General features: G+C 55.8%; 103 protein-coding genes, 1 pseudogene and 1 riboswitch (1 of these 105 cut by a window edge). Of the genes and pseudogenes, 57 read left to right on the top strand and 47 right to left on the bottom strand.

The window, feature by feature from the left end:
* The 7 genes from HZU72_RS16700 to malE all read right to left on the bottom strand — a co-directional run.
* Window positions 1-331, bottom strand: a 331-nt coding sequence (locus HZU72_RS16700; RefSeq protein ID WP_180094091.1) for an NAD-binding protein, incomplete at its 3' end; no start/stop codon positions are given.
* Window positions 328-1,050: a response regulator gene (locus HZU72_RS16695; RefSeq protein WP_180094090.1), complete on the bottom strand. Its 723-nt coding sequence runs from the start codon at window positions 1,048-1,050 to the stop codon at window positions 328-330. The genes HZU72_RS16700 and HZU72_RS16695, both read right to left, overlap by 4 nt.
* On the bottom strand, window positions 1,040-2,185 hold the full coding sequence (locus HZU72_RS16690; protein ID WP_180094087.1) for a sensor histidine kinase: 1,146 nt from the start codon (window positions 2,183-2,185) through the stop codon (window positions 1,040-1,042). Before HZU72_RS16690 ends, HZU72_RS16695 begins: the two co-directional genes overlap by 11 nt.
* Window positions 2,186-2,238: 53 nt before the next feature.
* Window positions 2,239-3,729: a TrkH family potassium uptake protein gene (locus tag HZU72_RS16685; RefSeq protein ID WP_180094085.1), complete on the bottom strand. Its 1,491-nt coding sequence runs from the start codon at window positions 3,727-3,729 to the stop codon at window positions 2,239-2,241.
* A gap of 141 nt (window positions 3,730-3,870) precedes the next feature.
* Entirely contained in the window at window positions 3,871-4,761 is an 891-nt protein-coding gene (malG, locus tag HZU72_RS16680; protein WP_180094083.1) for a maltose ABC transporter permease MalG, read from the bottom strand.
* 10 nt (window positions 4,762-4,771) lie between these two features.
* Entirely contained in the window at window positions 4,772-6,343 is a 1,572-nt protein-coding gene (malF, locus tag HZU72_RS16675) for a maltose ABC transporter permease MalF (RefSeq protein WP_180094081.1), read from the bottom strand.
* 74 nt (window positions 6,344-6,417) lie between these two features.
* Window positions 6,418-7,605, bottom strand: coding sequence for a maltose/maltodextrin ABC transporter substrate-binding protein MalE (malE, locus tag HZU72_RS16670; protein WP_180094079.1), 1,188 nt, complete (start codon window positions 7,603-7,605; stop codon window positions 6,418-6,420).
* Between the two features lie 291 nt (window positions 7,606-7,896).
* Between malE and zwf the strand changes: the two genes are divergently transcribed.
* The 4 genes from zwf to HZU72_RS16650 all read left to right on the top strand — a co-directional run bounded on the left by zwf (window position 7,897) and on the right by HZU72_RS16650 (window position 12,623).
* Window positions 7,897-9,402 (top strand): glucose-6-phosphate dehydrogenase, encoded by a 1,506-nt coding sequence (gene zwf, locus HZU72_RS16665; protein ID WP_180094077.1) that lies wholly within the window; start codon window positions 7,897-7,899, stop codon window positions 9,400-9,402.
* Window position 9,403: 1 nt separating this feature from the next.
* A complete protein-coding gene (gene pgl, locus HZU72_RS16660; protein ID WP_180094075.1) occupies window positions 9,404-10,069 on the top strand; it encodes a 6-phosphogluconolactonase in 666 nt (221 codons plus the stop codon).
* 45 nt (window positions 10,070-10,114) lie between these two features.
* Complete coding sequence (locus HZU72_RS16655) at window positions 10,115-10,777, top strand: bifunctional 4-hydroxy-2-oxoglutarate aldolase/2-dehydro-3-deoxy-phosphogluconate aldolase (RefSeq protein ID WP_180094073.1); 663 nt, start codon at window positions 10,115-10,117, stop codon at window positions 10,775-10,777.
* Between the two features lie 250 nt (window positions 10,778-11,027).
* Window positions 11,028-12,623: a solute:sodium symporter family transporter gene (locus HZU72_RS16650; RefSeq protein WP_180094071.1), complete on the top strand. Its 1,596-nt coding sequence runs from the start codon at window positions 11,028-11,030 to the stop codon at window positions 12,621-12,623.
* A 94-nt stretch (window positions 12,624-12,717) separates the two neighbouring features.
* Here HZU72_RS16650 and HZU72_RS16645 read toward each other — a convergent pair whose 3' ends face one another.
* The 9 genes from HZU72_RS16645 to edd all read right to left on the bottom strand — a co-directional run bounded on the left by HZU72_RS16645 (window position 12,718) and on the right by edd (window position 22,123).
* Entirely contained in the window at window positions 12,718-13,614 is an 897-nt protein-coding gene (locus HZU72_RS16645) for an SMP-30/gluconolactonase/LRE family protein (protein ID WP_180094069.1), read from the bottom strand.
* Between the two features lie 15 nt (window positions 13,615-13,629).
* Window positions 13,630-14,235, bottom strand: coding sequence for a 2-dehydro-3-deoxy-6-phosphogalactonate aldolase (locus HZU72_RS16640; RefSeq protein WP_180094067.1), 606 nt, complete (start codon window positions 14,233-14,235; stop codon window positions 13,630-13,632).
* Window positions 14,236-14,257: 22 nt separating this feature from the next.
* Window positions 14,258-15,256 (bottom strand): 2-dehydro-3-deoxygalactonokinase, encoded by a 999-nt coding sequence (locus HZU72_RS16635; RefSeq protein ID WP_180094065.1) that lies wholly within the window; start codon window positions 15,254-15,256, stop codon window positions 14,258-14,260.
* A 3-nt stretch (window positions 15,257-15,259) separates the two neighbouring features.
* Complete coding sequence (dgoD, locus tag HZU72_RS16630) at window positions 15,260-16,408, bottom strand: galactonate dehydratase (protein ID WP_180094063.1); 1,149 nt, start codon at window positions 16,406-16,408, stop codon at window positions 15,260-15,262.
* A 43-nt stretch (window positions 16,409-16,451) separates the two neighbouring features.
* Entirely contained in the window at window positions 16,452-17,171 is a 720-nt protein-coding gene (locus HZU72_RS16625) for a FadR/GntR family transcriptional regulator (RefSeq protein WP_180094061.1), read from the bottom strand.
* Window positions 17,172-17,354: 183 nt separating this feature from the next.
* Window positions 17,355-18,302, bottom strand: coding sequence for a carbohydrate kinase family protein (locus tag HZU72_RS16620; RefSeq protein WP_180094059.1), 948 nt, complete (start codon window positions 18,300-18,302; stop codon window positions 17,355-17,357).
* A gap of 37 nt (window positions 18,303-18,339) precedes the next feature.
* Entirely contained in the window at window positions 18,340-19,209 is an 870-nt protein-coding gene (locus HZU72_RS16615) for an aldo/keto reductase (protein WP_180094057.1), read from the bottom strand.
* Window positions 19,210-19,268: 59 nt separating this feature from the next.
* Window positions 19,269-20,234 carry a glucokinase gene (gene glk, locus HZU72_RS16610; RefSeq protein WP_180094055.1) on the bottom strand — a complete coding sequence of 322 codons (966 nt, stop codon included), beginning with the start codon at window positions 20,232-20,234 and terminating at the stop codon, window positions 19,269-19,271.
* Window positions 20,234-22,123 (bottom strand): phosphogluconate dehydratase, encoded by a 1,890-nt coding sequence (gene edd / locus HZU72_RS16605; protein WP_180094053.1) that lies wholly within the window; start codon window positions 22,121-22,123, stop codon window positions 20,234-20,236. Before edd ends, glk begins: the two co-directional genes overlap by 1 nt.
* A 281-nt stretch (window positions 22,124-22,404) precedes the next feature.
* Between edd and cobT the strand changes: the two genes are divergently transcribed.
* From cobT to HZU72_RS16570, 7 genes are read left to right on the top strand one after another with little or no spacing between them, the layout of a single operon-like run.
* Window positions 22,405-23,454 (top strand): nicotinate-nucleotide--dimethylbenzimidazole phosphoribosyltransferase, encoded by a 1,050-nt coding sequence (gene cobT, locus HZU72_RS16600; RefSeq protein WP_180094051.1) that lies wholly within the window; start codon window positions 22,405-22,407, stop codon window positions 23,452-23,454.
* The gene (cbiB, locus tag HZU72_RS16595; RefSeq protein ID WP_180094049.1) at window positions 23,451-24,455 is read left to right on the top strand and encodes an adenosylcobinamide-phosphate synthase CbiB; all 1,005 of its coding nucleotides are present in this window, start codon (window positions 23,451-23,453) and stop codon (window positions 24,453-24,455) included. The genes cobT and cbiB overlap by 4 nt, the downstream gene beginning before the upstream one ends.
* Complete coding sequence (gene cobD / locus HZU72_RS16590) at window positions 24,452-25,597, top strand: threonine-phosphate decarboxylase CobD (protein WP_180094047.1); 1,146 nt, start codon at window positions 24,452-24,454, stop codon at window positions 25,595-25,597. Before cbiB ends, cobD begins: the two co-directional genes overlap by 4 nt.
* Window positions 25,594-26,163, top strand: coding sequence for a bifunctional adenosylcobinamide kinase/adenosylcobinamide-phosphate guanylyltransferase (locus HZU72_RS16585; protein WP_180094045.1), 570 nt, complete (start codon window positions 25,594-25,596; stop codon window positions 26,161-26,163). Before cobD ends, HZU72_RS16585 begins: the two co-directional genes overlap by 4 nt.
* Window positions 26,160-26,930 carry an adenosylcobinamide-GDP ribazoletransferase gene (cobS, locus tag HZU72_RS16580; RefSeq protein ID WP_180094043.1) on the top strand — a complete coding sequence of 257 codons (771 nt, stop codon included), beginning with the start codon at window positions 26,160-26,162 and terminating at the stop codon, window positions 26,928-26,930. Before HZU72_RS16585 ends, cobS begins: the two co-directional genes overlap by 4 nt.
* The gene (locus tag HZU72_RS16575; protein WP_180094041.1) at window positions 26,867-27,526 is read left to right on the top strand and encodes a histidine phosphatase family protein; all 660 of its coding nucleotides are present in this window, start codon (window positions 26,867-26,869) and stop codon (window positions 27,524-27,526) included. The genes cobS and HZU72_RS16575 overlap by 64 nt, the downstream gene beginning before the upstream one ends.
* Window positions 27,478-27,903: a bifunctional adenosylcobinamide kinase/adenosylcobinamide-phosphate guanylyltransferase gene (locus HZU72_RS16570; RefSeq protein ID WP_180094039.1), complete on the top strand. Its 426-nt coding sequence runs from the start codon at window positions 27,478-27,480 to the stop codon at window positions 27,901-27,903. The genes HZU72_RS16575 and HZU72_RS16570 overlap by 49 nt, the downstream gene beginning before the upstream one ends.
* A gap of 4 nt (window positions 27,904-27,907) precedes the next feature.
* Here the strand turns inward: HZU72_RS16570 and HZU72_RS16565 are convergent, their stop codons facing one another.
* Complete coding sequence (locus HZU72_RS16565; RefSeq protein ID WP_180094037.1) at window positions 27,908-28,525, bottom strand: hypothetical protein; 618 nt, start codon at window positions 28,523-28,525, stop codon at window positions 27,908-27,910.
* Between the two features lie 74 nt (window positions 28,526-28,599).
* Window positions 28,600-28,821: riboswitch (cobalamin riboswitch) on the top strand.
* 158 nt (window positions 28,822-28,979) lie between these two features.
* Between HZU72_RS16565 and HZU72_RS16560 the strand changes: the two genes are divergently transcribed.
* The 4 genes from HZU72_RS16560 to HZU72_RS16545 are packed head-to-tail and all read left to right on the top strand — an operon-like array spanning window position 28,980 to window position 33,460.
* A complete protein-coding gene (locus tag HZU72_RS16560) occupies window positions 28,980-30,800 on the top strand; it encodes a TonB-dependent receptor domain-containing protein (RefSeq protein ID WP_180094035.1) in 1,821 nt (606 codons plus the stop codon).
* 46 nt (window positions 30,801-30,846) lie between these two features.
* Window positions 30,847-31,704 carry a cobalamin-binding protein gene (locus tag HZU72_RS16555; RefSeq protein WP_208458125.1) on the top strand — a complete coding sequence of 286 codons (858 nt, stop codon included), beginning with the start codon at window positions 30,847-30,849 and terminating at the stop codon, window positions 31,702-31,704.
* Entirely contained in the window at window positions 31,704-32,690 is a 987-nt protein-coding gene (locus tag HZU72_RS16550) for a FecCD family ABC transporter permease (protein WP_180094031.1), read from the top strand. The genes HZU72_RS16555 and HZU72_RS16550 overlap by 1 nt, the downstream gene beginning before the upstream one ends.
* On the top strand, window positions 32,690-33,460 hold the full coding sequence (locus HZU72_RS16545; protein WP_180094029.1) for an ABC transporter ATP-binding protein: 771 nt from the start codon (window positions 32,690-32,692) through the stop codon (window positions 33,458-33,460). Before HZU72_RS16550 ends, HZU72_RS16545 begins: the two co-directional genes overlap by 1 nt.
* Window positions 33,461-33,463: 3 nt before the next feature.
* Here HZU72_RS16545 and HZU72_RS16540 read toward each other — a convergent pair whose 3' ends face one another.
* Window positions 33,464-34,354 carry an NAD-dependent epimerase/dehydratase family protein gene (locus tag HZU72_RS16540; RefSeq protein ID WP_180094027.1) on the bottom strand — a complete coding sequence of 297 codons (891 nt, stop codon included), beginning with the start codon at window positions 34,352-34,354 and terminating at the stop codon, window positions 33,464-33,466.
* A gap of 168 nt (window positions 34,355-34,522) precedes the next feature.
* On the opposite strand from HZU72_RS16540, the gene HZU72_RS16535 reads away from it, so the two are divergent.
* Window positions 34,523-35,134: a Yip1 family protein gene (locus HZU72_RS16535; protein ID WP_180094025.1), complete on the top strand. Its 612-nt coding sequence runs from the start codon at window positions 34,523-34,525 to the stop codon at window positions 35,132-35,134.
* A gap of 78 nt (window positions 35,135-35,212) precedes the next feature.
* Here the strand turns inward: HZU72_RS16535 and HZU72_RS16530 are convergent, their stop codons facing one another.
* The 3 genes from HZU72_RS16530 to HZU72_RS16520 are packed head-to-tail and all read right to left on the bottom strand — an operon-like array spanning window position 35,213 to window position 38,054.
* The gene (locus tag HZU72_RS16530) at window positions 35,213-35,977 is read right to left on the bottom strand and encodes an ABC transporter ATP-binding protein (protein ID WP_180094023.1); all 765 of its coding nucleotides are present in this window, start codon (window positions 35,975-35,977) and stop codon (window positions 35,213-35,215) included.
* Window positions 35,977-37,041, bottom strand: a complete 1,065-nt coding sequence (locus HZU72_RS16525; protein WP_180094021.1) for a FecCD family ABC transporter permease — start codon at window positions 37,039-37,041, stop codon at window positions 35,977-35,979. The genes HZU72_RS16530 and HZU72_RS16525 overlap by 1 nt, the downstream gene beginning before the upstream one ends.
* The gene (locus tag HZU72_RS16520; RefSeq protein WP_180094019.1) at window positions 37,038-38,054 is read right to left on the bottom strand and encodes an ABC transporter substrate-binding protein; all 1,017 of its coding nucleotides are present in this window, start codon (window positions 38,052-38,054) and stop codon (window positions 37,038-37,040) included. Before HZU72_RS16520 ends, HZU72_RS16525 begins: the two co-directional genes overlap by 4 nt.
* A 341-nt stretch (window positions 38,055-38,395) precedes the next feature.
* Between HZU72_RS16520 and HZU72_RS16515 the strand changes: the two genes are divergently transcribed.
* The 9 genes from HZU72_RS16515 to cobJ all read left to right on the top strand — a co-directional run bounded on the left by HZU72_RS16515 (window position 38,396) and on the right by cobJ (window position 50,489).
* Window positions 38,396-40,186 carry an AAA family ATPase gene (locus HZU72_RS16515; RefSeq protein ID WP_180094017.1) on the top strand — a complete coding sequence of 597 codons (1,791 nt, stop codon included), beginning with the start codon at window positions 38,396-38,398 and terminating at the stop codon, window positions 40,184-40,186.
* Window positions 40,183-40,776 (top strand): cob(I)yrinic acid a,c-diamide adenosyltransferase, encoded by a 594-nt coding sequence (cobO, locus tag HZU72_RS16510; protein ID WP_180094015.1) that lies wholly within the window; start codon window positions 40,183-40,185, stop codon window positions 40,774-40,776. Before HZU72_RS16515 ends, cobO begins: the two co-directional genes overlap by 4 nt.
* The gene (locus tag HZU72_RS16505) at window positions 40,776-42,146 is read left to right on the top strand and encodes a cobyrinic acid a,c-diamide synthase CobB (RefSeq protein ID WP_180094013.1); all 1,371 of its coding nucleotides are present in this window, start codon (window positions 40,776-40,778) and stop codon (window positions 42,144-42,146) included. Before cobO ends, HZU72_RS16505 begins: the two co-directional genes overlap by 1 nt.
* Window positions 42,133-43,239, top strand: coding sequence for a cobalamin biosynthesis protein CobW (gene cobW / locus HZU72_RS16500; protein WP_180094011.1), 1,107 nt, complete (start codon window positions 42,133-42,135; stop codon window positions 43,237-43,239). The genes HZU72_RS16505 and cobW overlap by 14 nt, the downstream gene beginning before the upstream one ends.
* Entirely contained in the window at window positions 43,239-47,069 is a 3,831-nt protein-coding gene (gene cobN / locus HZU72_RS16495; protein WP_180094009.1) for a cobaltochelatase subunit CobN, read from the top strand. The genes cobW and cobN overlap by 1 nt, the downstream gene beginning before the upstream one ends.
* The gene (locus HZU72_RS16490) at window positions 47,047-48,198 is read left to right on the top strand and encodes a ferredoxin-like domain-containing protein (RefSeq protein WP_180094007.1); all 1,152 of its coding nucleotides are present in this window, start codon (window positions 47,047-47,049) and stop codon (window positions 48,196-48,198) included. Before cobN ends, HZU72_RS16490 begins: the two co-directional genes overlap by 23 nt.
* Before the next feature lie 193 nt (window positions 48,199-48,391).
* Window positions 48,392-49,021, top strand: a complete 630-nt coding sequence (locus tag HZU72_RS16485; protein ID WP_022523073.1) for a precorrin-8X methylmutase — start codon at window positions 48,392-48,394, stop codon at window positions 49,019-49,021.
* Window positions 49,018-49,743 carry a precorrin-2 C(20)-methyltransferase gene (gene cobI, locus HZU72_RS16480; protein ID WP_180094005.1) on the top strand — a complete coding sequence of 242 codons (726 nt, stop codon included), beginning with the start codon at window positions 49,018-49,020 and terminating at the stop codon, window positions 49,741-49,743. The genes HZU72_RS16485 and cobI overlap by 4 nt, the downstream gene beginning before the upstream one ends.
* The gene (cobJ, locus tag HZU72_RS16475; protein WP_180094003.1) at window positions 49,740-50,489 is read left to right on the top strand and encodes a precorrin-3B C(17)-methyltransferase; all 750 of its coding nucleotides are present in this window, start codon (window positions 49,740-49,742) and stop codon (window positions 50,487-50,489) included. Before cobI ends, cobJ begins: the two co-directional genes overlap by 4 nt.
* A 144-nt stretch (window positions 50,490-50,633) precedes the next feature.
* On the opposite strand, the gene HZU72_RS16470 is transcribed toward cobJ, so the two are convergent.
* The gene (locus HZU72_RS16470; protein WP_180094001.1) at window positions 50,634-51,362 is read right to left on the bottom strand and encodes a cobalt-precorrin-6A reductase; all 729 of its coding nucleotides are present in this window, start codon (window positions 51,360-51,362) and stop codon (window positions 50,634-50,636) included.
* Between HZU72_RS16470 and cbiE the strand changes: the two genes are divergently transcribed.
* The 8 genes from cbiE (at window position 51,361) to rho (ending at window position 58,174) form a co-directional block, all read left to right on the top strand.
* Entirely contained in the window at window positions 51,361-52,584 is a 1,224-nt protein-coding gene (gene cbiE, locus HZU72_RS16465) for a precorrin-6y C5,15-methyltransferase (decarboxylating) subunit CbiE (protein ID WP_180093999.1), read from the top strand. The two genes, HZU72_RS16470 and cbiE, sit on opposite strands and share 2 nt — an antisense overlap.
* On the top strand, window positions 52,581-52,961 hold the full coding sequence (locus tag HZU72_RS16460) for a cobalamin biosynthesis protein (protein ID WP_180093997.1): 381 nt from the start codon (window positions 52,581-52,583) through the stop codon (window positions 52,959-52,961). The genes cbiE and HZU72_RS16460 overlap by 4 nt, the downstream gene beginning before the upstream one ends.
* Window positions 52,958-53,761 carry a precorrin-4 C(11)-methyltransferase gene (gene cobM / locus HZU72_RS16455; protein WP_180093995.1) on the top strand — a complete coding sequence of 268 codons (804 nt, stop codon included), beginning with the start codon at window positions 52,958-52,960 and terminating at the stop codon, window positions 53,759-53,761. Before HZU72_RS16460 ends, cobM begins: the two co-directional genes overlap by 4 nt.
* A complete protein-coding gene (gene cobF / locus HZU72_RS16450; protein WP_180093993.1) occupies window positions 53,758-54,534 on the top strand; it encodes a precorrin-6A synthase (deacetylating) in 777 nt (258 codons plus the stop codon). Before cobM ends, cobF begins: the two co-directional genes overlap by 4 nt.
* Before the next feature lie 70 nt (window positions 54,535-54,604).
* The gene (locus HZU72_RS16445) at window positions 54,605-55,045 is read left to right on the top strand and encodes a YtoQ family protein (protein WP_180093991.1); all 441 of its coding nucleotides are present in this window, start codon (window positions 54,605-54,607) and stop codon (window positions 55,043-55,045) included.
* A 514-nt stretch (window positions 55,046-55,559) separates the two neighbouring features.
* Complete coding sequence (locus tag HZU72_RS16440) at window positions 55,560-56,261, top strand: DUF4145 domain-containing protein (protein ID WP_180093989.1); 702 nt, start codon at window positions 55,560-55,562, stop codon at window positions 56,259-56,261.
* Between the two features lie 85 nt (window positions 56,262-56,346).
* Window positions 56,347-56,829: a hypothetical protein gene (locus HZU72_RS16435; protein WP_180093987.1), complete on the top strand. Its 483-nt coding sequence runs from the start codon at window positions 56,347-56,349 to the stop codon at window positions 56,827-56,829.
* 388 nt (window positions 56,830-57,217) lie between these two features.
* Window positions 57,218-58,174, top strand: a complete 957-nt coding sequence (rho, locus tag HZU72_RS16430) for a transcription termination factor Rho (protein WP_180093985.1) — start codon at window positions 57,218-57,220, stop codon at window positions 58,172-58,174.
* A 61-nt stretch (window positions 58,175-58,235) separates the two neighbouring features.
* Here rho and HZU72_RS16425 read toward each other — a convergent pair whose 3' ends face one another.
* Both HZU72_RS16425 and soxR read right to left on the bottom strand, forming a co-directional pair.
* A complete protein-coding gene (locus HZU72_RS16425; RefSeq protein WP_180094109.1) occupies window positions 58,236-59,432 on the bottom strand; it encodes a DEAD/DEAH box helicase in 1,197 nt (398 codons plus the stop codon).
* 171 nt (window positions 59,433-59,603) lie between these two features.
* On the bottom strand, window positions 59,604-60,068 hold the full coding sequence (gene soxR, locus HZU72_RS16420) for a redox-sensitive transcriptional activator SoxR (RefSeq protein ID WP_180093983.1): 465 nt from the start codon (window positions 60,066-60,068) through the stop codon (window positions 59,604-59,606).
* Window positions 60,069-60,172: 104 nt separating this feature from the next.
* On the opposite strand from soxR, the gene HZU72_RS16415 reads away from it, so the two are divergent.
* From HZU72_RS16415 to HZU72_RS16370, 11 genes are all read left to right on the top strand, one after another.
* Window positions 60,173-60,598 (top strand): VOC family protein, encoded by a 426-nt coding sequence (locus tag HZU72_RS16415; RefSeq protein ID WP_180093981.1) that lies wholly within the window; start codon window positions 60,173-60,175, stop codon window positions 60,596-60,598.
* A gap of 309 nt (window positions 60,599-60,907) precedes the next feature.
* The gene (locus tag HZU72_RS16410; RefSeq protein ID WP_180093980.1) at window positions 60,908-61,333 is read left to right on the top strand and encodes an N-acetyltransferase; all 426 of its coding nucleotides are present in this window, start codon (window positions 60,908-60,910) and stop codon (window positions 61,331-61,333) included.
* A gap of 60 nt (window positions 61,334-61,393) precedes the next feature.
* Entirely contained in the window at window positions 61,394-61,828 is a 435-nt protein-coding gene (locus HZU72_RS16405) for a GFA family protein (RefSeq protein ID WP_180093978.1), read from the top strand.
* 263 nt (window positions 61,829-62,091) lie between these two features.
* On the top strand, window positions 62,092-62,514 hold the full coding sequence (locus HZU72_RS16400; RefSeq protein ID WP_022523098.1) for a hypothetical protein: 423 nt from the start codon (window positions 62,092-62,094) through the stop codon (window positions 62,512-62,514).
* A gap of 240 nt (window positions 62,515-62,754) precedes the next feature.
* A complete protein-coding gene (locus tag HZU72_RS16395; RefSeq protein ID WP_180093976.1) occupies window positions 62,755-63,240 on the top strand; it encodes a YehS family protein in 486 nt (161 codons plus the stop codon).
* Between the two features lie 130 nt (window positions 63,241-63,370).
* Entirely contained in the window at window positions 63,371-63,502 is a 132-nt protein-coding gene (locus HZU72_RS24050; protein WP_268896429.1) for a hypothetical protein, read from the top strand.
* Window positions 63,503-63,835: 333 nt separating this feature from the next.
* Entirely contained in the window at window positions 63,836-64,255 is a 420-nt protein-coding gene (locus tag HZU72_RS16390; RefSeq protein WP_235976154.1) for a MarR family winged helix-turn-helix transcriptional regulator, read from the top strand.
* 98 nt (window positions 64,256-64,353) lie between these two features.
* Window positions 64,354-64,872: a class IV adenylate cyclase gene (locus HZU72_RS16385; protein ID WP_180093972.1), complete on the top strand. Its 519-nt coding sequence runs from the start codon at window positions 64,354-64,356 to the stop codon at window positions 64,870-64,872.
* Between the two features lie 209 nt (window positions 64,873-65,081).
* Window positions 65,082-65,570, top strand: a complete 489-nt coding sequence (locus tag HZU72_RS16380) for a LysE family translocator (protein WP_235976153.1) — start codon at window positions 65,082-65,084, stop codon at window positions 65,568-65,570.
* Between the two features lie 34 nt (window positions 65,571-65,604).
* On the top strand, window positions 65,605-65,931 hold the full coding sequence (locus HZU72_RS16375) for a GFA family protein (protein WP_443089498.1): 327 nt from the start codon (window positions 65,605-65,607) through the stop codon (window positions 65,929-65,931).
* Window positions 65,932-66,102, top strand: a complete 171-nt coding sequence (locus tag HZU72_RS16370) for a hypothetical protein (protein WP_180093970.1) — start codon at window positions 65,932-65,934, stop codon at window positions 66,100-66,102.
* A 52-nt stretch (window positions 66,103-66,154) separates the two neighbouring features.
* On the opposite strand, the gene HZU72_RS16365 is transcribed toward HZU72_RS16370, so the two are convergent.
* The 6 genes from HZU72_RS16365 to HZU72_RS16340 form a co-directional block, all read right to left on the bottom strand.
* On the bottom strand, window positions 66,155-66,361 hold the full coding sequence (locus HZU72_RS16365; protein ID WP_180093968.1) for a YrhK family protein: 207 nt from the start codon (window positions 66,359-66,361) through the stop codon (window positions 66,155-66,157).
* 45 nt (window positions 66,362-66,406) lie between these two features.
* The gene (locus HZU72_RS16360; RefSeq protein WP_180093966.1) at window positions 66,407-66,862 is read right to left on the bottom strand and encodes a carboxymuconolactone decarboxylase family protein; all 456 of its coding nucleotides are present in this window, start codon (window positions 66,860-66,862) and stop codon (window positions 66,407-66,409) included.
* 52 nt (window positions 66,863-66,914) lie between these two features.
* Window positions 66,915-67,718 carry a helix-turn-helix transcriptional regulator gene (locus HZU72_RS16355; protein WP_235976151.1) on the bottom strand — a complete coding sequence of 268 codons (804 nt, stop codon included), beginning with the start codon at window positions 67,716-67,718 and terminating at the stop codon, window positions 66,915-66,917.
* 45 nt (window positions 67,719-67,763) lie between these two features.
* Entirely contained in the window at window positions 67,764-68,771 is a 1,008-nt protein-coding gene (locus HZU72_RS16350; RefSeq protein ID WP_180093962.1) for a GlxA family transcriptional regulator, read from the bottom strand.
* Complete coding sequence (locus HZU72_RS16345; RefSeq protein WP_180093960.1) at window positions 68,764-69,330, bottom strand: isochorismatase family protein; 567 nt, start codon at window positions 69,328-69,330, stop codon at window positions 68,764-68,766. Before HZU72_RS16345 ends, HZU72_RS16350 begins: the two co-directional genes overlap by 8 nt.
* Window positions 69,331-69,471: 141 nt before the next feature.
* Window positions 69,472-70,215 (bottom strand): class I SAM-dependent DNA methyltransferase, encoded by a 744-nt coding sequence (locus HZU72_RS16340; protein ID WP_180093958.1) that lies wholly within the window; start codon window positions 70,213-70,215, stop codon window positions 69,472-69,474.
* 201 nt (window positions 70,216-70,416) lie between these two features.
* Here HZU72_RS16340 and HZU72_RS16335 point away from each other — a divergent pair, with 201 nt between their 5' ends.
* The 5 genes from HZU72_RS16335 (at window position 70,417) to HZU72_RS16315 (ending at window position 74,152) form a co-directional block, all read left to right on the top strand.
* Entirely contained in the window at window positions 70,417-70,821 is a 405-nt protein-coding gene (locus tag HZU72_RS16335; RefSeq protein WP_180093956.1) for a DUF4019 domain-containing protein, read from the top strand.
* Between the two features lie 210 nt (window positions 70,822-71,031).
* Window positions 71,032-72,390 carry an NfeD family protein gene (locus HZU72_RS16330; RefSeq protein ID WP_180093954.1) on the top strand — a complete coding sequence of 453 codons (1,359 nt, stop codon included), beginning with the start codon at window positions 71,032-71,034 and terminating at the stop codon, window positions 72,388-72,390.
* Window positions 72,391-72,436: 46 nt separating this feature from the next.
* Entirely contained in the window at window positions 72,437-73,225 is a 789-nt protein-coding gene (locus HZU72_RS16325) for a slipin family protein (RefSeq protein WP_180093951.1), read from the top strand.
* Between the two features lie 144 nt (window positions 73,226-73,369).
* Window positions 73,370-73,780 carry a lysozyme inhibitor LprI family protein gene (locus tag HZU72_RS16320; protein ID WP_180093949.1) on the top strand — a complete coding sequence of 137 codons (411 nt, stop codon included), beginning with the start codon at window positions 73,370-73,372 and terminating at the stop codon, window positions 73,778-73,780.
* 54 nt (window positions 73,781-73,834) lie between these two features.
* Window positions 73,835-74,152: an antibiotic biosynthesis monooxygenase family protein gene (locus HZU72_RS16315; protein ID WP_180093947.1), complete on the top strand. Its 318-nt coding sequence runs from the start codon at window positions 73,835-73,837 to the stop codon at window positions 74,150-74,152.
* 22 nt (window positions 74,153-74,174) lie between these two features.
* On the opposite strand, the gene HZU72_RS16310 is transcribed toward HZU72_RS16315, so the two are convergent.
* A complete protein-coding gene (locus tag HZU72_RS16310; protein ID WP_180093945.1) occupies window positions 74,175-74,777 on the bottom strand; it encodes a YqaA family protein in 603 nt (200 codons plus the stop codon).
* Between the two features lie 7 nt (window positions 74,778-74,784).
* Window positions 74,785-75,603, bottom strand: coding sequence for a DUF1206 domain-containing protein (locus HZU72_RS16305; RefSeq protein ID WP_180093942.1), 819 nt, complete (start codon window positions 75,601-75,603; stop codon window positions 74,785-74,787).
* 153 nt (window positions 75,604-75,756) lie between these two features.
* On the opposite strand from HZU72_RS16305, the gene HZU72_RS16300 reads away from it, so the two are divergent.
* Window positions 75,757-76,590 carry an AraC family transcriptional regulator gene (locus HZU72_RS16300; protein ID WP_180093940.1) on the top strand — a complete coding sequence of 278 codons (834 nt, stop codon included), beginning with the start codon at window positions 75,757-75,759 and terminating at the stop codon, window positions 76,588-76,590.
* Here the strand turns inward: HZU72_RS16300 and HZU72_RS16295 are convergent.
* Together HZU72_RS16295 and HZU72_RS16290 are read right to left on the bottom strand one after the other, a co-directional pair.
* On the bottom strand, window positions 76,576-77,184 hold the full coding sequence (locus HZU72_RS16295) for a LysE family translocator (RefSeq protein ID WP_180093938.1): 609 nt from the start codon (window positions 77,182-77,184) through the stop codon (window positions 76,576-76,578). The genes HZU72_RS16300 and HZU72_RS16295 overlap by 15 nt on opposite strands.
* 85 nt (window positions 77,185-77,269) lie before the next feature.
* Window positions 77,270-78,190 (bottom strand): glutaminase, encoded by a 921-nt coding sequence (locus tag HZU72_RS16290; RefSeq protein WP_180093936.1) that lies wholly within the window; start codon window positions 78,188-78,190, stop codon window positions 77,270-77,272.
* Between the two features lie 198 nt (window positions 78,191-78,388).
* Between HZU72_RS16290 and HZU72_RS16285 the strand changes: the two genes are divergently transcribed.
* Window positions 78,389-79,252, top strand: coding sequence for a bifunctional transcriptional activator/DNA repair enzyme AdaA (locus tag HZU72_RS16285; RefSeq protein WP_180093934.1), 864 nt, complete (start codon window positions 78,389-78,391; stop codon window positions 79,250-79,252).
* Here HZU72_RS16285 and HZU72_RS16280 read toward each other — a convergent pair.
* From HZU72_RS16280 to HZU72_RS16255, 6 genes are read right to left on the bottom strand one after another with little or no spacing between them, the layout of a single operon-like run.
* Window positions 79,249-80,115 carry a phosphodiesterase gene (locus HZU72_RS16280; protein WP_180093932.1) on the bottom strand — a complete coding sequence of 289 codons (867 nt, stop codon included), beginning with the start codon at window positions 80,113-80,115 and terminating at the stop codon, window positions 79,249-79,251. The genes HZU72_RS16285 and HZU72_RS16280 overlap by 4 nt on opposite strands.
* Complete coding sequence (locus HZU72_RS16275) at window positions 80,108-81,190, bottom strand: ABC transporter ATP-binding protein (RefSeq protein WP_180093930.1); 1,083 nt, start codon at window positions 81,188-81,190, stop codon at window positions 80,108-80,110. Before HZU72_RS16275 ends, HZU72_RS16280 begins: the two co-directional genes overlap by 8 nt.
* A 23-nt stretch (window positions 81,191-81,213) precedes the next feature.
* Window positions 81,214-82,002, bottom strand: a complete 789-nt coding sequence (locus HZU72_RS16270; protein ID WP_180093928.1) for an ABC transporter permease — start codon at window positions 82,000-82,002, stop codon at window positions 81,214-81,216.
* The gene (locus HZU72_RS16265; RefSeq protein ID WP_180093926.1) at window positions 81,999-82,895 is read right to left on the bottom strand and encodes an ABC transporter permease; all 897 of its coding nucleotides are present in this window, start codon (window positions 82,893-82,895) and stop codon (window positions 81,999-82,001) included. The genes HZU72_RS16270 and HZU72_RS16265 overlap by 4 nt, the downstream gene beginning before the upstream one ends.
* 2 nt (window positions 82,896-82,897) lie before the next feature.
* Entirely contained in the window at window positions 82,898-83,929 is a 1,032-nt protein-coding gene (locus HZU72_RS16260) for an ABC transporter substrate-binding protein (protein WP_180093924.1), read from the bottom strand.
* Between the two features lie 11 nt (window positions 83,930-83,940).
* Entirely contained in the window at window positions 83,941-84,963 is a 1,023-nt protein-coding gene (locus tag HZU72_RS16255; RefSeq protein WP_180093922.1) for a substrate-binding domain-containing protein, read from the bottom strand.
* A 239-nt stretch (window positions 84,964-85,202) separates the two neighbouring features.
* On the opposite strand from HZU72_RS16255, the gene HZU72_RS16250 reads away from it, so the two are divergent.
* Entirely contained in the window at window positions 85,203-86,669 is a 1,467-nt protein-coding gene (locus HZU72_RS16250; protein WP_180093920.1) for a cobyric acid synthase, read from the top strand.
* Here HZU72_RS16250 and HZU72_RS16245 read toward each other — a convergent pair.
* Entirely contained in the window at window positions 86,629-87,027 is a 399-nt protein-coding gene (locus tag HZU72_RS16245) for a RidA family protein (RefSeq protein ID WP_180093918.1), read from the bottom strand. The two genes, HZU72_RS16250 and HZU72_RS16245, sit on opposite strands and share 41 nt — an antisense overlap.
* 170 nt (window positions 87,028-87,197) lie before the next feature.
* Between HZU72_RS16245 and HZU72_RS16240 the strand changes: the two genes are divergently transcribed.
* A complete protein-coding gene (locus HZU72_RS16240) occupies window positions 87,198-87,761 on the top strand; it encodes a hypothetical protein (protein WP_180093916.1) in 564 nt (187 codons plus the stop codon).
* 124 nt (window positions 87,762-87,885) lie between these two features.
* Window positions 87,886-88,419, top strand: a complete 534-nt coding sequence (locus HZU72_RS16235) for a cytochrome b (protein WP_180093914.1) — start codon at window positions 87,886-87,888, stop codon at window positions 88,417-88,419.
* Window positions 88,420-88,424: 5 nt separating this feature from the next.
* Here HZU72_RS16235 and HZU72_RS16230 read toward each other — a convergent pair whose 3' ends face one another.
* The 3 genes from HZU72_RS16230 to HZU72_RS16220 form a co-directional block, all read right to left on the bottom strand.
* Window positions 88,425-89,606, bottom strand: a complete 1,182-nt coding sequence (locus HZU72_RS16230; RefSeq protein WP_180093912.1) for a vWA domain-containing protein — start codon at window positions 89,604-89,606, stop codon at window positions 88,425-88,427.
* Between the two features lie 3 nt (window positions 89,607-89,609).
* Window positions 89,610-90,464 carry an AAA family ATPase gene (locus HZU72_RS16225; protein ID WP_180093910.1) on the bottom strand — a complete coding sequence of 285 codons (855 nt, stop codon included), beginning with the start codon at window positions 90,462-90,464 and terminating at the stop codon, window positions 89,610-89,612.
* Between the two features lie 278 nt (window positions 90,465-90,742).
* Window positions 90,743-92,725, bottom strand: coding sequence for a sigma-54-dependent Fis family transcriptional regulator (locus HZU72_RS16220; protein WP_180093908.1), 1,983 nt, complete (start codon window positions 92,723-92,725; stop codon window positions 90,743-90,745).
* Between the two features lie 287 nt (window positions 92,726-93,012).
* Between HZU72_RS16220 and HZU72_RS16215 the strand changes: the two genes are divergently transcribed.
* From HZU72_RS16215 to HZU72_RS16205, 3 genes and pseudogenes are all read left to right on the top strand, one after another.
* Window positions 93,013-94,827, top strand: a complete 1,815-nt coding sequence (locus HZU72_RS16215) for an NAD(P)/FAD-dependent oxidoreductase (protein ID WP_180093906.1) — start codon at window positions 93,013-93,015, stop codon at window positions 94,825-94,827.
* Window positions 94,828-94,842: 15 nt separating this feature from the next.
* Window positions 94,843-95,925, top strand: coding sequence for a 2,3-butanediol dehydrogenase (locus HZU72_RS16210; RefSeq protein ID WP_286902931.1), 1,083 nt, complete (start codon window positions 94,843-94,845; stop codon window positions 95,923-95,925).
* A 498-nt stretch (window positions 95,926-96,423) separates the two neighbouring features.
* Window positions 96,424-97,020 (top strand): annotated as a pseudogene (locus HZU72_RS16205) (OmpW/AlkL family protein).
* 142 nt (window positions 97,021-97,162) lie between these two features.
* On the opposite strand, the gene pepQ reads toward HZU72_RS16205, so the two are convergent.
* The 3 genes in view from pepQ to HZU72_RS16190 are tightly spaced (at most 49 nt apart) and all read right to left on the bottom strand, a layout consistent with a single transcriptional unit that may run on beyond the window.
* Window positions 97,163-98,455 carry a Xaa-Pro dipeptidase gene (gene pepQ, locus HZU72_RS16200; RefSeq protein ID WP_180093904.1) on the bottom strand — a complete coding sequence of 431 codons (1,293 nt, stop codon included), beginning with the start codon at window positions 98,453-98,455 and terminating at the stop codon, window positions 97,163-97,165.
* A 43-nt stretch (window positions 98,456-98,498) separates the two neighbouring features.
* On the bottom strand, window positions 98,499-99,410 hold the full coding sequence (locus HZU72_RS16195) for a LysR family transcriptional regulator (RefSeq protein ID WP_180093902.1): 912 nt from the start codon (window positions 99,408-99,410) through the stop codon (window positions 98,499-98,501).
* A 49-nt stretch (window positions 99,411-99,459) separates the two neighbouring features.
* Window positions 99,460-100,386, bottom strand: the 3' portion of a protein-coding gene (locus tag HZU72_RS16190; protein WP_235976150.1) for an ABC transporter ATP-binding protein. Its footprint extends 147 nt past the window's final position; the window shows 927 of its 1,074 coding nt (coding positions 148-1,074); the start codon falls outside the window, past its right edge; the stop codon is at window positions 99,460-99,462.

Raw genomic sequence — 100,386 nt, 5'->3', positions numbered from 1 at the left:
AAAGGCCTTTACGGGTCAAGTACGCCGTGGCACGCACTCGAGCGATTTTGGTCGGGGTGCGAAACAGCGTGTGGGCGACCTGGCAGGCGATCATATTGATCTCGTCGCTGCTGGTGACAGCGATCAACATATCGGCGTCTTCGCAGCCAGCCTGACGCAACACAATCGGGTAGGAACCCGCCCCAGTGACGGTGCGGATATCGATTTTGGTGTGCAGCTCGCGCAGTTTTTTGGCGTCAGTGTCAACGACGGTGATGTCGTTCTCCTCGCGGGCGAGGTGTTCAGCCAGTGTGCCGCCGACCTGGCCGGCGCCGAGAATGATGATTTTCATATAGTCTTGTCCTCACGGTCAGGCTCAAGGGGGAGTCGGTAGCCAATGCCGGGTTCCGTTTGCAGCAGGGAGGGGGACTGGGGATCATCACCTAGCTTTTGACGTAACTTGCTCACCACAATGCGCAAATAGTGCGTATCTTCCTGATGAGTTGGGCCCCATATCTGGCGCAATAGCTGGGTCTGCGTGACCACTCGCCCAGCGGAAGCAATAAGCTGGGCCAGCACGGCGAACTCTTTAGGTGTTAGATGAACAGCCTCGCCGTGCAAGCTTACTTGGTAAGCGGCCAGGTCGACGATCAAGCCACCATGTTGGAAGCGTTGAACGCTTGGGCTGGCGCGCCGCCTTAACAGGGCTCGAATACGTGCCAGCAGCTCTTGAATGCCGAATGGCTTGGTAACGTAGTCGCTCGCTCCGTTATCCAGGGCGCGCACTTTTTCAGCCTCATGGCCGCGCACCGAAACAATGATCACGGGTACCTCGCTATGCTTGCGGATCGAATCGAGTACTTGCTGTCCATCCATATCCGGTAGACCAAGATCCAGCAAAACGATGTCGGCATTAGCGGTGAGGGCATCAGCATTGAGTTTTTCCAACCCTTCGCGACCACTGGACGCCTCAATCACCTGAAATCCTTGAGAGGTGAGGCTGATACGCAAAAAGTGGCGAATGTGTGGCTCGTCATCAATGACTAATACGCGCGCTTGATCAGTGGTCATTCTCGGCGTCCTTGCTGGGGGACGCTAGAGGCAGCGTCATGGTAATTCTGGTGCCAGCATTGTCAGGCCCAGGGCTTGCCTGGATTTGACCCGCGTGGGCGCCAAGCATTCCCCGGCAAATTGCCAGCCCCAGGCCGCTACCGTGCAGGCTGCGATCTCCGTCGTTGCCGGTGACAAACATATCGAACACGCGCTCGCGTAGTGCTTCGGGTATGCCTGGGCCTTGGTCGGTAACCGAAAACAATAAGATGGACGGGTCTCCAGCCCTTTTATCATCACGACATTGGGCTTCGATAGTGATATGGCCATTAGGAGGTGAGAAGCGCGCCGCATTTTCAAGCACGTTGACCAGCGCTTGCTCGATCAGGGCGGGGTGAACGTAAAGTAGTGGTAGCTCTTTTGACCAGTGCTGCTCGACTTGGAAACCTTCAAGGGCACTGCCCAGTCGCTTCCGCGCTGAAGCGACTAAATCATCAAACGCCACCCAATCGCGCTCGATTTTCATGTCGCCATGCCCTAGTCGGGTCATATCCAACAAATTTTGTATATAGCGGTTAAGGCGTTCACTTTCGCTTAATACGCCATCGAGTAACGCAAAGCGATCCTGTTGGCTGAGCTGTGCATCCAGAGTGCGAAGCGAGCTGGCCGCGCCAATAATCGACGCTAGCGGAGTACGCAGGTCGTGGGAAACCGACGATAGCAGCGCTGAACGCAATCTCTCCTGCTCTTCAGCCAAGCGAGCGGCGCTAAGCTCCAACAGGCGTTGGCGGCTGTCTCCGGCGAGCTTGCCGACTACCAGTGCGACTAATAGAAAGAACAGCAGCGTTAGCAGTTGCTCTTGCTCTTCAACCGCTAACGAAAAGTGCGGGACGGTAAAGCAAAAATTAAACGTCAGAAAGCCCAGCACGGCACATAACAGAGCTGCGTAGCTTCCTGCCAACACCGCACTGGCGAGAACCGCGGTAAGAAAAATCAGTGAAAGATTCGCCAAGGCTAGCCAAGTATATAGTCCCCAGGCGATCAGCAGGGCCATTAGCGTACTCGCCAGCGCAATCAGGATTTCTGATGGCATTGGCAAGCGCAGCTGGTTCGCAATCTGCCTAAAGGGTTTGAATATTGGTTTTCTAAGTGTCATGACACGATTGTCCTTCACGATTGCTCTTCGCGAACGTCCTTCAAGATATTCGGCTAGCGCCGCCAGAACATTGGAGTCAGCAACACCACAACGGTGAGTATTTCTAATCGCCCCATCAGCATGCCAATACATAGCAGCCATTTCGCCGCGTCGGGGAGGGGGGCAAAATTACCCGCGGGGCCGATGATATCGCCTAGCCCAGGGCCCACGTTGGTGACTGCGGTGGCGGCACCGGAAAGAGCGGTGACTAAATCCAACCCCAGAGCGGAGAGGCTCAACGCCAGGGCCGCTATGGTGATAAAAAAGAAGAACGAGAAGGCCACTACGCTGCGCGAGATATCGCTGGTGACCGGCTGCTGGTTATAGCGAGTGGTAAACACACCATTGGCATGAATTAAATAGCGCAACTGGTTAAGCAGCATTAAAGAGGCAATCTGAAACCGGAAGATTTTCATTCCGCCGCTGGTCGAACCGCTGCAGCCGCCCACAAAGGTCAGGTAGAAAAAAGCAACTACCGGCAACGCCCCCCACTGGGTGTAATCATCAGATGCATAGCCGGTGGTGGTTACCACCGAAATAATGTTAAAGGTAACGTGGGTGAGCGATTCAAACCAGTTGTCGCCCTGGGTGATGCGCCAGACACTGAGTAGTAAAATCGCGGCCATCAAGAGTTTTAACAGCCCAAGTACCTGCTGATCGTTCCATAGGGCACTGCGCGACCCGCGTATAAAACGGATATACAGTACAAAGGGAAGCGCACCGCTCAGCATGAAAAAACTGGCCATCCACAGCAGCCATGGCTGTTCGCTATAGGTGCCGAAGGAAGCGTCGGAATTGGCAAAACCGCCGGTTGAAAGCGACGTCATACCATGTACGGTGGCGTCTAGCAGCGTCATCCCACCGAACCAATAACTACCAATCGCGACCAAGGTTAGGCTGACATAGATCGTTAGCGTCGCTTTTGCAATACCGCCAGTGCGTGGCATCACTTTATCCGACCAGTCAGACGACTCGGTGTGAAACAACCGCATACCACCTACTTTAAGAAACGGCAAAATGGCAATGCCCATGACGATAATACCGATACCGCCCATCCACTGCATAAGCCCTCGCCATAGCTTCAATCCATCGGAAAAGTACTCAATACCGACCAGAATGGTGGAGCCTGTCGTGGTGATCGCCGATACCGATTCAAACACCGCATTGGTGAAGGTTAACTGTGGGGCGCCAAGCACCAGCGGCAGGCTGGCAAAACCGCTAATGGTGACCCAACTGGCAGCGGTAAGAATAAACATCTGCCATGGCTTCAACTCTAAGGCTGTGCGATAGGTGAGCAACCAAGTAAGTGCTGCGGCGCCAAGTAAAATCAGAATGGAAACACCGAAGGCGGGTGCATCAGGGTCTCTTTCAATCAGCAGTACGATGAAAGGCACTAGCATGAACAGCGCTAGCACAATCCAGAGAATCGAGATGATTTTAAAAACAGGTGCCCAGTGCCGATACACATTCCTGCTACGGTAAAACCATGGTGTGAATGGAGTCATATGCCCAGCTCGCCGTTTAGTATTCTTAACATTTGCTATGACACCATGACCTCCCATAAAAAGTCTGTAAAAAAACAAAAAACCCAGCACTCTGCTGGGTTTGGGCAAGCTAGCTAAATACCTTCGTGAGCTTTAATATTTTTAACCTTTAACACCCCCAGCGGTTAATCCGCCAATAATCCAACGCTGGCAGATCAAGAACGCTACGGTGATTGGCAGCCCTGAGAGCACGGCAGCGGCGGCGAAGTCGCCCCAGCGCTGATTGTGGTCGGCCAGGTATTGCTGGGCGCCTACCGCCAGGGTGAGCTTGTGCTCATCGACCAGCAGCACCGACGCCATGGGGTACTCCATGATGCTCATCACAAACGCTAGGATGAAGACCACCATCAGGATGGGGATCGATAACGGTAGCAATATATAGCGAAATGCCTGCCAAGTGCTTGCACCGTCCACCATTGCGGCTTCTTCCAACGAGCCATCAATCGACTCAAAGTAGCCTTTGATCGTCCATATATGCAGCGCTACCGCGCCGAGCGAGGCGACAATCAGCGCGCCGTGAGTATTTATGCCTAACCAGCTCACAAACTGTCCTAGCCGGTCGAACAGAGCATAGAGTGCCACCAGCGACAGCACTGCTGGAAACATCTGGAAAATCAACATGCCTTTCAACAGCGGCTCCTTGCCCTTAAAGCGCATGCGGGCAAAGGCGTAGGCACTGGTGGTGGCAAGCATCAAAATCAGCAACGAGGACACCACGGCGACTTTGATCGAGTTCCATAGCCACAGTAGCACGGGGAAGGGCGGCTGGATCACGCTGCCGTCGGTGCGCTCCCAGGGAATACCCAAGGCCAGCGACCAGTGCTCGAGGGAGAAGCGCTCGGGGATCAAGCTTCCCGAGGCAAAGTTGCCCTCGCGAAACGAGATCGAAATCACCAACAGCAGCGGAAACACGATCAGTGACACAAAGCCGATCAGCGCCAAATGGGCGCCCCATCGCCGTGCGCGAATGGAGCGGGGTTGAACCATCGCCATCGTAAACCTCCTAAACCTTAACTTTGGAAAGCCGCAGATTAACCACCGACATGCCCACCACCAGCAGAAAGATCAGCGTGGCAATTGCTGCCGCCAGGCCGAAGTTCTGGCCGGCATCCTGGAAGGCGATGCGGTAGGTGTAGCTCACCAGCAGGTCGGTGGTGCCCGCGGGCGTGCTGGCGCCCAGAATGTCCGGGCTGCCCCCGGTAAGCAGCGCAATCAACACGAAATTATTGAAGTTAAAAGCAAAGGCGGCGATTAACAGCGGCGTGAGCGGTTTGATGATCAGCGGTAGGGTGATCTTCATCAGGTTGGTGATCGGCCCGCCGCCGTCTACCGCCGAGGCCTCGTAAAGATCGCCGGGGATCGACTGAATCAGACCCATGCACAGCAGCAACATGTAGGGGTAACCCAACCAGGTATTGACGATCAGCAGCATGGTTCGGGCTAGCCAGGGGTCGGTAAACCACTCCGGCGAAATGCCGAACAGTGCCTCCAGAATCATGTTCACTTCACCAAAATGCTGATTGAACATGCCTTTGAAAATCAGAATCGAAATAAACGCCGGAACCGCGTAGGGCAGTATCAGCAGCGTCCGATAGACCGCCTTGCCCTTGAGCTGATCCCACTGCAGCAGCGAGGCGAGGACAAACCCCACGGTCAGGGTGAACAGTACGGTGAGTCCGGCAAATACGAAGGTCCAGACAAAAATCTGCATAAACGGCCCGCGTATATCCGGGTCGGTAAAGATCTTGGTGTAATTGGTGAAGCCCACGTTCACCGGCCACCCAGGAGTGATGCGTTCGCCGTTTTCGGTGACGAAAAAGCCGATGTCGTTATCCGGTGTCAGCACCTGATCCTCTTGCCGGTCGTAGAGGCTGCCGTTGTCACGAATCTCATAGCGGTCGATCATTGGCGCGAACTGGCGCAGGCCCGCCATGCGCAGCTCGGTGCCCCCAGGCGTTTGCAAACGCAGTGCCTGGAGGGCGTCGCGGGCCTGGATGGCTGAGCGCATGGGAAGTGGCTCACCTTCGGGCGGGCCGTCTACGGCTTGGGTTGGAGCGCGACGAACTTCGCTGTTAGTTAGGTTGAGCGCGGCGGATAGTAGCCGGTCGTTGTCGCCCGCAGGGGCATCGCTTTCCAGGTAAAGGCGCACCAGCTCGCCCGCCTGGTAAAGCGAATAGGAAAAGGCAGCGCCTTCTGCCTGATAGCTTTGATCGGTGAGCTGGGCGCGTACGCGCTCCTGGCTAAGCAGATTGTCCGAGCTGTAGTTGCTAAAGCTGATGCCGACGGTATACACCAGCGGAAAAATGACGAACACGCCAAGGCCGGCCACGGCAGGGAAAATATACCGGTGGCTCATCAGCGAACGTCGGCTGAACACCACGCCCAGCGACGTGCCAAGCACTAAAAATAGCAGCGCAAATACCCATTGGCCGTGTAGGTAAAAAGCCATCACCAGCCAAAGCAGGGCCAGTACCATCAGCCCGATCAAGCTGCGCATTGCCCAGCGGGAATAGCGTTCGGCCACATGGCGAGAGCGGTGGCGGGGCAAGCCCCGCGAAGCATTCGTGGTAAACATGAAAGATGTCCTGCGAAACTACCCGGCCTTGCCAACGGAGTGCCATGGCCGGGCAGTGAAGGAAAGGCGAGTGGCTACTGACGCATACGCCGCGCGGCGGCATCCAGCGCTTCCAGGGGGGATTGACGCCCGCTGCCGATGTTTTGTAGCGCGGGCTCCATGGCTGCCCAAAAGGCGCCCATTTCGGGAATGTTCGGCATCGGCATGCCAACTTCGGCGTTTTCAAGCGTGGCGGCAATATTGGGGTTATCGGCCAGTTCCGCCTGATAGTCGATGTGTGCAACGGCGCCAAGCGAGCCATCGCTGTTGAAAGTGCGCATACCCTCCTCGCTAAGCAGGTAGTTTTCCAGGAACTCGACGGCCAGGAAATCATTGGGCGACGCGGAGCTGATCATTGCCGTCATAACGCCAAACATGGGCTTGGCACGTTCATCGCCTACTTTGGGCAGCAAGGCGACGCCATAATCAATGCCGCTGCGCTCAAGGTTTGGCCAGGCCCAGGGGCCGCTGATCATGGTCGCTACTTCGCCCTTGTTAAAGCGGTTATCCATGATGCTGTAGTCGGTACCTCGTGGCACCACGTCGCTTTCGATCAGTTCGACTAGCAGCTCTGCACCTTGCACGGCGCCTTCGTTGTTAACGCCAATATCGGTAACGTCGTAGCCTGCGTCAGTTTGTTTAAACGGGTAGCCCCCGTTAGCGGCTAGCAGTGTACAGCCGTAGTAGGGCTCGCTGTAGTCGAACAGGATGGCTTTTTTACCCTCTTGGGAAAGCGTCTCGTCCAGCTGCATTAGCTCGGCAAAGCTCTCCGGCGGGGTATCCACCAGGGCCTTGTTATAAATAAGACCGAGTGATTCCACTGAAATGGGATAGCCGTAGTTTTCGCCATTCCACAGGGCGGCTTCCCAGGTAAAGTCGTAAAAAGACTCGCGGAAGCTGTCGCTAGGCGCTACCTGTTTTAATAGGCCACTTTGTGCCCACTCGCCCATCCGGTCGTGGGCCCAGATCACGATGTCCGGCCCTTGGCCACTGCCCGCCGCCTGCTGAAAACGGTCGGTCAGGTTATCCGGAAAGACCACCTCAACTTCGATGCCCGTCTCTTCAAGAAACTGATCGGCCAGCAGCTGAATGCCTTGCTGGCCTTTGTTGTCGCCCATCCAGATCGTTAGGCGGTCATCTTCGAACGCGAAGGCTGGTAGGTTAGCGCTGGCAGCCAAAGTGGCTGTGAGTAATGGTCTGATAAAATAGCGTAGCGTTGCCATAGAGTAATAACCTCGTTGTTGTTGTGGTCATTTATTTATCAACTTCCGCAGAGTGGCCAATTATGCGCAAGGTCACCTCCTCCTTAGGGGGCGTAGCAGTGGCGTATATCAAGGGCGTAGAGTAAAAGTGGAAGGAGATGGATCAATATGAAGTGCTGAGTGCGTTGATAGAGCAGAAACTGTGGTTATTTTGTAGTAAAATTACACGAATTATTGCGTATAATGCCCCCTTTACGGTAGATTTTAGGTAATCTAACTACATTAGATGCCTAATTATAAACAGGAGTGACGATGAGCCAGTCCACTGCTTCCCAAGGTGCACCGCTGGGCGATCCGAATCACGCTATTGATTTAGCGCTGTTTGGGGCGCTGGGTGATCTTGCCATGCGCAAGCTATTCCCTGCCTTATACCATCTTGATCGCGAAGGCTTGATGCCTGAAAGCACGCGCATTATGGGGCTGGCTCGCCATGAGCACGACGCTGCATCGTTCCGGAAAATGGTTAACGATGCGTTGCAGAAAAGGCTGAAAAGCGGCGAGCAGGACAAGCAAAGTCTTGAGCGTTTTCTCGCCCGCCTAGATTATTTAAAACTCGATTTTTCCAACGTTGAAGGTTACGACGCCATTCGCCAGTGGCGAAAGGGCTCACCGCGCCCAATGGTGGTCTATCTTTCCGTTGGTGCACCTATTTATGGCGATATCTGCCGTCACCTGCAGGCCAGTAAAAGCCTGGACGATGAGTCCCGCGTGGTGGTTGAAAAACCCATCGGTTACGACCTGCACTCCTCGGTTGAAATTAACGACGCTATCGGTGAAGTGTTCCCCGAGTCGCGGATTTACCGCATCGACCACTATTTGGGCAAAGAGACCGTACAGAACCTGATTGCCCTGCGTTTTGCCAACCCGCTGTTTGGCACCCAGTGGAATCAAAACAACATCTCCCATGTGGAAATTACCGTTGCCGAAAAGGTCGGTATCGAAGGGCGCTGGGGCTATTTCGATGAGGCGGGCCAGCTACGCGATATGGTGCAAAACCACCTGCTGCAGCTGCTGTGCTTAATCGCTATGGATCCGCCCTCTAACCTGGATGCCGACGCCATCCGCGATGAAAAGGTCAAGGTGCTTAAAGCACTTAAACCGTTTGTGGGCGAGGCGCTTGGTCGCGATGTAGTGCGAGGTCAATATATCGCGGGCACTAGCGATGGCCAGTCGGTGCCGGGCTACCTGGAAGAAGAGGGCGCCAACACCCAGAGCCAGACCGAAACCTTTGTGGCCATGAAAACCGAAGTGGCTAACTGGCGCTGGGCAGGCGTGCCGTTCTACCTGCGCACCGGTAAACGCATGCCGGAGAAGCTCTCGCAGATCGTTATTCACTTCCGTCAGCAGCCCCACTATATCTTTGACCCGGATCAGCGCGGCATCGCCTCTAATAAGTTGATTATTCGCCTGCAGCCGGAGGAGGGTATTGCCCTGCAAGTATTGACCAAAGATAGCGGTTTGGATAAAGGCATGCGCCTGCGCCCGGGTCCGCTGCATTTGGACTTCAACAGCGCATTTCCCAAATCGCGGATACCCGATGCCTACGAACGTCTGCTGCTCGAAGTCATGAAAGGCCAGCAGTACCTGTTCGTGCGTCGCGATGAAATTGAGCACGCCTGGCGCTGGTGCGACCAGCTCATTGATGGCTGGAAAAAACGCGACACGCCACCGCGTCGTTATCCCGCAGGCTCTTGGGGGCCGGTCGCTTCCATCGCCATGATTACCCAGGATGGCCGCAGCTGGTACGAGGATTATTAATATGAGCCAAGCACGCCAACAGTTGGCCGAGCAGCTTGCCGAAGCTGTGTTTCAGGGGCTACAAGAAGATTTAAACCACCAGGAGCGCGTCCTGCTGGTAGTTTCTGGTGGCTCTACACCAGTGCCTTTTTTTAAGGCACTGGCGGCCAAATCGCTGCTCTGGGATCGTGTAGATGTAACGCTGGCCGATGAGCGTTGGGTAGACGAGCAGAGTAGCGATAGCAACGCCAAGTTGGTGCGTGAGCATCTGCTACAGGGCGAGGCATCGGCGGCCACTTTTATACCGTTAACTTGCAGTGCGTCTACACCTGAAGAGGGCGTTGATGAAGTTGCCAAGCAAGCAGAAACGCTAGCGTGGCCTGCCAGCGTGGTGATTCTAGGTATGGGCGGTGATGGTCATACGGCGTCACTGTTTCCTGACAGCCCTGAATTGACCCTGGCACTTGCCACGGAGGAGCTGTTAGTGGCGGTCAGAACGCCTAGTCAGCCGCAACCCCGGATTACCTTTTCCGCCGATCGCTTGCATCAGGCTCGGCGGCATATTCTGCATATTACCGGCGATGATAAACGCGCCGTATTGGCCAAGGCATTAAACGGTGACGACGTTCGTCAACTGCCTATTCGTGCCTTTTTAACCTGCCCATTGGCCATTTATTGGGCGCCTTGAGCGCTAACTGCCTTAGCCAATAATAAGTTGCTTGGAGACTGACTAATGACTATCGACAAACAGTTACCTTCTACACGCACTGCAGAGCTGGATAGCATCTGCTTGAAAGCCGAGGTGATTCCGGTCATCACTATCGAGCGTTTGGAAGATGCCGTACCGCTAGGCCGCGCCCTGGTAGAGGGTGGCTTAACCGTATTGGAAATTACCCTGCGCACTGACTGCGCGCTTGAAGCGGTGAAACGTATGCGTGAAGCGTTGCCAGGTGCCAGCATCGGTGTGGGCACGGTGCTGACGCCTGCCCAGTACCGCCAGGCCGAGCAGGTTGGCGCTGACTTTGTGGTAACACCAGGCGCAACGGAAGCCCTCTATCGTTACGGCGTTGAAAGCCCGGTGCCCATGCTGCCGGGGGTCTCGACAGTTTCTGAACTAATGACCGGCTGGCAGTACGGCTACCGTCGGTTCAAGTTCTTCCCGGCGGAATCCAGCGGTGGAGCCAAAGCCATCAAAGCGTTTGGCGCGCCGATTCCTGAAGCGCGCTTCTGTCCCACCGGCGGTATCACCGTCGACAATGCCGATGACTATCTATCGCTGTCCAATGTGATGTGCGTAGGTGGCTCCTGGTTAACACCCAAAGCGATGGTGGAAGCGGAAGATTGGGATGGCATCCGTGAGCTGGCGCGCCAGTCAGCGGAGCGCTTTCATCACTAAATAGGCATCCACTAGCAATTCGTTGCGGGCCGCATAAATGCATACCCTAGTTATGGTTTTTAACCATTGCTAGGGTTTTTTTATAGTGAAGTTTTGTCATTCGCGTATCGTAACCGCCTGCGTACGACCAAAGACGTATAACGGGCAATATTCAGCTCAACTAAAATGACGGTAAGATTTGTCTGACATTTCGCTATTCGCGCATACATAAACGTGCGTGCCACTTACAATGATGATGAGGTGAGTCAAAATGCACGCGTTGACCTTGGCGTCCTTCCTGTTTTTTACAGGGCTTGTCGCCTTTATCACTTGGCGGATCACCCGCCGAGATGATCACTCAAGCACCAGCGGCTACTTTCTTGCAGGGCGGACGCTAACCTTCCCGCTGATTGCCGGCTCTCTGCTGATGACCAACCTCTCCACCGAGCAAATGGTGGGGCTCAATGGGGCGGCCTTTTCTGATGGTTTAAGCGTTATGGCCTGGGAAGTAGTCGCGGTTATCGCCCTAGTGGCGTTGGCGCTATTCTTCCTTCCGCGTTTTTTGAAAAGTGGTATTGCCACGCTGCCGCAGCTTCTTGAAATTCGTTTCGATAAGACGACCCAGCTAATCACTAATATCATCTTCTTGATTGCTTACGCGGTGATTCTGCTACCGATCATTCTCTATTCAGGTGCCATCGGCCTGCAGGGCATGCTCGATCTACAGGGATTAACCGGCATTGAGTCTTCGACGACGCTGCTTTGGCTAACGGTGTGGATCGTCGGTATTATCGGTTCGGTGTATGCCCTGTTTGGTGGCCTGCGCACGGTTGCAGTTTCCGACACGCTCAACGGCGTCGGGCTGTTGATTGGCGGTTTCGTGATCGTCTATTTCGGCCTGCAGGCCGTGAGTGACGGTAGCGGCATCATGGAGGGTTGGAGCATTCTCAAAGAGAGTGACCCGGATAAGCTGGATTCGATTGGTGGTGCTGATCAGCAGGTGCCGTTCTTTACCCTGTTTACCGGCGTTTTCCTGATTAATCTGTTCTACTGGAGTACTAACCAGCAGATTATTCAGCGTACTTTTGCGGCCAAAAACCTTGCCGAAGGTCAGAAGGGCGTGCTGTTGACCGGTCTTTTCAAACTGCTGGGGCCGCTGTATTTAGTGCTGCCGGGCATCATTGCTTATCACCTTTATGCCGATCAGGGCGTGCGTGCCGATGAAGCCTATGGTCATTTGGTCTTTAACGTACTGCCGCCGTACCTCACCGGTTTTTTCGCTGCCGTCATGGTCGGTGCGATCCTGTCGTCGTTTAACTCAGCGCTTAACAGCACCACCACGATTTTCAGCCTGGGCATCTATAAAGGTGTGCTGAACAAAGAAGCTACCGAAGAGCAGGTGGTTAAGTCGGGTAAAGTGTTTGGCTGGATCATGGCCATTCTCACCATGATCATTGCGCCACTGCTGGCAGGTCAGGAGAGCCTGTTTGGCTACCTGCAGAAGATGAACGCGATTTACTTTATTCCGATTCTTGCCGTGGTGCTGGTCGGGCTGCTAACCAAACGTGTTCCGCCAATGGCGGCCAAAATCGCCCTGATCGGCGGCTGCTTATTGATCGCCGCCGGTTACTTTGTGCCACCGTTTACACTGCTGCCGCAGATCATGCATGAGTTCCACTTTGTGGCGCTGGTGTTTGTGCTGTTGGTCGCCGTGATGCTGATTATCGGCAAGGTGCGCCCAAGGGAAACGGACTGGATTCAGCAGCACAGCGGCGATGTGGATCTAACACCCTGGAAAGGCGCGGTGCCTGCCGGTATCGTCTTGGTCGTGTTAGTGATCGTTATGTATATCAGCTTTGCTGGCTGATCGCCCACCTTGTAGGTAAATAGGTGAAGCCGTACCAGAAAGGCCCCGCTAGTATCCGCTAGTGGGGCCTTTTGCTGGGAGGTTTGTAGGAGAGTTATGCCAAGCGCAGCGGCAGCTCGGCTAGGCCTTTAATGCCGGTTTCGACCACATAGAGCGAGCCTGCGGTGGGCTCTTGGGCCAGCTGCTCAGCACTGAAGCCCTCTTGCGCCGTGGTGATATACAGCGTTTTCAGATCAGGGCCTGCAAATGCCGGGCAGGAGGGTTGGCTGACCGGCAGTTCGACGCGGCCTATTATTTCACCGTTAGGATCCAGACGAACGACCTGCCCAGCCCCCCACAGCGCTAGCCATAGGCAGCCTTCGCTATCCATCACCGCACCATCGGGATTACCTTGGCTGGAGAAAAAGTCCGCCCAAGGCTGCGGCTCGCCTTGCGGCCAGCCGTCGCTATCCAGCGCCCAGCGCATCACCACACCCGTCACAGTATCGGTAAACCACGCAAACTCACCATCTGCGGAGAAGCAGATGGCATTGGGAATCGTTAGGCCTGAACGCAGCCGCGAGAGCTCGCCGCGATGCAGGCGGTAAAGGCTTCCAGCGCTTCTTTCAGCGCTTTTACCCATGCTGGAGAGCCACAGGCTGCCGTGGCGATCAATGCGTGCGTCATTGCTACGGGTGACAGGGTTATCGGCCTCGAAATCACTCAGCTTTTCGATACTGCCGCTGCTTGGGTTGAAGCGGCTTAAGCGGCCTTCACCGACTAACAACAGGCCACCCTCAGCAAGGGGCGCTGCCAGGGACACCCGATGATCAAGCTGATAGTGGCCGCTTTCCCCGGTGGCGGGGGTTAGCCAGTGGAGCTGCTTTTCAAGAATGTCGCACCAATAAAGGCGCTGATTTCTGGCGTCCCACTGCGGGCCTTCACCCAGTGAGCAGCGGCAATCGACAGCTAACTCGGCCTGCCATGTTGAAACGCTCATATCGGTATTCATTATTATTGGTTCTCCTTATTGTTCTCCTGCTAACCAGGCATCGACAAGGGCTTGAGCCTGTTTCCTCACCTGAGAAGCGCTTTGGCCAGGTTTGTATAATGCGCTGCCCAGACCTGCACCATCGACACCCGCTGCGCGCCATTCGGCGAAGTTATCGACTCCAGCGCCGCCGACGGCATACAAAAGCGTGCCTGCCGGCAGCACGGCGCGTACTGCTTTCATTCCTTCTAAGCCTACCTGCACTGCGGGGAAGAGTTTAAGCCCGGTGGCGCCTGCATCCAGCGCATCAAAGGCCTCAGAAGGCGTCACAATACCCGGCCAGCTGGCCATGCCGAGCTTATGGGTTTCTTCAATCACCGCTGGCCGACAGTTGGGAGAAACGATTAAGCGCCCACCAGCAGCGTGAACTTCACGCACCTGAGCCGGAGTGAGCACCGTACCTGCACCAATGACCGCGCGCTCGCCAAATGCGTCGACCAAGCGGCGAATGCTCTCCAGCGGGTTGGGTGAGTTAAGCGGCACCTCAATCTGGGTGATACCCGCGGCCAGCACCGCTTCCGCGATATCCACGGCCTCATCAGGCGTTATACCGCGTAAAATTCCAATCAGTGGCAGCGACATAGCCAATTTCTCCAAGCTTAATTTATTTTAACGCGCGATGGGCGAGGCGCAGGCCCGCTAAGACGGCGGTGTCGCCATCCACATGTTGTGTTTGATAGCCGATCGTATTGAGTGCCAACGTATAGCGCTGACTAAGCGCTTGGTTGCCAATCAGCATGATGGGCTTATCGCTGGGGCACTCACGGCAGGCGCCGGAAAGCTCAAGGCCAATGGCGAGTCCAGAGAGCCTGGCCGCAAGAACGGCCCCACGCGTGTCGCCAGCAGGTAGCCGGCCATCGAGTAAATCTTGCGCGCGCAGCCCGAACAGGCGGCTACTAAAGGTTTCGGGGGCTTGATTAATCTCGCTGACGGCCGAAATAAAAGCCTCACGGCAAGCTGCATCGTTAAGGTCATCCCTTGCCGCTGAAGGTGATAAAACGGAATGCTTCAGCACCGACTGGTTGGCTAACAGTTGGTAAAGCTCGCCGGTCAGGTAGGTCGAAAACCCGCTCACCGCGCCCGCTTCCAGGGTTGCCCATTTGGCGTGAGTGCCAGGCAGGCAGGCGAGGCCAGTAAAATCTGGCGAATCAGCGACGAGCCCTGCCAACTGAGTCTCTTCACCGCGCATCACATCAAAGTGAGTTGCGGTACCGCGCGTTTGGCTTAAACCAGGCAGCAGGTACACACCTAGCTGGTCACCCGTAAGCGTTGGCGTCACTGCGCCTTGGCTAAGCTGGTCAAGCCGCGTGGGTACCGGTAAATAGGCGGCTTCCAACCAGCCCTGGCGAGCGCCTGCCATACCGCACACCATCACCTTCGTCGTATCGGTGGTGGGTAGCCAATCGCCCACCAGTCGCAACAGCTCGGCTTCGTACTCGTCGGCCTTTAGCGACAGCATGCCCTTGTCACTACTGGCTTGGGCAATCACTTGATCGTGTTGATCGAGCCCCCAGGCCCGCAGATTGCTGGAGCCCCAGTCAACGGCAATCCAGGTTAATTGATCTGCAATGTCAGTGGTTTCACTCATCTCGGTTAATCCCATGGCTTACCACTCCGCAATAGAGCCATCTTCGTGAGTCCAGACCGGGTTGCGCCAGCGGTGGCCCACTTTCGCGCGCTCCTCAACGAACTCCTCGTTGATCTCGACACCAAGGCCTGGGCCTTGGGGAATGGCGCAGAATCCATCTTCAATGGCGAGGGCGGATTTATCGATCAGGTAATCGAGGACGTCGTTGCCCTGGTTGTAGTGAATGCCCATGCTCTGTTCTTGGATAAAGGCGTTGTGGCTGACCGCATCCAGCTGTAAAGACGCGGCCAGGGTTAATGGGCCGAGCGGACAGTGGGGCGCCAGGGCGACATCGTAGGCAGATGCCAGGGCGGCGATTTTGAGGCCTTCGCTGATGCCACCGCAGTGGGATATATCCGGTTGAATAATGTCGATCATGCCGTCGGCCAGCAAATCGCGGAACTGGAAGCGGGTATGCAGCCGCTCGCCAGTTGCCAATGGGTAGCCCAAACCACCGGCGATATCTTTCAAGCAGGGCAGATGTTCGGGGGCGACCGGCTCTTCCACAAACATGGGGTGAAAGGGTTCTAGCTCACGCAGCAGTGCTTTGGCCATAGGGCGGTGCACGCGGCCATGGAAGTCGATGCCGATGCCTACATCTGGCCCAACGGCGTTGCGGGCTTCTGCTACCCGGGCGACGGCTTCATCGACCTTGCGGTGTGAGTCGACGATTTGCATTTCGGGGGTGCCGTTCATTTTAAAAGCCGTGAAGCCTTTTTCGACCAGCGCTTTGGCACCCGCGCCCACGTCGCTTGGGCGGTCGCCACCGGTCCAGGCATACATGCGCATTTTGTCGCGCACGGCCCCACCTAACAGCTGGTGAACGGGCACACCCAGGTCGCGGCCTTTAAGGTCCCACAGCGCCTGGTCAATACCGGCAATCGCACTCATCAGAATCGGCCCGCCGCGATAAAATCCAGCGCGGTACATCATGTTCCAGAGATGCTCGATGCGGTGTGGATCCTGGCCAATCAAGTAGTCGGAAAGCTCGTGTACGGCGGCTTCAACGGTAGCGGCGCGGCCTTCAACCACCGGTTCACCCCAGCCGTAGCAGCCTTCGTCGGTTTCGATCTTGAGAAACAGCCAGCGCGGGGGGACTTGCCAGGTCTTGAGTTTGGTAATTTTCATGTTTGGTCATCCTTCTGAATAGAAAGTATTCATTGAGTAATTGTCAGCTGACGATGCCAAGGTCGATGGCCGTGCGGCGCAGCACTTCTCTTGCGGCGGTTTCTGCGGCGCTGGCATCGTGGCTGCGGATAGCGTCAAGTACCTGGCGGTGGCGCGCGAGACTGTCGTCCAGGGTGTCCGTGCGGTGTTGCGAGCGATGTATCAGCGCCATGATCGAAGGGCGCAATAAATAGCCCATTTGCCGCCAGACTAAATTGTGGCTTGCCCGGTAGGTGGCATCGTGAAAGGCGACATCGTACTCGGCATGCTCAGCACGAGCTTCAACACTGCCTGCGCTGCTCTTCATGCCTGCATAGGCGCTCTCCAGACGTTCTATGTCTTCAGTCTGAGCTGCCTGGGCAGCGAGTCCTGCGACCACCGGTTCAGCAGAAAAACGAAAGGCGTAAATGGCCCTTACCAACTGAGGGTCAAGGTTGACCAGCCCGGTCATCCATTCGCTCATCAGCGGGTCGAGTAGATGCCAGTCGCCCACCTCGCGAACCAGAGTGCCACGGCCCGCGGTGCGCTCTAATAAACCCGCAGCGGTGAGGCTGGTGAGTGCGTTACGCACTTGGTTACGGCTAACGGCAAAGTGTTTGCCGATATCCAGCTCCCGGGGGAAAACATCGCCTGGCTGCCAATGGCCTGCCAGCAGGGCCTGGGCGAGTAAACGCGCTAACTGTTCAGCGCCACCCTGGTGGGGCGGTAGAGCGTCCAGCGTCATCGGTCATCTCTTGTTCTTTATTGGATGGACCCTAGTCTAGTAAATGTCTGACATTTCCACAAGCAGGCCGCTTTAGACATAAGTTCGGTTTAGCTGGACGCTTAGTCGACCATAAAACAGGCATAAAAAAGCGCGCCTGTGTCGGGCGCGCCATTTGTTAATGAGTTATATAGCTCTACTTAGTTAGTCAATATCCGCTCGCGTTGGCAGCGCTGCATAAGCGCCTGGCCGAGTAACGGCATGGGCGCCACAGCGGCAGGCAGTATTCACTGCGTTGAGTAGAAAATCCGTATCGCTCTGCCAGTGTTCATTGATGCCATGGGCCGAGAGCTCCGCCAACAGCCCGCCAATAAAGGCGTCACCCCCAGCGGTGGTATCGACCGCTTCCACTTTGGGTGGCGCAATGCGATGGTCGATGCCGACGCCTTTAAGTACGACATCATTGGGGCCGTCGGTAATCAAAATAACTTTTACACCTGCCGCAAGCCGTTCTGAAAGCCACGATTCTGCAGGATGATCGGCACGCAAGTAGTCGAGCTCTTCCTGGGAGAGCTTGAGCAGCTCAGCACCGTCTAGCAGTTGCGTGACTAAGCTGGCATCTGCTTCGCCGCCGGGCCACAGGTTGTGGCGTAGGTTGGCATCTACACTGACCAGGCAGCCTGCTCGCTTGGCCATGGTGGCCATCGCCAGGGTAACGTCGGCGATCTCTGGGTCGGTTAGGCTGTTACTGCACAAGTGCAGAATGGCAGGGTTCTCGAAGACGCCATGGGGTAAATGCTCAAGGCGATAAAGCAGGTCAGCAGCGGGCGGGCGATAGAAATCAAAAGTGCGTTCGCCCACGTCATCCCGGGAAACGAACGCCAGCGCCGTGCGAGCTTCTTGGGTAAATACCACGCCGCTGGTATCTACACCGTGGCTTTTGAGTTCACGCACCAAAAAATGCCCGAACGTATCGTCGCCCACCATGCCTAAAAATTGGCTAGGAACGCCCAAGCGGGCGCAGGCGACCGCCACGTTAGCGGGAGCACCACCGGCGTAGGGTGTAAAAGTCTCTTGGGCATCTGTAGCCGCCCCTAAACGGCTGGAGAGCATATCAACCAGCGCTTCCCCAAACGCGATAACTGGCGTCATTATTGGCTCCTTAGTGTCATTGTTTGCAAAGACAGGTTTATGCCACGCAGTGGCCGCGGGCGGCTTCCAGCAATTCATACCACGCTTCCCGGGGTAGCGTGGCAGGGCCTTTGAGCATGTCGCTAATTCGGTCAGGTTTAACGCTGCCAATCAACGGTACTGGCGAGTTAGGAAGACTGCGCAGCCATGCCAGCGCCAAAGCGCTGGGGGAGCTATCAAGCCCTGTCGCCCACTTAGCCAAACACTCACCAATGGCGCCTTGCATCAGCTGCCCGCCTGCCAGAGGCGACCAAGCCATGGGTGCGTGGTCATCGGCACATAGTTCATCAAAGCTGCCGTCAAACAGCGGCGTTGTGTGGGCAATCGAGAGCTCGACCTGGTTGGCGGATAATCGGTGATGCATGGCGCCCTGCAAGCGCCGCCACTGGCTGGGCAGATGGTTGGATACCCCCGCCGCGCCAATTTTGCCTGCTTCAATGGCATCGTCCAGCGCGCGGCCGGTCGCTTCTGCGTTCATCAGTAGATCGGGGCGATGAATCAGGAAATGATCGAGGCATTCGACATTCAAACGCACAAGTGAGGCATCAATGGCGCTATTAAGATAAGCAGGGCTAGCGTTGTAGTGCTTTACCTTACCCGAACCGGGTGCGGGGTTATCGTTCGCGATGCTCGCTTTGGTGACGACATTGACCCGCTGAGCCAGGGCGGGGCGCGCCCGTAGCGCGGCGCCAAAAAGCGTCTCCCCTTGGCCGCTGCCATAAATGTCCGCATGGTCAAACCAGTTAAGGCCCTGTTCCAGGCGCGCTTCGATCCATTCTGCTAATCGCTCGGGTTCGTGCATGGCGGGTGTTTCGTGCAGACGCATCATGCCGAGTAAAAATGGCACATCAAAGGTTGCGGCGGGCATAGCAGGTTCCATATTGATGTTGTTAGAGATGTGTTTAATAAATGTTGTTAGAAATTTTTTCAGAAAACCTCTTCGTTATGCAGTGCTTCAGCGGCACCTAACAGGCCGGTCCAGGGCGCAGTCACTACCCACACGGGGATGTCAGCGTTATAGGCGCCCATACGGCCTTTATTGACAAAGGCGGCGCGAAGCTCGCTTTTTGGCAGCCACTCAAGCAAGCGCGGGAGAATACCGCCGCATAGATAAACCCCGCCCCTTGCGCCCATGGTTAAGGTGGCGTCGCCGCACACATCGCCAAGAATTTTTAGAAAGCGCAGCAGGGCAGTAGTGGCGAGGCTATCGCCTTCATTGGCCGCTGTGGTCACCTCGGCTGGGCTAGTTAAGTGCGGCTCAATTCCTTCAAGGGTGCAGTAGGCTTGGTAAAGCTCCAATAAACCCTGACCGCATAAGATGCGTTCTACGCTCACCCGTTTGTGGCGCTGCAGAAATGCATCAAGCAGTGCCCGCTCGGTACTGTCCGTGGGGGCAAAGGTGACGTGACCGCCTTCGGTGGGCAGTGGAATCCAGGCGTGTTGCCCAGGAAAGACCCCGGCAACGCCCAGTCCGGTGCCTGGGCCGATGATTAAGCGTGTGGAGTGCGCCTGGGTTTGCCCCGGCTGAACTTCGACCAAATCACTGGATGCCACATGGGGGACGCCCAGCGCCTGGGCGGTAAAGTCGTTGATGACCTTGAATAGCGATAGATTCAACTGTTGCTGAACATCACTTTTCAAAAAATCCCAGTGGTTATTGGTCATTTTGACCCGTTCAGCGTGAACGGGGCAGGCGAAGGCTAAACACGCCTCTTGAGGCGCGTTGTCACCGGTGGCGCCCACGCGCCCCAGGTAATCCTGCACCGCTTCCACGACGCCAGGGTAGTCGGCGCAGGGTAGGTTCAAGATATCGTGCGGGGTTACTTCACCGGGAGAGACCAACGCCAAGCGTGCGTTGGTTCCCCCGATATCGCCGATGAGTGCCGGTCGCATCAGGCGTCCTCTTCTGAGATTTGCCCCTGTTGACGGGCGATATCGTCGGCTTCAAACCCGCCAAACACACCAGCGCCTTCTTCGCCACGCATGGCCAGATGGCGGAAGCCACCAAATAGTTCGCGACCCAAGCCCACGTGGTAGTGATCCAGGTTACCGATGGCCAGTTCCCGCTTAGCCCAGGTGACGGGGTCGACTTTGGCTTCCAGCGTACCGGCATTGGCATCCAGACGTATAATATCGCCATCGCGCAGTTTGGCCAGCGGGCCGCCGTCCAGGGCTTCGGGGCTCATGTGAATGGAAGCGGGCACTTTGCCCGATGCACCCGACATACGACCATCGGTGACCAGCGCCACTTTAAAGCCACGATCCTGCAGTACGCCCAAGTAAGGGGTTAATTTGTGCAGCTCGGGCATGCCGTTGGCTTTAGGGCCTTGGAAACGAACCACCACAATCACGTCGCGATCCAAGTCGCCGGATTCGAAGGAGGCTTTCATTTCGTTTTGATCTTCGAAGATCTTCACCGGCGCTTCAACCACGCGATGTTCTTCTGTCACTGCGGAGACTTTGATGACACCGCGACCCAGGTTGCCTTTCATTACCGTGAGGCCGCCGGTTGGTGCGAAGGGCGTGGCGACGGGGCTTAGCACGGTTTCGTCAAGGCTTTTCTCGGGCCCTTCGTGCCAAACGATTTTACCATCTTCCAGGAATGGCTCTTGGGTATAGGCGGTTAAGTCGGTACCGAACACGGTAGGGATATCGCCGTGGATCAAGCCAGCGCCCAGCAGTTCGCGGAACAGGTAACTCATGCCGCCCGCTGCTTGGAAGTGGTTGATATCTGCCTGGCCGTTGGGGTAAACCCGCATCAGACTAGGCGTGACCGCCGAAAGGTCGGTGAAGTCGTCCCAGTTGAGGGTAATGCCCGCAGCGGCGGCCATGGCGATCAGGTGCATCGTGTGGTTGGTTGAACCACCGGAAGCCAGCAAGCCCACCACGGCGTTAACAATCGCACGCTCATCAATCTGCTTGTAAAACGGGCGGTAGTCGCCGCCGGGTTCGGTGTTGCGAATCGCCTGCTCGGTGGCATAGCGCGTCAATGCTTCGCGCATTTCGGTGCCTGGGTTCACAAAAGAAGTACCGGGCAGGTGTAGGCCCATCATCTCCATCATTAGCTGGTTGGAGTTAGCGGTGCCGTAGAAGGTGCAGGTGCCGGGGCTGTGGTAAGAGTCTGACTCGGCTTCGAGCAGCTCAGCGCGGCCGACCTTGCCCTCGGCATAGAGCTGGCGAATGCGCGCCTTCTCTTTATTGGGTAAGCCGCTGGGCATGGGGCCCGCGGGTACAAACATGGCGGGCAGGTGACCAAAGCGCGCCGCGCCAATAAACAGGCCCGGTACGATCTTGTCGCACACGCCCAGATAAAGCGCGGCATCAAACATATTGTGCGAGAGACCTACGGCGGTGGCCATGGCAATCACATCCCGGGAAAACAGCGATAGCTCCATGCCCGGCTGGCCTTGGGTGACACCGTCACACATGGCCGGAACGCCACCGGCAAACTGGGCGGTGGAGCCCATATCCCGAGCGGCTGCTTTAATGGTCTCAGGGAAGGTTTCCAGCGGTTGGTGCGCCGAGAGCATATCGTTGTAGGACGAGATAATGCCCAAATTGGCGCTGTTCATCAGTTTCAGTTCGCCCTTGTCACGCGGGTTGCAGGCGGCGAAACCGTGGGCCAGATTACCGCAGCTTAGCTCAGCACGGTGCACGCCACGTTTGTGCTGGTCAGCCATGCGCCGCTCGTAGAGGGCGCGACGCTCAGCAGAACGCTCACGAATGCGCTGGGTAACCTCAGCAACGGTGGGGTTTAACGTAGCAGGTGTTGAGCTCGGCATAGGGACCTCTGCATGATAGAGACGGTGAGTGAAGCTTGTAGTTATTTTACATTTTTTGGCGTCGAAATAAGAGACTTTACGGCAATAAAAACCACATTTGTAGTTTTATTACTCGAATGTGAGGTGGCAAATATGCCACGCCAAATATCTAAATAAAGCCTTAACATACTGACAGGGTGGAAGACCCGCTAATGAAATAGCAAGTATAGCACTCAGGCTTTTGCTACCATTTTGCGTTTTGCCTTTGAATGTTTGATGACCCCTAGTGGGCTGGAGCCTGCATGCACGCCATTGTTGACCACATTCAGTCAGTTGATCTCAAGGCCGGTGAAGAAACGCGTCGTTACTTGGATACGTTGACCAAGCCGCCAGGTAGTTTGGGTGCCTTGGAAGAACTGGCTATTCAACTGAGCGCTATCACCGGTGAACTCAAGCCCAGCGTGACGCCGCCTGCGGTGGTTGTGTTTGCCGCCGATCACGGGGTTGCTGCTGAGGGGGTGTCAGCTTTCCCCCAAGCAGTGACCGCTCAGATGGTGGCCAACTTTGCCAACGGTGGGGCGGCGATTAATGTCTTCGCCCGTCAGATAGGCGCGCAGGTCGAGATTGTGGATGTGGGCGTTGCTTCGCCTTTAACACTGCCTGGGGTGACCTCCGCTAAGGTGCGCCATGGCACCGCCAATATGGTGTTAGAAGACGCGATGCAATTTGATCAAGCCATAGCCGCGATTGATGTGGGTGTGGTGGCCGTTGATCGAGCAAAAAGGGCCGGTGCAAAGTGCATTATGGTGGGTGAAATGGGCATCGCCAATACCACTGCCAGCAGCGCAATGCTGGCGGTACTGACGGGTCAGACCGTGACAAGCGTGGTGGGCGCCGGAACCGGGATTAACCCACAGCAGCAGGCGCACAAAGTGGCGGTGATTGAATGCGCTATCGCTGCGCGTAATGCTGACTCTCAAGCTCCTCTAGAGGTGCTGGCTAAGTTGGGTGGCCTGGAAATAGCTGCTATGGCCGGCGCATATTTGGCAGCAGCGGCCCAGGGCTTGCCCGCTATTGTGGATGGCTTTATTGCTACCGTCGCAGCGCTAACCGCCTGCCGAATGTGCCCCGCAGTGCATGGCTATTTGATTTTTGGTCATCGCTCCCAAGAGCCAGGCCATGATGTGGCATTAAAAGCGCTGGAGGCCAATCCACTGCTCGATATGGGCATGCGGCTAGGTGAAGGCAGTGGTGCTGCGCTGGCGTATCCATTGCTGCAAGCGGCGACAGCGATGGTGGCGGAAATGGCTACCTTTGCCGATGCCGGTGTTAGCGATAAGGCATCACTATGATCCCAGGCGCCACTTTTGGCGGTATTGTTCTGGTCATCTTCGCGATCGCCATTGATTTAGTGGTTGGCGATCCGCGCTCACTACCACACCCAGTGGTGCTGATCGGGCGCTTTATCAGCGCTTTTGAGCGGCTGTGGAATCGTGGTACGGCGCAGCAGCGCAAAGTTAGTGGCTTCTTGCTAACCATTATTGTCGTCGGCGGCGTATGGGGTATTAGCTGGCTAGCGCTGGCGCTGCTGGAACGCTTGCACCCTGGGCTAGCGCTGATCGCCGAGCTGTGGCTGCTCTCTACTACGCTTGCGATCAAAGGCCTGGGCGATGCGGCCCGCGCCGTGATTCAACCGCTGACTCAAGGCGATTTGCCTGCTGCCCGCAAGGCGCTGGGGATGATTGTCGGCCGCGATACGCAAACCTTGGATGAAGCGGAGATTACCCGTGGCACGGTGGAAACCGTAGCGGAAAATACCGTTGACGGCATCATCGCACCGCTATTTTTTGCGTTTATCGGCGGGGCGCCACTAGCGCTGGCGTACAAGGCAGTTAATACTCTTGATTCGATGGTAGGCTATAAAAACCAGCGCTATGTCGATTTTGGCTTTGCCTCCGCCAAGCTGGACGACCTAGCCAACTGGGTGCCGGCACGCTTAACCGTGCTGTGTCTATGGCTCGCAGGCTTGCTATTGAGTCTTGCCGGTATTGTACGATTGCGCTGGCAAGGCGCACTACTCGGCACCTGCCGCGATGCACCGCGCCACCCCAGCCCCAATGCCGGTTGGCCAGAGGCCATGGTGGCCCGTTTGCTCGGCGTGCAGCTGGGCGGCACCAATTTCTATGGAGGCGAGGCCTCACACCGTGCGACCTTGGGCGAGCCGCTTGAACAGCTGCGTGTTGCCCATATCAGCACCACACTTCGTTTAATGCACGGCGCCTGGATACTGTTTATGTTGCTGTTTGCTGGGGTAATAGCAGGGTTGGTGTTTATGCTGCGAGGATCGCTATGAGTACTCCTCTATTGCCCAACGCTCCATGGCCCAGGCATGGCGGCCAGGCCGAGACGCTGCTGGCCCATTTCGGCTTGCCCGCCGATCACCGCCTGGACGACTTTAGCGCCAACCTTAACCCCTTGGGGCCTCCGGCGTGGGTTAGCGATTGGCTGGCTAAGCAACTGGCAGGTCTTGAACGCTACCCCGCGCCGGATTACGCCGCTGCACGTCAGGCCATCGCTACCCATCACCAGCTTCAGCCCGAACAGGTATTGCTCACCAACGGTGGCGCTGAGGCAATTTTCCTCGCTGCCGCGCTGCATGCGGGTAGGCGAGCGGCGATTATTACCCCGAGCTTTGGCGAGTATGCCCGCGCTTGCCGCGCCCACCGGCTTTCGATTAGTGAGATCGCGCTGCCCGCACCTCACTTCACGCTGGACATAGACGCGCTAACGGCTGGGCTTAACGACATTGATGTGCTGTTTCTATGCCGCCCCAATAATCCGACCGCTACGCTTATCGATATTTCAGCAATGGAAGACCTGTTGAATTACACCGCTGCGATGGGTTGCCGCGTTGTGGTCGACGAAGCCTTTATCGATATGGTGGGTGAGCCACTGGGCGAGACGTCACAAGAGGCGTCGTTGACACCGCTGTTGGTGCGCTACCCGCATCTGCTGCTGCTCCACTCAATGACCAAGTTTTATACCCTGCCGGGGCTCCGGCTGGGCTACCTGCTGGCGGATGCGGCCACGGTTCAAGCGGCCCAGACCCACCAACCGCCCTGGGGCGTTAATCACCTTGCGGCTGAACTGGTGGCGCCACTATTGGCAGATGATGCCTTTGCCCGCCGCACCCAGCGGTGGTTGGCCAGCGAGCGCTCGCGCATGGCGGAGGCGCTTGCTCAACTAGGGCTGGAAGTCGTACCCAGCCAGGCGTGCTTTTTTCTTATCCGGCCCGGTGCCGCGCAGGCAATCACCAGCGATGCGTTATTTGAGCAGCTGCTACGCCGGGGTATTTTAGTGCGTCATACCCATAATTTTGCCGGGCTCAATGGTGAATGGCTGCGTGTAGCGCTGCGCGATGCCCCTGCTAATCGGCGGCTGATAAGCGTGTTGAAGCATGTTTTAGAAAATGTTTTGGAAAAAGGAACTGCATGATTGTCTTCGTTAGCGGCGGGGCGCGTTCTGGCAAAAGTGATATCGCCGAGCAGCGAGCAGTTAGTGCAGCAGGCAGTTCGCCCTGTTACTACTTAGCCACCGCACACGTATATGACGACGAAATGGTCAAGCGGGTAGCGCGTCATCGTCAATCCAGGCAAGGGCAGTGGCACACCGTTCAATGGAAAACGCTAGAGGCACCGCTGCGTATTGATCGAGCGATTGCCAAGGTACCTGATGGTGGCGCCGTGCTGCTGGACTGCTTAACGCTATGGGCCAGCCAAGTCCTGTACGCCAGTAAACTAAGCGAAGAAGAAGGCTTAGCGTTGCTGGCAAACGCACTGGCTGATGCCCGCGCGCGCAGCCTTTATCTAGTGATTGTCTCCAATGATATCAACGAAGCGCTGCCGCCTACGGATGCTGAAACCTGGCGCTATCTGGCGTTTCTACAGCGGGCTCACTGCTGGGTAGCGCAAGAGGCTGATTCTGTACTCGAAGTGGTCGCAGGCTGCGCCATGAAGTGGGAGCATCAGGAATGGAAGCATGAGAAGGAGGTAAACGTTTGAAAAATGCCGTGTTCGGTGTGCTGCTGGCGCTGCAGTTTCTGACCCGAGTCCCGATTCCTATAGCCGTTCCCTGGACGCTCGACACCCGTCGCTGGGCAGTGCGGGCCTATCCATTAGTGGGGTTGATGATAGGGGGCTTGCTGGCGCTAGTAGCGCTGGGGATGCAGAACGTTCCTGCACCGGTCACCGCGTTGATGGTGCTAAGCCTCTGGGTGGCGCTTTCGGGCGGCTTGCATCTAGACGGCGTTATGGACATCGCCGATGCCCTGGGCAGCAATCAGCCCCTGGCGCGACGCTGGGATATCATGAAAGACCCGCAAATTGGCAGCTTTGGAATGCTGGCGCTAGTGTTTTTGCTCGCCTGGAAGGGCGTTCTGCTATGGGCGTTGCTGGCCTATCAGGCTCCCTTGTGGTGGCTGTTGATGTTACCTGCACTAGGTCGCTGGGCTGGCGTTGCATTACTGGTGCTAACACCCTGCGCCCAGCAGAAGGGCTTGGCGTGGAGCTGGCAGCAATCGCTTAGCGGCCAGGATGTGGCACTAGCGCTGGTGCCGATTGTGTTGATAGCCCTGTTAGCGCCCGCGATAGTGTTGATGATGCTAACGGTTACTGTTTTCGTGTTACTAATCCGCTGGCTAATGTTGCGACTGTTTAACGGCATTAACGGCGATATGGTCGGTGCCACCATTGAAGGAGGAGAGCTTTGGCTACTGATCTTACTGTGGAGCTGGTGGCAGTTCGCCACGGTATCACCGCTTGGAATTTAGAGCGCCGTTACCAAGGCCAGCAGGACATTCCGCTGCTGTTTCCCGATGCTGAAGCAGGGTTGCTGGAACTGCGTGACGCACTGGCGAATGAGCGATTCGATGCTATCTATTCAAGCGATCTTAGCCGCTGCCAGCAAACTCTGGAGTGGGCTGACGTCGCCAAGGCTGGCGTGCCGCTTGTACTTGAGCAACGCCTGCGCGAGCTCGATTTTGGCGAGTACGAAGGCAAAGTTTACGATGAGCTGAAAGACTTACCCCATTACCGTGCCTGGATTGATAGCGTGGGCGAACTGCAAATTCCCGGCGGCGAATCGGCGGCCCAACTGCGTGAGCGTTTAGACGCTTGGTTGCATGATCTGGCTCTGGCTACGAATGGCCGCGTCGACGGCCATAAAAAGATTCTGGCCGTCACCCATGGTGGCGTGATTCGTGAGCTGCGCCGCCGCTTTGAAACGATTCACTTCTGGGACGGTACCGTGCTCCAAGCCCAAGGCAGACGCTGGCAGCTTATTTATCAGCAAGACGAACATGGAAAAGGGGAATGGCAATGCAGCTCTTCATCGGCGGTGCCTGCGCTGGTAAACGTGATGCTGTAGCCGCACGCTTTCCCACTGCAAACGGATGGCGGCTTGATGCTGCTAAGCCCTTCAGCGATAGCCAGCAAGCGCTCGTAGCCGACATTCCGCTTGTCATCACAGGTGTGCTTGAATGGCTTAGCGCTGCGCTTGAACGTGACGATAACGATACCCTGCGCCAGCAGTGGCAGAACGATATGGCAGCGCTCTGCCAGCGCGCCGAAGCGCTAAACGCGCCGTTAATCATCATTACCAACGAAGTTGGTCGTGGAGTTGTGCCCATGCAGCCCGAACAGCGCCGCTTACGTGACTTCAATGGCTGGTTCGTTCAGGATGCCACAGCCCAGGCTGAACAGGTGTGGTATGTCCGGCATGGGTTGGTGATGGCGGTTAAGTAGTTAGCTAAGCCTGGCTCCGCCAGCGCTGCCAGCCAACCATCAGCAAATGCACTGGCAGGTAAACTATTACGGGCCAGAGCAGCGTGAGTAGGAACAGATAGAGCAACGGGTCGAGGCTATCCTGGGGCTGGCCGAAGGGCCCATGCACCCAATTGATATTGCGCTCGGCTTCGGTAAGCAGATAGGTCAATGGCACCACAATCCAGGTCAGTAGGGTCTGCCACAGCAGGGCGCGGCGCGAATAGCCCAGCTTGGCGACGCCGATGCCCGCTACCAGCGGCAGTACCACGTGGTAGAGCGACATGGCTCGCGCCATGGGTGGATGCTCCGGGTCAAACATATACTCGGTGCCGCCGATAGGATGCACGCCAGTGAGCGCAGCCGTGGCAACGTCCAGGCTCCATAAACTGCCGACCAGTGCCACCGCAAGCCACTGCATCGACATCAAGGTGCGGTGTTCACTCCACAGTGCCGCCAGCAGCAGAAAACTCGCCACGTTGCACAGCCAAAAGAAGTTCTGCGCTCCCAGCAGCACTACGTAGCTTGGTGCCCAGACCAGGATCCACAGTGTAAAAGCCAGCTTTAACCAGCGCGGCACACCGGCTGCCGAGAAATCGATCATGACCGTCTCCTGTTCCGTGCGCTGCCTTTACTCTAGCAGCTCGTCATGAATTGACCTCCACACGGCAAGTTGCTAGCTTACGCCCACTCTCAGGTGCTGGCGGTGGATTAAAGCCGCTAGTGAAACGGGAAGTTGGTGAACGCCTTGCGTGATTCCAACGCTGCCCCCGCAACGGTGATCGAGATAAGAACGGCTAAGACGCCACTGTGCTAACGCACGGGAAGGTGGTCGTTCGGAAAGAATGAAGACGTCTTTCGCTCGTCAGCCCGGAGACCGGCCCGAGAGTAATGGTTCAACCTGAACCGATATATGCCGAGGCGCGGTGGGCGCTCTCAGGGCGATTAACGGTGGCGCGATGCGATCATGCAGTGCGACCGAGACTCCCTTGTTTGATCCTCCGTTCGGTCAAAAAAACTGCGCTGTGCGGGTGAGCACAACGAGCAAGAGGTCTCACATGAACCACCGTTACCACACCGCCGCCAAACGGGCGGCGTTTAGTATGGCTGCTTTACCGCTAGCCTTTCACATCCAAGCCGAAGCCCAATACGCCGAAACAACGACCGATTTGGCTACGCTTGACCCTGTGGTCGTTACCGCTGCGTTAGCGCCCCGCACCGCCAATGCAAGCCTCTCTTCCGTTAGCGTGCTGGAGGAAGCCACTTTCCGCCGCCAAGACCCCACCAGCCTGACGGATCTTCTGCGCGGCCAGCCGGGCGTTGATGTCACGAGTAACGGCAACTTTGGCAAAAGTAGCAGCGTTTATCTACGGGGTGCGCCCAGCGATGCCTCCGTGCTCATGATTGACGGTATCCGGCTACGATCCGCTACGGCGGGCGGTGCTGCATTTCAGTACTTGGATCCGCGTATGTTTGACCGTGCTGAAATCGTGCGCGGCCCCCGCGGTAGCCTTTACGGCGCGGATGCGGTCGGCGGCGTGATTCAACTGTTTACCCCTGAGGGTGACGAAGAAGAGCCGCAACCGAGAATGTCAGTCGGCGGTGGTTCATTCGATACCCAGCGGTTAAGCGCAGGCGTTTCGGGGCGCGAGGGGGGCACGCGCTACAGCTTTGCCGCTAGCCATTTCAATACCGATGGCCAGCCCATTCGTCGGGGTGGTGAAGACAAAGGATACGACAATACCTCAGCGCTAGCCCGCGTTGCGCATATCTTTGAGAGTGGCGCTGAAGTCGGCGTGTTGGCACTGCGCGTTCGTGGTAACAACGAATATGACAGTGGAGAGAATGACTTCGTCCAGCAGGTAGCAGGCGTCTACGCTGAGTTGCCGGTAACCGATACGTGGCAGAGCCGACTGACCCTTAGCGAAGCCCGCGATGAGTTGGACACAATCGATAATTTCGGCGCCTCCGTCATTGATACCCGCACGCAAACTGCCCGCTGGCAGAACAACATTCAGTTTGGCCCCCATGAGTTGATCGCTGGCGCTGAAATCAGCGAAGACCGCGTTTTAAGCACCAACGATTTTGACGTTACCAGCCGTGATAACAAAGCAGTGTTTACCCAGGGGTTACTCGACTTTTCGCCATTTGCCATTCAAGCCAGCCTGCGTTATGACGATAACGAAGCCTATGGCGATGAAGTCACCGGCAGCTTGGCGCTGGGCTACGAGCTGGATAACTACCACACACTGCGAGCCAGTGTGGGCACTGCGTTTAAAGCACCGAGCTTTAATGACCTCTATTGGCCGGATTCGGGTAACCCTGATCTCAATCCGGAGACCTCTGAAACGATTGAAGTGGGCGTTCGCGGCCAATACCACCAGTGGTTCTGGGACTTGGCCGCCTTTCAAAACGACTACGACGACATGATTGCCTGGGCGCCAACGTCGAGTGGCTTATGGGCGCCGCAAAACGTTAACAGCGCGCGTATACGCGGGGCCGAGCTCTCAAGCGGCGTCGAAGTCAACGACTGGACGCTCCAAGCTGCCTTCACCTACCTGGATCCGGAAGACCGGGCAACTGGCAATCGATTAGCCCGCCGGGCCACTCAAAGTGTGCGTCTGGATGCAGATCGGGAGCTTGGCGGTTGGTCGTTGGGGGGCTCACTAGTAGCGCAGAGTTACCGTTACGATAACACCACCAATACCCAGCGTTTAGGAGGCTATGGGCTGGTTAACCTGCGCGCTGGCTGGCAGTTTGCGCCACTCTGGAGTGCTCGTGTTACGCTAGAAAATGCCTTTGATAAAGAGTATTCAACCACCCGTGATTATATCAACGCTGGGCGAGCAGGGTTCTTGAGTGTTCACTTTGGCCAATAGAAAAAGTAGTTTTGCGCGCGGGGCCCTGTGCCTCGCGCTGCTGTTGATGGCGTCTGTTGCCCCGGCACACGAGCACTCGCGCTGCGCAGTAGATGATCGTGACCGTGAGGTCTGTCTACATAATGCTGCTCAGCGAATTGCTACGCTTTCGCCTGGCGCAACCGAGCTGACTTATGCGGCTGGCGCAGGAACTCAAGTGGTCGCCGTCGTCTCGTATAGTGACTATCCCGCGGAAGCCAAACAAGTGGCGTCGGTGGGCAGCCATACTCGAATTGATTTAGAGAAGCTGGTGGGGCTTGCACCCGATTTAGTGATTGGTTGGGTGACGGGTAACCCCGCCGAACAGCTTGAAACCCTTGAAGCCCTGGGTATGCCGGTGTTCTATATCGAGCCCCGCGATGTAGAAGGCGTGGCCAGCGCCATTGAGCGCTTGGCAAGGCTGGCAGGCACAGAAACAGCGGGACAAGCAGTGGCCGACAATTTCCGCAATACCATGAGCGCCCTTGAAGAGCGCTATCGGGATCGTGAGTCGATACCCACGTTTTACCAAGTGTGGGATGAGCCGCTAATGAGCGTTAACGACCAGCACCTGATCGGCCAAGTGGTTGAGATTTGTGGCGGTGAAAATGTGTTTGGCGAACAGGCACGCCTGGTGCCGCGTATCGATGATGAAGCCGTGCTGGCAGCGAATCCTGAAGCGATTGTTGCCGGTGGCATGGGGGAAGAGAATCGCCACTGGCTGACGCACTGGGAACAGTATCCCAACTTGACGGCGGTTGCGGAAGATAACCTCTTTTTTGTGCCGCCCTCACTGATTCAACGGCCTACACCGCGACTGATGGAGGGCACCCAGCTCCTCTGTGAGAAGCTCGATATCGCCCGCCAAAAACGTGAGCGCAGCTAATGCTCGCACGCTTGGGCCTGCCGCTGAGCCTGCTATTACTAGCGGCCTTGGCTTCGCTGATCATCGCCATTGGTGTCGGTAGCGCGCAGATTTCACCGGCTCAAATCTGGCAGGTGGTGATGGGTAACAATATGCAGGGCGAAGGCGATGCGCTAGCGCACACCATGGTGATCGATCTGCGCTTGCCCAGGGCGCTCTCGGCTTTTGCCGTGGGTGGTTTGTTGGCGGTAGCCGGTGCGTTGATGCAGGTGTTGCTGCGTAACCCTCTGGCAGACCCTTACGTGCTTGGTCTTTCCGGTGGCGCCTCGATTGGCGCACTGGCAGCCATGCTGGGAGGGCTCGGCGGGCTGGTGATTTCAGGCTCGGCATTTGGCGGCGCACTGCTCTCAACGTTTTTAGTCTTTGGTTTGGCCCACGGTAGCGGCGGCTGGACGCCTTCGAGGTTGCTGCTCACCGGTGTGGTGGTCGCGGCGGGGTGGGGGGCAGTAATTACACTAATACTGGCGTTGAGCCCCGCCGAACGTCTGCCGGGGATGCTTTACTGGCTCATGGGCGATCTCTCCTATGCGCGCACGCCTTGGCCGCCGCTACTGCTGTTACTGGCCACCTGCGTGGTGCTGATTCCGCTCGGGCGTAGCCTGAATGTGCTGGCCCGTGGCCCGCAGCAAGCCGCCGCGCTGGGCGTTGCGGTTAGGCCGCTGGAGTGGTGTATCTATATTGCCGCCAGCCTGCTGACTGCTGCTGCCGTTACTACCGCAGGCAGCATTGGTTTTGTCGGTCTAGTGGTACCCCACATGCTGCGTTTGCTGCTGGGCAATGATCAGCGGCTGATACTGCCCGCCTGCGCATTGGCGGGTGGCACGCTGTTGGTGCTGGCCGATACCCTAGCGCGCACGATGATCGCCCCGGAGCAGTTGCCCGTAGGGGTAATCACCGCGCTATTGGGTGTGCCGACCTTCCTGTTTCTGCTTTACCGGAGCCGCTGATGAGCGTACTGGCTACCCGTGATCTCATCATCGATGTGCCTGGCCGCGAAGGCGGTACGCCGCTTAATATCACCATCGAACCAGGGCAGGTGTGGGGTGTGTTAGGGCCTAACGGTGCGGGAAAAACGACGCTTTTACACACCTTAGCTGGCCTGCAAGCGCCACGTTCAGGCAGTGTCCAGCTCAACGATTCGGCGCTTGGCCAGCTACGCCGCCGCCATGTTGCTCAGCGTTTGGGATTAGTGTTTCAAGATCGCCAGGATGGGTTTCCAGCAACCGTGTTGGAAACCGCGCTGATTGGCCGCCACCCTTATCTATCGCCTTGGCAGATGGAGGGAGCTGAAGACTACGCCCGCGCGGAAGCTGCCCTTGAGGACCTGGATGTTGCACACCTGCGTGATCGTCTGGTAAGCACACTTTCCGGTGGCGAGCGCCAGCGTGTGGCGATTGCCACGGTGCTGACTCAAGCACCCAATGTGTGGCTGGCCGACGAACCCACCAATCATCTGGATCTTCACCACCAGAGTGCTGTGATGGCGCTAATGGCAAAACAGGCCAAACAAGGCCAGGCGGTCATCATGTGCTTACACGACCTAAACCTTGCTGCCCGCTGGTGCGACCATGTGCTGTTGCTTTATCCCAATGGCGAGGCGTGCTGGGGCTCGCGGGATAACATGCTGATGCCCAGCGCGCTGGAAGATCTCTACCGCCAAAAGCTAGCGGTGGTAGAGGTGGATGGCGCACCGGTGTTTGTGCCGATAAAGGGGTGATACTTACTGCTCCAGCTCTTCCCGCCAGGAGTGGCGTGGTTCAAAGCCGACCAGACGACGGGCCTTTTCGATGCAGTAGAAGGTTTCGAATTCACCCATTTCGCGCTTGATGGGTACGCCGGAGTAGAAGCGCTCTATCACATGGGCGTTGGTCAGGCCCACTGATAGCTCGTTATTAGCCACGTTAAACACCTGATAGCCCAGGCCATCCGTTTTTAGGCAGCAATCGACCATCTGGCCCAGGTCGCGGGCGTCGATGTAGGCGAATATATTGCGGCGACGCAGGGCGGGATCATCCATGTAGGCTGGGAAATTCTGGCGGTATTCGTGGGGCTCGATAACGTTGTTGATGCGTAGGCCGTAGATGTCGATGCCCGAGCGCGCCTGGAAGGAGCGTGCCGTTACTTCGTTTACCACCTTGCTCATGGCGTAGCTGTCTTGAGGCACGGTGGGGTGCTCTTCATCGACGGGCAAGTAGTCAGGTTTTTGCTCGCCATCAGCGAAGCAGACACCGTAGGTGGTCTCGCTAGAGGCGAAGATGACCTTGGGGATGCCTAGCTTGGTGGCGGCATCAAGAACGTTGTAGGTACTTAGCGCATTGATGCGGTAGGTCTCGTTGTCCGGCCGATGCAGAATGGCTGGTATGGCCGCGAAGTGGACAATCGCATCATAACGCGGCACGCCGGTGCCGGGTTCAAGCTCATCGAACCCAGCGTAGGCTTGGCAAGCATTAAACACTTGCCCTGCATCGGTCAGATCGGTTTTCAGGGTAGTAATACCGGGCACATCAGACGCCACCCAGTCCAAATTGGTGACTCGGTGGCCTTGATCACGAAGATAAGCGGTCGCATGGCGACCAGCTTTGCCACTGCCGCCGGTGAACAGAAGACGCATATGATCTCCACCAATGAATAGAATGAGCTACTCCACCTTAGCAAAGAAAAATCCTCACCTCCGAAAATGATTTTGTGTTCTACACTAAAAATGATTCGGGACCTTGTTGATCCGATCGATCATCGTCTGACCCTAACAATAGCGTGTCCACAAAATCGGGAGGTCGTTATGGTCAATCATGTTTGGGGGCTTCTCCATCATCCTGAACGGGAGTGGTATAAGATCAGTGAGGAGCATGAGTCTGTCAGTCATCTCTATGCTCACCATGTCCTGTTACTCGCTGCCGTTCCTGTTGTCTGTGCCCTGATAGGTACCACCCAGGTAGGCTGGACTTATGGTGGTTCGGCAACCTATAAAGTCTCCGTTGCCAACGGTATTGCCTTAGGCGTGGCTTTTTATGCGCTGATGCTAGTGGCAGTGGGTATTGTGGGCAGTATGATCCATTGGATGGCCCGCCGTATTGAGAATCGACCTAGCCGCCGCGACTGTATTATCTTCGCAGGTTATATTGCGACACCGATGTTCCTGTGTGGCGTTTTTGCGCTCTATCCGGCTTTCTGGTTTTGTGTGCTGGGTATGGTGATTGGTCTGCTCTATAGCACCTATCTGCTCTACAAGGGAACGCCCAGCTTTCTGGGAATCAGTCATAAGCAGGGGTTTATTCTGTCGACCACGACGCTGGGTATCGGCGTTTTGGTGCTGGAGGCACTGCTTGTCGTCGTCGTACTTCTGTGGAGTATGGGCACGGACCACAGCGTGGTTTGGCATTTTTTTCGGTGAATGAGCATTGTAGTGCCAGGGGCATGAAAGTTTGCGCTGTCGGTAACTGGGCGTTTTTTCTAGCAGACTAGGATCTAGCTAAATCGCACTATGAAAACGCATGACTTGCTTGCCATCGACAGGATCATCGATCACATGGGCATATACCCCAAAGGTCTGTTGTAGCCTGTTAGGCGTGAGTATGTCTTGGGGGAGGCCGCTATCGATCAGTCGGCCGCCATCCATGACGCCGATGCGGTCACACTCCATGGCTTGGTTAAGATCATGCAGTGAGATAACCACCGTGATCGGTAGTTGCCTGACCAATTCAAGAATCGAAAGCTGGTGGCGAATATCCAAGTGATTGGTGGGTTCATCCAATAGCAGAATTTTAGGCTGTTGTGCCAGCGCTCGGGCAATATGCACTCTCTGGCGCTCACCGCCAGAGAGGGTGTGCCAAAGGCGATCGGCCATGTGCGCCATATCCACATCTGCCAGCGCCTGCGCCACGATGGCATCATCTTCCGTTGACCAGGGACGCAACGCGGAAAGGAACGGTGTACGACCCAGTGATACCACTTGGTGCACGGTAATGCGGTCGGTAGTGTCCGCCTGCTGCTCCACCAAGGCAACGGATTGTGCGATAGCCCGTTGCTTGAGCGTGTGCAGGGGCTGGCTATCCATCAACACCCGTCCTGCCTTGGGTCTGTTCAACCCCGCCAACAGACGCAGCAGTGAGGTTTTCCCCGAGCCATTCGGCCCCACCAGGCCAAAGGTCTGGCCGGGCTCGACGGTAAGATTGACGTCAGCAAGCAGTGGCGTGCCGTGTACTGACCACGCAAGCCGTTCAGCCGTTAATCGCATTAAGACCTCTTGCCGCGTACCAAAATCAGCGCAAAAGCGGGCGCGCCGATCAGTGAGGTAATCACCCCGATGGGGAGTACTTGGCCGGAGATCAGCACCCGGGAAAGAATATCCGAGCCGATCAAGAACACGGCGCCTGCCAGAGCGGTTGCTGGTACCAGTCGGGTATGGCGGCTCCCCACGATAAAACGCACCGCGTGAGGGATCACCAGGCCAACAAACCCAATCGCCCCCACGATAGACACCATTACGGCTGTGACCAGTGCCATGGCGATAATCAGCATTCCACGCACCGGGCGCACCGCGATGCCCATGGACGCGGCGCTGTCGGCGCCGAAGGTAAATGCATCCAGGGAGCGCCGGTGCCACAGGCAAACCAGCAGTCCGAAGAGTGCGGCCGGTACGGCCAAGGTCACATCGGCCCAGCGCACCCCTGAGAGATTGCCCATCAGCCAAAACATAATGCCCCGGGCCTGTTCGGCGCTCGCCGATTTGGTGATGATAAAAGCAGTCAACGCATTGAACAGCTGCGAACCTGCAATGCCCGCCAGAATAATCGCCCCCGCGGCCTGAACGCCGCGCCCGCCACCCACTCCGCTGTTGGCCGCATGGGCGAGCATTACCACAATACCAAAGGCAAGCAGGGCGCCCACAAAGGCACCCAAGGAGAGTGAAAGCGCACCTGCACCCAGCCCGGCGACGGCCACCGCAACTGCCCCCGTAGACGCCCCGGCGGAAATGCCCATCAAGTAGGGGTCGGCCAAGGGGTTGCGCAGCAGTGCTTGTAACACGACACCCGCCAGCGCCAAGCTGGTGCCGCAACAGGCGGCGACCACGGCGCGGCTGAGACGATAGTTCCAAATAATGCCCGCGTCGATTCGGTCAACCGGGTAATCCGTTCCTATCAGCTGGTTGGCGAGCACTTTGACAATGGTATCCACGGGTATCGGCGTCTCGCCGATGGCGGTGCCCGCGATCAGTGCCGTCACAAGCACGAGCGGTGTTATCCATAGCCAGCGCAACCCGAAGTGTGCGGAGGAAGCCCTCGTTAGCGCTATGCTCATTCGTTAAACGACATATTGGATAATGCCTCGGCAAGTGATTCAAGGCCGTAAATAGTGCGCATAGTGGCGCTCATGGCGTGGGCGTCCATCTCGACGATACGATTATTTTTAACCGCGTTCATCTCCCGGGTGACCGGGTCGCTGCGTAAAAACTCACGTTTTGCTTCAATGTCATCGGCAGGAAAGCGGCGGCGATCCATGCTAGCGATAACGAGTACATCGGGGTCGGCTCTGGCGATGCTTTCCCAGCCCACCGTGGGCCACTCGTCGTCAGACTCGATGACATTACGAATGCCAAGTTTTTCCATCATATACCCTGGTGCCCCCAGTTGCCCCGCCACGAAAGGGCTAACCCCCAGATCTGTCGATGAAAACCAGAATGCCGCCGACAAGTCTTGCGGTAAATCAAGGCTGCTCGCCAAGTCGATAGCGCGCTGTTCGCGGGCGGTAAGGTCGGTTATCAGCACCTCACCAGCGTCTTGAACATCATAGATCTCGGCTAACTCGGTGATCCCTTTATAGATAGAGTCAGTCGAGAAGGCGGCAGTGCGGGTACCATCGTCGCCGGTAGAGTTATCCTTGGTGTCGCAATCGGCGGGCATGATGTAAGTGTTGATACCCAACTCATGAAACTGATCCCGGCTGGCCACGCTGCCGGTGGGGCCAACGTGCCACTCGTACTGAGCCGCCACCAGATCCGGCCGTTTATTGACCACGGCCTCGAAGCTCGGGTCGTCGTTGGCGATCCGCTCGATCTCATCATTTGCCTCAGCATATTGTGGCAAAACGGGATTAAACCAAACCGAGGTACCATTCACTCTATCAGCGAGCCCTAACGAGTAGAGAATCTCTGTGGCTGATTGACCCACCGTTACCGTTTGCTCGGGTGCTGATGCAACGCTTATCTCTACACCACAGTTGGTTAAGTTCACGGGATAAGTGGTGGCATCGGCCATCGCGTAAGAAGCGGGCAGTAGCGATGTCGCTGTCAGCAGATAGCGTAAGATCTTCATGTCTGGCTTCCAGTAAACGTGTGGGTAGAGTTGATGGCCTAAGGGCATTCTTATTAGTAGCAATATGTTATGTTATAACATAATCATATGGCTTAGTATCAAAGATTAGCCGTATCTTACCTTATGCTTATCTGGGCTGTCTCTTGGGTGGGTTCTGGGAGCTAAACTGGCTTCGTCGCCATGCCTTCCTCTATACTGCATGCTTTTATATCATCATCTCTTTATGAATGGTTTTATCATTACTCACCTGGTTATCATAAATCAAGCTCAAGTCCGTTGGTCATCACAGTTTTCAGTAAAGGTCGGCGGGTTGGCAGGCTTGCTCAGCACGGGAGGTGCCGGTGAGTGAGTTTCCGTTTGCGGCGGTGGTTGGTCAGAAACCGCTGAAAACCGCCTTGTTGCTCAACGCCATTAACCCCCGCATTGGCGGTGTATTGATCAGCGGCCCTCGGGGTAGCGCGAAGTCCACCCTTGCACGAGCGCTGGCGGCGGTTTTGCCTGAAGACCAAAGCGGCAGCCATCCACCCTTTGTGAATTTACCCCTTGGCGCCAGCGAAGACCGCCTGGTGGGGAGTCTGGATCTAAACAAGGTGCTGGTCGAACGTGAGGCCACCTTTCATGAAGGCTTGCTCGCCAAGGCCCATGGAGGGGTAATGTATGTAGATGAAGTCAATCTGCTGCCGGATATGCTGGTGGATCTGCTGCTGGACGTCGCTGCCAGCGGGGTCAACGTGGTCGAGCGCGATGGCATTAGCCACTCCCACCCGGCACGCTTCAGCCTGATCGGCACCATGAACCCAGACGAAGGTGAGCTGCGCCCGCAGTTACTTGATCGTTTTGGCCTTTGCCTTGAGCAGGCGGGTGCCATGAGCATCGAAGAGCGCATTGCCATCGTGCAGCAGCGCGAAGCCTTTGACCGTGACCCCAAGGCCTATAAAAAGCAGTTTGCCGCAGAACAGGTAACGCTGACTCAGCGGCTGCACCATGCTCAACAGCTTCTCACCTCAGTCACGACCGAAAGCTGGGTATACGAGGCGATTGCGACGCGCTGCGAAGCCGCCGGTGTTGAGGGCATGCGGGCAGACGTTACCTGGCACCGCGCCGCTCAGGCCCATGCTGCTTTACAGGGCGCGTCGAGCGTCAGGCAAGAAGATGTCGATACAGTCGAGCCTTGGGTACTGGCCCATCGCCGTACGCTTTCAGACCCTAAGCCGCCTTCTTCCCGTGAGCACCCACCTAGTGGTGGGGGTAGTGGCGGAGATGGTGGTAGTGAAAATAGGGGGAATACCGGTGGAGAAAGCGGCAAAGGAAGCCAGTCAGACGGACATGACGCTTCAGGACAGTGGGGTGCCATGCCCCCCATGGCCCATGAATCTATTAACCAGCCAGCGATTAGCCAGCCAGCGCTAACGCTGCCTGAGAGCGATGTTTCAGCTCAGCAGGCTCAACGTGCCGATACCGCTGCCAGTGCGGGTAAAGGAGGGGTAGCAGGCCGTGGCCGCTCCCAGGTAGAGACCTCGCGGCTGGACGGGTTCGCGACGCTGATCGCCAATCGCGGCCAATGGCCGTGGCAGCAGCTAAAGATGCGCAAGTCCCGTGCTGGGCAGGCGACAGCGCACCTGGTGCTGTTAGACACCTCCGGCTCCACCCTGGGTCAGCGCCTGTTAGGCCAGGCAAAGGGGCTGGTTGAGTCACTGGTCAGCCAAGCCTACGCTGCCCGGGAGCAGGTAGCGGTATTGGGGTTTGGCAATGGCGGTGTCGTGCCGATACTCTCCCGCCGCCGGGCGCCCAAAAATGCGCGGAGCACTCTCGACAATGCTAAGGGCGGTGGCGGCACCCCGCTGCGGGAAGCGATTATTGAAGCCAAGCGGCTGATCCGCCAGTGGCAGCGCCGCGAGCCCGGCCTGAAGGTGCGCACCTATCTGATCACCGATGGCCGCACCCGGGAAACCGTTGACGACCTCGCCCCGCTGGAGAGCTGCCTGCTGATCGATACCGAGCAATCCAGAGTCAAACGCGGGCAGGGCGCGCGTATCGCCCAGCAGTTGGGCGCGCGTTACTGGCCTGCCTCGTTTGGCAAACCATCTTTGGCGCCTACAGTCTCTGCACATCAACCTGGGAACCTCTCATGAGCGACGCAAGCCATTTAGATCGCATGCAGCGTAAAAAAGACGTGGTCGATGAGCGCATCAGCAAGGCGACGGAAGAGCGCGGCGTGCTGATTTTGCTGAAAGGCAACGGTAAGGGCAAAAGCAGCTCCGCCTTCGGCACCATGGCACGCTCGTTGGGGCACGGCCAGCAGTGCGCGGTGATCCAGTTCATCAAAGGCCGCCGCGAAACCGGCGAGTACCTGTTCTTTCGCGATCATCCCAAGCTCGACTGGCACATCATGGGCCACGGCTTTACCTGGGAAACCCAGAACCGCGAGCGGGATATCGAAGCTGCCCAAGCCGCCTGGGAGGTCGCCAAAGGGCTGCTGGAGAACCCTGCCTATCATATGATCGTGCTGGACGAGATGAGCTATATGTTCAAGTACGGCTATCTCGACCCCAAGCCGGTGGTGGAAGCGCTTAAGCGCCGCCCGGCGCACCAGAACGTCATCATTACCGGACGCACTATGGCCACGCCGCTGCAGGAAATCGCCGATACCATCAGTGTCGTTCAGGACGAGCGCCACGCCTTTCGCGGCGGTATCAAAGCCCAGGCGGGGATCGAATACTGATGAGCACAGCGACCGTAAGCTGCCCCGCGCTGTTTATCGCTGCCCCGGCCTCAGGCCAGGGCAAAACCACCGTCACAGCGGGCTTGGCGCGTCTGCTGCGCAACCAGGGCAAGGTGGTGCGGGTGTTCAAGACTGGCCCGGACTACCTGGATCCGCAGATATTGGCCCAGGCCTCCGGCCAGCCGGTGGATCAGTTGGATCTATGGATGGCAGGCGAGGCCTACTGCCGCCAGCGCTTTTATGATGCCGCCTGTGAAGCGGACTTGATCCTGGTGGAAGGCGCCATGGGACTGTTCGACGGCGAGCCCTCCAGCGCTGATCTGGCGGCCCTGTTCGATGTTCCCATGGCGATCGTCATGGATGTAAAAGGCATGGCCCAGACCGCCGCCGCACTGGTTTCGGGGCTGGTTAGCTTTCGCGACGACATCCATATCGCCGGGCTTATCGCCAATGCTTGCGGCTCGCAGCGCCACCGCGAGCTGATCGAAGGCGCGCTGCCAGCGACGATTCCTCTGCTGGCTGCCGTGCCGCGCGACCCCGCGCTATCACTCCCCGAGCGCCACCTGGGCCTCGTGCAGGCGGCGGAGATTCGCGAGGATCTGGAAGCCCGCTTTGAAGCCGGTGCCAAAGCGCTGGAAGCGGCGGGGCTACTGGACGCGCTCTCGGCGCTTTCACCAGTGATCTTTACCGCCCCCCACGAACAGCTTGCGGCCGTTAAGCCGTTGCTCAAAGGCCACGCCATTGGCGTAGCCCGGGACGCCGCCTTCAGCTTCGTCTATCAGGCCAATCTCGACCTGCTGGAGCAGATGGGCGCCACGCTGCGCTTTTTCTCGCCGTTAACGGATAGCCGCCTGCCTGAGTGCGATGCGCTGTGGCTGCCAGGAGGCTACCCGGAGCTTCACGCCCAGCAGTTGGCGGATAACACCGCCATGCGCGCAGCCATTGAGGCGTTCTATAGCGCCGACAAGCCCATTCTGGCCGAGTGTGGCGGGCTGCTGTACTGCCTGGAAACCCTGACCGACTACGACGATATCACCCATACCATGTTGGGCCTGCTGCCTGGACAGGGGGCCATGCGCGGGCGTCGCGGCTGCCAGGGGATGCAAACCGCCGAGCTGCCGGAAGGCCCGGTTCGCGGCCATGCGCACCACCGTTCCATGGCAGAAGGCACCCCCGAGCCGATTGGCCACGGGCGACGCCAGCGGCACCCCGCACCGGGGGAGGCGATTTACCGTCAAAAGCGCCTGACGGCGACCTATTTACATCTGTTTTTCCCTAATAATCCTGACGCTGTGGCAAGGCTTTTTTCTGCCAGCCCGGCGTACTGCGAACCGCAACACAGCGAGGCATTTACCTATGCAATTGAATAAGATTCCTGCCACGGTCGTGACCGGTTTTCTCGGCAGCGGCAAAACCACGCTGTTGGCCAATATTCTGCGTCAGGTGACCGGCAAGCGGATCGCCGTGATCGTCAATGAGTTCGGCGAGCAGGATATCGACTCCAGCCTGCTGCGCGGCTGTGCGCTGGGGTGTGAAGAGGGTAGCGAAGCTGGGCAGCTAGACGGTGAAGACGGCAGCATCTATGAACTGGCCAACGGCTGTATCTGCTGCACCGTGGAAGAGGAGTTTCTGCCGGTCATGAAAAAGCTGGTCGCCCGACGCGGCGATATCGACCACATCCTGATCGAAACCAGCGGCCTAGCGCTGCCCAAGCCGCTGGTGCAGGCGTTCAACTGGCCGGATGTGCGCCAGCACTGCACCGTGGATGCGATTATTACCGTGATCGACGGCCCCGCCGTGGCTGCCGGGCGCTATGCCAGCGACGTGGATAAGGTAGCAGCCCAGCGCCTCGCAGACGAGAGCCTGGATCATGACCCCAGCCTGCGCGAGCTGCTCGATGATCAGCTAAGCGCGGCGGATCTGGTGCTGGTCAGCAAGGCCGATCTGCTCAGCCCGGACGAGCGCACAAAGGTGGAAGCGGTGATTCAGGCGCGGGTGACTGCCTCGGTGAAAACGCTGTTTATCAATCAGACCCTGACCACTAACACCACCCAACTGGAAGCGCTGATGGGCATCGGCGCGGCCAGCGAAGAGCATATAGATAGCATCACCAATCATCACGATAAGCACCACGCCGAAGGCGCGCACCACGACCACGCCCACGATAACTTTGATTCCTGCGTGATCACCCTGGGCGAAGTCGATGGCGATATCCTGGCCGACAAGCTGCAACAGCTGCTGAAAAGCCACGAGATCTACCGCGCCAAGGGCTTTGCGGCGATTCCCGGCAAACCCATGCGTCGGGTCATCCAGGCGGTGGGTGAGCGCCTGGAAGGCTACTTCGACCGGCTGTGGACTGAGGACGAAATCCGCCAAACCCAGCTAGTGATTATAGGCAAAACCCTGGACAGCGCAGCGCTGCGTGAAGCGTTAGCTGAAGCAGAGGTTCAAACGGCTACCTAATGCACTTATTTGCCGCCAAGCCCGGAGGCTTTGTCGATGATGAAGGCATCATCGACCTGGAACAGAGCCCCGCCGAGGTCGTGATACTCTCCGCCGCCGATAGCAATCTGTCGGCGCTGGCTCAGGCGGTGGATCGTCTGGGCGAGGCGTACCCCTCGGTGCGGCTGGCCAACTGGATGAACCTGGTAAAACCGGCCGCCTACGATCTCTACGAAGATCGGGTGCTGGAAAAGGCTCAGTTGGTCATCGTCTCGCTGCTGGGCGGCAAGGCCTACTGGCAGTACGGCCACGAACGCCTGCTGGCCTGGGCGGCGGCGAAACCCGAGCGCCAGCTGATACTGGTGCCGGGCTGCGATGCCCCGGATGACGCCCTGCTGGAGGACTCCACCATCGCCTTTGATGACGCGTACCGCGTGTGGCGCTACCTGCGGGAGGGCGGCGCCGATAACGCCGAGCAACTGCTGCGCTTTGTCGCCAGCGAGTGTATGGATAAGCCGTTGGGTGACTGGCAGGAGCCCAAGGTCATTCCGCCAGCGGTGATTTATGCGTCGCAGGAGCAGCAGGCGTCCAGCCTCAGCGAGTGGCGCGATCGTCAGGTGCCCGGGCGGCCGGTGTGTCTGCTGCTGTTTTATCGCAGCCATTTGCAGGGGGCGAATACCGCCGTACCCGACGGATTGCTGGCCGCGCTTAAAGACCAGGGGCTTGAGCCGTTGGCGGTGGCCGTGGCGTCCCTGAAAGAAGGGCCGTGCATTGATTTTATCAATCACCTGATTGAGCAGACCGGCGCCATGCTGGTGATTAATACCACCAGTTTTGCGGTCAATCGCAATGCCGACGGGCTGGATGCCCTGGGGGAAGAATTACCTGACAACCTCTTTGTAGGCCGACCCGTGGTGCTCCAGGCGATTCTTGCCAGCAGCACTAGCGAAGACTGGCAGGGCATGGCCGCGGGCCTGCATAGCCGCGATGTGGCAATGCAGGTGGTGCTCCCCGAGATGGATGGCCGCATCATCACCCGGGCGGTGGGCTTTAAAGCCGAAGCCCACTACAGCCCGAGCTGCCAGCTGGCGGTGACCCACCACGTCATCCATCCGGAGCGGGCCGCCTTTGTGGCCGAGCTGGCGCGGCGGATTTGTTCGCTGCGCTTAACCCCCAACGGGCAGAAGCGTGTCGCGCTGATCATGGCCAACTACCCCAATCGCGATGGCCGCATTGGTAACGGCGTCGGGCTGGATACGCCCGCATCGACGCTGCAGATTCTCAGCGCCCTGAAGGTGGCGGGTTACCCGCTCAGCGAGCTGCCGGAAAACGGCGATGAATTGATCCGCCAGCTTCAGGGCGCGGTAACCAACGATCACGGAAGCCTCGACCAGCGCGCCTGCTGGCAGAGCATCAGCGTTGATGATTATCTGGCGTGGTTTCAAACCCTGTCCAGCGAGCTGCAGGAAACCGTATGGACGCGCTGGGGCGCGCCTCATGAAGACCCCAAGTGTCGCCAGGGGCGCCTGATGATCGCGGGTATTCGTCTGGGGGAGACCTTCGTGGGTATCCAGCCGGAACGCGACTTTATCGACGATCTCACCCAGTCCTATCACGATCTGGAGCTGGCGCCGCCGCACAGCTACCTGGCGTTTTATTTTTGGCTGCGCGCGCACTACCAGGTCGATGCGGTCATCCACGTCGGTAAGCACGGTAACCTGGAGTGGCTGCCGGGCAAAAGCATCGCCCTGAGCGCCGACTGCTGGCCGGATATAGCCCTGGGGCCGCTGCCGCACTTTTATCCGTTTATCGTCAACGACCCCGGCGAGGGTGCCCAGGCCAAGCGGCGCAGTCAGGCGGTGATTATCGACCACCTGATGCCGCCGCTGGCGCGGGCCGAACTCTACGGCCCCATGGCCGAGCTTGAAACGCTCACCGACGAATATTATCAAGCGCTGGATATGGATCCCCGCCGGGAAGCGTTGATACGTAGCCAGATTCTCGCTCACCTGCGTGATACCGGTATCGATCAGGAGCTGGCCCACGTGGCGAGCGGTGAATGTGAGGCTGAGATTCTCAACGCGCTGGATACCTTCCTGTGCGACATCAAAGAATCGCAGATCCGTCACGGCCTGCATATTCTTGGCACGCTGCCGCCGGAAGAGAAGCGGGTGGGCACCTTGGTGGCACTGTTGCGACTACCCCGTGGCGAAGCGGTGGCAAGCCGCGGCCTGCTGCACAACCTGGCCAGCGATTTAGGCTTGGATTTTGATCCGCTAGCCGCCGCTAGCGAGCCCTGGCAAGGGCCTGAGCCGGCTATTTTAAGCCAACAGCTCGATACCCCCTGGCGTACCGGGGCGGATGCCCGCGAACGCCTGGAACTGCTGGCCGAGCGCTGGGTGGCCGACTACGTCTTGGCAAACGGCTGCCTGGATGGCCTGGCCCAGGATTACCCCGACACGGCAGCGCAGCTGCGCTACGCCCGAGACCAGCTGTGGGTCACCATGCAGCGCGGCGTGAAGATGGAGCTTCAGTCGCTGCTCGACGGCCTTGAAGGCATCTTCGTACCCGCCGGGCCCAGCGGTGCGCCCAGCCGGGGGCGCTTGGATACGCTACCCACCGGGCGCAACTTTTTCAGCGTCGATAACCGCTCGATTCCATCTCCCGCCGCCTGGACGCTGGGCGAAAAATCCGCTCAGGCGTTTGTCGAACGCTATCTGCAGGATCACGGTGACTACCCGCGGCGGTTGGGGCTATCCATCTGGGGTACCGCCACCATGCGCACCGGCGGCGATGACATCGCCCAGGCCTTCGCGCTAATGGGCGTGCGACCCATCTGGTCGCTGGGCTCTCAGCGGGTGAGCGACTTTGAAGTCATTCCCTCGATGCTGCTCAATCGCCCACGGGTCGATGTCACGCTGCGGGTGTCCGGGTTCTTCCGCGACGCCTTCCCTAACGTGATTCGCCTGTTTGACGCCGCCGTGCAGGCGGTGGCGAGCTATGAAGAGCCGGGCAACAGCAACACTATCCGCGAGGCGGTGCTTTCCCGCCAGCAAGCACTGGAAGAGCAGGGGCTAAGCCCCGAGATGGCTGCTCAAGAGGCGAGCTACCGAATATTTGGCAGTAAGCCTGGCGAATACGGCGCGGGCTTAAACCGGCTGATAGAAAACCGCTCTTGGGACAGCGCCGACGATTTAGCCGAGGCCTATATGGATGCGGGTGCCTACGCCTACGGCCAGTTTAAGGAGTCGGGCAAGGCCGCACGCGGCGCCTTCGAGCAGCAGCTCCAGGGGCTGGATGCGGTAATGCAAAACCAGGATAACCGCGAGCACGATATCCTCGATTCCAACAGCTATTACGCCTTCCAGGGCGGCATGGCCAACGCCACCCGCTCGCTGAGCGACAAGGCGCCGGAGATTTACCACGCCGACCACGCCAACCCCGCGATGCCCAAGATTCGCACCCTGAAAGAAGAACTGGCGAAGGTGATTCGCTCGCGCGTGTTGAATCCCAAGTGGATCAACGCCATGCGCGAGCACGGCTACAAAGGCGCCTTTGAGATGGCCGCCACGGTGGACTACCTGTTCGCCTACGACGCCACCACCGATCTGATTGCCGACTACCAGTACGCCCAGGTGAGCGATGCCCTGGTGCTCGACGCCGACAATCAGCAGTTCCTACGCGAGCACAACCCGGCCGCCCTGGAAGAGATGGCCGAACGGTTACTCGAAGCCGCCCAGCGGGGCATGTGGCAAGCCCCCGGCGAGCACGGTGAGGCGCTGCAGGATCTGCTGCTGGAAATGGACGAAGCCAAAGAGTCCAGTGGTCATGTTGCCCAGCCTGCGCATTAAAGGCTGGTGTCCCGGCGCCTGGCGACCCATGGCCACCGGCGATGGTTGGCTTGTACGCGTGCGCCCACTGCTGGGTGAGCTATCGCGGGAGCAGGTATTGGCACTGTGCGACGCCGCCGAGACCTTCGGCAGCGGTTTGATCGAGCTAACCAGCCGGGCCAACCTGCAGCTGCGTGGGGTGACCGACGAAAGCTGGCCGCCGCTGATGGCGTTTCTGGTGGAACATCAGTTGGTCAGCGCCGACCCGGAAGCAGAACGTCAGCCCCAACTGATGCTGGCGCCGGCCTGGCAAAAGGGCGATGACACCCATACCATTGCCCGCCTGTTGCAAACGCGGGGTAGCGAATTAGCCACCATGCCTGGCAAGGTGGGCATTGCGATTGATGCGGGAAAAGCGCCGGTGCTTGGCGACAGCGCCGCTGATTTTCGAATCGAGCGCTCAAGGGAAGGCGGCCTACTGGTACGCGCCGATGGCTACGCGCAAGGCACGGCGGTGAACGATACCGAGGCCGCCGTCGAGCAACTGATACGCCTGACCCACTGGTTTGTGGACAGCGGCGGCTGGGAGTCAGGCCGTATGCGGCGGCATACAGCACCGCTGCCCGACTGGGCTCCTGCTGATACCGCCCCCGCGCTCCCCGGTGAGAAGCTGGCGCTGGGCGAACATCGCGAGGGCATGGTGATTGGCCTGCCTTTTGGTCGGGTGGCGGTTGAAACGCTTCGCGAGGCTGTCTCCCAATCAAGTGCCCGCGTCGTGCAGGTCACTCCCTGGCGGCGGCTGTTGTTGAAGGATTGCGATACACTACCCGCGATTGATGGCTTGATCCGTCATAATAGCGACCCGCGGCTAGCGATGGACGCCTGCCCCGGCGCGCCCTACTGCGAACAGGCGAGTGTCGCCACCCAGCCGCTTGCCGAGAAGCTAAGCGGCTGGGTGGAAGGAACGGTGCATATATCTGGCTGCTCTAAAGGCTGCGCCCGTCGCGCCCCAGTCGATGTGTGCTTGGTCGGGCAAGCAGGTCGATTTAATGTTGTTGTTAACGGCGGTGCCGATAGCACCCCGGTTAAGACAGGCCTCACCGAGTGTGAGGCGTTGGATGTTATAAAAAAGCTCAGCGAAAGCAGTTAGGTTTGCCGGAGTTAAAAATAGCGGCTTATATACTTGGTAGCTGAGTGCCAGGACAGGTTTCCGCGAGGGCGCTGTGAACCCATCCGTGGGCGCTACTTTCGACATCCATGTCGAAAGACCCTCGCTACAACCTGCCCTGGCACGCATGCCTTGCGGTTTGCCAACTGCGAATTAGTTTATTTGGAGAGTTTGGGTGCCCTATAAGTACGAAACCAGTGGCCCGGCGATTTACCGGGAGTCGTTTGCGATTATTCGCAGTGAAGCCGAGCTTGGCCGCTTTTCAGTGGAAGAAGAGACCGTGGCGGTGCGCATGATTCACGCCGCCGGGCTGGTTGAATTGGCCGCGCATATTCATTTTCAAAACGACGTGGTCAATAAGGCCCGCGCCGCGTTAGAGCAGGGCGCACCGATTCTCTGCGATGCCCGCATGGTCTCGGAAGGCATCACCCGCAAGCGGCTGCCCGCTGACAACGAGGTGATTTGCACTCTCAACGATGAGCGCACGCCCGGCCTCGCCCAGGAAATGGCCAACACCCGCTCGGCGGCGGCACTGGAACTCTGGCGGCCGCACCTGGAAGGCGCTGTGGTCGCCATTGGCAACGCGCCCACCGCGCTGTTTCACCTGCTCAATATGCTCGAAGACCCGGCGTGCCCGCGCCCGGCGGCGATTATCGGCTGCCCGGTAGGCTTTGTCGGCGCGGCGGAATCCAAGGAAGCGCTTTTGGCTAATCCAGCGCTGCCCAGCTGTATCGTACGCGGTCGTCTGGGCGGCAGCGCCGTCACGGTGGCGGCTATCAACGCCATGGCGGATCGCATCGAATGACCCAGGGAACGGTATACGGCGTTGGCCTGGGGCCAGGCAGCCAAGACTTGATGAGCGTGCGCGCCGACCGCCTGATACGCGGGGCGACCCACGTGGCGTATTTCCGCAAGAAGGGCCGCTGCGGGCATGCGCGTACCATCGTGGAGGGCATGATCCCGGCCGGCGCGATCGAGCTGCCCATGGAATACCCGGTCACCACGGAAATTCCCTTCGACGACCCGCGCTATAATGAGCTGCTGGCGGCCTTTTACGAACGCAGCGTGGCCCAACTGATCGAGATGGCAGAAGCAGGGTGCGATGTGGTGGTGCTGTGTGAAGGCGATCCGTTCTTTTACGGCTCCTTTATGCATCTCTATACGCGACTGCTAAACCGAGTGCCTGTCTCGGTGGTGCCGGGGATTACTGGCATGTCGGCGGCGTGGACAGCCACCGGGCAGCCCATTACCTGGGGCGATGACATCCTGACCGTGCTGATGGCCACGCTACCCGAAGACGCGTTGGCCGAGCGCATTGCCCATACCGACGCGCTGGTGGTGATGAAGATTGGCCGCAACCTGGCCAAGCTACGCCGGGCCCTGGTTCACGCTGGCCGCGAAGGCGAAGCCTGGCTGATCGAGTACGCCGCCATGTCGCAACAGCGTGTGTTGCCGCTGGCGGACGTTGGCGAAAGCGTGCCGTACTTCTCGATTGTGCTTATCCATGGCCACGGGAGGCGGCCATGAGCGGCTGGCTGAAAATCGTCGGCCTGGGGCCGGGTTCAGAAGCCATGATTACCCCCGAGGTAACGGCCGCACTGCAGGAAGCCACCGACGTGGTGGGCTATGTGCCCTACGTTAACCGGGTGGCGCCACGTGCTGGATTAGTCCGCCACGGCTCGGACAACCGCGAAGAGATCCGCCGGGCGGAGCAGGCACTACAGCTGGCGCTTGAGGGCCATCGGGTAGTCGTCGTCTCCTCCGGCGACCCCGGAGTCTTTGCCATGGCCGCCGCGGTATTCGAGGCGCTGGAAGCGGGCGATGCCCTGTGGCGCGGGCTGGATATTCAGGTGCTGCCAGGCATTTCCGCCATGCTGGCCGCCAGCGCAAGCGTTGGCGCGCCCCTGGGGCATGACTTCTGCTGCATTAATCTATCCGACAACCTCAAGCCTTGGGCGCTGATTGAAAAGCGCCTGCGTTTGGCCGCCGAAGCCGACTTCGCTATGGCATTCTATAACCCGCGCTCCAAGGCGCGCCCGGCGGGCTTTGAGCGCATGCTGGACGTACTGCGGGGAGCCTGCGGGCCGGATCGATTGATCATCTTCGCCCGGGCGGTTTCGACGCCGGAAGAGTTGGTTCGCGTCACCACGCTAGGCGAGGCGACGCCGGATATGGCCGATATGCGCACCCTGGTCATCGTCGGTTCCCAGCAGACGCGCTTGATCGAGCGGGATGGAGCGCCGCTGGTGTATACGCCGCGTTCCTCCCAGTGAGTATGAAAGGGACGAGGGCAGGTTGATGCGAGGGTCTTTTCCCATGGAAGGGAAAAGTAGCGCCCAAGGACGGGTTTACAGCGCCCTCGCAGCAGCCTGCCCTCGCTACCAAGATGTGCCGCTGACTGCGGTAGCCCTGTAGGGTTAAGTTAGCCAGTTGATAACCTCATCAACAGTATGAGCTTCAAGACGAGATGGCAGGTGAGGCCGTTCTATCATCACCACGGGCAGGCCGAGGGCTCTTGCCGCGGTCAGTTTGGACGCGGCCCCTTCGCCGCCGGCATTTTTACACACGATGCGCTGGATGCGCTGCTTTTCCAGCAGGGCGAGATCGCTTTCCAGCGTAAAGGGGCCTCGATCAATCACGGTGCTGACATCGGCCAGTGGTAACGGGCTGGTAGGCTGGTCAACCAAACGCGGCACGTAATGGTGCTGGGGCTGGGCGGCAAAGGCCGCAAGGTGCATTCGGCCGATGGCCAGCAGTATACGCTGGGGCGGGCCAGCCAGGGCGCTGACGGCTTCATTGATACTTGCCACGCTTTGCCACTGGTCGCCGTTAACAGGTCGCCAGGCAGGCCGGGTAAGGGCAGTCGCCTTTACGCTGCACTGCGCCGCCGCAGCTAACACGTTCGTGCTCATCTGCGCGGCAAAGGGATGGGTGGCATCGACGATATGGGTGATGCGCTCCCGGGCCACAAAGGCCGCAAGGCCGCTAACGCCGCCAAAACCGCCAATGCGGGTCGGCAGCGGCTGGGGTTTAGGCGTGGCGACGCGACCTGCATAGCTGAAAATGGCGGGAAGCCCGCGCTTGGCAACCGCACTGGCCAGGGCGCTGGCCTCCGAGGTTCCCCCGAGAATTAGGATCTTGATCATGGTTGAAATTTCTCATGCTCCAGTGGGTCAGGCTCCCTGGCTGACCCTTTTAGGCTGGGGGGAGGGTGGCACACAGGGACTAACCGCGGCAAGCCGCGCTGCATTGGAAAGTGCCGAGGTGGTATTCGGCGCCCGCCGCCACCTGCGCCTTTTGCCGCCCCTAAATGCCGAGGTGAATGAGTGGCCGGTGCCCTTTGCCTATGGCATTCCGGCGCTATTAGACCAGCGCGGTCGCCGGGTGGTCATGCTGGTCTCGAACGACCCGTTCTGGTTTGGGGCGGGCAGCACCCTGGCGCAGCATCTCAGCGCTGACGAGTGGCTGGCATTGCCAGCGCCTTCCACCTTCAGCCTGGCGGCCGCACGCTTGGGCTGGCCGCTGGAGCGCTGCAATTGCCTGGGCCTGCACGCCAAACCGCTGACGCGCATGCGGCCCTACCTGCATACCGGTAGGCGTTTGCTGGTACTGGTAAGAGACGGTGAAGCGGTAGCTGAACTCGCCTCGTTGGTCAGCCGGTTCGGCTTTGCGGATTCCCAGCTAACGGTGCTGGAAGCCTTGGGCGGCGATAACGAGCGCGTTCGCCATTGTCGTGCAGACGCCAACTTGCCCGAGGATATCGCCCACCCGGTCGCGGTGGGGCTGGAAGTAGCCGGTCACGGCCCCGCCTTGCCGCTGACGCCCGGCCTACCGGATCATTTTTTTGACCACGACGGCCAGATCACCAAACAGTCAATCCGCGCCATCACCCTGGCGGCGCTGGCCCCCATGCCCGGCGAGCGGCTATGGGATATCGGCACCGGTTCAGGCTCTATCGCCATTGAGTGGCTGCTCGCCCATGCGGATAATCAGGCAGTGGGCTTTGAGCAAAACGCTGAACGGGCAGCACGGGCGCGCAGTAATGCAGGGAACCTGGGCGTTGACTGGCTTGAGGTAAAAGAGGGCAGCGCGCCGGACGTACTGAACGATACGCCGCTCCCGGATGCGGTATTTATTGGCGGCGGGTTATCCCAAGCGCTGTTGGACGACTTATGGCATCGCCTGCCCGAGGGTGTACGCATCGTCGCCAATGCCGTCACCCTGGAATCCGAAGCGCTGCTGGCGCACTGGCATCAGCAGGCAGGCGGCGAACTGATGCGCCTGGAACTGGCCAATGCCACCCCCATTGGCACCCGCCGGGGCTGGAAGGCCAGCTACCCGATCGTTCAGTGGCGGGGCGTTCGATGAAGGCGCAGGCGTTGCACGTCGCCGGGTTTGGCTTTCGTCGCGAGGCCACGCTTGCCTCGCTCGCCCAGGCGCTGGATCAGCTTATTGAGCAGTACGGCGCTATCGATAAGCTGGCGGCGGCTCATTCCATGCTGCCGTTAGTCGAAGAATTGGGACGACTACGACACATCGAGGTTATCGCCGTGGCGGACGCCAAGCTACCGACGGTGACAACGCTGACTCATTCAACACAAAGTTTGCAGGCCCGCGGCACGGGCAGCGTTGCCGAGGCCGTGGCGCTATTAGCGGCGGGCCCAGGGGCAACGCTGTTAGGGCCTCGGATAATTTCAGCGGATCGCAAGGCCACCGCCGCGTTGGCAGAAGGAGCCATAGAATGACTGTACACTTCATTGGCGCAGGCCCCGGCGCGCCGGATCTGCTTACCCTGCGCGGGCGCGACCTGATCGCCGCCTGCCCGGTGTGCCTTTACGCGGGTTCATTAGTGCCTGAGGAAATCCTCGAGCACTGCCCGGCAGGGGCGCGGGTGATCAACACTGCGCCGCTATCGCTGGATGACATCATGCAGGAAATCAGCCGCGCCCACGCCGAAGGCCAGGATGTGGCCCGGCTGCATTCGGGGGATCTATCGGTATGGTCGGCCATGGGCGAGCAGCTGCGCCGTCTGCGCGAGCTGGAGATCCCTTACAGCATTACCCCCGGCGTGCCTGCGTTTGCGGCAGCCTCGGCAACCTTGGGCCAGGAGCTTACGCTGCCCGGTGTCGCCCAGTCGGTAGTACTCACCCGCACGCCGGGCCGGGCCAGCGTCATGCCCAGCGACGAGACGCTAGCCAATTTCGCCCGCACGGGAGCTACGCTTGCCATCCATCTCTCTATCCATAATCTGTCTCAGGTGGTCGAAAGCCTGGCGCCTTACTACGGCGAGCAGTGCCCGGTCGCGATTGTCTGGCGGGCAAGCTGGCCCGATGAGCGGGTGGTACGCGGTCGGCTAGCCACCATAGATGGACTGATCGATGACAGCATGCAGCGCACCGCGCTAATTCTGGTGGGGCCGGTGCTCGAAAGTGACGACTTCCTGGAGAGCAGCCTCTACGCCGTGGGCTACGATCGCCGCTTTCGCCCCCAGTCGGCGGATTCGCCTTTTGCCACGGCAAGCCAAGACCAAGAGAGCGAATCATGATCACGCTGTCGCTAATAGGCATCGGCACCGGCAACCTTGATCACGTCACCCTGGCCGCCGTGCGCGCCCTTAATAACGCCGATCTGATTCTTCTGCCCCGCAAGGGCGAGGCCAAGTCTGATTTGATCGACCTGCGTCGCTTGCTCTGTGAACGGCTGCTGGAAGCGCCGGTGACCACCAAGATCGTCGAGTTTGATCTGCCTAGTCGTGATGATGGCCGCGATGGCCGTGATGACTACCTGGGCGCGGTTGACGACTGGCACGCTGCCATCGCCAACGTCTGGGCGCAGCAAATCGATGAACATCTTCCCAACGGCGGGCGGGTAGGGATGCTGGTGTGGGGCGACCCCTCCCTTTACGACAGCAGCCTGCGCATTACCCAGCGCCTGGGCGCGGCGGGTAAGCAGGTGGATGTAGAGGTGGTGCCCGGCATCACCAGCCTGCAAGTGCTCACTGCCGAACATAAAATCCCCCTCAATGCCCTCGCCGAGCCGGTGCAAATCACCACCGGCCGTCGCCTCCGCGAGCGCGGCTGGCCAAGCGATGCCGCTACGGTAGCCGTAATGCTGGATAGCGGCGGGGCATTTACCTCGCTTCCGCAAGATGACACCTACATCTGGTGGGGTGCCTACCTGGGCATGGACAAGCAGTGCTTAATCAAAGGCTGGCTAAGCGAGGTCAGCGACCAAATCATTCAACGCCGGGCTGAGCTGCGCGACACCCACGGCTGGATAATGGATATTTACCTGCTGGCCAAACAGCCTCTGCTATAACGCTGGTATTAATATGGAATGTTTTTCCATAAAATGGCGCTACTGACCAACTAGTATTTGAGGAATAGCCATGAGCTTTTACGTTTATCTATCTGGCGAGATCCACACCGATTGGCGCGAAGAAATCCAGCGCGGCGCCGACGCCGCGGGCCTGGATATCGTGTTTACCGCCCCAGTCACCGACCACGCCGCCTCTGACGCCGCCGGCGACCACCTGGGCAAGCCGGAAAATGGCTTCTGGCGCGACCATCAGTCATCCAAGGTCAACGCCATCCGCACCCGCACCATGATCGAGCAGGCGGATCTGGTCGTTGTACGCTTCGGCGACCAGTACAAACAGTGGAACGCCGCCTTCGACGCAGGTTACTGCGCCGCACTCGCCAAGCCCTACATCACCCTACACAGCGAAGATATCATCCACCCGCTGAAAGAAGTCGATGCCAGCGCGAACGCCTGGTGTACCACGACGGATCAGGTAGTCGAGACACTGAGCTACGTCCTCAAAGCCTAAGCACGCAGCGCCTCCCGCAAGCCCACACTGCACTGGTTTTGTGGGAGGGCGCTTCAGCGCGCGAAGACCCCGTCCAATAAGCCAACCCTGCCACTGAATCGAGATCCTGCACCGATGTTGTGGGAGGGAGCTTTAGCTCGCGAAGACTCAGCCACATAAGCAATCTAGCTGCCCCTTAACGTGGTGTAACGCTTGGCGAGGAATGAGCCAAAAGGCGCCCGCAGCGGCGGCCCGGCGAGAAGGCAACTTAGCTGCCCAAAGCCTGCTCCAGCTCAACTTTTCTGCAAAGCTGCGTGACCTCAGCCAATTTTATGAATAGAGTATGATTAGAACACCAGAACGGGCGCCTTCGAATTTTGAATATGCTGCTGAATTGTTATTAATTTTATTAAATATCAGTTGGTTAGGGTTTTTTTGTGTGCGCTATAAGAATACTGAAGAGTGTATCGCATTAATTCATATCAGAACGCACCGTCTAATCACTGTTATGCATTAAAGAGATGAGAGATGAATTATGGCTGAGCTAGTTGCAGACTGCCCTCGTTGTGGATCAAGTCGAATTTCATTCGATCTATTGAGCGCTATTCATACCAGAACTGAGTATGACTGGCAGTATTGGTATGAAACTTTTGCCATTTGCCGACAGTGCCATCGTTCAACTGTTTTTGTTCTTGCTGATGAAGTTAATGCAGATTACAAATCTCTCCATAAAACTGGGCTTATAAATATTGATCACGCAGTCAATCTATACGTACGAATCGAAGGAATTATAACGTTAAAAGATCGAGCGGAAGTAGAAGCACCTGAGTATGTGCCAGATGCTATTAATAACGTGTTTATAGAAGGCTCAACATGCTTAAAAGTTGATTGTTGGAATGCTGCTGGAACTATGTTCCGTTTATGTATTGATCTTGTGACGAAAGGATTATTGCCGGAGCAGGATATAGACGGGCTAAATCAGCGAACACGTCGAAACCTTGGTCTCCGTTTACCTTGGCTTTTCGATAATCAGTTATTACCAGAAAGTCTTAGGGAGCTTTCGACGTGCGTTCGCGAGGATGGTAACGATGGCGCGCATGCTGGAACTCTTCGTAAAGCAGATGCCGAGGATTTATTAGATTTCACACGTATCTTGCTTGAACGTATCTATACCGAGCCCGAGCGAATCCGGATTGCAGCAGAGCGCAGAAGGCAAAGGCGAGATGAAAATGCATAACAATTCGCTCGTTCGGATGCAAGCTGCATTGTGCTTTGTTTGTGCCGCACAGCTTGTTGGGCGTTATGTGCTTTAGGGAGTTTCATTGAAAATCACGGAAATATTAGCGATTTACGCAGCCTGTCTCTCAACACTCGTGTTTATTTGGAACATTGCCAAAGCAACGCCTAAATTTAAGGTCGATTTACTTCACGGGATGGAAGAAAAGGATGGTGATTACGTGGAAGGGCTCTATATTATCGTTAGAAATCATTCTTCTCACAAAATTCATCTGGCAGGCTTGGATCTATTGTATCAATCTGAAAATAAAACAATATTTAAAAAGCTGCTTCATCTTTTAAAATACAGAAATTGGTCTAACTCTGTAGGCTGGGTACATTGCTGTCCTTCTCAGTACGGAGTTGAATATAATTATCCGGTTGAGTTAGAAGCTTTTCAGTCGCATCAGTTGTTTATACCTGAAGCTGTAATAAATGAGATTATTGAAAAAGGGATTAGCTGTAAAATCAAAGCAAAAGCTCAAGATCAATTGTGGAGGAATAAATATTCTAAAGAGTTGGTGTTTTAATCAGCACATAAAAACGCATCAACGCATGGACTAATAAAGCTTGGCTTGGCTCGTGCCTCACCAATCTTAGCCAAGCTTTATTAGCACGTTTTGCGCGCGTTGAGACTGCAGAAAACCCCACTGATGCCTAAGTTTTGGTAGGAACGTGGAAACAGACGAGGAGCGGCCAGCATGCAGCGCTTCAAGCCCTATAACCATGATCAAACGCCATGGTGGTGAACTACTACCAAGATTAGCTCCAACCCGCTACCTTTGAGCACCAGTTAGACTTACCCGTTTTCCACCCCAAGTACCGCAACGATGCGACCAGTCGGCTGTCTATGATGCAGCTATTTTATAAATTCATTAATCTATAAATCCAGGTTATTCAAGGTGATTCATCGATATTATGACGAGAAAAACACTAGGTTTGAAGGCGAAAAGGCAGGTAGATTCCAAGCCCACCGACGAAGATGAAGATCAATTCCCCAATGATCCCGAAAAACGTTTTTTAAATGGCGTCGCTATTCATCCTTCCCCACGCATTTATTTAGAACCTGGTTCTAAGCAGCGCACTATGCGAGCGATGGATTTGATTACGCCCATTGGGATGGGGCAACGTGGGTTGATAGTGGCGCCGCCGGGCTCTGGCAAAACGACGATGTTAAAACACATCTGTCAGGCCGTGGCAGAAGCCCATCCTGATATAAAGCTGTATGCCTTGCTGATTGATGAGCGCCCTGAAGAAGTGACAGACTTTAAGCGCAGTGTTTCGGCAGAAGTCCATGCATCATCTTCAGACGAAAGCTACACACACCATGTCAATATGGCAGATAAGCTTCTTGAGACGGCGCGTAAGCAAGCAGGCGACGGTCATAATGTGATGATTGTGATCGATTCTCTTACCAGACTCTCGCGTGTTCATAATGCCGAGCAGCGAGGCAATGGTCGCACTATGTCGGGTGGGCTGGATTCCCGAGCGATGGAAATACCACGCAAACTGTTTGGCGCCGCGAGAAAGATCGAAAACGGCGGATCGCTCACCATTCTGGCCACGGTGCTGGTGGATACGGGAAGCCGTATGGATCAGGTGATTTTCGAGGAGTTCAAAGGCACGGGCAATATGGAGCTCGTGTTATCCCGGGATGTGGCCAATCAACGGATTTTCCCCGCGATAGATATAGCCAAAAGCAGTACCCGTCGAGAAGAGTTGTTGATTGATGCAAAGGATATTGAAAAAGTACGCACATTGCGGAGAGCGCTTACAACGCTTAAGCCAGTAGAAGGCGCGCAGAAGTTGCTTGAGTTATTGGATAAATATCCAACGAATGCCGAGCTGTTAGATGCGTTTTTACCAGCCTCGTGAAATGCCTATAATAAAAAAGCTCACCTTTGATTTTTTAAGAGGTGAGCTTCCTTGGTAAGTATTAACGATTACTTTGTTTATTATAGTTTAAGTTTGACTCGGGTACTGCTTTGCGAACCGGAAAGCCTGTAATCTCTTTGCGCTCAATAATGCTTTTTAACCGTCTTTCAATGGCACAAAGATTTTTAAAGTCACTCATGTCGACTAAAGAGATGGCTTCCCCTGAGGCGCCCGCGCGGCCGGTACGGCCAATGCGGTGGATGTACTCTTCTGGCTTAAAGGGTAAATCATAATTCACCACACGGCTCAGTTCGCCAATATCCAAACCTCGCGCGGCAACCCCCGTGGCGACCAAGTACTTTAATTCGCCGGTTTTGAACTGAGCCAGAATCTTTTCGCGCATCGCTTGGCTTCTATCGCCATGAATGGAATCCGCTGTGATGCCGCGTTTTTCCAGTTGAGCAACAAGCTTGGCTGCATTGTGTTTTTTCTCGGTAAAAATAAGCGCCTGTTCCCACTTTTGTTCGTTGATCAAGTGGCTCAACAAGGCGGACTTGGTGTCTTTGTCGACTGTGATTAGCCATTGTTGGACATTAGCGGCGGCGCGGATGTTGGGAGAAATGGATATTTCAGCCGCTAGATCGGTCATCTTGCTATCTGAAAAATCGTAGGCGAGGGCGCGAACGTCGTCTGTCATGGTGGCCGAGAACAGTAGGTTCTGACGGTCTTCAGGCAGGCGTTCGATGATTTTATAGATATCGTCGACAAAACCCATGTCGACCATTCGGTCCGCTTCGTCCAATACCATGACGTTAAGTTCATCAAAGTGCAGCGCACGCTGGTGCGCCAAATCAAGCAATCTGCCCGGCGTGGCGACTAGAATATCTACTCCTTTGATTAGGCGCTCTTTTTGAGCTTCGGTATCCACACCGCCATACATCGCCATAGAGGTTAAGTGCGTATGTTTAGCGTATTGAGCCACGTTGGCTTCGACCTGAACCGCTAACTCACGGGTTGGCACGAGAATCAGCGCACGTATGCGTTTACCGCGTAACGTTCCCGCGTTGCTGAATCGCTCTAGCAAAGGCAGAACAAAGGCGGCGGTTTTGCCCGTTCCTGTTTGTGCGGTGGCGATTAAGTCGTTACCCGAAAGAATGGCAGGAATCGCTTGTTCCTGGATGGGCGTTGGCGTTTGGTAACCTAGTTCGGTAATCGCTTGAACAAGAGGCGTGGATAATCCTAGTTTTGCAAATGGCATAAGGCGCCCTGACAGAGTGTCGTAAGGTGTGTCGAAAATAAAAGATGGAGCAGTATAGGGTAAAAGCAGCCGATCGCTGAAACGGAGGCTGATTGAGATGCTAGAAGCCAATCCTTGGATTCGCAATTCTAACATCAACAAGCATCAGGCGGTTTGTGCATGTTAACTAGCTTATCGATCAACCCCTGCCTGCTGCTCAGCCCGATCCAAAAGCACCGGGCCGCTACCGAGCTCAGCCAGCTTGTCGTCCGGGTTATAAAGTGGGCAACTTGTCATGCTCAGGCAGCCGCAGCCGATACAGCCTGCCAAGTTATCACGCAGCTTTTGCAGATAAGCAATCCGGCCATCGAGCATCTGCTGCCAGTTTTTTGAAAGCTGCTGCCAGTCTTCAACCGTCGGTGTGCGGTTATTGGGCAGTGATTCAAAGGCTCGCTTGATCTCTTCCAGGCTCACGCCGACTTTCTGCGCGGCTTTGATCACCGAAATTCGCCTTAGCACTTCCGGTTTATAACGGCGCTGGTTGCCTGCATTGCGCCAGCTATGGATCAGACCTTGCTGCTCGTAAAAGTGCAAGGTACTGACGTTAATGCCGCAACGCTTTGCCACCTTGCCAACACTCCAAATTGCCTCTGCCATCACGCACTCCTGAATCTTTTTTGCCATTTTTTTCCAAAAACAGCTTTACCTCAAGTGAAGTTGAGGTTTTATCCTGCCATTTCACTTAATGCAAGGAGACACTTATGTACTTGGAACACGTGAATCTAGTCGTTGATGATATGGATGCCATGCTGGATTTTTACCGCGCTGTATTCCCGCATTGGCGGGTACGCGATGAAGGCCATGGCGAGTGGTATGGCAAACCGCGTAAATGGGTGCACTTTGGTGACGACCAACATTACCTGGCGCTAAGCGATCACGGCGAAGGGGCGAATCGCGATTTGAAAGGCCACAGCGTTGGCTTGGCTCATTTTGCCTATGTGACCGATAACCTGGATGCCGTTGTGGCTAGGTTAAATAACGCTGGTTATGCCATTGCGAAACCAGGAGCTGTAGAGCCGTTTCGGAAAAATGTCTATTTTGTCGATCCGGCTGGGTTTGAAGTGGAGTTTGTCGAATACCTGAGCGATATCCCGGCCGAGCGGAATTTAAATCAAGATGCCACTTAATAAGCAGTTCAGCACCCTCCGGGGGGCTGAACCGTAATAGATTTAGCTTTGATGCACCATGAAATATCTTTTGAATAATCTGTTAAAATTCCCGGGGCTTTCAGTGGGACTTGGAAGCAAAAAGGCTATTAGGAAGTGAAGAGAGCTAATTACTCCTCTGGAAGGAGCGGATTGACCCTAAGGAAGACAAAGTATTCTTGCTTAAATTTATGAAGCTGCCTAGCGCTGGTTCAGGTGAAACTTTATCCAGGGCTAGGCAGCTTTCCAATACTGCCTTTGGCGCCATTGACCATCATTAGGAACATTTAGATGATTCGTAAATACCGTGAGGCGGATATTGAACAAATTTTGGATATCTGGCTTTCAGCATCAATTGAAGCCCACTCCTTTGTTGGTTCTAAATTTTGGCAGTCAAAAGTTAGCGAAATGCGGGATATATACATCCCTGCATCAGAGGCCTTTGTATTTGAGGCTGATGGGCAGGTAGTCGGGTTTTACTGCCTCTATGGAAATACGTTGGCAGCAGTTTTTGTGCGACCAAGCCTGCAGGGAAATGGTATAGGGTCAGCGTTGATTGAAGATGCTAAGAGCAGAAGGGCGTGTTTACAGCTAAGTGTCTATAGGCAGAACGCTTCAAGCATCAGTTTTTATAAAAAACATGGCTTTATTGAATTAAGTGAGCAGATTGACGAACAAACTGGCCATCCTGAATTCATCATGGAACACTACTGTTAACAGCGTGTAGCTATTAGCTGCTGTTTGTAATCGATGGCGTAAAGTATTAAGGAATATTCGGTGAACGATGAATGTCTGTGTGGGGAGATTAAGTTCGAAATCGAAGGGGAACTGCCGAGCTTCTATCAATGTCACTGCTCTCTGTGTCGCAAAGCGACAGGGTCTGCGTCGAATACGGCCACTTTTGTAAAAACGGATAGCTTCCGCTGGCTTTCTGGTCAGTCCAAAATCAGTACTTTTCAGAAGCCAACCGGCTATCGAAATGATTTTTGTTCGGTCTGCGGTAGTCTGGTACCCAACCAACTGAGAGACACGGGGTTGGTATGGGTTCCCGCTGGTTTGCTGAATGATGAGACTGCGTCGCAAATATCTATTCATCTTCACCTTTCTTCATCGGCTTCTTGGGCGTCAGAATCAGATGGTTGTGTTCGTTTAGATGGTGGCTCTGATAGTTTGGAATCGCTTAACCAGGCATTGCAGAGGCCAAGCCGTTGATTGCAGTCTGAATTTTTGCTTTTGAAGTCTGAAATGCCTTTCAATGTTTTTAATGAGTGGTCTTATGTTGTGAGCCGCTAAGACGACCACTCAAGCAAAACATACCAACACCCCATCACAAAACCGTAAAATGATCGCCCGTAGAGCCATCCCCAAAGGGTATAATGCCACCGGTGACGGTGGGGTGGCTTCGTTACATACGTTGATTTTCAGCAGGTTTGTTTACTTGTTACTATTTTTAAATAGAGAAAAGGCAGTTGTTCATGATTAACACCAAAATATACAAGGCGGTTTACGAACTCGCTGAAAAGCTCATGAAGGCTGCTGATAAAGAGGATAGAGAGGCTTTTGATGCGCTCTATGCGGAGCTGGAAGCTATTTGCACCGAGAATGAGAGCACCGATAAAGATCATCCAGAGCAGTGGGAAACATTGGCTGACTTCACGGAAGAGCTGGATGAGGCGTTGGCAGTCTACGAAAAAGCCTTTGAAAAGGCCGTTGCAGTTAACTCGAAGGATCACATGTCATCCATCGCGTTCTCCATGGCGAAGTTGCAGGTTGAGCTGGGCCAGACCGACGCGGCTATCAGTAATCTTAAAAATGCCCAAGCCACCGCCAATAAAATTGAAGATGGCGAGCTGAAAGACGAAATTGACGAGCTGCTTGGAAAACTGACCACAGGTTAGGGTTTGTACGAAAAGTCGGCGAGCGAAGGCTAGACAAGGCTAAAATCAACGAAAAAGCGGAGTTTACGGGTTGTAAATGAGCATTTTGAGGTGATTTTTAACGCCGTATTGGCGAGCGCAGGCAGTTTTCGTACAAAGCCTAGTTTATTTAAGCTGCTGGTTTTAATCATATATCACGATAAACGTAGATGCACATAAAGCCTGATTGTGCTGGGTTTGCCTAAGACTAGGGACACTATTTTGACCAATAACGATATTTTTCGCCGTATACGTTACACCTTTGATTTAAAAGACAGCACCATCGTGGATATCTTCGCCTTGGCAGAGGTCAGCGTGGCTCAAGAGCAGGTAACGGCCTGGCTGAAAAAGGATGACGACGATGCCTTTGTCACCATGAAGAACAAAGAGCTAGCGGCGTTTTTGAACGGCTTTATTAGCTTTAAGCGTGGTAAACGCGAAGGGCCACAGCCCGTGCCAGAATCGCAGTTAAACAACAATATGGTGTTTCAGAAGCTGCGTATTGCGCTGAATTTAAAGGCTGATGATATTTTGGCTGCTTTTGAACTGGCTGGCTTCAATCTAAGTAACCATGAATTAAGCGCGTTTTTCCGCAAGCCCAGCCATAAGAATTATCGAGAATGCAAAGACCAGGTGTTGCGAAACTTCTTACTCGGCATCCAGCTTCAGTTGCGGCCAAACCAGGAGGCTTCAATCTCTGAGTCCTGAGCTTCATGGCCTGAATTCATATACTAGCTGCAGTACCTTGTATCATGCGGTATAGGCCAGCTTCTGTTTCGATATGACGTTTTAACAGGTGTCGATCGAGCGGTTATTGTCGGTCTAACAGGAAAGTGTAATGCCTATAGAGCCAATGGCGGTATGGGCGAATATGACATTGAAAATCTGGCCTGAACGCTATTGGGAAACAGATTTTGAGCTCTATATCGAGGTGCAGCTTTGGGCCACCCCACCCAACCTCAAAGCCTAGAAAACAATTAATTCAATTTTTTGGGAATGAAAGCAGCAAAATTGCGCTATATAAGCATCGGTGCAGGTAGGCTTTAGCGTTAATGCCTTTCTCGAAATGGGAAGCAGTGGTGCCTTCGTGTCGCATTTTATCCTGAAGATGAAGGACGGATTCTAATTCTCTTTGTCATGAATTAGGAGAGTCAGCCTCGCGCATACATGCATGAGAGCAGCTAACCTGGCATTTCACTCGGTCATCAATAACCACTAACGACCATTTGATTGCAATATGTTTGACTGCGCAAGCATTTGAGTATATGTTTGTGGGATCAACCATTGCGCAAGAGTAATGACTATGCCGGAAAATATAGAGGCAGGATTGGTGTTAAGTGTCATCAACCTGCAAAGTAAAATCCAAAAACGGATTGGCGGTGCGCTTTCTGCGCATGGTATTGGCCTGTCCGATTATCTGGTTCTCAATCAGCTATACACCGCACCCAATCAAAAAGTACGCCGTTGCGATCTTGCTGAACAGGTCGGGTTGAGCCCATCAGGGGTTACTCGCCTTTTAAATCCTATGGAGAAAATAGGGCTGGTTAAGAAGCAGGAAAACCCTCGTGATGCCAGAGTCAGCCTGGTGGCACTTACCACTGCTGGGACAAAAACTTATGAAGATGCGCAAGTTTCGTTTAAACACGCTTCTGCCGCATTGCTTGAACCACTTGATAAGAAAGAGTTGGATGAGTTTTATAAACTGTTAAAGGAAGTGTTGTAGTTTTGTTTGCCCAATGGGCATTGACTCTTGATAGACCAGTCAGCAGATTTCAAGGGTTTGCACCCAACAAGCCACTGAAATCGGCGGAGGCACTTACCATGGCCAGAAATATTGAGATCAAAGCACGTATCGACAACATCGAAGCGCTCGAATCCAAGGTGGCTAAGACCGCGGACAATGGGCCTACCGAGATAGTGCAAGTCGATACCTTCTTCCAATGTGAGGCTGGTCGGCTGAAGCTTCGGGTATTTTCAGAAAAGCACGGCGAACTCATTTTTTACCGACGCGCCAATCAGGCAGGCCCGAAAGAATCGTTTTACGTTCGCTCGCAAACCGATGAGCCTGAGGCGTTGCGAGAGACGCTTGCGCTGGCTTATGGTGAAGTTGGTCGTGTTCGGAAACATCGCACGTTGTACCTTGTTGACAGGACTCGTGTACATCTCGATAGAGTGGAGGGCCTTGGGCACTTTCTTGAACTTGAAGTGGTGCTTTCCTCCAGCGAGTTATCACAATTCGGTGTTGAGATCGCGCACCGCCTATTGGATCAGCTCGGTATCGAGCCATCCCAGCTCATTGAAGGCGCTTATGTCGACTTGCTCGAGGAAAAGGGGAGCTAACCATCCATTCTACAGGCTTCTAACCAAGGAGCCGCGGAAGGTTGTCGAGTTCAGATGTTAGGGTAATCGGCTATGGGAACGGAGCTTTGGCTTCTGTATGTCAGCACCGTATTCACTTTGATGAGTACACCGGGCCCTAGCCAGCTTTTGATGCTTTCCAATAGCGTTAGCAATGGCTTCCAACGGTCGCTATTTATCGTGCTGGCGATTTGTCAGCCAATTTTTTACAAATGATTGTCGCCTCGATAGGTTTGGTGAGCATTGTTCAGCAATCCAGTGATTTCTTTATCGTTGTGAAGTGGGCGGGGGTGGCATATTTATCGTACTTAGGCCTACGGTTGATCTTCTCAAAGAGTGGGAGCCATGTAGGTGTGGCGAATCAGGGGAGGTCGAAAAAAAGCTTGTTTTGGCAAGGTTTTATCATTTCAGCCGCAAACCCTAAAGCCGTTATTTTTTTCGCTGCTCTTTTTCCACAGTTCATTAACCCATCTGAGCTCCTCCTGCATCAGTTTGCGATACTGAGTGCTACGTATCTCATCATGGGTGCGGTTTTCTTGTTTTCCTACGGTAAATCAGCTGAATGGATCAGTACGAAACTCAAGTCAGCAGCGCGCCAGTACTTAGGTAAGGTATCTGGATCGTTTTTGATTGGCGCAGCGGTGCTTCTAGGGCTAAAAGAAGTTGATGCTAACTTATAAAGCCTCGCCAGCGATAGATACGAGGGAGTAGGCTGTGGTCAAGCAAGTGGGTGGAGTTAAAGTTCAACCTAATCACAGAGCTACATGCCACTGCGGCATGGTGGAGTTCGAACTCAATCTGCCTGAGGGGCTTGTTGGCCCGAAAAGGTGTAACTGCTCTATTTGCAGGCGCAAAGGCGCTGTTATGGCCTATGTACCTTTGAGCTGTCTTCGCATTCTCCGCGGCGCCGAGCATCTAAAGCTATATCAGTTCAATTCAGGTGTCGCAAAGCACTACTTCTGCGTAAATTGCGGCATCTACACCCACCACCAAACGCGCTCGCACCCCACTGTGTATGGATTCAATGAAGGTTGGTGGTAAATGCCTAATAAGGCATCCCAATGGAATAGCTTTTACGAAGTCAGCTTCAAAGAGCTTAATGGTTTAGAGAAGATGGATATCGGCTGTCGGATTGTGCTGGATATCGAAAGCTTAAGTACTAGTGCCATTAATTTTTCATTGAAGAAATTTTCGCCGCATCAACTTTTATAACCGCTAGGTAGCTTAAACCCAGCGGCTATATCAATGTCGAACGTTTACTCAATTAAACGCGCTTCTTACCAGTATTTTTCATACTCATCACGTAAATAATGAACATGATGAGTGAGCCCATTACAAAACACCATACGCCTACGGTTGCGTAGCTCGCAAAAGCGGGAAGAAATAAAAGGCTGCCAAAGAAGAAAAATAAGCTTGATAAGAGGCCAAGTAGGTTAGGTAGCTGTTGATGCTGCGCTATCTCACTGTTCATTTTATTTCCTTATCTGAACTATTACTTTCAAGAGCCTCACAGTGCTTAAATACTAATGTCCGGTGCAAACTGAAAGCCCACCGATACTCGATTCCAACTGTTGATTTGGATAATAATGGCGGTGAGGTCAATTAGCCCCTGTTCACCAAACGCAGCTAGGGCGTTTTGATAGTCGTTGTCACTCACCGCTTGCTGGCTGACCAGTGTTAGTGCTTCGGCCCAGGCGAGTGCGGCGCGCTCTTGTGTGCTAAAGCAGGGTGCTTCACGCCAAGCAGGTAATACGTCTAAGCGAACCTGGTGTTCGCCATCGTCTCTGGCCTCTTGCGAATGCATGTGCTGACAAAAGCAGCAGTGATTAATTTGCGAAACACGCAGATTGACTAAGTGGATTATCGTGCGATTAACCGTTGAGTCTGGGGCAACGTTGCCTAGTGCAGTAAGGTGCTTAGCTAGGCGTGGGCAAAGGCGATACACCGACTGTTGAGAGATACGAGTAGACATGTGGGTGACCTCGGTGAGTAAGTTGAGAGCTCAGCTTAACGTCGAGGTTGTTTTACGCCTTGTAAATTTGCGACAGTTTGCGCTTGCGATAGGCGGCGGGCGTTTCATAGGCGAGGGTTTGGAAGGCATGGGTGAAGTGAGCTTGGTCATAGTAGCCGCATTGTAGGGCTATTTCCGTTAAGGGCAGCGTGGTTGCAAGCAGTCCATGGCGGGCTCGGTTCAGTCGGGCATAGGCCACTAATTGGCCTGGGGTAACGCCCACTTCACGTTTTAATTTGCGCTCCAGAGTACGTCGAGTAAACCCGAGCGTGGCGCCTAACTGTTGGGGCGGAAGCTGAAGTGCTCCAATAGCTTGAACAATCGTATTGATACGGCTATTGGTGGGTGGCTGGCTCTCTAGTCGATGTAACAACCATGTTTCCAGCAGGCGTAGGCCCTGTTGCGAGTCCAAATGGTAGAGGCGCTCTACCACAGGTATTAATCCTTGCAATCCTAATGGTTCAAGCTCGTTCTCCAAGCGGTAGTGTGTATCTGTGAATGCTTCGGGTAGCAAACCCAGCAAGCAGTGGGTGCCGGCTGCCTTAAAACGAATGCCCAGACAAGGTGCGGTGGTGTCGAGTGTCTCTATCAACGTGGTTTTGTTGAAACAGAGCGTGATAATGGGGTGGGGGCTGGTGAGCTTGATGCTGAGGCTAGCACCGGCATCTGGGTAGAACTTTTCGGTTCTTGATTCAGTGAGATGCCCTGGGCGACCCATTGACCAAAGGCACTGAACCCATGGGGCTAAGCGTTTATCAGGCAGGCGATGCCGAAAATTAAGATAGTTGGCGTTGCTTGGCAAGATGAATTCGGTCATGGCGTCAACCAATGGTATGTTTTTTTAATGATGGCTCACATTAACTCAATCACGCCGCGTCTGGGAGCTGGCCCGGCGCCATACACTAGGCGGCGCTTTTTCCTGGCGAGCCCAGCTGCGCCTTAGCTGCCGTTCATCGCCGAATCCAGACGCTTCGGCGATACGCGCTAGCGTCCACGTCGTTTCGGTCATTAACGCTTTGGCTCGCTGCAGGCGCAACCCCATAATGTAGTCGCCGACCAGCATGCCGGTGAGGCTTTTGAATTGGCGCCGAAAATGACGCTCGCTCATGGCTGCCTGAGCCGCCAATGTTTCGAGACGCCAGATTTGCGAAGGGGCGGCACATATTGCATCTTGAACGCGATGCAGCCGTTCATCCACATGATTGCGACCCTCAAGCCAGGCGCCCAGTTGAGGCTCCTGACCACTGCGGCGAAGATACAGCACCATCTCTCGCGCTACCGCCAGCGCCAGCGAGTGGCCGCAAGCACGGGTAAGCCAGTACAGCATGGTATCAATGCCGGTCGAAATCCCTGCGCTGGTTAAATAGCGCCCGTCCTCGGTAAAGATGCAATCACGTTGTACCTTTGCTTGTGGGGCTTTGGCTTGTAGCTGTTCAATTAGCGTGTGGTGAGTGGTACAGCGTCGCCCCTCTAACAGGCCCGCGTCTGCCAGTAATAGCGTGCCCGAGCAAACGGTCATCAGCGTATTTGCATAGTGGACATTCGACTTGAGCCAAGCGACACACTCTTGCTGCGTCAATGGCTCAAGGCTATTGCGGTACTGCCCAGGAATCAGCAGTAAATCTTGAGTAGGAAGCTGTTCAGGCAAGGGGTCGATGCCGCTAAGGGTAAGCGGCCCTAGCCACTGCATGGCCGCTTGGGGGCCGAGATAGCGCACCTGAACGTCTATCGAAAGCCGGTCAGCACACTGTAAGACCTGAAGTGGGCCAACCAAATCAAGTGGCACCTGGCCGGGCATCATCAATACCGCCACCCGCAGAGTGGTGGCTCTTGGGGATGGCGGGTGGCTATGTTGTTGCTCTTCACTCACGTGGGTTTTGCCATTCGTTGATCATGTCTTGTGTACTGATAATACGCGCAAAGCGGTCTTCAAGTACCAGTTCGGTGCGTGCCTTAATATCATCTGCTGACCAGATGATGCCGTGGCGTGTCATGGGGAACGTTAGGGTAGCATCGCTGATAAAGTCGACGCTAAACCCTAAGTCTGACGCCACCCGTGCGGTGGTTTCGCAGCATTGCTCGGTACGAATACCGCTAATCGCCAGCCGTTCAATGCCTCGCTCCCGTAACCATTTTTCTAGTGAGGTATCGCTGAAGGCATTATGTACACGCTTATGAAAGGTCACCGCCACTTCATCGTTAAAGTCATCAAGCGGACAAATGAGGTCACCATCAGGGTCGAAGGCCCCTTGGCTGCCGGGTTCTTCATGCAGAATGCGCACGACCGGTATATCGTTGGCCTGAGCTGCATTCAGTACCGCACGCTGCTTGGGTCGCCACGTCTGAGCCAGTGATTCTACCCAGTAATCGCGGGCCGGGAACGAGGCTTGAACATCAATTAATAACAATGCGGTTTTAGGCTGGATCATGGCTAATCTCATTGTGTTGAAGTGAGGTTCCAGATTAGCCGATACGCATTCTACCAACGATGCGTTGGTCGGTCACAAAGGGGACAATTTCGGCCATGTGTGGCCAAACTGCAGAGGGTGATTTGCAGGAGCAAGTAGGGTTTATTTTTTCACGCAGACAAAAATAGCGTTTCCAGAGGCGTTATCCCAGGGAATGATTTTTTCATAGTTGTGCTCAAACACATGAACCTCAAAGTGGGGTGCTAAGAGTGCGCTTAATTCCGCAAAGCTGACGGCTACCATGGGGTGTTCGTCGTTCCAAAGCTGTGTTCCTTCAGCGTTGGCTTTTTCAATGCTGAGCCTAAGCGACTGCTTTTCACCTTGGCCACTGTAGTGCCATCCCGAGCGGAACGTGAATAAATCGTTTTCTTGTTTGGCGCTGTGTTTAACAGATAAACCGTTATCGATTTTGTCTTTATCGACTGCGTTAAAACAGAAAATACCACCAGACTTGAGTGCGCAATGAACACTGGATATACACGCGTTTAGCTTTTCAATCCCACCGTTATAGTGGATTGAGTATAAAAAGCAGGTGACTAAGTCTTGAGATTCGATCGCCTTGAAGTCACTCATGTCTTGCAACGTGAAGTGCGCTTCTGGGCAACGCGTGGCGGCAATATCCAGCATGGGTTGATTGATATCAAGCCCACTGCTGGCGTATCCAAAATCAATGAAATGGCGCACGTGTGGGCCGGTGCCACAGGCTAGATCTAGGTGTGTCGTACCGCCGTTGCCGAAAATCAGATGCAGCCTGCGAATGGCGTGACTTTGCGCTTGATAGTCGATATCTATGCACATCAAATCGTAGTAGCCAGAAAGGTCGGTATAGAGGGCATTGACGGACATAGTGACCTAATAGTGGCAACTGAAATAGGGTGGGTGGCGCATAGTAAACGAGCGGGTGGGGTTTGAGAAGCGGACACCGCTTTGAGTTTAACGATTACGCAAATACATCTTGCAGCCCTAAAGAAACTCTGGCGATGACCGATATACAACTAAGACCATCGAGATTTTTCTGGTCGTTGCTAAATGCCGAGAGTGCCCGTTATGCCGAAAATGCTGATCTTTATCATCACCTTTCTTCTTATTCTGTCTAACCAAGCGCAGGCAAATTCGAGTGCGGCAGAAGCGGCGGCGTTGGCGTGGCTAGAAGCCATCGATAGTGGTCAGTATGAGCAGGCATGGGAATCTTCCTCTTCACTACTAAAAAAGCCGCTTTCACCGCACATGTTAGAACGGACGATTGGTGCAGCGCGTCGTGACTTTGGTGCGGTTCAGTCGCGTCGGCAAGTAAGCGCCGTCCGCGAAACCTCCATGCCTGGGGCTCCAAGAGATGACTACGCGGTTTTGACGTTCCAAACACGTTTTGAAAACAGGCCGCAGATTACGGAAACCATCACTCCTCACTTGGAAGAGGGTACATGGAAAGTGAGTGGTTATTACTTGAACTAACCGGCTCCTCAAAAAATATTTGCAACCACCTCTGACTTTCAGCATCGCCACCTTGGTTCAGCATTGTTTATTCTCGAATCCTGCCATCACGTTGTTCATGACGAAGCTCAATGTGGCTGCTACGTTGAGTAGATAGCCTTGTGTATGTTGCTATGGATAGGCTTCAGATTCATACGGGAACTTTCAAGGCGTTGAATGCGAGGAGCGGGTATGCAAACCCTTTCTCTCAAATCGCACTGGCTCTGGTTGATGGTTGCCGGTTTGCTAATAGCTACTATGTCGTTGACGTGGCAGGCCATGGCACAAAACGCTTCACCCAGCGTTCTGGTGCTTAATATTGAAGGCGCTATCGGCCCGGCGACCAAGGACTACTTTGAGCGTGGGCTGGATAAAGCCCGCGAACAGGGCAGTGAGGTGGTAATCGTCGAGCTCGATACCCCCGGCGGGTTGGTCGACACCACCCGCGACATGATTCGCGAGATGCTCAACGCTGATATTCCCGTGGTGATGTACGTTTTCCCCAGTGGTGCGCGAGCGGCAAGCGCGGGCACCTATCTACTTTACGGTAGCCACGTGGCTGCCATGGCTACCTCGACCCATCTCGGCTCGGCCACGCCGGTACAAATGGGCGGCGGGTTGCCCGGCAGCGATGAAGGCGAAGAAGATAATTCGACTGAGGAGTCGGATGGCGAGGGCAGCGCCATGGAACGCAAGGTGATGGAAGATGCGGTGAGCTTTATCCGCAGCCTAGCGGAACGTCATGATCGCAATGCCGATTGGGCTGAAGAGGCCGTGCGCAATGCGGTCAATCTCACTGCCAGCGAGGCGCTGGAGCAGAACGTAATCGATGTGGTGGCGCACGATCTTGACGATTTACTTGAACAGATTGACGGCATGAGCGTGGTCATGGAAAGCGGTGACGCCACGCTTGATACCGCAGGCCTCACCATTGAACGCTTCGACCCTGATTGGCGCACCCAGGTGCTATCGCTGATCACTAATCCCAACATAGCCTTCTTCTTGATGATCATCGGCTTTTACGGGCTGGTTTTCGAACTGGCCAGTCCCGGCAGCCTGTTCCCCGGCACCATTGGCGTAATTTGCTTGCTGCTCGCCCTGTTTGCGTTTCAGGTGCTGCCGATTAACTACGCCGGGCTTGCGCTTATGGTGGTTGGGCTGGCGTTGATGGTGGGCGAGGCATTTATGCCTAGCGTCGGTGTGCTGGGGGTTGGCGGCATCATTGCCTTTGTACTTGGCTCGGTAATGCTGATGGACGCGGAGCATCTTGCCATTTCGCTACCGCTAATCGGTGGTGTGGCATTGGTCTCCGGGGGGCTAATGCTATGGACGTTAACACGCTTTGCAACGCTGCGCCGTCGTTCGGCACACACTGGAGCGGAGCAGTTAATCGGCGCAGACGCGGTTGCACTGGAGGATTTTGAGACCAGCGGTCATGTAAGGCTGCATGGCGAGCGCTGGAACGCAGTGAGCGATGCGCCAGTCAAACGAGGTGAAAAACTTGTGGTGATGCGTCTTGAAGGCTTGACGGTCTATGTGACGCCCCGCTAGTGCCCACTTTTTGACATAACCGACCCACTGCTAAACGAGGTGTCCAATGATTATTTCGTATTTAGTTCCTGTCGTGCTGGTGGTGATGTTGATCGCTGCCTCTATTCGCATACTGCCAGAATATAAACGCGGGGTAGTGTTCTTTCTGGGGCGTTATCAGACAGTGAAAGGGCCTGGGCTAGTCATTGTGATTCCCGCCATTCAGAAGATGGAGGTGGTGGACCTGCGCGTCATTACCATGGATGTGCCGGAACAGGACGTGATTTCTCAGGATAACGTCACCGTTAAAGTTAATGCGGTGCTTTATTTCCGTGTCGTCGATCCTGAAAAGGCGATCATTCAAGTCGAGAATTTTACCCAGGCGACGAGTCAACTGGCACAGACCACTTTGCGCTCCGTGCTGGGTAAGCACGATCTGGATGAGATGCTTTCCGAGCGCGATAAGCTTAACGACGATATCCAGGAAATCATCGATACCCAAACCGAAGCGTGGGGTATCAAGGTCGCCAATGTTGAAATTAAGCATGTAGACCTGGATGAGAGCATGATCCGCGCCATCGCGCGCCAGGCCGAGGCAGAACGTGAGCGTCGCGCTAAGGTGATTCACGCCGAAGGGGAACTGCAAGCATCCAAGAAACTGGTCGAGGCGGCCAATGTCATGCAGGAAAACTCTGCCGCGCTGCAACTGCGCTACCTGCAAACCATGAGCGACATGAGCAACAAGAATGCCTCGACAATCGTTTTCCCACTGCCCATGGACATCATGGAAGCATTCAAGGATATGAAGGCTAAACACATGGCATCTGGGCCGGATACCCATAAAACTGATGGCTGAGACATTACTCCAGTTCGAGTAAAGTGTGGGCATGCACGAGTAGACATACTGCAAAGCCGTACATGGTAAAAGTGTACCTGTCGGGTAGGTATTTATGAGGCCTTATGTTTTATAGTGTAGGAACCCCCTGAACTGGAAAACGGCATGAACTATATTGTCGGTTTGATTTTAACCTTCGCTACACTGCCAGCGTTTGCTTCGGATACTGCTCAAGACTGCGAAAACGCTATGTCGACGATGGAGATCAACCAGTGTGCGCAGTTGGAGCTAGGAACCGCTGAGGCGGATATGCAGCGCTATCTCGACGCGGTGCTCAATGAGCATGAGGCTGACGCTGCCTTGGTGGAGTCGATTCAGCAGGCCCAGGAGTCCTGGGAAGGTTATCGCCAAGCTCATTGCGATGCGGTGTACACCCAGTGGCGTGATGGCACCATAAGAGGCGTAATGTCGCTTTCGTGTAAAAAACAGCTTACCCAGGCGCGTACACATACGTTATGGGAGAGCTTTTTAGTCACGATGGAAGGCGAGTCGTTACTACCGGAGCCCGAGCATTAAGCAGTGTTTAATAGTGTGAGCTTCATTACTTCTTTTCCAGCCGCGACGGAATCCATGCCATATATCGCCGACACCCCTGAACCGCCTTACTACGCCGTTATTTTCACTTCACTACGCACCGAGGTCGATAACGGCTATGACGCAATGGCGGTAAGAATGGTTGAGCTTGCAGCGCAGCAGCCGGGGTTTTTAGGGGTGGAGTCTGCTCGTGATGAAGTGGGTGTAACCGTTTCTTACTGGGCCGATTTGGCATCTATTAAAGCGTGGAAAGCCCATGCTGAACATCAAAAAGCTCAGCGGCTAGGCCATCAGCAGTGGTACCAGCACTTCAAAACCCGTATCGCCAAAGTCGAGCGAGATTACGGTATTTAGCGACTGCTAGCAGTTCAGTTGCCTAAATCACCAGCCCCGCCAGTGCCTGCATCCCTAGCGCCACCGCAAGTACAACAACCCCTGCCACCAAGCTGGTTACCAAGGCATGGCGTTTCCAGAGTACCAGAACACGGTGGCCAAAGCGGTGAACCAGCCAGGCAAGGCCGAAGTAGCGCAAGCCACGGGCGGTTAACGCCGCCAGTACGAACAGCATAATCGGGTAGCCGGAAAGCCCGGCGGTAATCATCGCCACTTGGAAGGGAATTGGCAGTATGCCAATGGCCAAAATTGCGGCAAAACCGTACTGATCGAAAAATATTTGGAATGCCTGGTAGCTACTCTGTATTCCCATAGACTCAATAAACCAGGTGCCCACCGACTCATAAAGTACTAAGCCAATGCTGTAGCCCACCAGCGATGCGATGAGGCAGCCCGCAGTAGTGACCAAAGCCAGCAACCAAAGCCGCTGACTATTAACGGCCATCAGGGGTAACAATACCAGTTCAATAGGAATGGGCAGAATAATAGTCTCCAGAAAGGAGAGGGTAGCGAGTAGCCAGAGCATATTCTGAGAGCGGTTAATGCGTTCAAACCACTGCTTAGTGCGTTTGTATGTTATGGCCATGCAGGTCCTACACTTCGGGATTAATGCGGCGATAGGCAGCCGCTAATAGGCTGTAGAGACCAAACGCGAAGAGTCCCAGCGCGACAAAACCAAGTAACCACTGGCCGTAGGGTTGGCTTCGCAGGGTACTAAACACTTCCCCCATGCCGCCTGCTTGATTGGGATTGATTTGATAAGCGGCGACGATAAAAAAACTACCCACGATCACAAATACAAGACCACGAATCACTAAGCCGAAACGGCAGATTGGATAGGCCCATTGTTGAGTTTGTGGTGGCATAGCAAAGTGTTTGTCGAATTTGGCCTTGTAGCCTTTAAGCGCGTGGGCAATGCCTACGCCAATCATGATGAGGCCAACCCCACCTACCAGCCAGCGCCCGAAAGGCTGCTGCATCAGCCAACCTGCGACGCCTTGTGAGCCGCCGCCTGAATCACCTGAAGAGCCCGCAAATTGAAAGATGAGCGTGGCGGCAAAAAATGCCAACAATGTGTGGGTAATGGCGCTCGCCAATAAGCCCGCACGAATTGCCAGCCCCTTGGCGCCGTTGCCGTGATGGTCAGTGTCTTTAACCGCTTGGATGATCCGCCACATCGCGTAACCCACCAAGCCGATGGCCATAATGGCTAACAAGACTTTTCCGAAGGGAGCGGTGAGCACGCGTTCTAAGGCACCCCGACTGCCTTCTGTTTGGCCGCCTTGCCCAAAGGCTGCCAGCGCTGCAAGGCCGCCGACTAATACATACACAATGCCCCGAGAGGCGTAACCCATGCGGGCGAAAAGGGTAATCGCATCACGGTGGTCGGGGTTACTCATACTATTGGCCATGGTGTCCTCCTGACTTATTAGGCGTTGCGTATCCCTATGCAATCTAGTTTATATAGCGCTTATCAGCGGCCATACTGGGCTTGTGCTGTGCTATTGTCCAGCCTAGGCCAAGCCGAAGCGTCAAAGGCTATTTTTGAATAACACGAGCAGAGCATGAGTACAATTTCGTCACCTATCTTCTGGCGGGATGCGCATATGCCCTATGTGGAACTGCGCGAGATTAGCGATGCGCGACAAGTGTGCTATGCGCCGCACAGCCATACGCATTGGTCGCTGGGGGCCGTTACCGCAGGTAAAAGCACTTTTTGCTATCGCGATGCGACGCATCAGATTAGTGCGGGTGACATCGTTATGATGAACCCCCACTGGGTGCATGCCTGCAACCCCATCGAGAATCAGCCCTGGGCATATATGATGCTCTACGTCGATATTGAGTGGCTGAGTGAATTGCGTTACCAATTGGGCCTGTTGAATACGCCGTACTGGCAAGATATCGCTACCGCCGTCATTACCCAGCCCGCGCTTTATGCCGGGTACTGCGATATGGCCGCTTGTTTGCTGGATGAACACCGCGACATTGGCGATAAGCAAACGGCGCTAGTCGAGTACTTGTCTACCATGCTGCAAGTGCTTGCTCAAGATTCCCCCGCGGCACTGCCCCAAGCGCCCAGTGCGCTAGAAAATGTCGCGGCCTATTTGCGTGCCAATTGTAGCGCTGATATATCGCTAGAACGCCTATGTGAGCAGTCCGGCTATAGCGCTGGGCACCTGATTCGCGCCTTTAAACAGCACTTCGGACTGACACCTCATGCTTACCTGATTAATCAGCGCATTCAGATGGGGCAGCAAGCGTTAAAACAAGGGCAACCTATCGTTGAGGCGGCTTTGAACGCTGGCTTTAATGACCAGCCCCACTTTCAAAGAACGTTTAAGCGGTTGGTAGCAGCGACACCCAACCAGTACCGCTACCCGCTACTCAACCAGTAAGACAATAGCGCTAGCCGCCAGGCAGATAGCGAGTACGCGGTTAATCGTCAGTAAGATGATAGGACGATGAACATAGCGTTTCAGAAAAGCGCCTGCATATACCCAACTGGCTAGCGATAGCCAGCAAATAGGCAGATAAAGGCCGGCGAACAGCCATAGCAGATAGGGATCATTAGCAGTGGTGTAGGCGCCAATGCCAGCGGCAGACGCCAGCCACGCCTTGGGGTTGAGCCACTGCATCATGGCGCCTGTCATAAACCCTGGGGCTTTGATCCCGGCACGCTCCTGTAAGCGCCCATCGTGCTGTAAAAGTTGATAGCTGAGGTAGAGCAAAAACAGAATGCCTGCCCAGCGTAAAAACGTTTCCAGCAGTGGCACCACACTCAGCAGGGAGTAAAGGCCAGCACCGATGGCTAAAAACAGCGCAAGAAACCCCAGCGTGGCGCCGGTTACAAAAACAAGCCCTTTAGCGATAGGGTAGTGCGTACCGCTACTCAAACAAACGATGTTGACCGGCCCCGGCGAAATAGACGCGGCAAGCGCAAATGCGGCCATGGGTAAGGTTGTCGATGCTAGTAAAACGCTCATTGTCATCCTCCTCGGTAGTGACAGGAGTTTGCAATGGCAGCTATTGGCGGTATTGCACAAAATTGAGGTGGTTGCTTAAGCCGTTGCCTTGCTAGTGCCCAAAAACCGACCAGCCGGTGCGCTGCACAAACATTTCGAGCGCCTGGGTGCCCAGCAAACTGTTGCCGTAGGCATCCAGCCCCGGTGACCAAACTGCGATGGAGCCATGGCCGGGTGCAATCGCCAGAATGCCACCGCCCACGCCACTTTTGCCAGGCAGGCCGACGCGAAAGGCAAACTCTCCCGAGGCGTCGTAGTGCCCGCACATCATCATGAGTGAGTTGATACGCCGTGCTCGCTGAGGAGCGACTACACGAATACCGCTGGGTTTGTTGATACCATCCGAGGCCAAAAATAGCCCGGCATGGGCCAGCTGTTCACAGCTCATGGCAATCGCGCACTGGTGGAAGTAGGTGCCCAGCACCTTATCGACATCATGGCGAAGATGGCCAAAGGCCTTCATGAAATGTGCCAGTGAGGCGTTGCGGTCACGATGGGCCATTTCTGAAGCGGCCACCGCGTGGTCGAAGTAAATGCTGTCGTCATCGGCGATATAGCGCACAAAGCTAAGAATTTCGCCAAGTGTCTCTTTGGGCTCGTGGCCCATCATGATCGCATCGGCCACCGCAATGGCCCCAGCATTGATAAACGGGTTACGCGGTTTGCCACTTTCATGCTCAAGCTGAACGATCGAGTTGAAAGGGTCGCCCGAGGGTTCGCGACCTACTTTTGACCACAGTGAATCGCCCATTTGTCCGAGAGCGATCGTTAGCGTAAATACTTTAGAGATACTCTGAATAGAGAAGGGTGTGGTAGCACAGCCCGCCGAGTACACTTTGCCATCCACCGTGGAGAGCGAAATGGCAAACCGCTGTGGGTCAACATGGCCAAGCTCGGGAATATAGTCTGCGACCTTACCGCGTTCTTCGGCGGTTGCCATGGCTGCTGCAATGTCATTGATCAAGTCTTGCATGGGCGTATCGTGTACCGTCAATTGAGGCGGGGCATTACCCTAGCGAAAACGAGTGGAAATGTCTGTTAAACATAGCGTCTCTTTTAAACATAAACTGTCTGATTACCCGCCAGTGCGCAAGATTCGGGTCGGCAACTCGCCTTTGAAGGCATAGGCTGAAAGGAACAAAGCAGCTCCAACGGCCAGAGAGATAACACAATGAATGACTATGAGCGTATCGAAAAAGCCATGGCCTATATGGTGGCTCATGCGGCGGAACAGCCCAACCTGGAAACGGTGGCTGCTCATGCTCATTTGAGTGCCTTTCACTTCCAGCGGCTGTTTTGTCGCTATGCAGGGATTAGTCCCAAACGCTTTTTGCAGGCACTCACCTTAGAGCGCGGCAAGCAGTTGATGCAGTCGTCCACTTCTTTGCTGGATACCGCCCATACCCTTGGGCTTAGCGGTGGCTCGCGGCTTTACGACCACTTTGTTCAGTTAGAGGCGGTCACGCCCGGCGAGTATAAGCGCCAGGGTGAAGGAGTGGAGATCGCTTATGGTGTTCACGAAACACCTTTAGGTCGCCTATTCGTCGCGGTAACGCCCAGGGGTATCTGTCGAATGGGGTTTGTCGATACGACTAATTCGGAAGCGTTATTAACACGGCTTGCCAAAGAGTGGCCGCGCAGCACCTTTCAACATAGTACTGAGGCCACCCGCTATGCGGTGGAAAGGCTGTTTACTCAGCACGAAGAGAGGGCTGCCGCTGTGTCGCTACACGTAACCGGCACCAACTTCCAAATAGCGGTTTGGCGAGCGCTGCTAACGATTCCCGAGGGGCAACTTGCCAGCTATTCCCATATAGCCCAGGCGCTGGGGGCACCTAAATCGTCCCGAGCAGTGGGCAATGCGGTGGGCGCTAACCCCATCGCGCTATGGATCCCCTGCCATCGGGTGATTCAACAAAGCGGCGCACTCGGTGGTTACCGCTGGGGATTAGAGAAAAAGCAGATGGTACAAGCCTGGGAGCTGGCGCTGGCTCACACAGATAACACAGCGCTCGCCCCCAGTTTAACGACCTAATCAATCAGCCCATTCGCATCAAAAAACGGGAAAGGGCCTGGGTAGTGCTCGATAAACCCTTGGTGAGTCACCATGCTGATAGTTGCCGACCACTGGTGTAGCAGGTAACCGGGGGGCTCTAGCTGAAAGCTGGAGGGGCCGTCTGGGGTGAGATCCAAACTCACCTGATGGGAAACCCCAGGGCAGCTAATCGCCAAGGTATTAGCAAAGCGGGCTTGGATCGAGCGGTGTAAGTGCCCACAGAGCACGCGCTCGACCTGGGCATATTTGCCAATGACGTCGGCTAGCGCGTCTGGTCGCTTCAGCGGCTGGCGATCCATATGGTCGATGCCACTAACAAAAGGGTGATGATGCACCATGACTAGAGTCGGTTTATCGGGCTGCTCTGCCAGGGTGGTGTCTAGCCACTGCAGACTTTCATCGCTTAGCTCACCGTGGGGCTTACCGGGCACTGATGAGTCGAGCCCCACTAAGCGCACCGGGTAGTCATCCACGACCCACTGTAAATAGTCGCGGTGCTGAAATAGATAACGGTGCTCGGGAAAGGCGGCGCGCAGATGTTCGCGGCCATCATGATTGCCAGGGATCAAGTACACGGGCAGCGTTAATTCAGCCAGGATCTGCTTAAAGGTGGCGTACTCGCTAGGGTGGCCAAAATCAACCAAGTCACCGCTAATTAGCACCAGGTCGGGCCGCGGCGCTAGCTGATTGAGCGTGCTGATTGCTTGGCGCAGCGCACTGGCGGTATCTACCTGGCGGTAAGAGAGTTTCCCGCCCGCCTTGATATGCGGATCGCTAATCTGGGCGATAAGGCATTGCTGGGCATGAGGATCTTTCTGAGCGTTTAAACCTTGATCAGTCATTGGCCATCTCCTTGGCATTAACAGGGGCAGTGGGCTTATCTGGATGAAAAAGCACGCTGGAGGGGAGTGCCAAACCAATCGCGGTGCCGTTTGGCCAGCGCTGGCGGGAGGGTGCCTCAATCTGGAGTGGCGAAGCGCCGCCCGTGTCCACCATCAGGCGCTGGGTCTGGCCCAGGAAAATGCTTTGTACCACTTTCCCCTTTACATCGGCTTGGTCAACTGAAACCACCTGAATATCTTCTGGACGGCAGTAGACAGTGGATACTCCCTGCAAATGGGCTGCGATAAGCTCACCGCCATTGACGACCAATCCTCCATCGGCGCGTGTGCTGATCACGTCCAGGCAGTTAACCGCGCCAATAAAATCAGCCACAAAGGCGTTGGCCGGCTGATGATAAATCTCTTGGGGGGTGCCCAACTGCGCAATGCGTCCGGCTTGCATTACCGCGATGCGGTCACCTAAGGCCATCGCCTCGTCTTGATCGTGGGTGACGTAGACCGCAGTAGTGCCCAATTCACGCAGCAGTTGGCCAATCTCGATGCGTAAGCGGTCGCGCAGTTTGGCGTCTAGAGCTGCTAACGGCTCATCAAACAGCAGCACCTTGGGGCGAACCGCAATCGCACGGGCGAGAGCGACGCGCTGCTTTTGGCCGCCGGAGAGTGCGTCGATGCGCCGATCACCAAAGCCTTGTAAATCGACCATATGCATGACTTCGTCAAGCCGATGGGCGATCTCGGCACGTGGCAAACGCTGTATTTTCAAGCCATAGGCAATATTGTCGGCAACGCTCATGTTGGGAAATAGCGCGTAGTTTTGAAACACCATTCCCACGTCGCGCTGCTCAATCGGCAGAGCGGTGACATCACGCTCGCCAAACATTACTTGCCCGCCTTTGTCGGGGCTTTCCAGGCCGCTAATAATGCGCAGGGTGGTGGTTTTGCCGCAGCCGGAAGGGCCCAGCAGTACCAGGGTTTCGCCCGCATTAACTTGCAAATCAAGCGGCTGGAGCGCTGTGTTGTCGCCTGCGAAGGTGCGGCTGCATTGGTGTAGCGTAATGCTGACAGATGAACTCATAACGGATTCTCAAATAATAAAACTTAGCGGCGCTGCTCGGTGAGTCGGCCGGCCCATTGAATCGCCACTAGCAAGGGCACCACCATCACCAAAAATATCAGCGTGTAGGCTGAGCCTATTTCCAGGCGCATCGATGCGTAGCTGTCGGCTAAGCCGACCGGTAGCGTTTTGGTTAATGGGGTATGCAGCATCCAGGTAATGTTGAATTCACCGATCGATAAGGTGACCACCATCAGCGCTCCCGCCAAAATGCCGCTCATACAGTTGGGGATGACCACCCCGAAAAAGCGTTGCCTGAAACTGGCACCTAAGCTGGCGGCGGCTTCTTCCAGTTGGGGAAGCTTGGCGGTTTGCATCACGGAGAGCACCGCGCGCACCATAAAGGGCAGGGTAAACAGCACATGGCCAACAAGAATAAATAGCCAACTGCCGCGAAATTCACGGTAGCTACCATAGGCGAGCAGTAGGGCAAGCGCGGTGGCCAGCCCGGGTACGGCAACCGGCAGCAGCAGGAGCTCTTCAATCGCATTGGCCCAGCGGCGACGGCTGCGCAGCAGGCCATAGGCGGCGGGTACGCCAATCAGGATAGTGATCAATAAACAGGCGAGCGCCAGTTTAATCGACAGCCAGATGGTATCGGCGTAGAGCTGCCACACCTCATTTACCCAGCGCAGGGTCAGACCGCTCTCAAGACCCACAAAGTAGTTCTCGGTTAGCCCCGCCATGACCGACATGACCACGGGCACGATCATGAACAGGCACACCAGCAGGGTGAAGCCCAATTGCAGCGTAAAGCGTAGACGCGATTTCATACGGAGGCTCCCAAGTTGCCGCCTGCCAGCCTGCGGGCAAGGCTCAATGCCATCCACGTAATCACACCCAGCACCACCGAAAGCGCGGCGGCCATGGCAAAGTTAGCGTAGTTGGTGAATTCGCCGTAGATATTGAGCGGCAGAATGCTTAACCGCGTACCGAGGGTAAACGCCGTGCCAAAGGCGCCCATACTGGTAGCAAAGCAGATGGCACCGGTTGAGAGTAGAGCGGGTGCAATGCCGGGCACTATAACGTCTTTGGTGACCTGCCAAGTGTTAGCGCCTAACGAGCGAGCTGCCTCTTCAAGGCTTTGATCCAGGTTGTCGCAGGCTGCCATCACCGTGGTAATGACGCGAGGAATGGAGAAGTAGAGGTAGCCAATAAATAGCCCGGCCAGAGAGTAGGCAAACATCCAGCGCTCGCCAAACAGCCACAGGCTGGTTTGCGCCAAGGCTCCCTGGCGTCCCCCCAGCATGATGACCAAAAAGCCCACCACCACGCCTGGAAAAGCCAGCGGAAAGGTGAGGATAGCCACTAGTATGGACTTGCCAAAAAAACGCTGACGGGCGAGAAAAAATCCGGCAACGCCCGCAATGGCAACCGCTACCAGTGACACTACCAATGAGAGGCCAACGGTGGTCGCTAGACTAATTAAGTACTGACGATGGGTAAGAATGGTCAGGTAAGCGCTAACACCACTGCTTGGATCAGCCCCGGCGCCCATCATGATCAGACGCGAAAAAGGCAGTAGCCAAAAGGCGCAGAAAATCACCAGGGCAGGCAGTAAGGCGAACAACGCGATAAAGCGTTTACGCCGGGCTGGGCCTACCATCGTCGATGGTCGACTTAGGTAAGAAGCAGCCCCGAAGGGCTGCTTGGATGCCGCTGTCATGATTAACGAACCTCCGACAGATACCGCTCAGAGAAGCTACGTTGAGCAGCCGCCATAGCGGGGTAGTCAAGCGCCTCAGCACGGGCATACTCGCTATCGGGCAGAAAGACTTCGCGTGCTTCAGGGGAAATGGCGCTGGCGCGCACAGGGCGTAGGTAAGCATCTGCCCATACCGCTTGGCCTTGATCAGACAGCACGAAATCAAGTACTTGCTGGCCGTTCTCAGGGTTAGGGCCATCTTTCACCAGGCTCATAACATAGGGCACTACCACGCTGCCCTCTGCGGGAATCACAAACGCTACGTTGGCACCATCGCTATGGCGTGCGCGGTAAGCGTTGAAGTCGTAATCGAGAAGAATCGGGATCTCACCAGAAAGTACTCGAGCGTAGCTGGTTTGTTTGGGCACAATCGGGTCGTTTTCGGCGAGCTGATTGAAGTAGTCGATCGCCGGGGTAAAGTCGTTAAGATCGCCACCCATTGCCAAGTTGACCGCTACAGCACCTACATAGCCGACAAAAGCGCTGGCGGGGTCAAGGTAACCCACCATGCCGCGATACTCGGGCTTGAGCAGATCTTCCCAGGAAGTGGGCACCGGCGCGCCATCCAAGGCGTCAACGTTGACCATAAAGCCGAGGGTGCCGGAGTGAATGGCAAACCAGTTGCCTTCGGGGTCTTTCAAGCCTTCGGGTATCTCGTCCCAATGGGCAGGCTGGTAGGGCGTCACTACGTCCTCTTCCATGGCTTGAATGCCGAAGGTCACCCCGTAGTAAACGACATCGGCCACCGGGCTACTGGCTTCGGCAACCAATTGTGCTAAGGATTGGCCGGAGTTCTTGTTGTCTTGCGGCACGCGAATGCCGGTCTCCTGTTCGATCAAACGCAACTGAGTGCCCCAGTCCGCCCACTCAGGCGGGCAGTTGTAGCAGATCGCGTTGTCGCTTGACTGGGCAGTAGCGACCCCTGACGCACTGATAACCGCCGTGGCCAGTAACGCTTGATAAAGACGCTTAAGGTTCATGCGTTTAAGACTCATGCCGTGTTCCTCTATGAAGTGCTTAACGTGGACTTACGGGATGTCGGGGTTCCGACACTTTCGCCCTTACGCAATGCGTGGGGCAGGGGATCAGGCGTGCATTCTTCTCCCCGAATCATGGCTAGCAAGGTGTGAACCGCGGTGCGCCCAATGTCGGCGCGAGGCTGTTCAATGGTGCATAGCGATGGATAGAGGTGTTTGCCTAAGGCAATTCCATCAAAACCCATTACAGAGAGATCGCTAGGCACGTTAAAACCTGCGCGTTGCAGTTCGCCCATCAGGCTGATGGCGAGCAGATCATTGGTACAAACCACTGCGCTGAGAGCGTCTGGCCCTTGCAGTGCAGGTGTTAGGCTTTTCAGGTCAGCTTGGGTATGGCGGGCCATCTCAACCAACGGATGTGCGATCAGGCCTGCCTCGTCCATAGCGTGGCAGTAACCGTCAAAGCGCTGCCGGGCGCGGTCTGATTGCAGCAGCGGGCCAGCGACCATGCCAATGCGTTCATGGCCCAAAGTGATTAAATGACGGGTGGCATCAGCGCTGGCGGCGCGGTTATCGACGCCGATGGAGGGGAAACCGCTGTTCCCAGGCGGGTTGTAGACCAGTAAGCACGGGGTGGTTTCCAAACTGAGCTTGACCAGCACGGCGCTGTTATCGGCTTCAGCTACGGTAAGCACCAAGCCATCCACGCGCTGGCGCAGCATCTCCTCAACAATGTCACCCTCCCGGCTGGGTGAGTATTCACTGGTGGTAACGATCAGTGAGTAACCAGCCGCTCTGGCTGCTACTTCCATGGCTTGTAGCTGCTCGGCAAACACTGGGTTATCGAGACTGGGCACCATCACGCCAATCATCTGTGTCGCTTGAGAGCGAAGCTGTTGGGCGATTTTATTAGGCCTAAAAGCCAGCTGCTGTGCAGCGTTCAAAACGCGTTCTCGGGTAGCTGGGCGTACCAAATCGGGGCTTGAAAAAGCCCGCGCCGCGGTTGCCCGGGAAACCCCGGCGAGTTTGGCCACACTGAGTAAATCTGCCATGCAAATACCCTGTTATGAAATAATGAGATCGATCTCATTTGTTGGGTATCAGCGTAGAGTGGGTGTGTGACGGATAAATGGCGGGAATATGTATTTTTAGAGTGATTATGGTGACAGGGCGATTAACAATCATAAAAACGAATGCTACTGAAAAGGGTGCCTGTTTTGCTCGATCACATTGCGCCGATTTCTAGGGGCCGCTAAAGTCTCGCTCTTGTTCACCTGGACGAGACTTCTTTATGGCCACACTGATGATTCAAGGCACCACCTCGGACGCGGGTAAAAGCACCGTGGTGGCTGCCCTTTGCCGCGTGCTAGCAAGGCGTGGAGTATCGGTGGCGCCTTTCAAACCTCAGAACATGGCGCTGAATAGCGCCGTGACCGAGGACGGCGGCGAGATTGGCCGTTCCACGGCGTTACAGGCGCAAGCCTGCTATTTAGCCCCCCACAGCGATATGAACCCGGTACTGCTAAAACCGGAAACAGATCGTGGCGCTCAGGTGATTTTACGCGGCAAAGTGCATGGCCATATGGATGCGCTGGATTACCACGCCTATAAACGCATCGCGAAAGAGAGCGTGATGGCGGCATGGCAGGCGTTGGAAAACCGCTTTGACGTGATTATTGCCGAAGGGGCGGGCAGCCCTGCTGAGATCAACCTGCGCGAGGGGGATATCGCCAATATGGGCTTTGCCGAAGCGGCTGATTGCCCAGTGATACTGGTGGGCGATATTGACCGCGGTGGGGTATTTGCCCAATTGGTAGGTACGTTGGTGCTCTTGAGCGAGAGCGAACAGGCGCGTACCAAAGGCTTTATTATCAACCGCTTTCGAGGTGATATAGCGCTGCTTAAGCCGGGGCTTGAATGGCTGGAGGAGCGTACTGGAAAAACCGTATTCGGAACACTGCCTTATCTGCAGGGGCTGCTGCTGGATGCCGAAGACAGCATTGGTTTAACCCACGCCGAAAAGGCTAGCCAGACGCTTAACGTAATCGTTCCGGCGCTACCGCGCATCAGTAACCACACTGACTTCGATCCGCTGCGGTTGCACCCACAGGTATCGCTGACCTTTGTGGGGCCCGACCAGCCGATACCTGCCGCCGATGTGATCATTCTGCCCGGCAGTAAAAGTACCGCGAGCGATTTGGCGTGGTTAAAGCAACAGGGCTGGGATAACGCTATTCAGCGCCACCTGCGCTACGGCGGCAAGGTGCTAGGTATTTGCGGTGGCTTTCAAATGCTGGGCAAATGGGTGGATGACCCTGACGGCCTGGAGGGAAAATCTGGAAAAGTAGTGGGATTAGGGCTGCTACCCCTTACCACGCGGATGGTGGCGGGCAAGCAACTGCGTAACGTGAGTGGCTTAACCGTGGCAGAGGGCGCTACTGTCAACGGCTATGAAATCCATAACGGTGTAAGCGATGGGGCAGCGCTTGGTTTGCCGCTATTTAAAATAGAGGGTCGACCAGAAGGCGCGGTCAGTGAGGATGGCCAAATAATCGGTACTTACCTGCACGGGTTATTTAACCACCCGGAGGCCTGTCAAGCCCTACTGAAGCAGTTGGGACTCGTTAATGGAGAGCAGAGCGATTATCAAGCTCACCGAGAGCGTGAGCTTGACCGCTTAGCCGATATGCTGGAAGCCCATATCGATATCGAGGCGGTTATTGCGCTGATTGATGTGGGCGTTTCGCCATCACGGTAATTTCAACACTGCTATCGCCGCAGATATGGGGGGATTCGGTGCAGGTGCGGGCAGGGTAGCATCCAGGTTCAAAGTATTCCGCGTAAACACTGTCCATGTCTTGGAGGGTGTGTAGGTCAGTGAGATGGATATCCACCCGCACTATGTCTGCAAGGCTACCACCTTCCATTTCAAGCATGCGCGCCAGTACGCGCATCACAAGGCGAGTCTCTTCTTTTACGTCGCCTCGGGCAGCATGGCCGTTAGAGAGATCTGCGACGGTCAGCCCGGAGATAAAGATGTAGTGATCATCAACTACCATGTGACTACCGGGGAAATTTGGTGTCGGCATGGTAGGGTCATTCATAAAGGTGGGCATGCTAGCTCCTTCTAAGTGATGTTCACGCTTACAGTTCTCTTCGACAGGTTGTTAGCAGTAGTGTTCAGTATCAGTAAAAATGAATGGAGGACACGTGAGGCACGTCGCGCTGTCAAAACGGTGATGTTTGCTCTAGGCTTGCGGGTTTTTAGTCGCTGAGGATGATTCAAATGAAGGTCGTACACGTTAACGCAGAGGCCCAGCGCAACGCCTGTCTGGCGCGATTATGCGCTGAGGTATACGGGCAACAGGCTGGTCTGACGCCGCTGGTTGTGTTCACCGGCACCTGCAGTGTGTTATTCCCTCAGGAAGCCGCGCGCTTGTTTGCTGCCGTTGACGGCCAGGGTAAACCCCAAGCGCTGGCGCTGCTAGTGCTGGACGAAGAAGGCGAGGGTATGACCGTGACCCACGCCTGCACGCTTGACCAGACAGATGCCCAGCAGCGTTTGATCAGTGAGCTTACTCTGAAAGCGCCGCTACGGGTCGAAGTGGATAATTCCGAACAAGAAGCGTTCTATCAAAAAAGTGGTATTAAGCGCTGGTTTGGCGGAGCGGATGGCAAACGCATAGGCTTAGGCGCACGCCACCCGGCCAAAAGCGTTAGCGAGCTGGCTCCAACCCTGAGTTTAGACGAAGCGCTGATCCTGCGTCGTTTCAAACACGATCCAAAAGCTTTTGAAGAGGCTAAACAGGCATTTCTGAAGGGCTTAAACGATTTTCCACAGACGCTTTAATAGTCATTAGAAAACGTTGCGTTCCAGTTTATGCAACCAAGTTGCACGTTGTTGCCATGTTATTTACGTGTTGCCCCGATAAAATAAGCATCACGACTAGCTTATAAAATGAAGGGAGACGCTCATGGCATTACCGATAATGGATAACAGCCAACGATATGGTGCGGTTAGCCGCTTGTTGCACTGGGGGATGGCGTTACTGTTTGCTTGGCAGTTTACTAGCGCCACGGCGCATTGGCTGTTTCCAGACACTCCTTTCGAAGCGTTTTTCTGGAGAACCCATTACACGATGGGGGTACTGCTGCTCACTGTGGTAATGCTGCGAGCGGTATGGGCGTTGGCCAATGCATCGCGCCGTCCGCCATCGGTGAGCGTTATGGCAAAGTTGGGCCATCTTGCCCTCTATGGCTTGATGATGGTGATTCCGACGATTGCGCTTATTCGCCAGTACGGTTCGGGCCGTTCGCTTGAGGTGTTTGGCTTTACGCTGATGTCAGGTTTTGAAGGCGAGGAAATCACCTGGATGACGGATCTGGGCGGTTTGCTCCACGGTGAGCTAGGCTGGACATTGCTAGCGTTGATCGTAGGGCACATCGTGATGGCCATTTTGCATCGCAAGCTGACTCACCACGACGTGCTGACGCGCATGGCCAGATAATCAGACTACTTCTTTGCTAGCTCGCGCATGGCGGTTTCCAGACCCTCCATGGTCATGGGGTACATGCGGTCATCGATGATCTCGCGGATCAATTGGGTCGAGTAGGTGTACTCCCATGCCCGGGGTGGCATCGGGTTAAGCCACGCCAGGCGGGGAAACGTTTCGCATAAACGCTTCAGCCACACGCCGCCTGCTTCGTCGTTAAAGTGCTCTACGCTACCGCCCGGGTGAGTGACCTCATAAGGCGACATGGCCGCGTCACCGACAATCACTACCTGGTAATCCGTGCCGTAGGTGTGCAAAACATCCATGGTCGGGATCCGCTCGTTCCCCCGACGCATGTTGTTTCGCCAAACCCCTTCGTAAAGGCAGTTATGAAAGTAGTAGTGCTCCAGATGCTTGAACTCTGAGCGGGCGGCAGAGAACAGTTCTTCGCAGACGCGAATATGATCATCCATCGAGCCGCCCACATCCAAAAATAGCAGCACTTTAACGGCGTTATGGCGTTCCGGGCGCATCTGAACGTTGAGTAGCCCGGCGTCCTTGGCGGTTTCGCGAATAGTGCTATCCACGTCAAACTCATCTAACGCCCCTTGGCGGGCAAACTTGCGCAGCCGACGAAGCGCCATTTTGATATTGCGCGTGCCTAATTCCAGAGAATCATCGTAATCGCGGAAGCGTCGCTCGTCCCAGACCTTGGAGGCGCGGCGATGGCGCGAGCCATCCTGGCCAATGCGAATGCCTTCCGGATTGTAGCCGTAGGCCCCAAAGGGGCTGGTGCCGCCAGTGCCGATCCATTTATTGCCGCCCGCGTGGCGCTCTTTTTGCTCTTCCAGGCGTTTTTTGAACGTCTCGATGAGTTCTTCAAGGCCGCCCAGGGATTCAATCTTGGCTTTCTCTTCATCCGTTAGCTGCTTCTCAAACTCCCGGCGTAGCCAGTCATCGGGGATCAGCGCCTCAATGGCGGCGTCCATGTCCTCCAGGCCTTTAAACCAGGCGGCGAAGGCACGATCAAAGCGGTCAAAATGGCGCTCGTCTTTGACCATCACCGTGCGGGCTACCTGATAGAAGGCCTCCATGTCGGCGAACACCACACCGCGTTCTACCACGGCGTGAAGATCCAAGAGCTCGCGCAGCGATACCGGAACGCCCGCGCGCTTTAACGTCTCAAACAGGCCGATAAACATGGCTTAGCGGCCTATGCCTTTCTGACGACGGATCATAAACGCCAGGCGCTCAAGCAGCTGAGTGTCCTGCTCGTTTTTGACCAGTGCGCCGGCCATGGGCGGCAGGGCCTTTGCTGGGTCGCGGTTATACAATGCTTCTTGCGCCAGCTCGTCGGCCATCAGCAGTTTGAGCCAGTCGACCAGCTCGGAGGTGGAGGGTTTTTTCTTGAGGCCGGGCGCCTTGCGAAGCTCGAAAAACACCTCTAGGGCTTCGCTGACCAGCCGGGGCGCGATATCCGGGAAGTGCACATCGACAATCGCCTGCATGGTCTCGCGGTCGGGGAACTCAATGTAGTGGAAAAAACAGCGGCGTAGAAAAGCGTCCGGCAGCTCTTTTTCATTATTAGAGGTAATAACAATAATCGGGCGCTGTTCGGCGCGGATGGTTTCGCCGGTTTCGTAAACGTGGAATTCCATACGATCAAGCTCTTGAAGGAGGTCGTTGGGGAATTCGATATCGGCCTTGTCGATCTCGTCGATCAGTAGCACCACCCGTTGATTGGCGGTGAACGCTTCCCACAGCTTGCCGGGCTTGATGTAGTTGGCGACGTTTTCCACGCCTTCAACGCCTAGCTGGGAATCCCGCAGGCGGCTGACAGCATCGTACTCGTATAAACCCTGGGCCGCCTTGGTGCTGGATTTGATATGCCAGGTAATCAACTGGGTATCGAGAGACTCGGCCAGTTCTTCGGCCAGTAGGGTTTTGCCGGTACCCGGCTCGCCTTTGATCAATAGCGGTCGTTCGAGCACCACCGCCGCGTTCACCGCCTGTTTAAGCGCATCGGTTGCGATATAAGAAGAAGTGGATTCAAACGCCATGGGAGGGCCTCGGCTTGTCGAAAGCGGGTTTATAAAAGGATAAACGGATTCAAACAAGTGTACGTGAGGGTCACCCTCAAGGCCAAGAGGTAGTGATAGCTGGCATTCTGCACAACACTGTGCCGAGTGCAGGTTTCCGCGAGGGCGCTGTTAACCCATCCGTGGGCGCTACTTTCGCCATCCATGGCGAAAGACCCTCGCTTCAACCTGCCCTCGCACCGTGTTCTCAAGATGTGTTGCAGTTAATTCCAAATCAAAAGCCTTGAAGTAGCTTTTTATCACCCCTGCCAATTTGGCGGCGCTATGCCTTGGCGCTGCATTTGCCGGTATACTGTCGGCCGCGAAACCCCGAGAGCGCGAGCAACGGCGCTAATGTTCCAGTGCTGCTCCTTGAGCATGTCCAGCAGTGTGTGATCGCTGTCGCTACCAGCGTCTGCAGGCAGGGGAGTTGCCAGCCGCGTGATGCGTTGGCTTAGGCACTGCTCGGGTAAGTCATGAACGGTGATCTCTTCATTTTCTGAGGTGGCCAGTGCAAAGGCCAGCGCATTCTTTAGTTGGCGTATATTACCGGGCCAGGCGTAAGCGAGTAGGGCGCTAATGGCATCGGCCCGCAGGCGCGGTGATTGGCTGGAGGCTCGCTCCTGGATGATGTCATCAAATACACGGCGGATAACGTAGAGCTTATCGGCGCGGTCGCGTAGCGCGGGCAGGCGCAGTTGAGCCCCGTTAAGGCGGTAATAGAGGTCTTCGCGGAACTCACCCTGCTGGATCATCGCATCGATATTGCGATGAGTGGCGGTAATCACCCGAATATCAACCTTTTCAGGCTTATTGGCCCCAAGAGGCATCACTTCTCGCTCGGCCAATACGCGCAGCAGGCGGGTTTGCAGGGCCAGCGGCATATCGCCGATTTCATCTAAAAACAGTGTGCCGCCGTGGGCTTGGGGAATCAGCCCGCGCATGCCTTTGGCGCGCCCGCCGGTAAAGGCGCCGGGCTCGTAACCAAACAGCTCGCTTTCGATCAGCGCTTCGGGAATGGCGGCACAGTTTACTGCGATAAAGGGGCCTTTAGATCGGTTGCCGCTGTCATGCAGAGCACGGGCAACGATCTCTTTGCCGGTGCCGGTTTCTCCGCTAATCAGCACATTGACGCTGGCTTCGTTGCGCAACCGTTCAGCCAGTTTCTGCACTTTGCGCATGGCGGGGTCGTCGGCGCCGAGGCGTACCAGTGGTTCCGGCAGGCTGGAGGCGAGAGGTTGTGCTTGCTGAGCAGGGCGCGGGCGGCGTGGCTCCAGCAGGCTAATAAAGTAGATTGTGTTATCGACCCTGGCGCGAAAAGCACGCAGTTGATCGTCGGTGGCGCTATTAATGCTGAGTACATCGGCGATCTCGCACTCGAATAGCTCCCCCAGCATTGGGGTGTGATGGGCTGACCAGGGTGGCCAACGACGCTGGTGTTCACTTATCAGATCACGACCCACTGCGTTGGCAGCAATCACTTGCCCGTTCTCTTCAATGGCGATGAGCCCGCGCCCGTTTACATGCACAAACTCTCGTGAGGTATCCAGCCGCACCATCAGGCAGTCACGGTAGCGCTGGAGAAAATAGGCGTCTTCGATCATGCGCGCGTAGAGCGTTACCAGCGAGAGACTAAAATTTTGGCTCTCATGCTGGGTAGGTGATTGCAGTGCGGAGATGTCTAGCACGGCCATGACGTTGCCTTGCGGGTCGGCGATGGGGGCGGCAGTGCAGGTAAGCGAAATATGCGAGGCGTCGAAGTGCTCCTGGCGGTGGCAAATAATCGCTTGGCGGTCATGCAGGCAGGTGCCTACGGCACAGGTACCCGCAAAGCGTTCATCCCAGTCGGCTCCGAGGTACAGGCCTGCTTTGCGCAGTTGCTGGTCTTGGTTGGGATCGCCACGAAACTCAACGGTTATCCCGCGGTGGTCGGTGAGCAGTAGCACGTAGCCTAGTTGCGCAATTTGCTGATAAAGCTGGTCAACCCCGGCTCTTGCCACGTGCAGTAGTTCATCCACGGATTCCCGGTGCTCGATCAGGATTTGTTGGGGCACCACCCGGGCTGGGCGTGGCTGGGTGGGATCGAGTTGGTACTCGTTTAGGCAGCGCAGCCAGGAGCGTCGAATAGTCGGCTGGGCGGGTAGCTGGGGCATTTCCAAGCCTTCGCCGAGCTGGAAAATATGCTCGATATGCTGGCGCTGGACGGATTGCAGCCGTGCAGGCAGGGACGATTGAGTGGGCATGGCGTGGTTCACCGTGGGGCTTGTTATTGTCCTTCCAGCCTATGCGCTCTGGCGTGGGTGTCAACGCAGCGCTATTACGCCGTTAGTCGTGCGTTACACCTGTAACGTCGTTTACAACTAGATGTGACAGGTGTACGCCTTGGGCAACGCCTAATCGATAACTGTTTTTTAAATTTATTTATATTTTTCATATGCTTGTGGTTTATCTGAAATGATTGGCACGGCGGGTGCTTAGAGTTGGGTGTCTCACCAGCAATTCAACAATAACAAACGATGGAGTACTCGCTATGTCCGAGATATCGGCACAAACCCAGCAAACCGCCACGGCTACTGTCCAAGGGTGGCTTAGTGATTTTGATAACGCGTTGCAAGCCCAGGATATTCAGCGTGTTTTGTCGCTATTTAATGAGGAATGCTACTGGCGCGACTTTGTAACCTTTACCTGGAATTTAAAAACCTGTGAGGGAAAAGATGCTATTCAGGCCATGCTCAATGCCACCCTGGAGAACGTGCGTCCTTCGAACTGGCAGCTAGAAGGCGAAGCTACCCAGAACGGCGATACCAGTGAGGCGTGGTTTACTTTTGAGACAGTGGTCGCCAGCGGCAAAGGCTACTTGCGTCTAAAAGACGGTAAATGCTGGACGCTACTAACCACTATGCAGTCGCTTCATGACTACCCCGAACCGCGTAACCACAACCGCCCAAAAGGAGCTGAGCACGGGGCCAATAAACAGCGTGAAACCTGGTTAGAGTCACGGGAGCGCGAAGAGGCAGAGCTTGGCTATACCCAACAGCCTTACTGCGTAATCATCGGCGGAGGCCAAGGCGGGATTGGCCTTGGGGCGCGGCTAAAGCAGATGGGGGTGCCGACCATCATCATAGAGCGCAACGAGCGCGCCGGGGACTCCTGGCGCAACCGCTATAAATCCCTCTGCCTGCACGACCCGGTGTGGTACGACCACCTACCCTATATTCCTTTCCCAGAAAACTGGCCGGTGTTTGCGCCTAAAGACAAGGTGGGCGATTGGCTGGAGATGTACACAAAGGTGATGGAGCTCAATTATTGGACCTCCACTGAGTGTCAGAATGCACACTATGACGAAGCCGCAGGCGAGTGGGTGGTTAACGTTAAGCGCAACGGCGAAGAGATCACGCTACGCCCGAAGCAGCTGGTGATGGCCACCGGGATGTCGGGTATGCCCAATATGCCGGCATTTCCCGGCGCTGAGAGCTTCGCTGGTGAGCAGCAGCACTCCAGCCAACACCCAGGGCCGGATGCTTATGCGGGTAAGAAGTGCGTGATTGTGGGCTCGAATAACTCTGCTCACGATATTGCCGCGGCACTTTGGGAGCACGATGCCGATGTGACCATGCTGCAGCGTTCATCCACCCATATTGTGAAGTCGGACTCTTTGATGGAAGAAGTGCTGGGGCCGCTCTACTCCGAAGAGGCGGTGGCCAATGGCTTAACCCACGACAAGGCTGATCTGATTTTTGCCTCGATCCCCTACAAGGTGCTTCCGGACTTTCAGCGCCCGGCGTTTGAGGCAATCAAACAGCGCGACGCCGAGTTTTATCAGAAGCTGGAAGACGCGGGCTTTCTGCTCGATTTCGGTGACGATGACTCCGGGCTGTTCTTGAAGTACCTGCGCCGGGGCTCAGGTTATTACATCGACGTAGGCGCCTGCGACTTGGTGGCTAACGGCGATATCAAGTTGCGAAGCGGTGTGGGCATTGAGCGCATTAACCCCCACTCCATCACACTTACCGATGGCAGTGAGCTAGAGGCAGATTTGATCGTCTACGCCACCGGCTATGGCTCCATGAATGGCTGGGCGGCGCGGCTTATTTCTCAGGAAGTGGCAGATAAAGTCGGCAAGTGCTGGGGCCTGGGCTCTGACACCACCAAAGACCCCGGCCCTTGGGAGGGCGAGCTGCGCAATATGTGGAAACCTACCCAGCAAGAGGCGCTGTGGTTCCATGGTGGCAACCTCCACCAGTCGCGGCACTACTCACACTATTTGGCGCTGCAGTTAAAGGCACGCATGGAGGGGCTGGAAACGCCTGTCTACGGTCTGCAGCCAGTTCACCATATGTCGTAACAGGAAGGGAAAGCCATGAGTCAGTCGAACCATCAGCAAACTATGCAGGCAGCGGTTTGGTACGCAGCAAAAGATTTACGCGTTGAGCAAGTTTCGGTTCCCACTATCAGCGCCCCCCATGAAGTGAAGGTGAAAGTGGCTGCCTGTGGTATTTGCGGCAGTGACTTACACGAGTATGCCGCCGGGCCGATTTTTATCCCGGTGGGCAAGCCGCACCCTATTAGCGGCGAACAGGCGCCGATCATCATGGGCCATGAATTTGCCGGGGAAGTGGTAGAGGTCGGCGAGAAAGTCACACGGGTGAAGGTAGGCGACCGTGTGGCCATTGAGCCGATTCTCTCACCCAACAAGGATGGCGCTTATCAGATGGAGCGCTATAACCTCACGCCCTTGCTGGGCTTTCACGGCCTTTCGGGCGGTGGCGGCGGCTTTTCCGAGTTTACCGTGATGGGGGAACATATGGTGCACAAGCTGCCGGATGATCTCAGCTTCGAGCAGGGCGCTCTGGTAGAGCCCGCGGCGGTAGCGCTGCATGCGGTGCGCCAAAGCTGCCTAAAAGCCGGGGATAGCGCGGTAGTTTTTGGCGCGGGGCCAATTGGCTTGATGACTATTGAAGCGCTAAAAGCCGCAGGCGCTGCTCAAATATATGCCGTTGAGGTCGCGCCTTCACGGAAAGCCAAAGCCGAAGCGTTAGGGGCCATTGTGGTTGACCCACAGCAGGAGGATGCGGTTACAAAGCTACAAGCCTTGAGTGGTGGCGGGGTGGACGTGGCGTTTGAAGTGACCGGCATTCCTGCCGTGCTGAATCAGGCGCTGCATAGCACACACGAAGGGGGTGAAGTGGTGGTGGTGAGTATCTGGGAAGGCGAGGCCAGCTTTCAGCCTAACGACCTAGTCATCAAAGAGCGCACCATGAAGGGCATTATTGCCTATCGCCATGTTTACCCCGCGGTAATGGCACTGATGCAGCGGGGCTACTTCCGCGCCGAGGACATGGTGACCCAGCGCATTCCATTGGCGGATATCGTGGAGGAGGGCTTTGAGGCGCTTCTAAACGACAAAGCTCAAGTGAAAATCATCGTGACACCCAACCACTAATCTGAGGATTCCGAAGCGTAAACAAACGCATATGATGCTTTGTGATGCAAAAAGACCTCAAAGTGCGCAATGCTGGTGCATTTTGTTTGCTGCAGTGCGTCGGAGGTTGATGCCAGTGAAGTGGTTTTTTGTTAACTATATGATTTTTAATGATATTTAAAAAAGTGGCACGCAGATCGCAATGTATATGGCAAAGGATGAGTGAATAGAGAGGCGTAATTAACTATCTGGCTTCTTTTCCTTCTTCATCCATGTTGCTACCGGCTGGTAGCAACAAACCGAGTGAGCTGGCGTGCTCCACCTGGTCCCCTTCGGGGGACTTTTTTTTGTGCCCGGATTTTATATTAGAAAACTATCAGGGTTCAGTTTCTTATAACAATATTTTACAAGCAATTTGGAAACAGTGTTCGTATACTATACCCTGTACAGGAAAGTTGGATAGCAAGTACCGCAATCCCCAAGCGCAAGGAACTGCGCGCTGCATAGAGGATGACCCTTATGAGTAATATGAAACTGATTTCTGCTGCTGTAATCACTGCCGGTTTCGCACTGGCAAGCTAGGCGGCTCTCGCTTATAACGCTGGCGATGTATTCGTTCGTGGTGGTGTTGCCCAAACGGATACGGGTTCAGGTAATGGCAATCTGAATGGTGATTCACTGAACGTGCAGAGCGCTCGTGGCTTCACCTTTGGTGCAGGTTACCTGTTTACTGATAAGGTAGGCGTTGAACTCAACAGCTCTGAGAAGTTCGAGCACGATCTGAACACCTCTGCTTCAGGCGATGTGGGTAGTGTTGATCGTCTGCCTGTTAATCTACTCGTGAATTACTACCCGATGGGTGGCTTGGATTCACGTGTACAGCCTTACGTTGGTGCTGGCCTAAACTACACACGTTTCTCTGGCGAGCCGAGTGGAGTGAATGTTGATGAAAGCTACGGCGCGATCGGCCAAGTAGGCGTTGATCTGGCCGTGACTGATAATATTATGCTCAATGGTTACGCAAGCTACGCTGACGTGAACGCAGATATTAACGTCGGTGGTGAAGTTGACATCGAACCCGTTACCATTGGCGGTGGTGTTACTTACCGCTTCTAAGTTTTACTAGATATGAGTTTTACTAGATTTTAGCTTTGCCTAGATTTTAGTCTTGCTAAGTCTTCTGAAATATCACTACGCCCGGCCTTGAGCCGGGCGTAGTGCGTTGTAGAGTATCGATTAGCAAGACGTTACAGAGGGCTTAGGGCGTTAAGTTAACAAAGCCGCTCTCTGTCACTACTACGTTATCTTCGATACGAATACCGCCACAGGATGAGAGTTGGTCGACCAGCCGCCAGTTAATGGGCAATGAGGTGTTGCGCAGCGGGTCGAGCAGCATGGCGATAAAATAGAGCCCGGGTTCAATGGTAACGACCATGCCAGGGCGCAGGGTGCGCGTCAGTCGTAGCGCTGGGTGCTGCTCTGGTGCAGGGGCGGGAGTGCCATCCGGGTGGCGTAACCCGGCCACATCATGCACTTGAAGGCCCAGCGAGTGGCCCAGTCCATGAGGGCAGAATGCCCGCGTAACGCCCTCGGCAACCGCTTGTTCTGCGGTTCCTTTAAACAGATCATTAGCCACCAATATTTCACCCAGGTGGTGATGCATCTGCTCGTGCAGTGCTAAAAAGTTAACGCCTGGGGCTATGCCTCTGACTAACTCATCTTTCAGCCCATGCATGGAGGTGACCAGTTCGCCAAACGCGACGGGGGCATCGGGGCCGGCGTAAGTGCGGGTAATATCGGCGCAGTAACCCCGAAAACGGCGACCCGCATCCACTAACAGGCTATAGCGCTGTTTAGGCGCGTTAAGGTCGTAGTGTTGATAATGCAGCACGCCAGCATGCTCATTTAAACCAATAATATTTTGGTAGGGCACGTTTGATTCGCGCTGGCGACTCGCTGCTAAGTACGCCAGCTGAATATCTAGCTCACCGGCAGCGCCGATAAAGGCGGCTTGGGATGCCTGATGGCCCGCTATCGCTAAGCGATTGGCTTCACGGATACAGGCGATCTCATAGGGCGTCTTAAACAGCCGTAATTCATCAAGGGCATGCACTATTCGCTCAGGATGATGCTCTAGCGCCTGCTGAATGTTGGAGGCAAGACGCTCTATATCGCCAATGACGGCAGCCTTTCCCGAAAGCGGTGGGGAAATTTTCTCGCTGCATAAGTGGATGTCAAACGCTGCTACCCAGGGCTCTTCGGGTAGGTGAGTAGGCAAGTGCCAAAAGTCGGCGGGCGCATACAAGTACAGCTGGGGGCGCTCTCCCGGTTGAATAATCAGCCAGCTATGCTGCACATCGGCTAAACCCACCCAGTGCATGAAATGCCCGTAAGCCTGAAAAGGAGGGGTGTGGTCATCTGCAAAATGGTCGCTGGCATGGCCACTGTAAATTGCCAGGCTATCGAGCCCGTGGTCGGTCAAAATATCGGAATAAGCATGCTGTAGGTGCGCTATATGCTCGCGTTGCAGGTTAAATAGTGTGGTTGACATACAAAGCTGTGCCCTCTCTTAAGTAAGGTTTCTCAAATGGGGGTCATACACGTGGCGGCGCAAGTTCGCTCCACAGGCTATCCAGCTCCGCGTGGCGATGATTTTGATGACGGTATAGCCGTAGCTCCATAGGCACATCCCAGCGGCTATCGCCTGCTCTTACCAGCGTGCCTTGAGCAAGCTCTGCCGCGACGTTGCGTTCTGGCAACCAACTCATGCCGTAGCCAAGTAGCACCAGCTCTTTAATACCCGCCGCGTAGAGATTTTCACTCTGCGCAGTTAAATAGGTGGTTTGGGGGAGCCTAGCTAGGTGTGCTTTAACCGCAGACCCCAACAACCCACGCTTGGGGTAGGCAAGCCAAGGTAGCGGTTGATGGCGCGAGCCAGGCAGCAATGCGTGTGGTTCTCCTTCAGCATTTAACCCAGTCACTGGAATCAGTCGTTCATGACCAATCACACGATAATTGCAGGCACTGGTGTCGATCTCCAGATCGCAGCGTCCAATCGGCCAGTAACAGATAGCCAGGTCGCACTCGGCACGCGCTAAGGCTTGAAAGTAATCATTGGCCACCCAGCCGGTCGCCCGCAAATATGGCTGTACGCGATCTTGCCACCCCGTAGACGCCAACCATTCCGGTAAAAAATGCGGCAACAGACTCTGCGGTGCTGCAACCATAATACGTCGCTGCTGACCAGCGTTAATTTCGCGCACCCGGTCACGAGTCAGCCGCACCCGGTCGGTCACCTGTTCGCACAGGGTCAAAAACTCCTCCCCGGCCGGGGTGAGTGAGAGCGGCAGCGTTTGACGATTAATCAGCGTTACGCCCATCTCCTCCTCAAGCAGTTTAATCCGCCGGGAGAAGGTGGGTTGCGTAACGTTTTGATCATCTGCTGCGCGTGAGAAGTGCCGCGTTCTGGCCAGGGCGATAAAATCTTCTAGCCAGCGAATTTCCATGCTCTACCTCTCAGCGCCTGGGTTCGCTGTATCGAATATGACGCCCGCTTCATAGGCGCCCCTCCTCAACAGCGTGGCACGCCACTCGGGTTCCGTCATCCTGTGTTTGCAGCAAGGGGATCTCTTGCTTACAGCGCGCATTGGCATGGGGGCAGCGGCCATGAAACACGCAGCCGCTAGGCAGGTTGACCGGGGTCGGCACTTCGCCGGTGAGACGAATATGCTGGGGCCGATCATCCTTCAAGCGCGGAATTGCCGAGAGCAGCGCCTGGGTATAGGGGTGGCGCGGCTTATCAAACAGTGTCGCGGTGGTGGCAACTTCACACACCGTGCCTAAGTACATCACCGCCACGCGGGTGCCAAAGTGTTCCACGACGGCTAGGTCGTGGGTAATGAATAGATAGGTTAGATTGCGCTCTTGCTGGGCTTCCATCAGCAGGTTGAGCACCTGGGCTTGAATCGAGACGTCCAGTGCGGAGATAGGCTCATCGGCAACGATAAACTCAGGGTCAACGGCCAGGGCACGGGCAATGGCAATACGCTGCCGCTGACCGCCGGAGAACTCGTGGCCAAAGCGTTTGCCCCAGTCAGGGTCGATGCCCACCGAGCGCATCACTTCCTCTACCTTGTCGAGAATCTGTGGCCGTTTCCAATCAGGGTGGTGCAGGCGTAGCGGCTCTTCCAGAGTTTGCTGAATCGTCATGCGCGGGTTGAGCGACGCATAAGGGTTTTGGAAGATCATCTGCATCCGCTTGCGATACGGCAGCAGTTGGCGCGAGCTTAAGTTATCGATGCGGTTGCCGTCGTAGCGAATCTCACCCTCTGTTGGGGTCAGTAGCCCCATGACGGTACGTGCCACGGTGGACTTACCGCAGCCCGACTCGCCGACCACGCACAGTGCTTCACCGCGTTTGATATCCAGATTGACACCATTAATGGCGTGAACGTGCTCTTGGTGGCGAACCAGCTTGCCTCC

The sequence above is a fragment of the Vreelandella sedimenti genome, from assembly GCF_013416325.1.
In the GTDB taxonomy this organism is placed as follows: domain Bacteria; phylum Pseudomonadota; class Gammaproteobacteria; order Pseudomonadales; family Halomonadaceae; genus Vreelandella; species Vreelandella sedimenti.
Note: the sequence above shows the minus strand (reverse complement) of the source record. Positions and strands in the feature narration are given on the sequence as shown.

Bases quoted from the DNA above. Each gene is read 5' to 3' on its own strand.
- HZU72_RS16255 (WP_180093922.1), bottom strand. From the start codon at position 84,963: ATGGCAGATTTACTCAGTGTGGCCAAACTCGCCGGGGTTTCCCGGGCA.
- malG (WP_180094083.1), bottom strand. From the start codon at position 4,761: ATGGCGATGGTTCAACCCCGCTCCATTCGCGCACGGCGATGGGGCGCC.
- cobO (WP_180094015.1), top strand. From the start codon at position 40,183: ATGAGCGACGCAAGCCATTTAGATCGCATGCAGCGTAAAAAAGACGTG.
- HZU72_RS16555 (WP_208458125.1), top strand. From the start codon at position 30,847: ATGGCGTCTGTTGCCCCGGCACACGAGCACTCGCGCTGCGCAGTAGAT.
- HZU72_RS16640 (WP_180094067.1), bottom strand. From the start codon at position 14,235: ATGTCGCTGCCACTGATTGGAATTTTACGCGGTATAACGCCTGATGAG.
- cobW (WP_180094011.1), top strand. From the start codon at position 42,133: ATGCAATTGAATAAGATTCCTGCCACGGTCGTGACCGGTTTTCTCGGC.
- HZU72_RS16360 (WP_180093966.1), bottom strand. From the start codon at position 66,862: ATGTCTACTCGTATCTCTCAACAGTCGGTGTATCGCCTTTGCCCACGC.
- HZU72_RS16690 (WP_180094087.1), bottom strand. From the start codon at position 2,185: ATGACACTTAGAAAACCAATATTCAAACCCTTTAGGCAGATTGCGAAC.
- HZU72_RS16340 (WP_180093958.1), bottom strand. From the start codon at position 70,215: ATGTCCGTCAATGCCCTCTATACCGACCTTTCTGGCTACTACGATTTG.
- HZU72_RS16230 (WP_180093912.1), bottom strand. From the start codon at position 89,606: ATGTTTATCGGCCTGTTTGAGACGTTAAAGCGCGCGGGCGTTCCGGTA.
- HZU72_RS16695 (WP_180094090.1), bottom strand. From the start codon at position 1,050: ATGACCACTGATCAAGCGCGCGTATTAGTCATTGATGACGAGCCACAC.
- malE (WP_180094079.1), bottom strand. From the start codon at position 7,605: ATGGCAACGCTACGCTATTTTATCAGACCATTACTCACAGCCACTTTG.
- HZU72_RS16305 (WP_180093942.1), bottom strand. From the start codon at position 75,603: ATGGCCAATAGTATGAGTAACCCCGACCACCGTGATGCGATTACCCTT.
- edd (WP_180094053.1), bottom strand. From the start codon at position 22,123: ATGCCGAGCTCAACACCTGCTACGTTAAACCCCACCGTTGCTGAGGTT.
- HZU72_RS16655 (WP_180094073.1), top strand. From the start codon at position 10,115: ATGACTATCGACAAACAGTTACCTTCTACACGCACTGCAGAGCTGGAT.
- HZU72_RS16540 (WP_180094027.1), bottom strand. From the start codon at position 34,354: ATGCGTCTTCTGTTCACCGGCGGCAGTGGCAAAGCTGGTCGCCATGCG.
- cobT (WP_180094051.1), top strand. From the start codon at position 22,405: ATGCACGCCATTGTTGACCACATTCAGTCAGTTGATCTCAAGGCCGGT.
- HZU72_RS16615 (WP_180094057.1), bottom strand. From the start codon at position 19,209: ATGCCCGCCGCAACCTTTGATGTGCCATTTTTACTCGGCATGATGCGT.
- HZU72_RS16295 (WP_180093938.1), bottom strand. From the start codon at position 77,184: ATGACAATGAGCGTTTTACTAGCATCGACAACCTTACCCATGGCCGCA.
- HZU72_RS16285 (WP_180093934.1), top strand. From the start codon at position 78,389: ATGAATGACTATGAGCGTATCGAAAAAGCCATGGCCTATATGGTGGCT.
- dgoD (WP_180094063.1), bottom strand. From the start codon at position 16,408: ATGAAAATTACCAAACTCAAGACCTGGCAAGTCCCCCCGCGCTGGCTG.
- HZU72_RS16365 (WP_180093968.1), bottom strand. From the start codon at position 66,361: ATGAACAGTGAGATAGCGCAGCATCAACAGCTACCTAACCTACTTGGC.
- HZU72_RS16300 (WP_180093940.1), top strand. From the start codon at position 75,757: ATGAGTACAATTTCGTCACCTATCTTCTGGCGGGATGCGCATATGCCC.
- cobF (WP_180093993.1), top strand. From the start codon at position 53,758: ATGATCACGCTGTCGCTAATAGGCATCGGCACCGGCAACCTTGATCAC.
- HZU72_RS16525 (WP_180094021.1), bottom strand. From the start codon at position 37,041: ATGAGCATAGCGCTAACGAGGGCTTCCTCCGCACACTTCGGGTTGCGC.
- HZU72_RS16505 (WP_180094013.1), top strand. From the start codon at position 40,776: ATGAGCACAGCGACCGTAAGCTGCCCCGCGCTGTTTATCGCTGCCCCG.
- HZU72_RS16400 (WP_022523098.1), top strand. From the start codon at position 62,092: ATGATTAACACCAAAATATACAAGGCGGTTTACGAACTCGCTGAAAAG.
- HZU72_RS16445 (WP_180093991.1), top strand. From the start codon at position 54,605: ATGAGCTTTTACGTTTATCTATCTGGCGAGATCCACACCGATTGGCGC.
- HZU72_RS16460 (WP_180093997.1), top strand. From the start codon at position 52,581: ATGAAGGCGCAGGCGTTGCACGTCGCCGGGTTTGGCTTTCGTCGCGAG.
- HZU72_RS16310 (WP_180093945.1), bottom strand. From the start codon at position 74,777: ATGGCCATAACATACAAACGCACTAAGCAGTGGTTTGAACGCATTAAC.
- HZU72_RS16650 (WP_180094071.1), top strand. From the start codon at position 11,028: ATGCACGCGTTGACCTTGGCGTCCTTCCTGTTTTTTACAGGGCTTGTC.
- HZU72_RS16355 (WP_235976151.1), bottom strand. From the start codon at position 67,718: ATGACCGAATTCATCTTGCCAAGCAACGCCAACTATCTTAATTTTCGG.
- HZU72_RS16215 (WP_180093906.1), top strand. From the start codon at position 93,013: ATGTCCGAGATATCGGCACAAACCCAGCAAACCGCCACGGCTACTGTC.
- HZU72_RS24050 (WP_268896429.1), top strand. From the start codon at position 63,371: ATGCCTATAGAGCCAATGGCGGTATGGGCGAATATGACATTGAAAATC.
- HZU72_RS16370 (WP_180093970.1), top strand. From the start codon at position 65,932: ATGCCTAATAAGGCATCCCAATGGAATAGCTTTTACGAAGTCAGCTTC.
- HZU72_RS16320 (WP_180093949.1), top strand. From the start codon at position 73,370: ATGAACTATATTGTCGGTTTGATTTTAACCTTCGCTACACTGCCAGCG.
- HZU72_RS16530 (WP_180094023.1), bottom strand. From the start codon at position 35,977: ATGCGATTAACGGCTGAACGGCTTGCGTGGTCAGTACACGGCACGCCA.
- pepQ (WP_180093904.1), bottom strand. From the start codon at position 98,455: ATGTCAACCACACTATTTAACCTGCAACGCGAGCATATAGCGCACCTA.
- rho (WP_180093985.1), top strand. From the start codon at position 57,218: ATGACGAGAAAAACACTAGGTTTGAAGGCGAAAAGGCAGGTAGATTCC.
- HZU72_RS16560 (WP_180094035.1), top strand. From the start codon at position 28,980: ATGAACCACCGTTACCACACCGCCGCCAAACGGGCGGCGTTTAGTATG.
- cbiB (WP_180094049.1), top strand. From the start codon at position 23,451: ATGATCCCAGGCGCCACTTTTGGCGGTATTGTTCTGGTCATCTTCGCG.
- HZU72_RS16330 (WP_180093954.1), top strand. From the start codon at position 71,032: ATGCAAACCCTTTCTCTCAAATCGCACTGGCTCTGGTTGATGGTTGCC.
- HZU72_RS16240 (WP_180093916.1), top strand. From the start codon at position 87,198: ATGAAGGTCGTACACGTTAACGCAGAGGCCCAGCGCAACGCCTGTCTG.
- HZU72_RS16245 (WP_180093918.1), bottom strand. From the start codon at position 87,027: ATGCCCACCTTTATGAATGACCCTACCATGCCGACACCAAATTTCCCC.
- zwf (WP_180094077.1), top strand. From the start codon at position 7,897: ATGAGCCAGTCCACTGCTTCCCAAGGTGCACCGCTGGGCGATCCGAAT.
- HZU72_RS16335 (WP_180093956.1), top strand. From the start codon at position 70,417: ATGCCGAAAATGCTGATCTTTATCATCACCTTTCTTCTTATTCTGTCT.
- HZU72_RS16425 (WP_180094109.1), bottom strand. From the start codon at position 59,432: ATGCCATTTGCAAAACTAGGATTATCCACGCCTCTTGTTCAAGCGATT.
- cobM (WP_180093995.1), top strand. From the start codon at position 52,958: ATGACTGTACACTTCATTGGCGCAGGCCCCGGCGCGCCGGATCTGCTT.
- cbiE (WP_180093999.1), top strand. From the start codon at position 51,361: ATGGTTGAAATTTCTCATGCTCCAGTGGGTCAGGCTCCCTGGCTGACC.
- HZU72_RS16210 (WP_286902931.1), top strand. From the start codon at position 94,843: ATGAGTCAGTCGAACCATCAGCAAACTATGCAGGCAGCGGTTTGGTAC.
- HZU72_RS16410 (WP_180093980.1), top strand. From the start codon at position 60,908: ATGATTCGTAAATACCGTGAGGCGGATATTGAACAAATTTTGGATATC.
- malF (WP_180094081.1), bottom strand. From the start codon at position 6,343: ATGTTTACCACGAATGCTTCGCGGGGCTTGCCCCGCCACCGCTCTCGC.
- HZU72_RS16535 (WP_180094025.1), top strand. From the start codon at position 34,523: ATGGTCAATCATGTTTGGGGGCTTCTCCATCATCCTGAACGGGAGTGG.
- HZU72_RS16325 (WP_180093951.1), top strand. From the start codon at position 72,437: ATGATTATTTCGTATTTAGTTCCTGTCGTGCTGGTGGTGATGTTGATC.
- HZU72_RS16415 (WP_180093981.1), top strand. From the start codon at position 60,173: ATGTACTTGGAACACGTGAATCTAGTCGTTGATGATATGGATGCCATG.
- HZU72_RS16635 (WP_180094065.1), bottom strand. From the start codon at position 15,256: ATGGGATTAACCGAGATGAGTGAAACCACTGACATTGCAGATCAATTA.
- HZU72_RS16260 (WP_180093924.1), bottom strand. From the start codon at position 83,929: ATGAGTCTTAAACGCATGAACCTTAAGCGTCTTTATCAAGCGTTACTG.
- HZU72_RS16290 (WP_180093936.1), bottom strand. From the start codon at position 78,190: ATGCAAGACTTGATCAATGACATTGCAGCAGCCATGGCAACCGCCGAA.
- HZU72_RS16685 (WP_180094085.1), bottom strand. From the start codon at position 3,729: ATGACTCCATTCACACCATGGTTTTACCGTAGCAGGAATGTGTATCGG.
- HZU72_RS16220 (WP_180093908.1), bottom strand. From the start codon at position 92,725: ATGCCCACTCAATCGTCCCTGCCTGCACGGCTGCAATCCGTCCAGCGC.
- HZU72_RS16585 (WP_180094045.1), top strand. From the start codon at position 25,594: ATGATTGTCTTCGTTAGCGGCGGGGCGCGTTCTGGCAAAAGTGATATC.
- HZU72_RS16270 (WP_180093928.1), bottom strand. From the start codon at position 82,002: ATGAAATCGCGTCTACGCTTTACGCTGCAATTGGGCTTCACCCTGCTG.
- HZU72_RS16625 (WP_180094061.1), bottom strand. From the start codon at position 17,171: ATGACGCTGGACGCTCTACCGCCCCACCAGGGTGGCGCTGAACAGTTA.
- HZU72_RS16225 (WP_180093910.1), bottom strand. From the start codon at position 90,464: ATGGCGTTTGAATCCACTTCTTCTTATATCGCAACCGATGCGCTTAAA.
- HZU72_RS16440 (WP_180093989.1), top strand. From the start codon at position 55,560: ATGGCTGAGCTAGTTGCAGACTGCCCTCGTTGTGGATCAAGTCGAATT.
- HZU72_RS16520 (WP_180094019.1), bottom strand. From the start codon at position 38,054: ATGAAGATCTTACGCTATCTGCTGACAGCGACATCGCTACTGCCCGCT.
- HZU72_RS16645 (WP_180094069.1), bottom strand. From the start codon at position 13,614: ATGAATACCGATATGAGCGTTTCAACATGGCAGGCCGAGTTAGCTGTC.
- HZU72_RS16265 (WP_180093926.1), bottom strand. From the start codon at position 82,895: ATGACAGCGGCATCCAAGCAGCCCTTCGGGGCTGCTTCTTACCTAAGT.
- cobN (WP_180094009.1), top strand. From the start codon at position 43,239: ATGCACTTATTTGCCGCCAAGCCCGGAGGCTTTGTCGATGATGAAGGC.
- pgl (WP_180094075.1), top strand. From the start codon at position 9,404: ATGAGCCAAGCACGCCAACAGTTGGCCGAGCAGCTTGCCGAAGCTGTG.
- HZU72_RS16570 (WP_180094039.1), top strand. From the start codon at position 27,478: ATGCAGCTCTTCATCGGCGGTGCCTGCGCTGGTAAACGTGATGCTGTA.
- HZU72_RS16195 (WP_180093902.1), bottom strand. From the start codon at position 99,410: ATGGAAATTCGCTGGCTAGAAGATTTTATCGCCCTGGCCAGAACGCGG.
- HZU72_RS16275 (WP_180093930.1), bottom strand. From the start codon at position 81,190: ATGAGTTCATCTGTCAGCATTACGCTACACCAATGCAGCCGCACCTTC.
- HZU72_RS16620 (WP_180094059.1), bottom strand. From the start codon at position 18,302: ATGACGCCAGTTATCGCGTTTGGGGAAGCGCTGGTTGATATGCTCTCC.
- HZU72_RS16250 (WP_180093920.1), top strand. From the start codon at position 85,203: ATGGCCACACTGATGATTCAAGGCACCACCTCGGACGCGGGTAAAAGC.
- HZU72_RS16385 (WP_180093972.1), top strand. From the start codon at position 64,354: ATGGCCAGAAATATTGAGATCAAAGCACGTATCGACAACATCGAAGCG.
- HZU72_RS16550 (WP_180094031.1), top strand. From the start codon at position 31,704: ATGCTCGCACGCTTGGGCCTGCCGCTGAGCCTGCTATTACTAGCGGCC.
- glk (WP_180094055.1), bottom strand. From the start codon at position 20,234: ATGCGACCGGCACTCATCGGCGATATCGGGGGAACCAACGCACGCTTG.
- soxR (WP_180093983.1), bottom strand. From the start codon at position 60,068: ATGGCAGAGGCAATTTGGAGTGTTGGCAAGGTGGCAAAGCGTTGCGGC.
- HZU72_RS16315 (WP_180093947.1), top strand. From the start codon at position 73,835: ATGCCATATATCGCCGACACCCCTGAACCGCCTTACTACGCCGTTATT.
- HZU72_RS16280 (WP_180093932.1), bottom strand. From the start codon at position 80,115: ATGACTGATCAAGGTTTAAACGCTCAGAAAGATCCTCATGCCCAGCAA.
- HZU72_RS16390 (WP_235976154.1), top strand. From the start codon at position 63,836: ATGCCGGAAAATATAGAGGCAGGATTGGTGTTAAGTGTCATCAACCTG.
- cobD (WP_180094047.1), top strand. From the start codon at position 24,452: ATGAGTACTCCTCTATTGCCCAACGCTCCATGGCCCAGGCATGGCGGC.
- cobJ (WP_180094003.1), top strand. From the start codon at position 49,740: ATGAGCGGCTGGCTGAAAATCGTCGGCCTGGGGCCGGGTTCAGAAGCC.
- HZU72_RS16345 (WP_180093960.1), bottom strand. From the start codon at position 69,330: ATGATCCAGCCTAAAACCGCATTGTTATTAATTGATGTTCAAGCCTCG.
- cobI (WP_180094005.1), top strand. From the start codon at position 49,018: ATGACCCAGGGAACGGTATACGGCGTTGGCCTGGGGCCAGGCAGCCAA.
- HZU72_RS16490 (WP_180094007.1), top strand. From the start codon at position 47,047: ATGTTGCCCAGCCTGCGCATTAAAGGCTGGTGTCCCGGCGCCTGGCGA.
- HZU72_RS16470 (WP_180094001.1), bottom strand. From the start codon at position 51,362: ATGATCAAGATCCTAATTCTCGGGGGAACCTCGGAGGCCAGCGCCCTG.
- HZU72_RS16235 (WP_180093914.1), top strand. From the start codon at position 87,886: ATGGCATTACCGATAATGGATAACAGCCAACGATATGGTGCGGTTAGC.
- HZU72_RS16565 (WP_180094037.1), bottom strand. From the start codon at position 28,525: ATGATCGATTTCTCGGCAGCCGGTGTGCCGCGCTGGTTAAAGCTGGCT.
- HZU72_RS16545 (WP_180094029.1), top strand. From the start codon at position 32,690: ATGAGCGTACTGGCTACCCGTGATCTCATCATCGATGTGCCTGGCCGC.